This is a genomic window from Streptomyces sp. P6-2-1, from assembly GCF_050613165.1.
Taxonomy (GTDB): domain Bacteria; phylum Actinomycetota; class Actinomycetes; order Streptomycetales; family Streptomycetaceae; genus Streptomyces.
This window is the reverse complement of the sequence record NZ_CP192513.1, coordinates 6,759,310-6,873,402: the sequence shown is the minus strand read 5'-3', so window position 1 is coordinate 6,873,402 and position 114,093 is coordinate 6,759,310. Positions and strand designations below refer to the sequence as shown.

Below are 114,093 nucleotides of genomic sequence, written 5' to 3'. Positions count from 1 at the left end.
CGCCGCGTGAGGTGGGCGCGGATGAGCATCATGACGGAGATGTAGGCGGAGATGTTGAGGGACATCGTGAGGTAGAAGAGCCCGGTGCCGCTCGTGTCGCCCGAGGCGGTGGGGACGAGTTCGACCGTCGTGAGCTGTCCGCCCTGGCGTTCGACGAGGGTGCGGAAGGCGGTCGTGACGGCCTGTTCGAGCAGGGCGCCGTCCGCTTTGGCGAGGTAGAGGGTGGGGCGGCCCGCGTCGGCGGCGAAGGCGGCCTCGGTGTCGCGGTCGAGCACCTTGCGGCGCGCGTCGGCGGCCGTGTCGGCGCTGATGATGTCGAACGCTCCGGGTGACGCCTCGTCGAAGCCCGCGCGGATCTCGCGCGCGGCCTGGGGGCCGGAGACGGCGACGCGGACGTCGTGCGGGGCGGGGTTGTGGAAGGGCAGCGCGTAGCAGAGCAGGAAGCCGAAGAAGAAGAGGAGCGGGAACCACAGGCCGCTCGCGAGGGTGCGGGCGAGGTGGGCGAGCGCTGCGCCGCGGCCGCGCGGCTCGGGGTTCTCCTCGGTCATGTGGCTGCCTCCTGGGCGTGCGGTCCGGGTGCTTCAGAGCAGGTCGTGGTCGTCGAGGTAGTCGCGGGCGACGTCCTCGGGGAGGCGGCGCCAGCTGTCGACGCGGCGGTTGAGGTCGGCGAGGTCGGCGGTGGTGAGGACCTTGTTGAGGCGGCCGAGCGCGGTGGCGACGCGGCGCGATCCGGCGCGGGAGCGGTTGACGACGGGGACGAGGTAATCGGCGTTCTGGAGCTTCTTGTCGTCGCGGAGCAGGACGAGCCCGAACTCGTCGAGCGTCGCGTCGGTCGTGGTGGTCGCGACGAGCTGGTCGCGGCCGTCCTGCACGGCCTTCTTCGCCTGCGTGGTGCCGAGGCCCTTCGGGTCGATCGTGGTGACGTCGATGCCGTACGTCTTCTTCAGGCCCGGCGCGCAGTACGGGCGTGTCGCGCACTCGTCGCCCGCGGCGACACGGACGGGGAGCTTGGCGCGGCCGAGGTCGGAGAGGGTGCGCAGCTCGTGCTTCCTCGCGTACGCGCGGGTGACGGCGTACGCGTTCTGGTCGACGGCCTTGCCGGGGTCGAGCACGTCGAGCCCGCGCGCGGCGGCGAGGGCGCGCAGGCGGCGCATGGTGCGGCCGAGGCCGGGCGAGCCCACGGGCTTCGCGTCGGCGCCGTTCTTCTTGGCGTTGAGCCAGTCGGCGAAGGTGGCCGCGTACTCGGGGACGACGTCGATCTGCCCGGATTCGAGCGCGGGCTCGTACAGCTCGCGGTTGGCGACGGTGAGCAGGCGGGTACGGTAGCCGGCCCTGTCGAGGAGCAGCTTGTACATGTGGGCGAGCAGGTCGCTCTCGGTGAACCCGGCCGAGCCGATGGTGAGCCGCTCGCTGTCGCCGGGGGGCGCGGTGACCTCGTTCCGGTTCTCCAGGGACGGGCCCGTGGAGCAGGCGGCGGGCAGGAGCACGACGGCGACGAGGGCGAGGGCGGCTCCGCGGGTACGGCTCACGCGGCGGCCCCCTGTTCCCGTACCGGCAGCCACCGCTCCCCCAGCGCGAAGGCGCCCTCGACGAGGAGGGCGAAGACGGCGACGAGGACGGCACCCGCGACGACCTGCGGGGTGGACGCGAGGTTGAACCCGGCGGTGATGATGCGGCCGAGGCCGCCGCCGCCCGCGAGCGCGGCGATCGTCGCCGTCGCGACGAGCTGGACGGCGGCGACGCGGACGCCGGTGAGGACGAGCGGGGCCGCGAGCGGCAGTTCGACGCGCCACAGCAGCTGCCGCCCCGTCATGCCCATGCCCCGCGCGGCACGGACCACCTCGCGGTCCACGCCCCGCATCCCCACGTACGCGTTGGTGAGCAGCGGTGGCACAGCGAAGAGGACGAGCGCGATGACGGTGGGGCCCTCGCTGAGCCTGCCGACCGGGGTGAGCAGGAGGAGGACGAGGACGGCGAAGGTGGGCACGGCGCGGCCGATGTTCGCGAGGTTCACGGCGAGGACGCCGCCGCGCCCGATGTGGCCGAGGACGAGGGCGACGGGGAGCGCGAGGAGGCAGCTGAGGAACAGGCACACGAGGGTCAGCAGGACGTGTTCGGCGAGGCGGTGCGCGATGCCGTTCTCGCCGGACCAGTGCGCGGGGTCGCTCAGCCAGTCCCACGTGTCGCCGAGTACGTTCACGCGCGGGTCCACGGGGTGAGGAGGCGCCCTGCGAGGAGCAGGAGCAGGTCGGCGGCGACGGCGAGGAGGACGCACAGGACGGATGCGGTGAGCACCTGGGCCTTGAAGTACGTGTTCATGCCCTGGTAAATGAGGTTGCCGAGACCGCCGAAGCCGACGATGGCGCCCACGGTGACGAGCGAGATCGCCGAGACCATCGCGATGCGCAGGCCCGCGAAGGCGGCGGGCAGGGCGAGGGGCAGTTCGACGGCGAGGAGGAGGCGCAGCGGCCCGTACCCCATGCCGCGCGCGGCCTGCCGAGTCTCCTCGGGCACGGCGCGCAGCCCGGCGAGGAGGTTGCGGACCAGGAGCGTGAGCGAGTAGAGGACGAGCCCGGCGACGACGAGGGTCGCCGAGAGTCCGTAGACGGGCAGGAGCAGCGAGAACATCGCGAGCGAGGGGATCGTGTAGAGCACCGTGGTGAGCGCGAGGACGGGCCCCGCCGCCCCGCGCAGGCGGCGCGCGAGGACGGCGAGCGGGACGGCGATGAGGAGCGCGATGCCGACGGCCGCCGCGGTCAGCTCGACGTGCTGCGCGACGGCGTCGAGCAGGACGTGCCGCCGGGTGCTCAGGTACGTGCCGCAGATCCACTCGTTGCGGGCAAGGCAGTCGTCGGGGGTGGCTGGGGTGGCGCTCACCCGCCCATTCCAGCGGGGGCGCGGGGTGCGGGCACGTCCGGGCGGACCGTCCGGGTGGTGTGGGGCGGCGACCGTTAGGTTGGGCGGCATGAGCAATCTGGACACCCACCCCGTGCCGAAGCCGTGCGGTGGCCGCGAGGACGTCCTCGCGGCTCCCGTGCGCGAGCTGCTGAGCCCCCGCCGGGTACCGCTCGGCGAGTCGACGGAGGTACGGCGGCTGCTGCCGAACCTCGGCCGCCGCATGATCGGCGCCTGGGCCTTCGTCGACCACTACGGACCCGACGACATCGCCGATGAGCCGGGGATGCAGGTACCGCCGCATCCGCACATGGGGCTCCAGACGGTGAGCTGGCTCCACGAGGGCGAGGTGCTGCACCGCGACTCGCTCGGCTCGCTCCGGACGATCAGGCCGCGCGAGCTGGGCCTCATGACCTCGGGCCGCGCGATCTCGCACTCCGAGGAGAGCCCCCGGCCGCACGCCCGTTACCTGCACGGCGCCCAGCTCTGGGTGGCGCTGCCCGACGAGGCGCGCCACGTGGCCCCGCACTTCGAGCACCACGGGGACCTCCCGCGCGTCACTGCCCCCGGGCTCGAAGCGACCGTCCTGCTCGGCACGCTCGACTCGGCGACCTCGCCGGGCACGACGTACTCGCCGCTCGTCGGCGCGGACCTCGCGCTGCGGGAGGGCGCCGAAGCCGACCTGCCGCTGAACCCCGACTTCGAGTACGGGGTGCTCGCGATGTCGGGCGAGCTGCGCGTGGACGGGGCGCCCGTCACCCCGGGCACGATGCTCTACCTCGGCTGCGGGCGCACGAGCCTGCCCCTGCGCGCCGTCTCGGACGCGGGCGCGATGCTCCTGGGCGGTGAGCCCTTCGCGGAGAAGCTGCTCATGTGGTGGAACTTCGTGGGCCGTACGCAGGAGGAGATCGAGCGGGCCCGCGAGGACTGGATGACGAGCGACCGTTTCGGCGAGGTCCACGGCTACGACGGCGCGCGGCTGCCCGCGCCCGCCCTCCCTCCCGTGCCGCTGAAGCCGCGGGGACGCGAGCGCTGAGCGGAACGGACGGCGGGACCCCGCCGAGGAACGCGCGTGGAGGTGGCGGCACGCGGGCGGGAGCCGAGCACGGTGGGGACGGGGGGACAGGCCAGGCGTGTCCCCGCGGGCCCGCGCCTGCCGCGGGCCCGCGCCTCCCCTCAGGCCCCCGCGCTCCCGCGCACCGTGTGCCATGCCATCTCGCGCAGCAGGCGGGTGCGGGGGGATTCGGGGAGGACGGCGGCGAGGGCGGTCCAGGCGGTCGAGAGCAGGTCCTCGGCCTCACGGGCGCACGCCTCCGCCGCACCGCAGTCGAGCAGTACGTCCCGTACCTCCGCCCGCTCCCGCTCCCCCGCGTCGGGCGCGGAGAGCGTGTCCCACAGGGCGCGCAGGCGGGGTCTCGGGAGCAGCGTGACGGCGTGGGCGAGGGGCATGGTGACCTTGCTGTTGCGGGTGTCCTCGCCCGCCTGTTTCGTCGCGCTGCCCTTGTGGCGGACGCCGCGCAGGTCGGCGACGTCGTCGGCGATCTGGTACGCGGTGCCGAGTGCCTCGCCGAAGGCGGCGAGGGCGTGGTGGCGGCGGGGGCCGGCGCCGGTGACGAGTGCCGCGGTCTCGAAGCCGACGGCGGACATGGCTCCCGACTTGAGCCGGTGCGTGAGGCGGACGAGGGCGAGGACGGGCTGGGCGTCGCCCGTCCTGACGGCGTGTCCCATCTCGGCGCGGTGACCCGTGATGTCGAGCGCCTGTCCCGCGTGCGCGGAGCGGAGCGCGGCGAGGAAGGCGTCCCACAGGCGTCCCGCGAGGGTGGGGTCGCCCGGCGTCGTGAGCCGGATGGCACGGTCGAAGGCGAAGTAGGCGTTGGTCCCCGCGTTGAGCGCGGTCGCGGTGCCGAAGACGAGGTGCGCGGCGGCGACCCCGCGCCGCAGCGGCGAGCCGTCCTGCACGTCGTCGACCATGAGGGAGCCCGTGTGGGCGAGTTCGAGCGCGGCGCACAGCGGCCCGTAGTGCTCGCTGTCGCCGCCGAGGAGGTCGATCGTCTCGGCGACGAGCCCGGGCCGCCAGCGCCTGCCGCCGGCTTCGACGAGGTGGCGCACGGGCTCGGCGAGTGCTTCGTGGAGACGCAGCGCGAGCCGTTCCCCGAGGTCGGGGGCGAGACCGGCGGTGGCCCTGGCGGGGAGCCACGTGTCCGCGTGCTGGGGGAACGGGGCGTAGAGCCGGGCGAGGTGCGCCTCGGTGCGGCGCGCGGTGTGCCGGACGCGGCGGGCGAGTTCCGCGCGGGAGGCGGGGACGTCGTCCGGGGCCGCCGGGGCCGCCGGTTCAAGGGATTCGGCCTTGTTCACGCGTCCTTAACGATGCCCCGGGGCGCGGGACACGCGGCGCTCGGGCGGCGCGGGAGACACGGTGCCCCGGGGCGCGGGGCGGCGCGGCACTCCGGCGGGGGCCGGGGCCGCCCGGGCGCGGGTGGGCGCACGACGACGTCCTGGTGAACCTCGCGGCGCCCGTCCCGACCGCCCTGCTGGGGCGGCTTGCTGTGGATGGGCGCGCGGGACCTGGCACTCGTCGGGGAGTGGTGCCTGCGCGGTGGGGACCGGTAGGGGCGGCGGTACACGGGGGCACACCCCGCCTTCACGGCCGCGCGCGCTCGCGCCGTACCGGGTACGGCACGAAGGTGCTGCTGTGCTGGTCGATCGTGAGGGTGTGGCCGACGGGCGGGGTGGCGCGCTGCGGGCAGTCGAGGTGTTCGCAGACGCGGCAGCCCATGCCGATGGGTGTGTCCGATGCGGGGTTGTCGAGGTCGAGACCTTCGGAGTAGACGAGGCGGCCCGCGTGGCGGACCTCGCAGCCGAGGCCGATCGCGTACGTGCTGCCGCGCTCCCCCCAGGCCCCGCCGCGCCGCGTGACGGTGCGCGCGGTCCACAGGTGGCGGCTGCCGTCGGGCATGCGGGTGAGCTGGACGTGCACGCGCCCGGGCGCGGTGAACGCCTCGTAGATGTTCCACAGCGGGCACGTGCCGCCCGAGCGCGAGAAGGGGAACCCGGTCGCCGACTGGCGCTTGGACATGTTCCCCGCGCGGTCGACGCGGACGAGCGAGAAGGGGACGCCGCTCAGGCGCGGGCGTTGCAGGGTGCTGAGGCGGTGGCACATGGTCTCGTAGCCGAGGCCGTAGTGGTCGCCGAGGCGTTCGATGTCGTAGCGGTACTCCTCGGCACGGGCGTGGAACTCGCGGTACGGAAGGACGAGGGCACCCGCGAAGTAGTGCGCGAGGCCGATGCGGGTGAGCGCGTGGGCGGGCGAGTGGCGGGGGAAGTTCTCGGCCGCGAGGGAGTCGAGTTCGGAGCCGTACTCCAGGAGCGCCAGCTGCGCGGCCATGCGGAAGGTCTGCTGGCCGGGGCGCAGGCGCGGCGAGAGGTGCAGGGTGCGGCTCACGGTGTCGTAGCGGTGCAGGTGGGGGCCTGCCGTGGTGGCGACGTGGACGCCGTGCTGGGCCTCCAGGTGCTCGGCGAGGGTCTGGCCCGCCGTGCCCGGGCGGACGCGGAGTTCGCCCGCGAGGTCCTCGGCGGCGAGGTCGAGGGAGTGGAAGTAGTTGCGGCGCTCGTAGAAGAAGTCGCGGACCTCCTCGTGCGGTGAGCCGGGGGGTTCCTGGTGCTCGTCGGTGCCGCCGTCGCGCCCCGAGAGCTGCTCGGTGAGGCGCTGGGAGCGGCGCTGGAGGTCGAGGAGGAGACGGGCCGCGCCGGGGGTACGGGTCGCGATCTCCTCCAGCTCGCCGGGCAGGACGCCGCCCTCCTCCAGAGGCGCGGCGAGCGCTTCGCGGAGGTCGGCGAGGAGGCGGGTCGCGTCGCGGGCCGAGAAGAAGGAGGCGTCGATGCCGAAGGTCTCGCCGATCTTGAGCAGGACGGGCACCGTGAGCGGCCGTGAGTCGTGCTCCATCTGGTTCAGGTAGCTCGGCGATATGCCGAGAGTGCGGGCGAGTTCGGCCTGGCTGAGGCGGCGTTCCTCGCGCAGCCGGCGCAGTCGTGCGCCCGCGTATGTCCTGGCCATAGGAAGTCCTCCCCGTCACTCCACGTCACTCCCGGCGAGAGTGGGAGCCACCTTAGCGGGCGCGGCGGGATTGGCAAGCTTCGCAAAGCTGGCGAGGGAAGATTCACAGACTTCACAGATTTCCCCCCTTGATGGCACTCAGTGCCAGTGCCACAGTCGAGTCATCACCCGGGTCCCCCAGGGGAAACGGGGGAGTCTCGGCGGGGCGTCACGCCCCAGAGGACTCAGTGCGACACTCCGTGCCGCACAGGGCTGAGTCCGGACCCCCTGCCGCACCACGCTTCACAACCGTGACACCGCACCACCGCGCACGACAGCGCCACCACTGCGACATCTCTCAGGGAGACGGTGACCCTCATGGGCAACACGACCGACCGCGCAGCCGAACTGACCCGCCGCTGGGCCGAGGACCCCCGATGGAAGGGAATCGAGCGGACCTACTCCGCCGAGGACGTCGTGCGGCTCTCCGGCAGCGTCCGCGAGGAGCACACGCTCGCCCGGCGCGGTGCCGAGCGGCTGTGGCGCCAGCTCCACGAGCGCGACTACATCCACGCACTCGGCGCCCTCACGGGCGGCCAGGCGGTCCAGCAGGTCAAGGCCGGTCTCCAGGCCATCTACCTCTCCGGCTGGCAGGTCGCCGCCGACGCGAACCTCGCCGGGCAGACGTACCCGGACCAGAGCCTCTACCCCGCCAACTCGGTCCCGCAGGTCGTGCGACGCATCAACAACGCGCTTCTGCGCGCCGACCAGATCGCGACCGCCGAGGACGACGGCGACACGACCGACTGGCTCGCCCCGATCGTCGCCGACGCGGAGGCAGGATTCGGCGGCCCGCTCAACGCCTTCGAGCTGACGAAGGCGATGATCGCCGCCGGGGCGGCCGGCATCCACTACGAGGACCAGCTCGCGTCCGAGAAGAAGTGCGGCCACCTCGGGGGCAAGGTCCTCGTGCCGACCTCGCAGCACATCCGCACCCTCAACGCGGCCCGTCTCGCCGCCGACATCGCGGACACGCCGACCCTCGTCATCGCCCGCACCGACGCGCTCGCCGCGACCCTGCTCACGAGCGACGTCGACGAGCGCGACGCGCCCTTCGTCACCGGGGAGCGCACCTCCGAGGGCTTCTACCACGTGCGCAACGGCATGGCCCCCGTCATCGCGCGTGGTCTCGCCTACGCCCCGTACGCCGACCTCATCTGGGTCGAGACCGGCACCCCGGACCTGGCCCAGGCGCGGGAGTTCGCCGAGGCGATCCACGCCGAGCACCCGGACCAGATGCTCGCGTACAACTGCTCGCCGTCCTTCAACTGGCGCGCCGCGCTCGACGACGACCAGATCGCCAAGTTCCAGCGCGAGCTGGGCGCGATGGGCTACCGCTTCCAGTTCATCACCCTCGCCGGGTTCCACTCCCTCAACCACGGGATGTTCGACCTGGCGCGCGGCTACGCCGAGCAGGGCATGACCGCCTACGTCGACCTCCAGGAGCGCGAGTTCGCCGCGCAGGCCCAGGGCTTCACCGCCGTGCGCCACCAGCGCGAGGTCGGCACGGGCTACTTCGACCTCGTCTCCACGGCCGTCAACCCGGCCTCCTCCACCACCGCGCTCGCCGGCTCCACCGAGGCCGAGCAGTTCCACTAGCCGGACCGGGACGGCGGCGGGCCCCACTCCTCGCCCGCCCCGTCCTCTCCCTCGCGGCACGCACCTGTGCGGGTGCGCCGCCGCACCGGGGACGCGCGCCCTCGCGTCGGCGCGCGTCCCCGTACCCCCGAGCGAACGGGGGCCGGGCACCCGTCTCCGTCCGGCCCCCGTTCCTCGCACCCTCACCCGGTCCCCCGGGCCCGCGGATCACGCGTGACCCCGCCGCCCGGCCCCGCCCCAGGAGGTCCCCGATGCCCACTCTCGCCCCGGCCCGTACCGTCCGGGTCCTCGCGGCCCCCGGCGCGCGCCACGAAGAGATCCTGACGCCCGCCGCGCTCGACTTCCTCGGCGCGCTCGTCGCCGCCTTCGGTGAGCGCCGCCAGTGGCTGCTGCGCGAGCGGCGCCGCCAGGCGCACCGCCTCGCCGCCGGAATCCGCCTCGACTTCCCGCTCGTCACGACGCCGCTGCGCACCGACCGCTCGTGGCGCGTCGCGCCCCCGGCGCCCGGGCTCGAAGAGCGGCACGTGGAACTCGTGGGCCCGCCCACGCCGCAGGCCGCGGCCGCCGCGTACGGCTCGGGGGCCTCGACCTGGACCGCCGACTTCGAGGACGCCACCTCGCCGACGTGGCACACCGTCCTCGACGGGCACCTCCTCCTCAAGGACCTCGTCCGCACCCCGCGCTCCGGTGCGCGCCCCACGCTCGTCGTGCGGCCGCGCGGCTGGCACCTCGACGAGGCGCACCTGGAGTACGGCGGACAGCCCGTCCCTGCCGCGCTCGCCGACTTCGCGCTGTTCTTCTTCCACAACGCCGAGCCGCTCGTCGAGGCGGGGCACGGCCCGTACTTCTGCCTGCCGAAGCTGGAGAACCGGTACGAGGCGCGGCTGTGGAACGACGTCTTCGTCCTCGCGCAGGAGCTGATCGGCCTCCCCGCGGGGACCGTGCGGGCCTCGGCGCTCATCGAGACGATCACCGCGGCGATGGAGATGGAGGAGATCCTCCACGAACTGCGCGCGCACAGCTCGGGGTTGATCGCCGGGCGCTGGGACTACCTGTTCAGCCTCATCAAGACCTTCGGGCACCGCACCGACTTCCTGCTGCCCGACCGCGCGCGGCTGCCGATGACGGCGCCGTTCCTGCGCGCGTACACCGAACTCCTCGTGCGCACGTGCCACCGGCGCGGCGCGCACGCGATCGGCGGGATGGCGGCGCAGGCGCCCGAGGGCGGTCCGGCCGCGATCGAGGCGGCGCTCGCCGAGGTGCGGCGCGACAAGGAGCGGGAGGCCGAGGACGGCTTCGACGGCTCGTGGGTCGCGCACCCGGGGCTCGTCCCTGTCGGCCGCGAGGTCTTCCGGGGCGTCCTCGGCGACAGGCCGCACCAGCTCGACCGTACGCGCGACGACGTCGAGGTCCGGGCAGCCGAACTCCTCGCGGTGCCGCGCCTGACGGGCGCGCCGGGGCCCGAGGGGGTGCGGGGCAGCGTGGCGCTCGCGGTCCGCTACTTCGACCGCTGGCTCGGCGGTACGGGGCTGCTCGACCAGGGGGGCCTGATCGCCGACGCCGCGACCGCCGAGATCGCCCGCACGCAGATCTGGCAGTGGCTGCGGCACGGGGCCGTGGGGCGGGAGACGGTGGAGCGGCACGTCGACGAGGAGCTGACCGCCCTCGCGACGGAAGGCGCGCACAGCGACCCGGCGACGGTCCGGGCACTGTTCGCGGCGACGGCGCTGGGGCCTGAACTGCCGCTGTTCTTCACGCGGTACGGGTACGACAAGTACATGGCGAACTGACGCCTCGAACGCCGGAGGGGCCCATGCGGCCCCTCCGGCGTTCGAGGAGCGGGGGTCCGGGGCTGAGCCCCGGACCCCGGCCCCGGCAGAGGGCGCTCAGCCCCTCAACGGTGCCGAAATTCCGCCTTCCGCTTGTCGGTGAACGCTGCCATCCCCTCCTTCTGGTCCGCGAAGGCGAAGACCGAGTGGAAGAGGCGGCGTTCGAAGTGGACGCCCTCGGCGAGGGTCGTCTCGAACGCCGTGTTGACCGCTTCCTTCGCCATCATCGCGGCGGGGGCCGAGAGGTGGGCGATCGTCTCGGCAGCGGCCAGGGCCTCCGGGAGGAGGTCGGCAGCGGGGACGATCCGCGAGACGAGGCCCGCGCGTTCGGCCTCGGTCGCGTCCATCGTGCGCCCGGTCAGGCACAGGTCCATCGCCTTCGCCTTGCCGACCGCGCGGGTCAGCCTCTGCGAGCCGCCGATCCCCGGGATGACGCCGAGCTTGATCTCCGGCTGCCCGAACCGCGCCGTGTCCGCCGCGATCAACAGGTCGCACAGCATGGCGAGTTCGCAGCCCCCGCCGAGCGCGTGCCCCGCCACGGCGGCGATCGTCGGGGTGCGGAGCCTGCCGAGCCTGTCCCAGGCCGAGAACCAGTCGTGCAGGTACATCTCGACCGAGGTGCGCGGCGCCATCTCGGTGATGTCCGCACCCGCGGCGAAGGCCCGCTCCGAACCCGTGATCACGAGACAGCCGGTCTCCGGGTCACGGTCCAGTTCCTCCGCCGCGCCGACGAGTTCCTCCATGAGCCGCGCGTTCAGCGCGTTGAGCGCCTTCGGGCGGTTGAGGGTCAGCAGGGCGACGCGTCCCCTGCGCTCGACCAGGATCGTCTCGTACGTACTCATTCCGCGGCCTTTCCCGAGTCGTCACGCAGGACCCGCACGATGCCGGAGAAGTCCTCGTCAGCGCCCCGCCCTTCGGCGTACGCCGCGTACATCTCCGCGGCGCGCAGCCCGAGTTCGGCGTGCACGCCGCCCGCGCGGACCGCGTTGGCCGCGAGGCCGAGGTCCTTGGCCATGAGCGGGGCGCCGAAGCCCGGGCGGTAGTCGCGGTTGGCCGGGGACGTGGGAACGGGCCCGGGCACCGGGCAGTTGACGCTGAGTGCCCAGCACTGCCCCGACGCGGTCGACGCGACGTCGTAGAGGGCCTGGTGCGAGAGGCCGAGGCTCTCGGCGAGGACGAACGCCTCGCTCACGGCGATCATCGAGACGCCGAGGATCATGTTGTTGCAGATCTTCGCGGCCTGCCCCGCACCCGCCGCGCCGCAGTGCACGACCTTCTTGCCCATGACGTCGAGCAGCGGCAGCGCTTCGGCGAACTCGGTCTCTCCCCCGCCCACCATGAAGGTGAGGGTCCCGGCCTCGGCGCCGACCACGCCGCCGGAGACGGGCGCGTCGAGCACGCGCATCCCGCGCCCCGCGGCGAGCGCGTGCACGGCGTGGGCGTCGGCGACGTCGATCGTGGAGCAGTCGACGAAGAGGGTGCCCGGGCGTGCGGCGCCGAGGATGTCCTCGTACAGGCCGAGGACGTGGCGCCCCGCCGGAAGCATGGAGATCACGAGGTCGGCGCCCGTCACGGCGTCGACGGCGCTCGACGCGGCCTCCGCCCCCGCGGCGACACCCGCTTCGAGGGCGGCGGGCACGAGGTCGAAGGCCCGCACGGTGTACTCCGCGCGGACGAGGTTCGCGGCCATCGGGGCGCCCATGTGCCCGAGCCCGATGAACGCGACGGTGCTGACCTTCTTGTCGGTACTGCTCACCGTGTCACCTCCGGTGTCGGGGCGAGCCCGAGTTCGCGCTCGCCCAGGGGTGTGAAGAAGCGTGCGACGTCGGCGGCGTCCACCTCGGCGAGCGAGGCCGGGTTCCAGTGCGGGTCACGGTCCTTGTCGACGACCTGCGCACGGATTCCCTCGACGAGGTCGGGTGTCGCGAGGCACGCGAGCGAGACGCGGTACTCCTGGTCGAGCGCCTCCTCCAGCGTGCCGAGCGCGCGGGCGCGGCGGAGCGCGGCGAGGGTCACCTTGAGGCTCGTCGGGGAGCGCCCTTCGAGGGTCGCGGCATCGGCGTGGGCCGCTTCCTCGGGGCGGGCCCGCAGCCGGGAGACGATCTCCTCGACGGTGTCCGCCGCGTAGCAGGCGTCGATCCAGGCGCGCTCGGCGTCGAGCGCGGCGGGCGGTGCCTCGGCCGCGTACCGCCCGACGGCCTCCTCCGCGGGTGACGTGCCGAGCGCCTCGACCAGTTCCGGCAGGGCACGCGACGGTACGAAGTGGTCGGCGAGCCCGAGGCGCAGCGCGTCCCCCGGCCCCGCGACCGTGCCGGTGAGGGCCTGGCGGGTACCCAGGTGTCCGGGGGCGCGCGAGAGCAGCCACGTACCGCCGACGTCGGGCACGAAGCCGATGCCTGTCTCGGGCATCGCGGCCTTCGTGCGCTCGGTGACGATCCGGACCGAGCCGTGCGCGGAGACACCGATGCCGCCGCCCATGACGATGCCGTCCATGAGCGCGACGTAGGGCTTGGAGTAGTGCGGGATACGGGCGTTGAGCCGGTACTCCTCGCGCCAGAAGTCCGCGGCCTCCTGCCCGTCGCCCCCGCGCGCGGCCTCGAAGACGGCGCGGATGTCGCCGCCCGCGCACAGGCCGCGCTCCCCCGCCCCGGTGAGGACGACGGTCGCGATCGCGTCGTCGTCCTCCCAGGCGGTGAGAGCGGCGTCGATCAGGCCGACCATCTCGTGCGTGAGGGCGTTGAGGGCGCGCGGGCGGTTGAGCACGAGGCGGGCGGCGTGTCCCGTGACCGGGGTGAGGACGGGACTCTCCTCGGCGCCGCTCACCGCGCCGCTCCTGTGAGGCCCCTGGCCACGATGACGCGCATGATCTCGTTGCTTCCTTCCAGGATCTGGTGGACCCGCAGGTCCCGGACGATCTTCTCGATACCGTACTCGTGCAGATAGCCGTAGCCGCCGTGGAGTTGGAGCGCGCGGTCGGCGATCTGGAAGCCGGTGTCGGTGGCGAAGCGCTTGGCCATCGCGATGAGCTGCGGGGCCTGCGGGTCCTTGTGGTCGAGGGCCTCGGCGGCCTGGTGGAGCAGGGCGCGCGCGGCGGCGAGTTCGGTGGCCATGTCGGCGAGCCGGAAGCGCAGCGCCTCGGACTCGATGAGCGGCTGCCCGAACGCCTCGCGTTCGGTGAGGTGCGTGAGCGAGCGGTCGAGCGCGGAGCGGGCGCCGCCGAGGGAGCAGGCGGCGATGCCGAGACGGCCGCCGTTGAGGCCGTTCATGGCGATGCGGAAGCCCTGCCCCTCCGCGCCGAGCATCCGGTCGGCGGGCACGCGCACGCCGTCGAGGATCACCTGCCGCGTCGGCTGGGCGTTCCAGCCCATCTTGTGCTCGTTGGGCCCGAAGCCGAGCCCGGGGTCCTCCTTGTCGACGAGGAAGGCGCTGATGCCGTCGGGTCCCGCGCCGCCCGTACGGGCCATGACGAGGTAGAGCCCGGCGGCGCCGGCACCTGAGATGAACTGCTTGACGCCGGTGAGGACCCAGTCGTCGCCCTCGCGCACGGCGCGGGTCGAGAGCGCGGCGGCGTCGGAGCCCGCGCCCGGCTCGGTGAGGCAGTAGCTCGCGAGGTCGTCCATCGCGCACAGCCCGGGGAGGTAGCGGGCGCGCTGGGCCTCGTCGCCGTAGGTGTCGATCATCCAGCCGACCATGTTGTGGATCGACAGGTAGGCGGCGACGCAGGGGCAGCCGGTGGCGAGCGCCTCGAAGACGAGGACGCCGTCGGCGCGCGTGAGCCCGGAGCCGCCGGACTCCTCGCGGACGTAGACGCCGCCGAGGCCGAGCGCGGCGGCCCTGCGCAGGACGTCGACGGGGAAGTGCTTCTCGCGGTCCCACTCCAGGGCGTGCGGGGCGAGCTGGTCCGCGGCGAAGTCGAGCGTGGTCCCGACCAGCGCGCGCTGGTCCTCGCTGAGGAGGGTGTCGTACGTGGTGGTGCCGTGCGTGGTGGTGCTCATCGTGGTGTGCCCTCAGCCCATCGTCGGGATGGTGAAGCTCGCCCCTTCGCGCAGCCCCTTGGGCCAGCGCGTGGTGACGGTCTTGGTGCGGGTGTAGAAGCGGACCGCGTCGGGTCCGTGCTGGTTGAGGTCGCCGAAGCCGGACGCCTTCCAGCCGCCGAAGGTGTGGTAGGCGACGGGGACGGGGATCGGCACGTTGACGCCGACCATGCCGGTGTTGACACGGCGCGTGAAGTCGCGCGCGGTGTCGCCGTCGCGTGTGAAGATCGCGACGCCGTTGCCGAAGGGGTGCTCGCTGGGCAGGCGCAGGGCCTCCTCGTAGTCGGCCGCGCGCACGACGCTGAGCACGGGCCCGAAGATCTCCTCCTGGTAGATCCGCATGCCGGGGGTCACGCGGTCGAAGAGGGACGCCCCGGCGAAGAAGCCCTTCTCGTGGCCCGGGAGGGTGAAGTCACGGCCGTCGACGACGAGTTCGGCGCCCTCTTCGACGCCGATGCCGATGTAGGAGCCGACGCGGGCGAGCGCGTCGGGCCCGACGAGGGGACCGAAGTCGGCTTCGGGGTCGTCGCTCGTGCCGATCCGCAGCCCCGCGATGCGCTCCTTGAGCCGGGCCACGAGCGCGTCGGCGGTCTCCTCGCCGACGGGCACGGCGACGGAGATCGCCATGCAGCGCTCGCCCGCCGAGCCGTACCCTGCGCCGACGAGGGCTTCGACGGCCTGGTCGAGATCGGCGTCCGGCATCACGATCATGTGGTTCTTGGCGCCGCCGAAGCACTGGGCGCGCTTGCCGTGCGCGGCGGCGCTCGCGTAGATGTGCGCGGCGATGGGCGTGGAGCCGACAAAGCCGAGCGCCCGGACGCGCGGGTCCTCGATGAGGGTGTCCACGGCTCCGCGGTCGCCGTTGACGACGTTGAGCACCCCGGCGGGCAGCCCGGCTTCGAGGAACAGCTCGGCGAGGCGCAGCGGCACCGAGGGATCGCGCTCGGAGGGCTTGAGGACGAAGGCGTTGCCGCAGGCGAGTGCGGGGGCTGCCTTCCAGAGCGGGATCATCGCGGGGAAGTTGAAGGGCGTGATGCCCGCGACGACGCCGAGCGGGGAGCGCAGCGAGTGCACGTCGATACCGGTCCCCGCGTTGTCGGTGAACTCGCCCTTCATCAGGTGCGGGATACCGGCGGCGAACTCGACGACTTCGAGGCCGCGCTGGAGGTCGCCGTGCGCGTCCGCGACCGTCTTGCCGTGCTCGCTCGACAGGAGGCGGGCGATCTCGTCCTTCTCCTGCTCGACGAGCTGGAGGAAGCGCAGCAGCACGCGGGCGCGTCGCTGCGGATTCCACTCGCCCCACTCGCGCTGGGCGCGGGCCGCGTCGGCGATCGCCGCCTCGGTCTCGGCGCGGCTCGCGAGCGGCACGCGGGCCTGGACCTCGCCGGTGTTGGGGTCGTAGACGTCGGCGAAGGAACCGGAGGTGCCGGGGGTGTGCTTGCCGCCGATGAAGTGGGTGAGTTCGCGTACGGGGGCGCGGTCGGGCGCACTGGCCATGAGGTGTCTGCTCTCGTCAGGGGATGCGGGATGGCTCGCGGCTCGCCGGCCGTGCGGGTGGACGGGTGCGGCGGGGCGCGGGGGCGTGCGGCGTCGGGGCGGGACGCGCGGGACGCGGCGGACGCGGTACGGGCCCTGGCCTCGTGGGGCCGTGGGCCTCGGAGCCGCGGGGTGCCGCGCGCGGTGCGGGTCTCAGCTCCGGGGTCGGTGGCGCCGTGGCCGGTGGGCGGGGTGGCCGCCGGATCGGTGGGCGCGCACGAGTGCCATACGTGTCAGCTCCATCCCTCGTGGACATCGTGGACAACGTGGATAACGCGGACAACACGGATCGTCCCACGGCGGGTCGTCGATCCCGGATCACCGCGCCCCGTGCGCCTGGCCGACGTCCCTGTTCGTCGGTCGTGGCTCGCGGATCTCGCGACGGGCCGCTCCCCGGCACCGGCGGCGGGGCACACCGGAGTCACACCGGGCCACCCCACGTCGCGGGCCTGCCCGGACTATATAGTTGGACGTCCTAGTAAATCCAGCCTCCGACCGGGAGCGCCACTGAAATCGCAGGTCGGAGGGGGTGTCCTGACGCGGGATCAGCACTGCGGGGGCGTCTCGGGGCCGCACGCGTGCCGGGCCCCGTGCGCGACGGCGTGGCGCGGGGGGACGATGTCACGGGGGGCTCGGTACGACGGTTCCGTCCGCCGTGCTCCCCGCCGACCGCTCCGTCCCCTCCCTCTCTGGAGTGACATGAAAGCGAGCCCCATCGACCACGGCTGGACCCTGCGTCTCGACCCGCGCAGGCACCGCCCCGAGCAGGCCACGGACGCGCTCGTGGACGAAGGGGTCCCCGCGCGCGTGCCCGGCTGCGCGCACACCGACCTCCTCGCGGCCGGGCTCATCCCCGACCCGTACCTCGGCCGGAACGAGGAGACGGTCGCGTGGGTGGGCCGCGCCGACTGGACGTACCGCACGACGCTCGCGGGCGGCTCAGGGGACGGGTACGAGCGCGCCGACCTCGTCTTCGACGGGCTCGACACCGTCGCCGAGGTACGGATGGGGGGCCGGACGCTCGGCAGGACCCGCAATATGCACCGCGCGTACCGCTTCGACGCGACGGAGGCGCTCGCCGCGGGCGGCAGCGTGCCCCTTGAGGTCGCCTTCACGTCCGCGTACGAGGAGGCCGAGGCGGTGCGCGAGCGGCTCGGACCACGCCCGAACGCGTACCCCGAGCCCTTCAACTTCGTCCGCAAGATGGCGAGTTCCTTCGGCTGGGACTGGGGCCCCACGCTCGTCACCGCCGGGATCTGGCGGCAGGCGCGGCTGGAGCGCTGGTCGCTCGCGCGGCTCGCCGACGTGCGGCCGGAGGTGACGGTGGGCGAGGACGGCACCGGGCGGGTCCGGGTGCGGATCGCCGTCGAGCGCACCGCGGGCGGGGCGGCACGCACGCTGCGCGCCGCGGTGCGGGTCGCGGGCGCCGGGACGACGGCGTGGCTCCCGCCGGGCTCCGATGTCGCGACGGTGCTCGTGGAGGTGCCGGACGTCGCGCTGTGGTGGCCGCGCGGGTACGGCGAACAGCCGTTGTACGACTGCGTGGTGACGCTCGGCACGGACGACGGCGAAGGCGCCGCGCTCGACTCCTGGGAACGGCGCGTCGGCTTCCGCACCGTGGCGCTCGACACCGCCGGGGACGCGGAGGGCAGCGCCTTCACCCTCCGGGTCAACGGGCAGCCCGTCTTCGCGCGCGGCGTGAACTGGATTCCGGACGACACGCTCGTCTCACGCGTGGACGCGGCGCGCTACCGGCGGCGCCTGGGCCAGGCGGCGGCCGCGGGCGTCAACCTCGTGCGCGTGTGGGGCGGCGGGATCTACGAGAGCGAGGACTTCTACGACGCCTGCGACGAGACGGGGCTTCTCGTGTGGCAGGACTTCCTCTTCGCGTGCGCCGCCTACCCGGAGGAGGAGCCACTGCGCTCGGAGGTCGAGGCGGAGGCGCGCGAGAACGTCGTGCGGCTCATGCCGCACCCCTCGCTCGTGCTGTGGAACGGCAACAACGAGAACCTGTGGGGCTTCAGGGACTGGGGCTGGGCCGAGGAGCTGAACGGCGCCTCGTGGGGCGAGGGCTACTACCTCGGCCTGCTCCCCCGCGTCGTCGCGGAGACCGACCCCACGCGCCCCTACTGGGCGGGCAGCCCCTGGTCGGGCTCGCCCGAGCGGCACCCGAACGACCCGCGGCACGGCACGACGCACTCCTGGGAGGTGTGGAACAGGCTCGACTACGCCGCCTACCGCGACGACGTGCCGCGCTTCATGGCCGAGTTCGGCTGGCAGGCGCCCCCGGCGTACGCGACACTGCGCCGCGCGCTCGGCACGGACCAGCTCGCCCCCGACGCGCCGGACATGCTCCATCACCAGAAGGCGGAGGGCGGCAACGGGAAGCTCGCGCGCGGCCTCGCCGCGCACTTCGATGCACCCGGCGACTTCGACACCTGGCACTACCTGACGCAGCTCAACCAGGCCCGCGCGGTCGCGACCGGGATCGAGCACTGGCGCGCGCACTGGCCGGTGTGCGCGGGCACGGTCCTCTGGCAGCTCAACGACTGCTGGCCGGTGACGAGCTGGGCGGCGATCGACGGGGACGAGCGCGAGAAGCCGCTCTACCACGAGCTGCGCCGCCTGTACGCGGACCGGCTCCTGAGCCTCGTCGAGCGGGACGGTCGGCTCGCCCTCGCGGTCGTCAACGACGCGGCCACACCGTGGGAGGGCCGCGCGCGGATACGACGGCTGGACGCGAAGGGGGGCGGGCCGGAGGCGTACGAGCTGGAGTTCAGCGCGGCGGCCCGGGCGGTGCGGCTGGTCGAACTGCCTCTCGCGCTCACGGAGTTCGGCGATCCCGCACGGGAGTTCCTGCTCGCCGATGCGACCACCCCGACGGGAGAGGACCTGCGCGCCTTCCATTTCGCCGCTCCCGACAAGGAGTTCGCCTACCCCGCTGCCGAGGTGCGCACACAGGTCGCGGCGACCGCGGACGGCGCCGACGTGACCGTGACGGCGCACACGCTCGTACGGGACCTGCTGCTCCAGGCGGACCGGCTCGCCCCGACGGCGACGGCGGACCGGGGGCTCGTGACGCTGCTGCCCGGCGAGTCGGTGACGTACCGGGTCAGCGGCTGGGACGGAAGGGAAGCGGGCGCGGCGGACGGCGCGCTGTGGTGGGTCGGCAAGGGGGCGCGCGTGGCCGGTTGAGGACGTACGGGCCCGGGGGTGCGGCACCCCCGGGCCCGGGCCCGCGTGTCACCGCGCGCGGGAGCGCCGCCCCCGTGCCCACAGCGCGAGGGCCCCCGCCACGACGACCGCCGCTCCGCCGCCCGCCCACCAGGCGGCGTGGTTCCCGCTCCCGCCCGGCGAGTCCGCGCCCTCGCCCGCGAGGGCCACGACGCGCGCCGTGTCGTTCGCGGGCTCGGGGTCGCCCGGGTACTCCTTGCCGTCCCTGCCGCGCAGTCGCACGGAGCCCTCGGCGGGGACGGGGCCGAGGCGGAGCCGGAAGGTGAGGTGCTGCGTGTCGCCGGGCTCGTGGACGGCGAGGGGGCAGGTGTAGACGCCCGCCTTGTCGTGCGTGCACAGGGGCTCGAAGTAGTCCTCGTCCAGCTCCTCCATCGGCTCCTTGAGGACACGCGCGCCCTTGGGCGGGGTGAACCGGAGCGCTACGGCGGGATTCCCGCCCGGGTCGCCCGGCCCCTTGTTGGTGGCGCCCACGCTGATGTCCCGTTCCTCGCCGCCGCTGCCGCTCGTGCGGGCGCCGAGTGCCGCGTAGTCGGAGGGGTTGTCCACGGAGAACTGCGTCCAGGCGGTGGCCTCGTCGCTCCAGGTGCCCGTGGCGGCCGTGCTCGCCGTGCCGGGCTCCGGACGCAGGGCGGGGCCCTTGCCGGGCTCGGTCCTGTCGGGGACGACGACCCCGTCGTACGGGCCGAGGTCGAGCGGCCAGGCGGACTGGTGCAGGCTGCCGCCCGTCTCGACCTTCGGGGCGCGCAGGTCGAGCCCTGGCGCGAGGTCGACGCTCTCGCCGGCGGCGAGGTCGAGCGAGGGGAAGCGGCACACGGCGGTGGTGTCGTGGTAGCGGCAGTTCGAGAAGCGTTCCGTCTCGGGCGTCATGGTGTCGGTGGTGTACGTGAGCCCGAGGCCGTGCGCGGGGGTCTCGCCCGCGTTGCGCACGACGAAGGCGAAGTGCGTACGGGCGCCGGGACGCAGGTGCGCGACCTTCTCGGGGCGGCGGATCTCCAGGATCGGGCCGCCGACGACGACACGTGTGGTGGCCTCGCTCACGCGGCCGCCCGGGGCCTCGAAGCGCAGGTGCAGGTCCCCCGCGTCCCCGGCCCTGCTGCCGGGAGCGGCGTACGGGAGTGCGCCCGCCCAGTCGGCCCAGCTGTTGTAGCTCGCGCCGACCGCGCAGACGATCCTGCCGCTGTCGCCCGAGCAGCCGTTGCCGAACTTCTTCAGGCGCAGGACGTCCTCGGCCCCGCGTACGTCCATGATCAGGCGTCCCGTCCTCTTCCCCGCGACCGCGTCGACGTCGTAGCGGACGTGCAGGCGCTTGTCGCGCGCGGGGCGCTTCCGGCCGCCGGGCGGGGCGACGTGGTACGTGGCCGGGGCGGTCAGGTGCGGATCGGCCGCCGCGGCCGGCGTGGTCCCGAGAGGGACCACGCCGGTGAGGCAGGCCGCGAGGGCGAGGAGGACGCCGCGGATGCGGGGGGTGTGGGGGCGAACAACCATGCGGGCCAGTCGATCACGCGGCGCACCGCGCGCGGACGGCACCCCGGCCCCGTGCGGGTGGAGGGCCCCTGACCCGGGAGAACCCCGCTCAGTCCTCCCCGCCCTCCAGGTCGCCCTCCGTCTCCAGGTACACCTGCCGCAGCGCGTCGAGCACCGCCGGGTCCGGTTCGGCCCACATGCCGCGCGACTCGGCCTCCAGGAGGCGCTCAGCGATGCCGTGCAGGGCCCAGGGGTTGGCCTCCTGGAGGAAGGCGCGGTTGGTCTCGTCGAGGACGTACGTCTCGGTGAGCTTGTCGTACATCCAGTCGGCGATGACCCCGGTCGTGGCGTCGTAGCCGAACAAGTAGTCCACGGTGGCGGCGAGTTCGAAGGCGCCCTTGTAGCCGTGGCGGCGCATCGCCTCGATCCAGCGGGGGTTGACGACGCGGGCGCGGAAGACGCGCGAGGTCTCCTCGACGAGCGTGCGGGTGCGTACGGTCTCGGGGCGCGTCGAGTCGCCGATGTACGCCTCCGGCGCGGTGCCGCGCAGGGCGCGCACGGCCGCGACCATGCCGCCGTGGTACTGGAAGTAGTCGTCCGAGTCGGCGATGTCGTGCTCGCGCGTGTCGGTGTTCTTCGCCGCGACGGCGATCCTGCGGTAGGCGGTCTCCATCTCCTCGCGCGCGGGGCGCCCTTCGAGGCCACGCCCGTAGGCGTACCCGCCCCACACCGTGTAGACCTCGGCGAGATCGGCGTCCGTGCGCCAGTCGCGCGAGTCGATGAGCTGGAGCAGTCCGGCGCCGTAGGTCCCCGGCCTGGAGCCGAAGATGCGCGTGGTGGCGCGGCGTTCGTCGCCGTGCTCGGCCACGTCGCGCTGGACGTGGGCGCGGATGTGGTTGTGCTCCGCGGGCTCGTCGAGCGAGGCGGCGAGGCGGACGGCGTCGTCCAGGAGGCCGACCGTGTGCGGGAAGGCGTCGCGGAAGAAGCCGGAGATGCGCAGGGTCACGTCGACGCGGGGGCGGCCCAGTTCCTCGTACGGGATCGCTTCGAGCCCCGTGACGCGGCGCGAGGCGTCGTCCCACACGGGCCGGACGCCGAGCAGCGCGAGGGCTTCGGCGATGTCGTCGCCCGCCGTGCGCATCGCGCTCGTGCCCCACAGCGAGAGCCCGACCGAGGTGGGCCACTCGCCGTGGTCGGCGCGGTAGCGGTCCAGGAGCGAGGTCGCGAGGGCCTGCCCGGTCTCCCAGGCGAGGCGCGAGGGGACGGCCTTCGGGTCGACGGAATAGAAGTTGCGGCCCGTCGGCAGGACGTTGACGAGACCGCGCAGCGGGGAGCCCGAGGGGCCCGCGGGGACGAAGCCGCCGCGCAAGGCGTGCAGGGTGTGGTCGAGTTCGTCGGTCGTCGCGGCGAGGCGCGGGATCACCTCGCGCGCGGCGAAGGCGAGGATCGCGCGGACGTCCTCGTTCTCGTCCTGCGGCACCGCCTCCGGGTCCCAGCCCGCGTCCTCCATCGCCTGGACGAGGGCGCGGGCGCGTTCCTCGGCGGCGTCGGCGCTCGCGAGGGTCGCGGCGGACTCGTCGAGGCCGAGCGCTTCGCGCAGCCCGGGGAGCGCCTGCGTGCCGCCCCAGATCTGGCGGGCGCGCAGGATCGCGAGGACGAGGTTGACGCGGTCGGCGGCGGCGGGGGCCTTGCCGAGGACGTGGAGGCCGTCGCGGATCTGGGCGTCCTTGACCTCGCAGAGCCAGCCGTCGACGTGCAGGAGGAAGTCGTCGAAGCCGTCGTCATCGGGGCGGTCGTCGAGGCCGAGGTCGTGGTCGAGGCGCGCGGCCTGGATGAGCGTCCAGATCTGGGCGCGGATCGCGGGGAGCTTCGCGGGGTCCATCGCGGCGATCTGCGCGTGCTCGTCGAGGAGTTGTTCGAGGCGCGCGATGTCCCCGTACGACTCGGCGCGGGCCATCGGCGGCACCAGGTGGTCGACGAGCGTCGCGTGGACGCGGCGCTTGGCCTGCGTGCCCTCGCCCGGGTCGTTGACGAGGAAGGGGTAGACGAGCGGCAGGTCGCCGAGCGCCGCGTCGGGGCCGCACGCGGCGGAGAGGCCCGCGTTCTTGCCCGGGAGCCACTCCAGGTTGCCGTGCTTGCCGAGGTGCACCATCGCGTCGGCGCCGAAGCCGCCCTCACGCACGGGGGCAGCGATCCAGCGGTAGGCCGCGAGGTAGTGGTGCGAGGGCGGCAGGTCGGGGTCGTGGTAGATCGCGATGGGGTTCTCGCCGAAGCCGCGCGGGGGCTGGATGAGGACGAGGAGGTTCCCGAAGCGCAGCGCCGCGAGGACGATGTCGCCCTCGGGGTTGGCGCCGCGGTCCACGAACATCTCGCCTGGCGCGGGCCCCCAGTGCTCCTCGACGGCCGCGCGCAGCTCCTTCGGGAGCGTCGCGAACCAGCGGCGGTAGTCGGCGGCGGGGATACGGACCGGGTTGGCGGCGAGCTGTTCCTCGGTGAGCCATTCCTGGTCGTGCCCGCCCGCCTCGATGAGCGCGCGGATCAGCTCGTCGCCGTCGCCGGACTCGACGCCGGGGATGGGCTCGTCGCCGAAGTCGTAGCCCTCGGCGAGGAGGCGGCGCAGGAGCGCGATGGCGCTCGCGGGCGTGTCGAGGCCGACCGCGTTGCCGATGCGGGAGTGCTTGGTGGGGTACGCGGACAGGACGAGCGCGAGGCGCTTCTCGGGCGCGGGGATGTGACGCAGGCGGGCGTGGCGCACGGCGATCCCGGCGACGCGCGCGGCGCGCTCGGGGTCGGCGACGTAGGCGGGGAGGCCGTCCGCGTCGATCTCCTTGAAGGAGAAGGGGACGGTGATGAGGCGGCCGTCGAACTCGGGCACGGCGATCTGGCTCGCGGCGTCGAGCGGCGAGACGCCCTCGTCGTTCTCCTGCCAGTCGGCGCGCGAGCCGGTGAGGCACAGGGCCTGGAGGATCGGTACGTCGAGCCCGGCGAGCGCGCCCGCGTCCCACGCCTCCTCGTCGCCGCCCGCGCTCGCCTCGGCGGGGCGCGTGCCCCCGGCGGCGAGGACGGTGGTGACGAGGACGTCGGCGGTGCGGAGCGTGTCGAGCAGACCCTCCTCCGGGGTACGCAGCGAGGCCACGTAGAGCGGGAGCGCCCGGCCTCCCGCGTCCTCGACGGCCTCGCACAGCGCGTCCACGAAGCCGGTGTTGCCGCTCATGTGGTGGGCGCGGTAGTAGAGCACGGCGACGACGGGACCCGTGGTGGTGCGCGGGGTGCGCTCCAGGGGGCCCCAGGAGGGGGCGGGCGCGGGCGCGTCGAAGCCGTGGCCGGTGAGGAGCACGGTGTCGGAGAGGAAGCGGGCGAGGTGTGCGAGGTTCGCGGGACCGCCGTGCGCGAGGTAGGCGTGGGCCTCGGCCGCGATGCCGACCGGAACGGTGGACGCGGCCATGAGCTGGGCGTCAGGGGCCTGCTCGCCGCTCAGCACGACGACGGGACGGCCGTCGGCGAGGAGCAGGTCGAGCCCCTCCTCCCAGACCCGGATTCCGCCGAGGAGCCGGACGATCACGAGATCGACGCCTTCGAGGAGGTCGGGCAACGCGTCGAGCGCGAGCCGCGAGGGGTTCGCGAAGCGGTACGGGACAGGGCCCGCGGCCGCGCGGGCGCTGAGCAGGTCCGTGTCGGACGTCGACAGGAGCAGGAACATGCGGCGTCGGCCCTTCCTCGGGGTGTCCACGCCCCGGGCGGTGTTCGGACGGCGGGAGTTCCTGGCTCACACGCGGCTGATGCGCGTGCTCACAGTGGCGGGACCGCGCCGGATTCGCACCGGGCTTCCTCCCCTGTCGCCGTCTGGCGGTGGCGGACCGGGTGGGACCGCCGAGTGGTCATAGTACGGGGGCCGGGCAGGCAGGGGTACGGGGCGGCCTCCCCCGTGGGCGGATCGGTATGCTCGCCGCCATGCCCTCCCCTCTTCCGCGCCCCGCCGTGCCTCCGGCCTCCCCGGTGACCGCCGCGGCCGCCGCGGCGGCCGCTGGTGACGCCTGTCCCGGTGCGCTGCGGCTGCACCACGCCGACGACGGCGGGCTGGCGCGGGTGCGGGTGCCCGGCGGGGTGCTCGGCGCGGCACAGCTGGCGGCGCTCGGGGAGCTGGCCCTGCGGCGCGGGGACGGTGACCTGCACCTGACCTCGCGCGGCAACGTGCAGCTGCGCGGCCTCGGCCTCGCCTGCGGCGAGGCGCTCGGACGGGCCCTCGCGGACGCGGGCCTGCTGCCCTCGTACGCCCACGAGCGCGTCCGCAACATCGTCGCCTCGCCGCTCTCCGGGCTCGACGGGCACGGGGTGCGCCCCGTCGGCGACTGGCTGCGCGCGCTCGACGCCGCGCTGTGCGGCAGCGAACGGGCGCAGGCCCTGTCGGGCAGGTTCCTCTTCGCGCTCGACGACGGCAGGGGCGACATGACCTCGCTCGGGGCCGACGTGACGGTGCGCGCGCTCGTGAGCGGCGAGGCGCTGGTACGGGTCGGTGCCGGTGCCTTCGCCGTGGCCGCCGCCGACGCCCCGCACGCGGCGCTGCGCGCTGCCGAGCTGTTCCTCGACGCGGCGGCGCGCGCGCCCGAGGGCACCCGCGTGTGGCGGGTCGCCGAGCTGCCGGAGGGCTCCGGGCTCGCCGGGGCCGTACGGGAGCGGCTCGCCGACGAGGGCGTCACGGCCCGTACCGCCCTCGCGCGGGGCCCGCTCCCCGAGGCCGCGCCGCCCGCCCCAGGACCGTACCCAGGCGCCCTCTCCGTGCACGTCCCTCTCGGCCTTCTCTCTCCTGCCGCGTGGCGGGAGTTGACGCGCGCCGGGGCGGAGCTGCGGCTCACCCCCTGGCGGGGTGCCGTCGTCGTGGGGCCCGTCGAGGGCGCCGCCGAACGGCTCGCCGCCGCCGGGCTCGTCACCGCGCCGGGCTCCGCGTGGCCGCGCGTCGGCGCCTGCGTGGGGAGCCCGGGGTGCGCGCGGGCGCGCGCCGACGTGCGCGCCGACGCCGCGCGGGCGCTGCCCGCCGTCGCCGCCTCGCCGCTCCCGCTGTACTGGTCGGCGTGCGAACGGCGTTGCGGCAGGCCCGCGGAACCGCACGCCGATGTCGTCGCGGGCCCGGACGGCGGCTACGTCCTGACCCTCCCCGGCCGCGCGCCGCGCCCCGTGGACGCGGCGGACCCCGCGCGGCTCGCGACGGCGCTCGCCGCGCCGACCCCCTGAACCCACCCCGTACCCGCACCACCACACCGAGAGCAGCGAGACCCGTGAGCACCCGCTACACCTACGAGAAGGACGGCCCGGCGATCTACCGGGAGTCCTTCGCCACCATCCGCGCCGAGGCCGAACTCGGCGGGCTGCCACCGGAGATCGCGCAGGTCGCGGTCCGGATGATCCACGCCTGCGGCATGGTCGACCTCGTACGGGACCTCGGCTGGTCGCCGGACGTCGTGACGCGGGCCCGCGCGGCGCTGCGCGCGGGGGCGCCGATCCTGACCGACGTGAAGATGGTCGCGAGCGGTGTCACGCGCAAGCGGCTGCCCGCGGAGAACGAGGTGGTCTGCACACTCGCCGATCCTTCCGTACCGGCGCTCGCGAAGAAGCTGGGCACGACGCGCAGCGCCGCGGCGCTCGACCTGTGGGGTGACCGCCTCGGCGGTGCCGTCGTCGCGGTCGGGAACGCGCCGACCGCGCTGTTCCGGCTCCTGGAGCTGGTCGACGCGGGCGCGCCGCGGCCCGCCGCCGTGCTCGGTGTCCCGGTCGGGTTCGTGGGCGCGGCGGAGTCGAAGGACGCGCTCGCCGCGCACGGCGGACTGGACTACCTGGTGGTGCGGGGGCGGCGCGGGGGCAGCGCGCTCGCCGCCGCCGCGCTCAACGCGATCGCGAGCGAGGAAGAATGAGCGGCAAGCTGTACGGGGTCGGGCTCGGCCCCGGGGACCCCTCGCTCCTGACCGTGCGGGCCGTCGACGTGATCCGTGCGGCGGACGTGGTCGCCTACCACAGCGCGCGGCACGGCCGCTCGATCGCGCGCGGGATAGCGGAACGGTACCTGCGCGCGGACCACGTCGAAGAGCTGCTCGTCTACCCGGTCACGACGGAGACGACGGACCATCCGGGCGGCTACCGGGGGGCCTTGGAGGAGTTCTACGAGGAGGCGGCGGCGCGGCTGGCCGCGCACCTCGACGCGGGGCGCACGGTCGCGGTGCTCGCGGAGGGCGACCCGTTCTTCTACGGCTCGTACCAGCACATGCACAAGCGGCTCGCCCACCGCTACGCGACCGAAGTGGTGCCAGGCGTCACGTCGTTCGCCGCCGCATCGGCGCGGCTCGGGCGGCCGCTCGTCGAGGGCGAGGAGGTGCTGACCGTGCTGCCGGGGACGCTTCCCGAGGAGGAGTTGACCGCGCGGCTCGCGGCGACCGATTCGGCGGTCGTGATGAAGCTGGGCCGCACCTTCCCCAAGGTCCGCCGGGCGCTTCAGAGTGCGGGACGGCTCGACGAGGCGCGGTACGTGGAGCGGGCGACGATGGACGGGGAGCGCACCGCGGCGCTCGCCGACGTGGACGCCGACGGGGTGCCGTACTTCTCGGTCGCCGTGCTGCCGAGCCGGGTGGCCGGGGGCCCTCGGGAGCCGGGCGCGCAGCGCGGCGAGGTGGTGGTGGTGGGGACGGGTCCCGCCGGGCCGCTGTGGCTGACGCCGGAGTCGCGGGGCGCGCTCGCGGCGGCGGACGACCTCGTGGGGTACGCGACGTACATCGACCGCGTACCGGAGCGTCCCGGCCAGCGGCGGCACGCGTCGGACAACCGTGTGGAGTCCGAACGCGCCGAGTTCGCCTTGCAGTTGGCGGCCCGGGGGCGGAGGGTCGCGGTCGTGTCCGGGGGTGATCCCGGGGTGTTCGCGATGGCGACGGCGGTGCTCGAAGTGGCCTCGCGGGAGGAGTACGCGGACGTGCCCGTACGGGTCCTGCCGGGGGTGACGGCGGCGAACGCGGCGGCGGCGCGGGCGGGGGCGCCGCTGGGGCACGACTACGCGGTGTTCTCGCTCTCGGACCGGCTCAAGCCCTGGGACGTGGTGGCCGCGCGGCTGCGCGCCGCGGCGGGCGCCGATCTCGTCCTCGCGCTCTACAACCCCGGTTCGGGGAGCCGGACGTGGCAGGTCGGCGCGGCCCGTGACGTGCTCCTGGAGCACCGCGCGCCCGGTACGCCCGTCGTGGTGGCGCGTGACGTCGGCGGCGCGGGCGAGCGGGTGCGGATCGTGCGGCTCGCCGACCTCGACCCCGCCGATGTGGACATGCGCACGATCCTGCTCGTGGGCTCCTCGCGGACACGGCTGGTGCGGCGCGGGGACGGCGAGGAGATCGTCTGGACGCCGAGGCGGTACCCGGCGGAGTAGGGGGTGGACACGGGGCCGGTCTCATGGAGAGGCCGGCCCCGTCACCGTGCGGGCCGTGCCGTGCCGTGCCGTCAGCGGACCTGCTTGTAGACGCTCCAGCCGGTGTCGAGCGCCTTGCGCGCGGAGGCGAAACCCCCCTTGCCGTCGCCGGTGTTGTACCAGAGCTTGCCCGCCGCGTCGCGCTCCACGAGGTCGGGGAGGCCGTCGCCCGTGAGGTCCCCCGCGCCGACGATGTCGGTGTAGCTGCCGCCCCAGTTTCCGAAGATCTTGGCGCGGGCGGCGAAGGTCCCGTCGCCCTTGCCGTTGAAGCGGTAGAGCGTGCCGTCCTTGTCGCGCGCGACGAGGTCCCCGTTGCCGTCCCCGTCGAGGTCTCCCGCGCCGACGATGTGCGTGTACGACTTCCAGTTGGTGGCGAGCTTCTTCTCCGCGGAGAGCTTGCCGTCCTTGGTCCCGTAGAAGGCGTACACGTCGCCGTTGTCGGAGCGGCGGGCGACGAGGTCGGGAAGGCCGTCCTTGTTGAGGTCGCCGGGGTGTGTGAGCGTGTCGTAGACGTTCCAGCCGGTGCCGACGACGACCTTGTCGGCGCCCGGCAGGATCGGCCCGCTGCCGTTGCCGCCGTAGCGGTAGGCCTTGCCACTCTGGTCCCGCACGATCAGGTCGTTGCCGCCCTCGCCGAGCGCGTCGCCGAAGGGGACGAAGGTCGAGGTGGTGGGCCAGCCGGAGGCCGTCCTCTTGGTGTGGTCGGCGCCGTCGAAGGTGTGGGCGGTGAGCTGGCCCTTGCTGTTGAGGGTGAGGACCTGGCCCCCGGCGTCGTGGAAGACGCTGTGGAAGGCGGCCGCGCCGTAGGCGGTCTCGGTGGTGCCGCTGACGAGACTCCGGTAGTCGCTGTCGCCGACGCCCTTGGCCCGCAGGACGTAGGTGTACTTCCCGTTGACGGCCTTCTTGCCGTTGACGAGGCCGTTCCAGGAGGCGGTGATCTGGGTGCCGGTGCGGCTCGTGCCCTCGTCGGTGGCGACGATCTTGTTCCAGGCGTCGCGGATCTCCAGACGCCAGGCGGTCGCGGGGCGGGTGAGCTGCCACGTGCCCGTCCACGTGTTGCCGTTGAGCAGGGAGTAGTACGTGCCGGTGGTGACCGACTCGGCGTTGGCGATCGGCGAGGGCGGGACGCTCACCCGGCGGACGTGGACGTTGTGCCGGGCGTCGGTGTAGGCGAAGCCGCCGCCGAGCGGGTCGACGGTCCAGCCGACCCCGGCGCGCAGGGTGTTCGGGACCTCGGCGACGGTGCTCGTGGTCGCGGCGTGGCCGCCGCCCGAGTGGAAGTCGGTGAGTTGGAGGTCCTTGCCGGTGTAACGCACGAGGAAGCCGTCGCCGATGCGGGCGTCGCCGCTCGCGGGGACGGTGATGTTCTTCTTCGTGGTCTGGTCGTAGACGCCGGCCGTGCCGCCCGTGGTCCAGTAGATCCAGCGGCCGACGACCTGGATGGCGTTGGGGCGTGTGCCCGAGCCGAGGTCGACGACGGCGGAGGTCTTCTTCGTCTTCAGGTCGTAGGAGACGACACCGCCCTTGGTGTCGGCCGTCATCCAGACCTTGTTGCTCCACACGGCGGCGGCGCGCGCGTCGAAGCTGTGGACGACCGCGTTCGCCTCGGCGTCGCCCACGTGGTACTGCCCGGTCTCCTTCTCCTTCATGAGGACCCAGCGCCCGAAGGCGTCGGTGACGGTGACGTCCTTGCCGGCCCTGAGCGCCTTGAAGGTGTTGGACGAGGTCGGCAGGATCGCCTCTTCGCCGTAGTCGTAGGCGACCCGCCCCGTGCTCGTCCCGAAGAGCGCGTAGCAGTCGGTGCCGCAGGAGTTGCTGACACCGCCGTACACCGGCATGCCCAGGCGGCTCTGCGGGCCGCTCGTCGCGAGGGCGCCGCTTGTCGTGAGGTCCTGCTGCACGAGCTGCGGCAGGTTGGTGTTCGGGTCGCGCTCGACGAGGCTGAGCCGGCCACCGGCGAGCGCCATGCCCTGGTAGGGCCGGCTGTCCTGCGGCAGGGCCTTGACGACGCGTGTGGTGAGGTCGCCCGACGCGTCCAGGCCGACGCGGCGTACCGCCCAGTCGGCCACCGTGTCGCCGCTCGCGACGAGGAGGCCGCCTTCGGGGGTCGCGGCGTACTGCGGGTTGGCGTGCGCGGCGAGGGTGACGGTGCCCTTGCCGGTGAGGCTCGTGGCCACGAGGGCCTGGCCCGCGCCGAGCCCGGTGGTGTCCTTGTGGGCGAGGACGAGCCAGTCACCGACGACGACGGGGACGCCGGAGTAGGTGGTGGTGCCCGCGGTGGGGGCGGGCAGCCCGATCTTGCGGGCGGGCTCCTCGGGGTGCTGGAGGTCGGTGACGTAGGCGAATTCGAGGCCGGAGCGGTAGGAGCTGACCCAGCGCGGAGAGAGCGAGACCGAGGTGGGTACCGGTTCCCCGTTGGTGAGGATCTGGGTGACCGTGCCCTTGGTCCAGTCGAGCACGGCGGCGCCCGCCTCGGTGCCCCCGCGCAGGAAGTACAGGTATGCCTGCGTCCCGCGCGTGGCCCTGACCTGGGCGGAGGCTCCCGCGGGGAGCTGCTCGTCGAGGAGCCTGTCGGTGTAGGTGCCGTCGGCCGCGAGGTCGAGGATGTGGAGCAGGCGGGCGCCGGTGGCTTCCTGGGTGAGGATGTGGTCGGCGTTGAATCCGGCGGCGACCGGGGACTGGCCCTCGGGCAGCACGATGGTGCGCGTGGTGCCGTTCGCCGGGTCGAAGAGGTCCACACTGCCGGGGTGACCGGGGGAACTCGCGTGGATGGTTCCAGCCACGGCCTCGTTGAGCACGCTGAGGCCGGAGACGTAGGTCTGCTCGCCCGTCTCCGCGTCGTGGTAGTGGCGCTCTCCGCCGCTCCCCCGCCGGTCGATCCAGCCCGTGGCCCCTGCCGAGATGATCTGGTCGTCGGCGGCCCTGGTGGGCGGCTTCGCGGGGACGACGAGTTCACCGGCCTCGGCCTGCTGCTCGGCGGCCGCGGCGGCGGGCGTCGCCGTCAGCGCGGGTACCCCGACCGCGAGGACGCTGCCGCTGAGCGCGAGCGTCGCCGCCGAGGCGAGCTTGCCGCCCGGGCGCAGCGGCGGCTTGCGGTGGCGTCCGGCGGGACGGATGTGGTCATGGCTTGTCACGGTGGAACCCCCCACGGGTCGAGTGCGGGGGCGCTTGGCCGCGGCCCGTGCCGCCCTTCGCCGTCCCCCGGTCCCCGGGTCTCCCCGGACCCGGTGGAGGGACTCTACAACTGGGTGATCAAGGGGGTGACGGTGGGGGACCTGTGCAGATCCTGCGACCGGGCCGGCCCGGCGAGCCCCGCCAGCCACTCCAGCGCCCCCGTGGGGTCCGCGGCCTCCGGCACTCCTCGCGGTACGGGCGGCCTGCGGACCACCACGACCGGGACGCCCGCCTCGCGCGCCGCGGTGAGTTTCGGCGCCGTGGCCGCTCCCCCGCTGTCCTTCGTGACGAGGACGTCGACCTGGTGGCGTGCGAGCAGGGCGCGTTCGCCTTCGAGGGTGAAGGGGCCGCGGTCCAGGAGGACTTCGGTACGGGTGGGAAGCGGCGGTTCGGGCGGGTCGACCGCGCGCACGAGGAACCACAGCCCGGGGTGCCCGGTGAAGGCGGCGAGCCCGGTGCGGCCCGTCGTGAGGAAGACACGGGTGCCGAGCGCGGGCAGCAGGGATGCCGCCTCGTCGAGCGAGGCGGCGTCGTGCCAGTCGTCCCCGGGGGTGCGGGCCCAGCCGGGGCGGCGCAGCGCGAGGAGCGGGACGCCGGTCGCCGCGGCGGCTTCGGCGGCGTGGAAGCTCATCGTGGCGGCGAAGGGGTGGGTCGCGTCGACGAGCGCGGCGACGCGGTGCGTACGCAGCCAGGCCGCGAGTCCTTCCGTACCGCCGAAGCCGCCGACGCGCACGGCTCCGGGCAGGGCGCGTGGTGCGGCGACGCGGCCCGCGAGGGAGGTCGTGACGCGCCAGGGTGTGCCGGTCAGCGCCTCGGCGAGACGGCGGGCCTCGGTCGTGCCGCCGAGTACCAGGACGTGCGGGGCCTTCACGGTGTGCTCGGCGGGTGTGGCGTTCACGGGGTGGTCCGCGGGTGTGGCGTTCACGGTGTCGTCAGCACGTGTGGCGCTCGCGCGCGGGCGAGTAGAGGTGGCTGTCGCGGAACTGCTCGGCGCCGAGGGTGCGGCCGACCATGATGACGGCGGTGCGCGTGATCCCCGCGGCCTTGGTCTCGGCGGCGATCGTGCCGAGTGTGCCGCGCAGGATCAGCTCCTCGGGCCGCGAGGCGTGGGCGACGACGGCGGCGGGGCAGTCGGCGCCGTAGTGCGGGAGGAGTTCGGCGGTGACGCGGTCGACGTAGCGGGCGGCGAGGTGCAGGACGAGGAGGGCGCCGCTGCGGCCGAGCGTCGCGAGGTCCTCGCCCTCGGGCATCGGGGTCGCCTCCTGCGCGACGCGCGTGAGGACGACGGTCTGGCCGACCGTGGGCACGGTCAGTTCCCGCTTGAGCGCGGCAGCGGCGGCGGCGAAGGCGGGGACGCCGGGCACGACCTCGTACGGGATGCCGAGCGCGTCGAGGCGGCGCATCTGCTCGGCGACCGCGCTGAAGACGGCGGGGTCGCCCGAGTGCAGGCGTGCCACGTCCTGGCCGGCTTCGTGCGCGCGGGCGAACGCGGCGGTGATGGCGTCGAGATCGAGGTGCGCGGTGTCGATCAGGCGCGCGTCGGGCGGGCATTCGGCGAGGAGTTCGGCGGGGACGAGGCTGCCCGCGTACAGGCACACGGGGCAGCGGGCGAGGGTGCGCGCGCCGCGCAGCGTGATGAGGTCGGCGGCTCCGGGCCCCGCGCCGATGAAGTACACGGTCATGGCGTGTCAGCTCCGATCACAGTCTTTTCCACGAGCCACTGCGTCAGCGGCATGGCCTGGCGCCAGCCCGTGAAGCCGCCGACAGGCACGGCGTGCGCGACCGAGAGCCGCACCAGCTCGCCCCCGTAGCGCTTGCGCGCCGCGCTCAGCACGGCCTCGGACTCCAGCGTCACCGTGTTCGCCACGAGTCTGCCGCCCGCGGGCAGCGCCGCCCAGCAGGCGTCGAGCAGGCCCGGCGCGGTGAGTCCGCCGCCGATGAACACGGCGTCGGGCGTGGGCAGTCCGGTGAGCGCGGCGGGTGCCGCCCCGGTGACGACGCGGAGCCCGGGGACGCCGAGGCGGTCCGCGTTCTCGGTGATGCGCGCGGCACGCACGGGGTCGCGCTCGACGCTGAACGCGCGGCAGGAGGGGTGCGTGCGCAACCACTCGATCGCGATCGATCCCGAGCCGCCGCCGACGTCCCAGAGCACTTCGCCGGGCGCGGGCGCGAGGGCGGCCAGGGTCACGGCGCGCGGGTAGCGCTTGGTGAGCTGCCCGTCATGCGCGTAGGCCTCGTCGGGCAGCCCCGGCACGGCCCCGACGCGCGCGGCGCCGGGCGCACGGCGGCACTCGACGGCGACGATGTGCAGGGGGTCGGCGGGCGGCGCGTCCCACTCCTCGGCGGGGGCCTCGGGGCTCGTGCGTTCCCGGGGTCCGCCGAGTTGTTCGAGCACCCGCATCCGGCTGGGCCCGAAGCCGCGCGCGCGCAGCAGCGCGGCGACCTCGGCGGGGGTGCCGGGTCCCGCGCCGAGGACGAGGAGGCGGCGGCGGGGGTGGAGCACGGCGGCGATACGGGCGAGGGGGCGGCCCACGACGGAGACGACGTCCACGTCCTCGCGGGCCCAGCCGAGCCGGGCGCACGCGTAGGCGACGGAGGAGGGGTGCGGCAGGACGCGGACGGCCTCGGGGCCGAGGAGTTCGGTGAGGGTGCGGCCGATCCCGTAGAACATCGGGTCGCCGCTCGCGAGGACGACGCGCGCACGGCCCGCGTGCGCGGCGAGCAGCCCGGGCAGCGCGGGGCGCAGCGGCGAGGGCCAGGCGACGCGCGCGGCGGCGCACTCGGAGGGCAGCAGGGCGAGTTGGCGCGGCCCGCCGAAGACCACGTCGGCCGCGCGCAGGACGGCGCGGGACGCCTCGGGGACGCCGGGCCAGCCCTCGGCGCCGATGCCGACGACGGTGACGGGCGTGTCGGCGGCGTCCTGCGGGGTGGGGGCGGGCGCTGCGGTCACGTGCGGGGTCCTCGGGCTCGGGTCGGGGCGGGTGCCCGCCCAGCCTACGGGGGTGTGACCTGCGGGGGCGTGCCGGGTCGTGGGCTTGTCGCACACTGCGCGCCACAACACGTCATGCGTGGGCGTACGGGCTCGGCGTGCCGCTGTACGGGGTGCGCCACCTCGCGGGGCACGTCGCGGCGGACACGCTGGCGCACGGACCGCTGCCCTCGCCCTGTGTCGTGCTGACCGTCTCGGGCGGGCACACCTCGCTGCTGCTCGTACGGGACCTGGCGCGCGAGCCGGTCACACACCTCGGGGACACCCTCGACGACGCGGCGGGCGAGTGCTTCGACGAGGTCGCGCGGGTCTTCGGGCCGCCGTACCCGGGCGGTCCCGCGATCGACCGCGCGGCGCGCGGGGGCGCTCCGGGCGCGGTGGTGTTCCTCCGGCCGCTGCCGGACGGGTAGGACTTCTCGTTCCCGGGGCTCACGACGGCGGCAGCGCGCCGGGCCGGGCGGCACGCGGGCGGGGTGCTTCCTGTCGCCGACGGCGCGGCGGCGCTTCAGGAGGCTGTCGCCGACAGCGCGGCGGCGCTTCAGGAGGCTGTCGCGGACACGCTGACGCGCAAGGCGGTCGCCGCCCGCGCGGAGGTACGGCGTGGGCACGCTCGTCGTGGTCGGCGGTGTCGCGGCGAACCCGCGGGTGCGCGCGGGAGCGGCGCCCGCCGCTCGACGTCCGCGTCGCCCCTTCGGCGCCCGCTGGAGTACGCGGCGCCGTATCCGGCGGGGAGGGGCCGGGCCGCCGAAGTGCCCCGGGGAGCGGCCGGGGCACTTCGGCCCGGCCTCAGCGGCCGAGGCGGATGCGGGTGAGCGTGTCCTTGCCGTCCGCGGCGCCGGACTTGTCGACGACGTAGGCGTAACCGCCCTTGATCTCGACGTGGTTGGGGTTGGCGTTGACCGCGACGGTGTCGACGACCTTGCCCTGGCGGGGGTTCACGACCGAGACCGTCGCCGCGGTGCGGTTGGCGACGAGGACGTGGCCCGTGCGGGTGTCGGTGGCGACCGAGAGGGGGCCGTCGCCGGTCGGTACGGAGGTGGTCACCGCGCCCTTGCGCAGGTCGACCACGGAGACGTCGCCGCCGGTCTGGTTGGCGGTGTACGCGGTGCGGCCGTCCTTGGACAGGCTCACCGAGATCGGTCCCTCGCCCACGGGGATGAAACGGGGCTTCGCGGAGCCGCGATCGACCTCGATGATGCGGTCGTTGCTGAGGTCCGTCGCGTACAGGGCGCCGGTGCGCTCGTTGACGGCGAGCCCGGCCGGGCCCGCGCCCTCGACGGTGACGCGCTTCTTCTCCTTGAACGTCTTGGTATCGATGCCCACGAGGGTGCCGGCGGCGTTGCCGCTGGCCCACACGGTGTTGTGCGCCTCGTCCACGACGATCTCGCGGGCGTGGGCCACGTCGTCGACGGTCGCGAGGAGTTCGCCGGTGCGCTGGCTGTAGGCCGAGACGGAGTTGTCGCGGGTGTTGGTGGTCCACACGGTGTTGTGCTCGTCGTCCACGGCGACCCCGTAGACGGCCTGGCGGGCGCCGGTGCCGGCGTCGGTGACGGGCGGCTCGTAGGTGGCCTTGACCGCGAGGGTCACCGGGTCGACCTTGAGCAGCGCCGACTCCGTGACGGGGGGGCCGGCCCACGGCGGTCGTGGCCCACAGGACGTGGTTCCGCTCGGAGTACGCGGACTGGTAGAGGCCGGCCGCGAGCGGCGCGACGGCCGTCTTCGGCGCCTTCGGTGTCTTCGGCGTCTTCGGCGCGGGGGCGTGGCCCGTGTGCGCCTGAGCCGTGCCCGTCGCGAAGAGCGTGGCGCCGGCGGCGCAGGCGACGGTCACGGCGGCGGCGCGGCGCAGCCGGGGGACGAGAACGGACATGCGGGTCTCCTCTGGGAAGGGCGCTCCGGAGTGGGGCGCACTCTTGAAGGTTAGCTTAGGCTTACCTAAGTTCGATCAAGACGGGGGCGTGGCCCCTCTCACACAGAAAGTCCTCAACGCCCCTTCCAGTGGGGCGAGTTGAGGGCACACTCCAGGGCGCTCCATGCGGGTGCGCTCGCGAACTTAGGTTCGCCTTACTATGCTTGTTCGATCTTTACGGGTCCTCCGCACTCAGGACCGAAAGGAAGCGCCATGTTCGCCTCTCCCCCTCCCAGCGCGCTGCGGCACCCACCGCGCACCCCGCGCCCCGTTCCGGTGCCCCGCGTCGGCGGCGCGGCCCTGCCCCTGCCGGGGCCGGGGGCGGCGACGGAGGATTTCTGGGGCGAGGTGGCCCGGCGCGGCACGCCCGTCGTGGGGCCCGACCCGCAGGGCGATCCGGGGCACAGGGCCGTGACCTTCCTGTGGCGCGGGGGCCCGGGTACCCGCGCGGTGCAGGCCGTGCCCAATAAGCTCGCCGATCCCCGCGATCCGCGCGCCACGCTCATGGAGCGGGTCCCCGGCACCGACGTGTGGCACGTGACCCTGCGCCTCGGCGCGGACTGGCAGGGTACGTACGACCTGCTGGTCGACGAGGGCGGGGGCCCGGACCAGGACGCGCCCGAGTACGCCGCCTGGCTGCGCACCAGGCGCCGCACCGACCCCCACAATCCCCGTACGCTGCCGCGCCGCTGGGGCGGCGAGCCGCTGCACTGGGCGGCCCTGCCCCTGGCACCGGCGCAGGACGCGTGGTCGCTGCCGTGCCCCGGGGCCGAGCGCGGCACCCTGAGCGAGCACCTGGTGCCGAGCGCGCACCTCGGCGGTACGCGGCGGGTCTGGCTCTACACACCGGCGGCGACCGGGACGCCGGACAACGACCTGACGAGCGGCATCCCCCTGCTCGTCCTGCTCGACGGGGAGCACTGGGGTCCCGTACTCGGCGTCGCGGGGCTGCTCGACGGGCTGATCGCGGCCGGGCGCGTACCGCCGGTGGCCGCGCTCCTGCCGGATTCCGTCGACGCGGACACGCGGTGGGCGGAGCTGACCTGCCGCCCGGAGTACCTCGCCTTCCTCACCGAGGACCTGATCCCGTGGGCGGCCGCCCGGCTGCCGCTCACCCCCGACCCGGCGCGTACGGTGATCGCGGGCCAGAGCCTCGGCGGCCTCACCGCCGCGTGGGCCGCGCTGGCGGCCCCGCACCGCTTCGGCAACGTCCTCGCCCAGTCGGGCTCCTTCTGGTGGCCCAACGGCCCGGAGCCGGAGTGGCTGACGCGCGCGATCGCCTCCGCCCCACACCGCCCCGTCCGCTTCCGTCTCTCCTTCGGCCGCCAGGAGTGGGTCGCTCTCCCCGCGGCGCGCCGCCTGCGCGCCGCCCTCGCGCAGGCGGGGTACGCGGACGCCGAGTACCACGAGTTCGACGGCGGCCACGACTACCTGTGCTGGCGCGCGGAACTGGCCGCGGGGCTCCCGCGGTTGCTGCCGGTGCCGGGGAGCGGACGCGCCCCGGCACCGGCGACCGCAGCCGGGCCGGGCGCCTCGCGCTAGTCCGGGCCCGCCGCCCGCGCTCCTCAGTCGCCCAGCTCCTCCAGCCGTCCCCGCAGTACCCGCGCGATCGTCTCCAGTGGTCCCGCTGTCAGCAACTGCGGGTGGGTGCACGGAAGATCGTGGTTCTCGATCCTGCCGCGCACGTGCGGCAGCCAGGCCGTGTGGTGCAGCCAGTGCTGGGCGCGCGGGGTCGCCGCCGTGAAGAAGAGGACGTCCCCTTCGTAGGCGCGGAGGTGGGTGTGGGCGCGCATCAGGCGGGCGTGATTGGGGACGACGTCGACGATGCGGGCGAGGGTGTCGTCGGCGAGACCGGCGAGCGGGCTGCCCGCTCGCGCCAGCGTCGCCATGACGTCCTCCCTCGTGCGTTCCCCCGTGCGCGCGAAGCCCGCCATGCGGAGCACGGCGGTCAGCGCGTCGCCCTCCTCGGGGGCCGGGTTGTCGCGCCACTGCTCGGCGGGGAAGGCGTCGAGGAGCGCGAGCAGGTCGACCTTCTCACCCGCCTCCTGGAGGAGCGTGGCGACCGTGTGCGCGAGCACGCCGCCGACGGACCAGCCGATGAGGCGGTACGGGCCGTGGGGCTGGAGGGCGCGGATCTCGCGTACGTAGTCGGCGGCCTCCTCCTCCAGGCTCGCCGGGAGCGGGGCGGGCCCGTCGAGACCGCGTGCCTGGACGCCGTAGAGGCGCTGTTCCTGGCCGAGCAGTGTGGCGAGGGCCGCGTAGCACCAGGCGAGTCCCCCCGCGGGGTGGATCGCGAAGAGCGCGGGGCCCTCGCCGCTCGTGCGCAGCGGGAGCACCGTGGAGAGCGCCGCGTGCGCGAGGGGTCCCTCGGCGGTGAGGCGGGCGGCGAGCGCCGCGGGGGTGGGGGACTCGAAGAGGCTGCCGAGTGTCGGTGCGACGCCGAGCGCGTCCCGTATCCGCCCGACGAGCCGCACCGCGAGGAGCGAGGAGCCGCCGAGGTCGAAGAAGGCGTCGTCGGGACCGGCGCCGGGGACGCCGAGGACCTCGCGGAAGAGCCGGACCAGGGTCTCCTCCGTCGCGCTCGCCGGTGCGCGTTCGCGTCCCGTGCCGGTGAAGACGGGGGCGGGCAGCGCCTTGCGGTCGAGCTTGCCCGCCGGGCCGAGCGGGAAGGCGTCGAGGCGGATGACGGCGGCGGGCACCATGTGCGCGGGCAGCGTGCGCGCGAGCGCGCCCCGGAGTTCCGCCGGGTCCGCCTCCCCCGTCACGTACCCGATGAGCCGCTGGTCCCCCGGGGTGTCCTCGCGCACGAGCGCGCACGCCCCTTCGACGCCGGGCTGGGCGCTCAACGCGGCCTCGATCTCGCCGGGTTCGATGCGCTGGCCGCGCAGCTTCACCTGGTGATCGGTGCGGCCCAGGTAGCGGACCTCGCCCCGGGGCGTCCACTGCGCGAGGTCGCCGGTGCGGTACATGCGGGTGCCGGGCGGCCCGAAGGGGTCGACGGGGAAGCGCTCCGCGGTGAGTTCGGGGCGCGCGAGGTAGCCGTCCGCCACCTGGCGGCCCGCGAGGTGGAGTTCGCCGGGCACTCCGGGCGGGCAGGGCTGTCCGGCGGCGTCGAGTACGTACAGGCGCGTGTTCCACACGGGGCGGCCGATCGGCACGGGTCCCGTGTCCCCCGGGACACAGGTGTGGTGCGTGACGTCGACGGCCGCCTCGGTCGGCCCGTACAGGTTGTGCAGGCGGGCCCCCGGCAGGACACGCGCGAAGGCGTCGGCCGACTCGCGCGAGAGCGCCTCGCCGCTCGCGAAGACGTCCCGCAGGCTCAGGCACCGCGCGGGTTCCCCGTCGGCGAGGAAGGCCCGGAGCATCGACGGTACGAAGTGGCAGACGTTGATGGCGTGTTGGGTGATCAGCTCACCGATACGGCGCGGGTCCCTGTGCGCCCCCGGTTCGGCGAGGACGAGGGTCGCGCCTTCGCGCAGCGGCCAGAAGAACTCCCACACGGACACGTCGAAGGAGGAGGGTGTCTTCTGGAGCACGCGGTCGCCCGGCGCGAGCGGGTACGTGCCCTGCATCCACCGCAGCCGGTTGTCGATCGCGGCGTGCGACACGACGACGCCCTTGGGGCGGCCCGTCGACCCCGAGGTGTAGAGGACGTAGGCGGGGTGGCGCCGGGTGAGGGCGCGGGGCGGGTCGCACGCGGGGTGGGCCCGCGTGTCGAGCGTGTCGAGGGGCAGTACGGGGACGGGGGCGTCCTGGGACAGTCGTCCCTCCGTGTCGGTGAGCGCGCACACGGGGGCCGCGTCGGCGAGCATGAACTCCAGCCGTTCGGCCGGGTAGTCGGGGTCGAGCGGGAGGTAGGCGGCGCCTGTCTTGAGTACGGCGAGGAGGGCGACGACGAGTTCCGGCGAGCGCGGGAGCGAGACGGCGACGGTGGCACCCGGGCGGGCGCCGACGCGCACGAGGTGGTGGGCCAGACGGTTGGCGCGCGCGGTCAGTTCCGCGTACGAGAGGACGGTGTCACCGAGGACGAGAGCGGGCGCGTCGGGGGTGTGCGCGGCCCGCGCCTCGATCGGGCCGATGAGTGTCGTGGGCGGCAGTGCGCGGTCGGTGGCGTTGAACTCTTCGAGGACGAGCCGGAGTTCTTCGTCGGTCGCGAGGGGGTGCCGTGCGGTGGGTGCCGCGGGGTCGCTCGTGGCGAGGCGGTGCAGGAGGGTGAGGAAGCGGTCCTGGTGGGCCGCGAGCGCGGTCGCGTCGTGGAGGGCGGGGTTGGCGTCGTGGTCGATGCGCAGTCCGCGCCCGTCGGCGCGGTCGTAGATGTGCACGCTGAGGTCGTCGACGGGACCGGCCGAGAGGTTCTCGGCGCGGGCGGGGGCCCCGGCGAAGCTCGCGCCGTAGTCGAAGGGCATGACGTTGACGAGCGGTCCGGTCAGCGCGCGGCCCCCGCCGAGCAGCCCGAGGTCGCGGCGCAGGTCCTCGTACCGGTAGCGCTGGTGGCGGCGCGCCTCGCGCACGCCGGTCACGACACGCCGTACGAGCCGCGCGAAGCTCTCGGCCGGGTCGACGCGCAGCCGCAGCGGCACGATGTTCATGACCATGCCGGGGACGCGCAGCGCCGCCGAGCCGAGCCGCCCCATGAGGGGCAGCCCGAGGACGACGTCCTCGCGCGCGGTGGTGCGCGAGACGTGGAGCGCCTGCGCGGCGAGGAGGACGTCGGGCCACGTGGCCTTGAGCTCGCGGGCGAGGGCGCGCAGGCGCCGTGTGTCCTCGGGCGTGAGGTGGGCGGTGCGGCGCAGGAAGGTGCGCGAGGGGAGCGCGGAGCGACCGGCGAGGAGGGGGGCGTCGGGGCGGTCGGCGAAGGCGTTGTTCCAGTACGCGCGGTCGGTGTCCCTGTCGGGTCCCGTGCGGTACTCCTCGTCGAGCGCGAGGAGTTCGGCGAGGGTGCCGAAGGTGCGCGGGGGCGGTTCCTCGCCGGCCGCGAGCGCCGAGTACACCTCGGCGGTGCGGCGGACGAGGAGCGAGTAGCCGTAGCCGTCCATGACGAGGTGGTGCACGCACTGGTACCACAGCCAGCGCTCCTCGCCGACGCGGAGCAGGGCGTGCCGGAAGAGCGGCCCGGTGGCGAGGTCGAAGGGCTCGGCGAGGTCGGCGCGCAGCAGAGCGCGGGCCGCCTCCTCGCCGCCTTCGTCGCGGACATCCCGTACGAGCAGCGGTGGTTCGACCTCGGGGGCGAGGTGCTGCCGGGGTCCTTCGGGGGTCTCGGTGAACCGCAGGCGGAGGCTGTCGGCCTCGGCCGTGACCCGGCGCAGCGCGGCGCGGAAGACCTCCGGGTCGACGGGGCCGTCGATCGCCAGGCACTCGGCGGTGTTCTGGGCGGGGCTCGCGGGGTCGAGCGCCTGGGCGTAGTACATGCCGGTCTGGGCGGCGCTGAGCGGGAGCGGGGCGGTGGCCGTGGCGGCGGTCGTGAGGGTCACCGTGCCCCCAGGAGGTCCGCCCAGACGGCGATGACGGGGGTCTCGGCGAGGTCGGCGAAGCCCACGTCGATTGTGTGTTCGCGTCGCCAGCCCTCCAGGAGGCTCATGAGGCGCACGGAGTCGAGGCCGTGGTCGAGAAGGTTCTCGTCGAGGGGGATGTCGGCCGGGTCCTCGCCGAGCGCGTCGGCGACGTCGGCCCGTATCGCTTCGGGCGTGAGGGTGGGGTGCGGCATCAGAATTCCTTCAGCAGTTCGGCGGTGGGGACGACGCGGGCGCAGCGGCCCGCCGCCCAGCGCAGCGCCATGTCGTGGTCCTCGCGCGAGAAGTCGGCGACGGCGTCGGCCGCGACGAAGGCGCGCAGGTCCCTGGACCAGGCGTCGGCGGCCGTCATGAGGACGCCGATGTGGGCGTAGACGCCGGTGACGACGAGCTGGTCGCGCCCGGCGGCACGCAGGCGTTCCTCCAGGTCGGTACGGGCGAAGGCGCTGTACTTCCACTTGGTGAGGCGGATGTCGTCCCCGGCGGGGGCGACCTGCTCGGGGCTGCCGTGCGCGGCGGGGTCGGCGGGGACCCCGGGACCCCAGAAGTCGAGCTGGAGGCCGCGCTGCGCGGGGGTCTGGCCACCGCGCTGGGCGGTGTGGACGACGGGCATCCCGGCGGCGCGCGCGGCGTCGATGAGCCGGGCGGTGCGGTCGATGAGGCCGGTGAGGGGTTCGGTCCCCGCGGGGAAGCAGCGCAGGAAGTGGTGTTGCAGGTCGTGCACGAGGAGCGCGGCGCGCGCGGGGTCGAGGCGCCAGTCGACGCGGTTGGGGGGCAGCTCGGCGGGGGTGGGGTGGGGGTAGGTGACGGCGGTGGGGAGGGACATGGGGGCCTTTCGGGTGGGGGGCTTCGCATCGGGTCCTGGGCGCTGTTCAGCCCCGCCCCTCGTCCGCCTCCGCCCGCTGTCCGTTCTTGCTCACCTTTCCGATCCCCGTCTGCGGGAAGGTGTCCACGAAGGCGAGCCGGTCGGGCACCTTGAACGCTGCGAGCCCCGATTCCCTTACGTACCGCTTGAGTTCGGCGGCCCGTGGCACCTCGGCGCCCGCGCGCGGGATGACATACGCGAGGGAACGCTCGCCGAGGTAGTCGTCGGGCACGCCGATGACGGAGGCGTCGAGCACGGCGGGGTGGCCGAGGAGGACGTTCTCGACCTCCTCGGGCGCGAACTTCTCACCGCCCCGGTTGATCTGGTCCTTCGCGCGGCCCTCGACGACGAGGTGCCCGCTCGGCAGCCGCCGTACGAGGTCGCCGGTGCGGTACCAGCCCTCGGCGTCGAAGACGCGCGCGTTGTGCTCGGGCGCGCGCCAGTAGCCGCGAATCGTGTACGGGCCGCGGGTGAGCAGGTGACCGACCGTGCCGTCGGGGACGTCGTGCCCGGCGTCGTCCACGACCCGTATCTCGTCGTCGGGCGAGATGGGGCGGCCCTGGGTCGTGAGCACGGTCTTAGGGTCGTCGTCCAGGCGCGTGTAGTTGACGAGCCCTTCCGCCATCCCGAAGACCTGCGTGAGGCGCGCGCCGAGCGCAGGTTCGAGGCGCCGCGCCGCCTGTTCGCCGAACTTCGCGCCGCCGACGAGGACCAGGCCGAGGCTCGTGAGGTCGTGCGGGGTCGAGGCGGCCGCCTCGGTCCACACGAGCGCGAGCGGCGGCACCATGCCCGTCATCGTGATCCGTTCCCGCGCGACGAGCGGGAACGCCGTCCCCGGGTCGGGCGCCGGGCACAGCACGACGGTGCCGCCGGCGAGCAGCACGCCGAGCCAGCCGGGGCTGCTCATCGGGAAGTTGTGGGCGGCGGGGAGCACGACGAGGAAGCGCGTGTCGGCGTCGACACCGCAGATCTCGTTGGAGCCGCGCAGCGAGTAGGCGTAGTCGTCGTGCGTGCGCGGGATGAGTTTGGGGACACCCGTGGTGCCGCCGGAGAGCTGGAGGAAGGCGAGTTCGCTCGCGTCGGGGCCCGGGGGGAGGTCCGCGGGGTCGCCCGTGACGTGGCGCAGCGCGGTGTGCTCGCCGGGGTCGCCCACGACGAGGACGTGGCGCAGCCCGGGGTGCCGGGCACGCATCCGGGTGGCGAGCGCGCGGTGGTCGAAGCCCGCGTGGTGGTCGGGGACGACGTAGGCGACGGCCTCGCTGAGCGCGCAGAAGTGGTCGATCTCGCGCTCGCGGTGGGCGGGGAGCGCGTAGACGGGCAGGGCGCCGACGCGGAAGAGCGCGAAGACCGTCTCGATGAACTCGCCGATGTTGGGGAGCTGGACGACGACACGGTCGCCCTTGCGGATGCCGAGGCCGACGAGACCGGCGGCGAGCGTGTCCGCGCGGGCGTCGAGTTCCGCGTACGTCCAGGTGCGGCGCTCGGGCGCGGGGTCGACGAGCGCGAGGCGCCCGGGGTGTGCGGCGGCGCGGGCGCGGAGCATGTCGCCGAAGGACTCGCCGCGCCAGTACCCGGCGGCGCGGTAGCGGGCGGCGGTCGCGGCGGGCCAGGTCGGCGAGTCGACACCGGGCGTGGTGGCGCACGGCGCGCTCGCGCGGGCGGGGGAGGACGAGGTGGTCACAGGGCTGCTCCGACGGCGTCGAGGAAGGTACGGAACTTGGCGGCGGTCTCTGCGGCCTCGGCCTCACCCGTCGAGGCGGCGACGACCCCGGCCCCGGCGAAGAGACGCAGCGTGTCCCCCTCCGCCTCGGCGCAGCGCAGCGTCACGACCCATTCGCCGTCCCCGTCCGCGTCCTGCCAGCCGACCATGCCGGTGTAGGCGCCGCGGTCGAAGGGCTCGCTCGCCGCGATGACCTCGCGCGCGGTCGCGGTGGGGGTCCCGCACACGGCGGGGGTGGGGTGGAGGGCCTGGGCGAGGTCGAGCGCGGTCGTCGCGGGGGACGCGAGGTCGCCTGTGACGGTCGTCGACAGGTGCCACATCGTGGCGGTGCGGACGAGGGTGGGGCGCGCGGGTACGTCGATGCGCGCGCAGTACGGGGCGAGTGCCTCGCGTACGGCGTCGACGACGACGGCGTGCTCGTGGAGGTCCTTCGGCGAGTCCAGGAGCGCGGCGGCGGCGCGTACGTCCTCCGCGAGGTCGGCACCGCGCGGTGCCGAGCCGGCGAGGGGGTTGGCGACGAGGCGGCCGTGCTGCCGGGCGACGAGGAGTTCGGGGCTCGCGCCGAGGAGCGTACGGCCCGGGCCGCTGGGCACGGCGAAGGCGTAGCCGTGGGGGTCGCGGCGGGCCAGACGGCCGAGCATGAGGGGCAGTTCGGGGGCGGAGCGCCCGGTGAGTTCGAGGGTACGGGCCAGGACGACCTTCGCGAACTCGCCCGCCCGCAGCCGCTCGACGGCCGCGTCGACGGCGCGCGCGTACGCCGCGGCCGAGGGGACCTCGTGCAGGTCCCAGCCGCCGGGCGCGGTGGGGGCGGGAGGTTCGAGCGCGGTGAGCGGGTCGTGCCGCAGCGCGGGGCCCCGGCGCAGTGCGGCAGGGACGGCGAGCGCGGGCGGCGCGTCGGGCAGGAAGGGGAGGCAGCCGATGACGACGGGGGCGGGGTCTCCGGCCGCGCGCCGCGCGTCGAGCGCCCCGCGGACGCGTTCGCCGACGGGGACGGCGGGGTCGTGGGGTATCTCGGCGGCGGTTCCGGTGCCGAGCAGGGTGCGCCCTGGCGTCGCGAGGAAGCGGTCGCCCGGGCGGTAGGCGTCGAGCAGCGCCGTGGCTTCGCCGGGGGTGACGGCGGGGGTGACGGCGGGGGTTTCCCGGGGACGGCTGAGGGGTGCGTGCAGCGGGACGGTCATGGGGGTGCCTCCTGGGGGTGGGGGGTGCCGCGGGGGTGGGGGGTGCCACGAGGGTGGGGCCCCGCGGGGGCGGGACGGGCCGCGCCTCGGTGCGCGAGGTCGTTTCGCCGCGCGCGGGTCCGCGTCTCACGCGCGCAGGGTCGCGCCTCCGTCCACGTACAGGTCGTGCATCGTGATGTGGCGCGCGCGCCGCGAGGCGAGGAAGGTGACGGCGTCCGCGATGTCGGCGGGCTCGGCGATACGGCCGAGGGGGATGCCGGTGCGGAAAGCCGTGGGGTCGCCTTCGAGGACGCGGCGGGCGCCCTCCTCCTGGTCCTCGCCCCACAGGGCGCGCTGCATGGCGGTGAGTGTGGAACCCGGTGAGACGGTGTTGCAGCGGATGCCGTGCGGGGCGAGTTCGAGGCCGAGGCACTTCATGTACATCACGGTCGCGGCCTTCGACGCGGCGTAGGCGGCCATTCCCGTGCGGGGGACGCCCGCCGCGTTGGACGCGACGGTGACGAGGCTGCCGCGGCCGCGCGGGGTCATACGGCGCGCGGCGGCGCGGGTGACGTGGAAGACGCCGCTCGTGTTGACGGCGAGGCTCGCGGCCCAGTCGGCGTCGGTGAGTTCGGTGACGGGGCTCGTGCGCAGGATGCCCGCGACGCACGCGACGACGTCGAGAGGGCCGAGGGTGTCCTCCGCGGCGGCGACGGCCGCTTCGGTGGCCGCGGCGTCGGTGACGTCGAGCGGGTGCGCGGTGACCGCTTCGGGGCGGCGGGCGGCGAGGGCGCTGAGCCCTTCCGCGTCGGCGTCGGTCGCGAAGACGCGCGCCCCCTCCCGTACGAAAGCCGCCACGACCGAGGCGCCGATGCCGTGCGCCGCCCCGGTGACCAAGACCGTGCGTCCTGCGAACTCGCCCTCGGCGGAACTCACTTGACCATCGCCTTCCGGATGTCCGCGAGGACGGATTCGGCGGCCCGGGCGCCGCCGAGGCTGGTCCACATGGAGCCGTCGACGACGGTCGCGTGCGTGTCCTTGACGGCCTTGAGGCCCCGGTAGGCGGGCTCGGCCTGGAGCTGCTTGAGCAGTCCGGACTCGCTCGTGGCGTCGAGGGTGCCGATGAAGAGCCAGTCGCCGTCGATCTCCTTGAGGTTCTCGTTGCTGATCGGCGTGGAGTGGCCCTCGCCCTGCTTCGCCTGGATGCCGGGGCGGGTGAAGCCGAGGTCCTTGAGGACGTCGGAGACGAAGACGCCCTGCTGCATGACGGCGGTGCCCTTGGCGGAGTACCGGGCGACCGAGATCTCGCTCCCCGCGAGCCCGCCGAGGTCCTTCTTGAGCGCGGCGACCTTCTCGTCGTACCCGGAGAGGAACTTCTCCGCCTCGTTGCTCCTGCCGAGCGCCTTGCCCGTGAGGGTGAGCGAGGACTTCCAGTCCTTGGCGTCGCCGATCGTGACGAGGGTGGGGGCGACCTTTCTGAGCTGGGCGAGGACCTGGGTGTCGGCGAGCTGTCCGGCGAGGATGACGTCGGGCTTGGCGGCGACGACCTTCTCGATGTCGGGCCCTGTCACGGTGCCGACGAGCGGGATGCCGGCGGCCTCGCCCGCGAGGTAGCCGGGGGCTCCCTTCTGGCCGCGCGCGGCGGTGAGACCGACCGGTTCGACGCCGAGGGTGAGCGCGGAGTCGAGGTCCATCTCGCTGAGGACGACGACGCGTCGCGGGTGGGCGGGGATCTTCACCGCGGCGCCGCTCGCGTCGGTGACGCTGACGGTGCCGCTGTCCGCCTTCGCCGTACCGGCCGCGTCGGAGGAGTCGTCGCCCGAACAGGCGGTCGCGGTCAGCAGACCCGCCCCGGCGAGCAGCGCCGCCAGCACGGTCGTGCGGCGGGTGGAGGAGCGGGGGGCGAAGGGAGGGTGTGACATGGAACGAGATCTCCGTGGGAGCGAGGACGAGGGACAACCGTCGCGGGGCAGGACGGGCGCAGGGCGCCGTTCCCCCTGCGTGCGGGGTGTTTTCGGGCAGCGGGCAGCCCGTCGCACCGCCCACCGGACGGCGCGTTACTTAGGTTAGGCTAACCTCATGTTCATGATGCAAGGGCGTCCGGCTCCCCCCGGCCGCCGCACCGCCTCGCTCACCGGCCGCGCGCCGGTGGTGCGGTGGAGCGCGGCCGGGCTTCTCGTCCTCGTGCTCGCGCTCGGCGTGCTGTCGCTCCTCTTCGGTACGGGCTCGACGGGCCCCGGCCGCGCCTGGGCCTACCTCACGGGTGACCCGGTGGCGCGCGCCGACGCGCAGGTGCGGCTCGCCGTGCACGACGTACGGCTGCCACGCACCCTCGCGGCGCTCGTGGTCGGGTGCTGCCTCGGCGTCTCGGGGTGCCTGCTCCAGGCCGCGACGCGTAATCCGCTCGCCGAGACGGGCCTTCTCGGCGTCAATTCAGGGGCCGCCTTCGCCGTCGTCCTCGGTCTCACGTGGGGCGGGGTCGGTTCGGCGGGCGGGCTCATGGTGTGTGCCCTGCTCGGCGGCACGGTGGCGAGCGCGATCGTGCTGCTGCTCGCGGCGAGCGGGCGCACGGCGGGCTCGCCGCTGCGGCTCGTCCTCACGGGGTCGGCGCTCGGCGCGACGTTCCACGGGCTCACGGCGTACGTGCTGCTCGGCACGCAGTCGACCTTCGACACGTACCGGTACTGGACGATCGGCTCGCTCGCCGGGGTGAGGCTCGGGGATCTGGCGCTGCTCGCCCCGCTCGCCGCGCTCGGCCTCGCGGGCGCGCTGCTGTGCGCGCGGCCGCTCGCCGCGCTCGGGCTCGGCGACGACGCGGCGCGTGCGCTCGGGCACCACCCGGGGCGCGTACGGCTCGCGGTCGCCGCCGCCGTCTCGCTCCTGACCGGCTGTGCGGTGGCCCTGGCCGGCCCGATCGCCTTCCTCGGTCTCCTCGCCCCGTACGCGGCCCGCGCCCTGACGGGTCCCCGGCTCGCCGCGCAGCTCGTCCTGTCGGCCCTCTTCGCCGTGAACGTCCTGCTCTTCGCCGACCTCCTGGCCCGGCTGGTGATCCGGCCCTGGGAGACCCCGGTGAGCGTGCTCCTCGCCTTCGTCGGCGGCCCGCTGCTCGTCTGGATCGCGCGCTCGCCGCGCCTGTCGACGGCGGGCGCCGCATGACCACGGACGAACAAGCGGCTCCGCCGGACCGCGAGAACGGCGGTTCCTCGCCCCACCGCGCCTCCGGCACCCGGCCGCTCCGCCCCTCCGCCACCCCTCCCCGGCCCTCCGTCACCCCGCCCGATTCCGCCGTGCTCCGCACCGGCGCGCTCTCCTGGCTGTTCCCGCGCCGGTCCCTCCTCCTCGCCCTGTGTCTCGGGCCCGTGCTGCTCGGCGTCGTGTGCCTCGCCGTGCTCGCGAGTTCGACCGGGATGAGCGCCGGGGAGAGCCTGCGGGGACTCTTCGGGACGGGGGACGCGGCGGGGGTCATGGTGGTGCGGGAGTTCCGGCTGCCCAGGATCGTGGTGGGGCTGCTCGTCGGGGCCGCGCTGGGCGTCGCCGGGTGCCTCACGCAGACGCTCGCGGGCAACCGTCTCGCCACGCCCGACCTCGTAGGGGTCAACGAGGGCGCGACGGCCGCGGTGGTCGCCTCGGTCGCCGGGTCCACGACCGGGATGCTCGGCGCCTGGTGGCTCGGGCCGCTCGGCGCGGCCGCTGCGGCCGCGCTCGTCGTGCTGTGCGCGGGCGGCGCCGGTGCCGCCGGGTACCGGCTGCTCGTCACGGGCATCGGTGTGTCGACGTTCGTCGGCGCGGTGAGCGACCTCGTGATGTCCCGCCAGAACCAGGCGACGGCGGGCGGCGTGTTCCTGTGGACCGTGGGCAGTCTCAACGGCCGCGACTGGGCGGTGGGCGGCCCGCTCCTCGTGCTCCTCGCCGTGCTGCTCCCGCTCGCGCTCGCGGCGGGGCACCGGCTCCAGTTGCTGCGCTTCGACGACGACACGGCGACCGCGCTCGGTGCCGACCCGCGCCGCGTGCGCGCCGCCGCGCTCGGCGTGGCGGTGGGGCTCGCCGGGGTCGCCGTGGGGGTCGGCGGGCCGATCGGCTTCGTCGCACTCGCCGCTCCCGTGCTCGCCTCACGGCTCGCCGGGCCGACCCGCGTGCCCGTCACGGGCGCCGCCCTCACCGGGGCTTCGCTCGTCGCGACCGCCGACGCGCTCGGCCGGGTCGTGGCGCCCGTGGAAATACCCGCCGGGGTCGTCACGAGCGTGCTCGGCGGCCCCTTCCTGCTCTGGGTCCTGCTCCGCCAGGACCGGGGCCGCACCTCCGGAAAGGCGTGACCGCCCGCATGACAGCCCCCCTGACCCCCGACGCGGCCAGCGGAGCCGCCGCCGAGACGACCGCCGCGGCCTCCACCGCCGAGCGGCCCCCCGGCCTCGCGATCAGCGGCCTGCGCGCGGGCTACCCGGGCCGCCCCGTCGTCCGTGACGTCGGCCTCACGGTGCCCGCGGGGCACGTCGCCGCGATCGTCGGGCCCAACGGCTGCGGCAAATCGACCCTGTTGCGCGCGGTCGCCCGCCTGCACCCCGCCGAGGCCGGTACGGTCCACGCCGGTGGAGCGGACCTGTGGGCGCTCGACCGCCGCCGCGCGGCCCGGCGCGTCGCGCTGCTCCCGCAGTCCCCGCGCGCGCCCGAGGCGGTGACGGTGGCGGGGCTCGTACGGTACGGACGCCACCCGCACCAGGGGCTCCTGCGGCAGTGGTCGCGCGCCGACGAGGACGCGGTGCGGACCGCGCTCGAAGCGACGGGGACGCTCGATCTCGCAGGGGAGCGCCTCGACCGGCTCTCGGGCGGCCAGCGCCAGCGCTGCTGGCTCGCGATGGTCCTCGCCCAGGACACCCCGCTCGTCCTGCTCGACGAGCCGACCTCGGCGCTCGACCCGGGCCATGTCGTGGACGTCCTGCGCCTCGTCCGCGAGGTCGCCGCCGCGGGCCGTACGGTCGTCATGGTCCTCCACGACCTCTCGGCGGCGGCCCGCAGCGCGGACCTCCTGATCGCGATGAAGGACGGCCGTGTCGTGGCCGAGGGCGCCCCGGCCGCCGTCGTGGACGAGGAGTTGGTCAAGGAGGTCTACGGCCTGGACGCCGACATCCTCCACGCGCCGGGCGACGGCGCGCCGGTGGTGGTGCCGAGAGCGCGGTGAGCGCCGCGGACGCCGTACCGCCCCGGACCCGCCGCGGACCCGCCCCGGACCCCGGCACGCCACCCGCCCGGCATCACCGCAGGGCACGCCACGCGCCCGGCGTCACGGCACGCCACGCGCCCGGTGTCACGCCCCCGCGCTCAGCACGTCGACCTCGCAGCCGGGCGCGTACGGGTCGAAGCCGTGGGCGACGAGCCACCGCACCGCGAGGAGGCTCCGCATCGACCACCAGGCGCGGACCACGGCGACGTCGACGTCACCGCCGTAACCCGCCACGACGTCGCCGAGGTGTTCCTCATGACCGAACGTCAGGACGGCGAGGTCGCACAGGGCGTCACCGGGGCCCGACTCCGACCAGTCGATGACACCCGTGAGGGTGTCGCCCTCGGTGAACACGTGCGCGCTCTGTAGGTCGCCGTGCGTGAACACCGGGGTCCACGGCCGGAACACGGCCTCGGCGACGGCGCGTCCCCGGGCGACGAGCGCGGCGGGCAGCATCCCGCCGGACACGAGCGCCGCGCACTCCTTGTCCAGCTCGGCCGCCAGGTCCTCGCCGTCACGCCCCCGCCACGGCGGCAACGGCGCTTCGTGCAGCCGCCGGACGGCAGCCCCGGCCGCCGCCCACGCGGCGGGCGACGCGGTGGACGGCTCCCCGAGGCGGGCGAGCGCCGTCCCGCGTACCGCGGCCAGCGCGAGCACGGGCGGCCTGCGCCACAGGACCTCCGGGGTCGGGACCGGCGCCAGGCGCATCGCCTCGACCTCGCGGTCCGTGCGCGACGGGTCGCCGTCCACCTTCAGGAACACGTCTCCCACGCGCAGGGTCGCGCGCGCGGAGTGGGCGACGACGACTTCGACCTCATCCATGCCCCCAGTCTCCCGGACGCCCGGCGGTCTCGCTGCCCCCTGCCCGGGTGTGCGCGTCGACGCGGGCACGCGCACACCGGGCCCGCGGGGGCCGCCGTCACGCCTTGCGGCTTCCGCCGCCCAGCGCCAGCACCACGACCGCCCCGACCACCGACAGCGCGATCGACACCAGTGAGGCGCGGTTGGCGCCCTCCGCCAGGGCCTCGCGCACGGTGGCGGCGTGGGCCGTCGTGGAGACGGCGACCGAGAGCGCCACGCCGGTCGACGCGCCCAGGTAACGGGCCGTGTTGTTGGCGCCCGAGCCCATCGCCGCGCGCGCGGGCGGCACGCTCTCGACCGAGACGAGGGGCAGGGCCGCGTTCAGGAGACCGCTGCCCGCGCCCGCGACGACGAGGCCGACGACGAGGCCCTTCCACGTGGAGCCGGGGGCGAGACCGTTCCACAGGGTCGCGACGCCGATGGCCGACAGGAGGAAACCGGCGGCCAGTTGGCGCGGCGCGGTGACCCGCCCGGTGAGGCGGCGCGCCTGGAGGGCGACGAGGAGCGCCGTACCCGCCCACACCCCGCTGAGCAGCGAGACCGTGAACGGGCCCATACCGAGGGCCTGTTGCATGAGGGTGGGCAGGTAGCTGAAGAAGCCGAGCACCGCGAGCCCGGTGAACAGGCCGCCCGCCGTCGCGCCGAGGAAGCGCCGCTGCCGCAGCAGCCCCGGCGCGAGCAGCGGCGCGGGGGCATGCCGCTCGACGGCGAGGAAGACCGCGGCGAGCACGAGCGCCGCGCCGAGCAGCACCCACACCCGTACCGCGCCCCAGCCGTCCCGCCCCCACGTGAGCCCGGCGAGCAGCGCCACCGCCGCGGCGCCGAGCACCACCGCCCCTGTCACGTCGGGGCGCCCGGCGCGCGGCGTGCGCCACTCGGGGAGCCGCCCCCGCAGGAGCGTGGCGATCAGCAGGATCAGGACCGCGAGGACCACGTACCCCGCACGCCACTCGGCCCCGCGCAACCCCCGGGCCCACGAGGCCGTCGCGAGCGGCCCGAAGGCGCCGAAGAGCAGCGGCCCCAGCGCGATGCCCGCGCTCACCCCCGCGCCCCACACCCCGGTGGCCCTGACCCGTGCCGCCCCGCCGGGGAAGGCGTGGGCGATGAGGCCGAGGCTGCTCGTGAGAACCACCGCGCTCGCCGCGCCCTGCGCGACCCGCGCCACGGTGAACAGCGCCGTCGAAGGGGCGAGCGCCCCAAGTCCCGTCGTCACGCCGAGCGCCACGACGCCCACCGTGAACATCCGCCGCCGCCCCAGGTCGTCCGCGAGCGATCCCGCCACGAGCAGCACGGCCGCGAGCCCCAGCGGGGTGCCGTTGAGCAGCCACGACTGCGCCGAGACGCCCGTCCCGAGGTCCGCGACGGTGGCGGGGACCGTCACGAGGGGACCTGTGTAGTTCATCATCGCGAGGATCGTCGCGACCGTCGTCAGGACGAGGACGCCCCGTCCCGTCACGTGCGTGGCCCCGGTGGGCGGGCGCTCCCGTGCCCCGAGGACGGGTCCCTTCCTCGTCGTCTCGTCCGTACCGCTCCCCATGCCCGTCCTCCCGGCCTGTGGGCGCGGGGGAGCTTGTCGCCGCCGCCCGCCACCCCATGAGTTCATTAACTGAACCTTGAACGGATCGAACGTAGCACAGTAGGTTCGCTCACCGAACCGACTAACGGGTATCGTGGGCCGCATGGCTCTCGGCAAGGACTACGCGCGGCAGGAGTGCTCCATCGCCCGCGCGCTGGAGATCATCGGCGAGCGGTGGACGATCCTGATCATCCGCGACGCCTTCTACGGGGTACGGCGCTACAACGACTTCCTCGTGCACCTCGGTGTCCCGCGCGCCGTCCTCGCCGCCCGCCTCCAGTCCCTCACCGGGGACGGCATCCTCGTCAAGCGCCGTTACCAGGAGTCCCCGCCCCGCGAGGAATACGTGCTGACGCCGCGCGGCGAGAGCCTGTGGCTCGTCCTGTACGGGCTCGGCGTGTGGGGCCGCACCGAGTTCGGCGGCTCCCGGCCGCTGCGCGAGTTCCGGCACGCGGCGTGCGACACCCCGCTCACCCCCCAGGGCACGTGCCCGCACTGCGCCATGTTCCCCGCGCCCACCGACGTCGACATGCTCCCCGGCCCTGGGCTCGACCCCGATCCCACCGACCCGGTGAGCCGCGTCCTGCTGTGCCGCCGCCGCATCCTCGAACCGGTCGACACGACCGGGATCACGGCGAAGGGCTGAGCCCCCGCGGAGTCCGCGCCCCGGGCGCGCGAAGTCACCGCCACGCCGGCTGCCGAAGGGTCCACTCCCTGAAACCCCTGCCGCCCGCTCCCCCACACCCCCTACACTGCCCGCAGCAGCTGGTTCGCCCCGCCCGCCAGGCGGGAGCGTCGCAAGAGGGAACCCGGTGGGAATCCGGGACTGCCCCGCAGCGGTGAGCGGGAACGACCGCCGTCATACGCACTGGGTCCGTACGGACCCGGGAAGCGACGGCCAGTAGGTGTCCTCCGACGAGGGCGTGCCCGCGAGTCCGAAGACCTGCCAGTCGCCCGGGCGCGTGCCGAAGCGCGCCCGGACATCCCGGTGACCTCGTGGGCGGGTCGGCGTGCACAGTGGGCGGAGCGCGACAGGTCCCGCCCGCTTCGTCGTTCCTTCGCACCCCGTGGACACCCGGGATCTCAGGGATTCATCTCGCGAAGGAGATCTCCGTGACACCGAAGTCCGCAGCCGCGGCAGCACGCGCCACCGTGTACGGCTACCCCCGTCAGGGCCCCGGCCGGGAGCTGAAGAAGGCGGTCGAGGGGTACTGGAAGGGCCGCGTGGACGCCGCGCGCCTCCAGGACACCGCACGTGAGCTGCGCGCCACCGCCTGGCGACAGCTCGCCTCGGACGGGGCCGACGAAGTCCCCACGGGCGACTTCTCGCTCTACGACCACGTGCTCGACACGAGCGTCATGGTGGGCGCGGTCCCCGCCCGCCACCGCGCCGCCTTCGCCGCCGACGCGCTCGACGGCTACTTCGCGATGGCGCGCGGCACGCAGGGCGTCGCGCCGCTGGAAATGACGAAGTGGTTCGACACCAACTACCACTACCTCGTACCGGAGCTGAGCCCCGACTCCGTGTTCGCCGCCGACTCGGCGAAGCAGGTCGGCGAGCTGCGCGAGGCGCTCGCGCTCGGGCTGCGCGCCCGGCCGGTCCTCGTCGGCCCGGTCACGTACCTGCTGCTCGCCAAGCCCGCGCCCGGCACCGAGCCGGGCTTCGCTCCGCTGAGCCTCCTGGACCGGCTCCTTCCCGTGTATGAGGAGGTCCTCGCCGACCTGCGCGCGGCCGGCGCGGAGTGGGTCCAGCTCGACGAGCCCGCGCTCGTCCAGGACCGCACCCCCGCCGAACTCGCCGCCGCCGAACGGGCCTACGCCTTCCTCGGCGGCCGCTCCGACCGCCCGGAACTGCTCGTCGCGAGCTATTTCGACCGGCTCGGGGACGCGCTGCCCGTGCTCGCGCAGGCCCCTGTGGAGGGGCTCGCGCTCGACTTCACGGGAGCGGCGGCCGCGAATCTCGACGCGCTCGCCGCCGCGGGCGGCCTCCCCGGCAAGCGGCTCGTCGCCGGGGTCGTGGACGGGCGCAACATCTGGACCTGCGACCTGGAGAAGGCCCTCGCGACGCTCGGCACCCTCCTCGGTCTCGCGGACCACGTGGACGTCGCCGCTTCCTGCTCGCTGCTCCACGTCCCGCTCGACGCCGCGCGCGAGAAGGACATCGAGCCGGAGGTCCTGCGCTGGCTCGCCTTCGCCCGCCAGAAGACCGCGGAACTCGCGACGCTCGCCAAGGCCCTGACCCACGGCACGGACGCGGTCGCCCCCGGACTCGCCGCCAACCGCGCCGCGCTCGCCTCGCGCGCCGCCTCCCCGCTCACCCGTGACCCGGCGGTCCGCGCCCGCGCGGCGGCCGTCACCGGGTCCGACGCGCGCCGCTCGGCCCCGTACGAGGAACGCGCCGCCGCCCAGCGCGCGCACCTCGCCCTGCCGCCGCTGCCCACCACGACGATCGGGTCCTTCCCGCAGACCGGCGCGCTCCGCGCGGCCCGTGCGGACCTGCGCGCGGGGCGCGTCGACAGGGCCGGGTACGAGAAGCGCATCGAGGACGAGATCCGGCAGGTGATCTCCTTCCAGGAGGAGACCGGGCTCGACGTCCTCGTGCACGGCGAGCCCGAACGCAACGACATGGTCCAGTACTTCGCCGAACAGCTCACCGGGTACCTCGCCACGCGCCACGGCTGGGTGCAGTCCTACGGGACGCGGTACGTGCGCCCGCCGGTGCTCGCGGGCGACGTCTCGCGCCCGGCGCCGATGACGATGCGCTGGACGACGTACGCGCAGTCCCTCACGGCGAAGCCGGTCAAGGGCATGCTGACCGGGCCCGTGACCATGCTCGCCTGGTCCTTCGTGCGGGACGACCAGCCGCTCGCCGAGACGGCGCGGCAGGTCGCGCTCGCCCTCAGGGACGAGGTGAGGGACCTGGAGGCGGCGGGCACGCGCGTCATCCAGGTCGACGAGCCCGCGCTGCGCGAGACGCTGCCGCTGCGCGCCGAGGCGCACGGCGCCTATCTCGGCTGGGCCACCGAGGCGTTCCGGCTCACGACGAGCGGCGTCGAAGCGGCCACGCAGGTGCACACGCACATGTGCTACGCCGAGTTCGGCGACGTCGTGGACGCCATCGACGACCTCGACGCCGACGTCATCAGCCTGGAGGCGGCCCGCTCGCACATGGCGGTCGCGCGGGAACTCGCCGCGCACGGCTACCCCCGCGAGGCGGGCCCCGGCGTCTACGACATCCACTCGCCGCGCGTCCCCGGCGCCGAGGAGGTCGCGACACTGCTGCGCACGGGGCTCAAGGCGATCCCGGCCGGGCGCCTGTGGGTCAATCCCGACTGCGGCCTGAAGACGCGCGGGTGGGCGGAGACGAGGGCCTCACTGGAGAACCTGGTCGCCGCCGCCCGCACGGTACGGGGTGAACTGGACGGCTGAGGCACGGGCAGGGGCGGGGCCCGTGAAGGCGCCCCGCCCCTGCCTCGTACCCGCCGGGCGGGACCTCCCCGTCACCGCCCGGCGGGGGCCGCTCAGCCCTTGGGCACCTCGCGCTGCGCCACGCCGTCGTAGGAGGCGAGCGGGCGGATCAGCGAGTTGTGCGAGAGCTGCTCGATGATGTGCGCGGTCCACCCGGTGACGCGGCTCATCACGAAGAGGGGCGTGAAGACCGGGGTGTCGAAGCCCATGAGGTGGTAGGCGAGACCGGCCGGGTAGTCCAGGTTCGGGTGGATCTGCTTGCGCTCGAACATCGCCTCGCGCAGCGCCGCGTGGAGCTTGTCCAGGCGCGGGGCCTCGGGGTTGTCGCTCTGCGCGACGAGGCGGTCGAGCGCGCCCTGCATGATCGGGACGCGGGAGTCGCCGTTCTTGTAGACGCGGTGCCCGAAGCCCATGATCTTGCGCTTCTCGGCGAGCGCCTGGTCGAGCCAGCGCGCGGCGTCGGCCGGGTCGCGCACCTCGTCGAGCATGTCCATCACGGCCTCGTTGGCGCCGCCGTGCAGGGGGCCCTTGAGCGCGCCGATCGCCCCGGTGACCGCGCTGTAGAGGTCCGAGAGCGTCGAGGTGATGACGCGCGCGGTGAAGGTCGAGGCGTTGAAGCTGTGCTCGGCGTAGAGCGTGAGGGAGATCTCGAAGCAGCGCACGACCTCCTTGTCCGGTACCTCGCCGAAGCACATGTGGAAGAAGTTCTCGGCGTAGCCGAGCTTCGGGTCAGGGGCGATCGGGTCGAGACCCCGGCGGCGGCGCTGGTGGGCAGCGACGACGGTGGGGAGCTTCGCGAAGAGCGAGAGCGACTTCGCGAGGTTCGCCTCTTCGCTGTTGTCGTCCTCGCGCGGGTCCTCGGCGCCGAAGAGGCTCACGGCGGTGCGCAGGACGTCCATCGGGTGACACGTCTCGGGCAGCCGGGCGAGCAGTTCGGACTCGGTGCGGTTGAGGGGGCGCAGGGCGCGCTCGGCGGCCTCGAACTCCGCGAGCTGCGTGGCGTCGGGCAGTTCGCCGTGCCACAGCAGGTAGGCGACGGCCTCGAAGGAGTGGTGCTCCGCGAGGTCCTGGACCGCGTAGCCGCGGTAGGTGAGGGAGTTGGTCTCCTGGATGACGGTGGAGATCTCGGTGGTGTCGGCGTAGACGCCGGCGAGGCCGCGGTGGATCTCCGGGGTGCTGGTCATGGGTGGTGCCTCCGGGAGGGATGTCGGGTGCCGGGGTGCGTACGGGGTGGTACGGGGCCGGGGCCCGGGCGCCGGTGGGTGTCCGGCGCCCGGGACGGCGGGCCGCGCGGGCCTGGGGGCTCAGGCGTCCGGCGGGAGCGTGAAGTCGAAGACCGCCGAGTCGAAGGACGCGTACGCCTCGTAGTCGAGGAGTTCGTACAGCCGGGAGCGCGTCTGCATCTTGGGCAGCAGCGATTCCTGCGTGCCCTCCGCCTTGACGGTGCGCAGCCCGTCCTCGACCGCGCCCATCGCGAGCCGCAGGAACGTCACGGGGTAGAGCGCGATGTTGTAGCCGAGGTCTTCGAGGGTGCGCGCGGTGAGCAGCCTGCCCTTGCCGAACTCGGTCATGTTGGCGAGCAGGGGGACGTCCACGGCCTTGCGGAACGCCTCGAACTCGGCCTCGTTCGCGAGCGCTTCGGGGAAGATCGCGTCGGCGCCCGCGTCGACGTACGCCTTGGCGCGGTCGATCGCGGCGTCCAGGCCCTCGATGGCGCGCGCGTCGGTGCGGGCCATGAGGAGGAAGTCCGGGTCGCGGCGCGCGTCGACGGCGGCGCGGACACGGCGGCTCATCGTGTCGCGCTCGACGACGGACTTGCCGTCGAGGTGCCCGCAGCGCTTGGGGTTGACCTGGTCCTCCAGGTGGAGCCCGGCGAGCCCGGCGTCCTCCAGGAGCTGGACGGTGCGCGCGGCGTTCATCGGCTCGCCGAAGCCGGTGTCGGCGTCGATGAGGACGGGGAGGTCGGTGGCGCGCGTGGTCTGCTGGGCGCGCGCGGCGATCTCGGTGACCGTCGTCAGGCCGATGTCCGGCAGCCCGAGGTCGGCCGCGAGCACCGCGCCCGAGAGGTACGCGGCCTCGAAGCCCGTGTCCTCGATGAGCTTCGCCGAGAGCGGGTTGATCGCGCCCGGCATCTGGAGCAGGCGGCCCGTCGCGAGCCGCTCGCGCAGGGCGCGGCGGCGCTGGGCCGGGGTGGTGCGGGTGTGCAGCATCAGGACGGGTCCTTCCGCTTCGTACGGGGTGTACGGGTAAGACGGGCGCCGGGCATCAGAAGACGCCCTTCGGCAGCTTCGCGTCGTAGGCGGCGACGGCCTCGGTGTCGACCTCGGGGAAGAGGCCGTCGAGGTCGCTCGCGCTCAGCTCGGCGAGGTGCTCGGCGGCGCCGAGGAAGCGGTCCTGCGCCTCGGGCGTGACGATGTTCTCGGCGAGGGTGCGGAACTTGCCCTGATAGGCGGGGCGGTCGAAGGGGCGGGCCCCCGCCGGGTGCGCGTCGGCGACGCCCAGCTCGTCCTCGATGACGGTCCCGTCGTCGAGGGTGACCACGGCACGGGCGCCGAAGGCGCGCTGCTGCGGGTCGGGGTCGTGGTAGCGGCGGGTCCACTCGGGGTCCTCGACCGTGGTGATCCTCTGCCACAGCGCGACCGTGTCGGGGCGCGCGGCGCGCTCGGGCGCGTAGGAGCGCTCGTGGTGCCAGGCGCGGTCCTGGAGCGCGACGGCGAAGATGTACGGGACCGAGTGGTCGAGCGTTTCGCGGCTCGCCTCGGGGTCGTACTTCTGCGGGTCGTTGGCGCCGGAGCCGATGACGTTGTGCGTGTGGTGGCTCGTGTGGAGCACGATCGAGGCGACGCGGTCGAGCGGGATCTTCTCGCCCATGCGGCGGGCGAGGTCGATGAGCGCCTGCGCCTGGTACTCCGCGGAGTGCTCCTTGGTGTACGTGTCGAGGATGCCGCGCCGGGCCTCGCCCGCCTCGGGCAGCCAGACCGTGTAGTCGGAGTCGGGGCCGTCCAGCATCCAGGCGAGGAAGCCGTCCTCGCCCTCGTAGATCGGCGAGGGCGAGGTCTCGCCGCGCATCGCGCGGTCGACGGCCTCGATCGCGGCCTTGCCCGCGAAGGCGGGCGCGTACGCCTTCCAGCTGGAGATCTCGCCCTTGCGGGACTGGCGGGTCGCCGTCGTGGTGTGCACGGCCTGCTGGATCGCCTGGTAGACGGTCTCGGTGGGCAGCCGCAGGAGCGCGCCGATGCCGCCCGCGGTCGCCGCGCTGAGGTGCGCGACGTGATCGATGCGGTGCGCGTGCAGGCAGATGCCCTTGACGAGCGCGACGTGCAGTTCGTACGCGGCGACGACGCCGCGGAGCACGTCGGCGCCGGTGCGCCCGGTGTGCTGGGCGACGGCGAGGATCGGCGGGATGTTGTCGCCGGGGTGCGAGTAGTCGGCGGCGAGGTAGGTGTCGTGGAAGTCCAGCTCGCGCACCGCGGTGCCGTTGGCCCACGCGGCCCACTCGGGGCTGAAGCGGCCCTGCGCGCCGAAGACCCTCGCCCCCGTGCCCGGGGTGCCCGCGCGGTGCGCGAGTGCCTGGGCCCTGGCGACGGCGACGGGGCGGCGCACCAGCGAGGCCATCGCGACCGAGGCGTTGTCGATGACCCGGTTGACGGCCATCGCCGCGCTCTCCGGGTCGGGCTCGACGGTGCCGGTGGCGACGGTGGCGAGCTTCCAGGCCAGCTGGTCCTCACGGGGCAGGCGGTCCGCACTGGGGTGCACACGGACGTGGTGCTCGATCACAGGACTCCTCACGAAGACGGAAACGTAACTGAGATCATCAACCCTGCCCGCTGGGGCCGCCGGTTACCAGTCCGTAGGGATGTGGAATCCGTACAGCCGCCGCGTTCCGGTTCTGCGAAATCTGCGAATGGTAAATTCACAAGCGTTTCCGGGCCACCGGGGCGGCGGCTTTCCACCGGTGGCGGAACCGCTCTTCGCAAGGAACGCGTCTCTCCGCCGGACGGGGGCGCACGGGGTGCGGGGCGGGGCGCGGGGGCGTACGGCACGCGAGGAGGTACGGGTCATGGCCGGCGGCAGGCACGGCAAGCTGTACGCGCACGCGAAGCTGCGCCGGCTGCGCCGCGAGCGGGGCCTCAACCAGGTCGAGATGGCCCGCGCGCTCGGCATCTCGACGAGCTACGCCAACCAGATCGAGCAGGGCTCGCGCCCGCTGACCGTCCCTGTGCTGCTGCGCCTGGAGGAGGTCTTCGGGGTCGGCGCGGAGTACTTCTCGGTGGCCGACGAGGCCCGCCTGACGACCGACCTGCGCGCGGCGCTCGCGGACGAGGCGAGCGGCATCGACCCGCCCCCGCCCGAGGAGATCGCCGAGGCGGTCCGCGACCACCCGGACCTCGCGCGTGCCCTCGTCGCCGTACACCGCCGCTACCGGGACGCGGCCGAGCAGGCCGCCGTACTCGCGGGCCGCGGCTCGGGCTCCCCGCCCCCGCCCGCCGGGGAGCCGCACGACGAGGTGCGGGACTTCTTCTACGCGCACCACAACCACTTCGCGCCCATCGACGCCGCGGCCGAGCACACCGCCGACCTCCTCGGGCTCACGCCCGGCCGCTGCGCCGACCCGCTCACCGCGCACCTCGCCGCGCGCCACGGCGTCCGGGTCCTGTCGGCGGCGCCCGAGCGGATCGTCGACGCCCGCCGTTTCGACCCCGCGAGCCGCAGGCTCTTCCTCTCGCCGTGGCTCACCGAGGGCCAGCGCGCCTTCCAGCTCGCGACGCAGCTGGCCCTGCTGGAACAGGGCGGGCTGATCGACGAGGTCGCGAGCGGCGAGACGCGCCTGACCTCGCGGGCCTCGGTGACGCTCGCGCGGATCGGGCTCGCGAACTACTTCGCCGGGGCGCTCCTCATGCCGTACGGGACCTTCCACCGCGCGGCCGAGGAGACGCGCTACGACATCGAGCTGCTGTCGGCGCGCTTCGGCGTCGGCTTCGAGACGGTGTGCCACCGCCTGAGCACCCTCCAGCGCGAGGGCCGCCAGGGCGTGCCCTTCTCCTTCCTGCGCGTGGACCGCGCGGGGAACATCTCCAAGCGCCAGTCGGCGACGGCCTTCCACTTCTCGCGGCTCGGCGGCACGTGCCCGCTGTGGACGGTGTACGAGGCGTTCTCGGCCCCCGGCCGCATCCTCACCCAGGTCGCCGAGATGCCGGACGGCAAGCGGTTCTTCTGGATCGCGCGCACGCTCGTACGGGGCGGGCTCGGGCACCACGCGCCGCGCGCCGAGTTCGCGCTGGCGCTCGGCTGCGAGCTGCGCCACGCGCACCGGCTCGTGTACGCGGAGGGCATCGCGCTCGACGACCCGCGCGCCGCGACCCCGATCGGCCTGGGCTGCCGGATCTGCGAGCGCCGCGACTGCGCGCAGCGTGCCAGGCCCCCGGCCGGCGGGCTGCTCGCGATCGACCCCGACCGGCGCACCACGGTCCCGTACCAGGTGCGCAGCAACGCCCAAGGCCCCGTCAGGAACCCCTCCGCATGACCCCCACCAGGAGCGCCCGCGCATGACCTCCCTGCTCGTCACCGGTGCGGCCGGTTTCATCGGCTCGCACTTCACCCGCTACTGGCTGGAGAAACACCCGGACGACTCCCTCGTCGCCTTCGACGCGCTCACCTACGCGGGCGTGCGCGCGAATCTCGCGGACGTCGCGGAGCGGATCACCTTCGTGCGGGGCGACATCACGGACGGCCCGTTCGTGGCCCGTACCCTCGCCGCGCATCGCGTCGAGGTCGTCGTGAACTTCGCCGCCGAGTCGCACAACAGCCTCGCCGTGCTCGCTCCCGACCGTTTCTTCCGCACGAACGTGCTGGGCACGCAGACCCTCCTGGAGGCGTGCAGGCGGCTCGGGGTCGCGCGCTTCCACCACGTCTCGACGTGCGAGGTGTACGGGGATCTGGCGCTGGACGCCGAAGCGGCGTTCACGGAGGAGTCCCCCTACCGGCCGCGTACGCCGTACAGCGCGAGCAAGGCGGGCGCCGACCACGCGGTGCGCGCGTACTACGAGACGTACGGCCTCCCTGTGACGCTGACGAACTCGGCGAACAACTACGGCTCGCACCAGTTCCCCGAGAAGGTGCTCCCGCTCTTCGCGACCCGCGCGCTCGAAGGGCTCGACCTGCCGGTCTACGCCTCGCGCGAGAACCGCCGCGAGTGGATTCACGTGCGTGACCACGTCCGGGCGATCGCCGCCGTGCTGCACGCGGGCCGCATCGGCGAGACGTACCACGTGGGCACGGGCACCGAACTGAGCGTCGGCGCCCTCGCGGAGCACGTCCTCACCGCGCTCGGCCTCCCTCTCTCCCTGTTGCGCACCGTCCCGGACCGCCCCGGCCACGACCGCCGCTACCTGCTCGACTCCTCGAAGCTGCGCACGGAGCTGGGCTGGCGCCCCCGCGTGGACCTCGCGACGGGCCTGCGCGAGACGATCCACTGGTACGCGGCGCACCGCGCCTGGTGGGAGCCGCTGCGGGGGCTGAGCCCGGTGGTGGAGGGGCAGTAGCGCACGCGCGTCGCCGCCGTGGCGGGCGGCCGGTTCACGGTCGCCGCCACTCGAGCACGTACCGCCAGAACAGGCGCCTGCGCACGCGCACGCCGGGGAGTTCGCGTGCGGCGGTGCGGCGGATCTCGGCGAGGCTCGTGGTCGCGGGACGGGTGCGCGCGGTCATGGCGGCCGGGCGGGCGGCCCGCCCGCCCCGGGGGTGCTTCCACCAGGCGACCAGTGCGTGGGCGACGACGGCGAGGAGGCTGACGGCGCGGTCCGCGCGGGTCTCCTCCCGGTACAGCCCGACGACGACGAGGGTGCCGCCGGGGGCGAGCCTGGCGCGGAACGAGGCCAGGGTCTCGGTGAGCGGCAGGTGGTGGAGCACGGCGACGCAGGTCACGGCGGCGTACGGGCCGGGGGCTGCCTCGGCGTCGAGGGCGTCCGCCGTGGTGAAGGCGACCGGCACCGCTTCCGGGGTCGCCGCGCGCGCCTTCGCGACGATCCCTGGGTCCGTGTCGGTCCCGGTCACCGACTGCGCGCGCCCGGCGAGGAGCCGGGCGAGGTCCCCGCTGCCGCAGCCGACGTCGAGCGCGGGCCCGAAGCGGCGGGGCAGGCGGCGCAGGATCGCGCGGTGGTAGTGGGCGTTGTGGTCCCAGGGGCGCGCGTCGTGGAAACGTCCGAGCGCGGCGAACAGGCGGGGTGCGAGGCCGCTCGCGCCCTTCACCGCCGCCCCCACGCGAGCAGCGCGGCGTGCGGCAGCCGCAACAGGCCGTCCGGGTCGGTGAATTCGGCGCCGAAGAGGTCGAAGTGCCGCTTGATCGCGGCCTGTACGCCGGGTGTCTGCGCCCGGAAGAGGCGCCCGCTCCCCGCGACCCCGGCCGCAGGCGCGCTCCACCACTCCTCGCGGCTCGCCCGGTGGTCCCCGTGCAAGGTCGCGCAGGCCGCGTCCGCGAGCCCGGCCGCCGCGAGGAGCGCGGCGAGTCCCGCTTCGTCGCGGGGAAAGTCCTCGTCCGGGTCGGGTCCGGTCGCGAGGTGCGGGGGCCGGACGGCGCCGCCCGCGGCGAGGGCGCGCCCGAGGAGCGCCTGACCGGGCGCGGGAGGCTTCGCCCAGACCGTCACGGCGACGCGCCCACCGGGCCGTACGACGCGGCGCAGTTCAGCGAGCGCGGCACGCGGCCGGCCCACGTGGTTCAGTACGAAGTTGGCGACGACGGCGTCGAATTCGCCGTCCGCGAAGGGGAGTTCAGGGAGCATCGCGGACCGCGTCGCCGCTTCGGGAGCGGTCCGCGCCGCGAGCGCGAGCATGCTCGGCTCCGGGTCAGCGGCCGTCACGCGCGCCCCGCGCGCGAGTGCTGCCGCGGCGACGGTCCCCGGGCTCGTGCCCACGTCGAGCACATACGTACCCGCACCGACACCCGCCGCGTCGAGCAACTCCCCCACCGGATAAGCGCACAGCTTCGCGAAACTCGCCGCGTACGCCTCTGCGCGCCCCGCCCGGATCAGCCGCTCGCTCTCGTCGAACTCCGTCATCCGCCGGCCTCCCGCCCTCGTGGAGCGACCACCTTGGGCAAGGCGCGCGGGCCAGGGCACTTCCGTCTCCACGGGGGCCGCGTAGTCGACGCCCGGCACCGCGAAGCCGTACAGGCGGCACACCTCCGCGCGGAACCAGTCGATGTCGGCGAGGTCTTCCACCGTCTCCGTGGTGACGGCCGCCCAGCGTTCCGAGACCGCCGCCTGGATGTCCTCGGCGAGTTCCCAGCCGTCGAGGCGGACGCGGCCTTCGTCGTCGACGGCGAGCGGGCTCGCGCCGGTGAGCCGGTCCCACAGCTCGGCGAGCTGCCGCACCGGCGGGACGAGCCGCTCGCCGAGCACGCCGCGCAGCAGGCCCGTGTAGAGGGCGATGCCGGGGACGGCCGTGGACGACTGCGTGACGGCGGCGCCGTTCACGGAGGTCACCGCGCGGCCCGCGACCGTCTTCGCGAGGCGCTCGTGCAGGGTGCGCGCGGTGGCCTCCAGGTGGGCCTTGGCCGCGCCGATCGTGCCCCGCCGGTAGATCGCCGCGGTGAGCGGCGAGCCGAGGTAGGAGAGAGCGACGGTCGTGAAGCCCTCGGCGAGCAGTCCGCGCGCGCCGAGCCGGTCGATCCAGCGCTCCCAGTCCGTGCCGCCCATGACGGCGACGGTCCGCGCGATGTCGTCGCCCTCGGCCGGGTCCGTCACCGCCTCGCGGACGTCGGCGGTGCCGTCCGCGTCGAAGACGAGGGTCTTCGTGCGGTGCGGGGCCCCGATCGGCTTGAGGACGGAGGCGTATGTGGTGCCCGTGTCGGGGTCCGTACGGCGTGGCGCGGCAACGGAGTAGACGAGGTGGTCGAGCCGGCCGCCGAAGCGCTGCTCGACGAGGTCCGCCACCTCGTCCTTCACGGCGTCGGAGAACGCGTCGCCGTTGAGGAACACGAGGTCGCGCCCGGCCTCGCGCGCGAGCGCGGCGGTGGCGGCCGTGCGGTACCACCCGGCCGTCGCGGTACGCCGCTCGCCGGGCCCCTTCTCGAAGGACACCGCGATGCCTCGTATCCCGGCCCGCTTGAGCCCCGCGAGGGTGGCCGCGAGCCCGTATCCGGCGGAGGACCCGATGACGAGGGCGACGGGTCCTCCGTCCGCCGGTGGCTGCGTCGCGGGCTCGGGGCACGCGTCCCACATGTCGCTGACGAGGCGCGCGCAGCCCGTGGGGTGGGCGTCGAGGAAGAGGAAACCCCGCTTGCGAGGGGTGAGTACGCGCTCGGTCATGGTGGGCCGTCCTTGGCTCGGGGGCGGGGGGGCGACGGTACGGGCCCGCTGAACAGGCACGTCGCGTCACCGCGTACGGCAAGTCTGCGAGCGGGGCGGACCGTGCGGAGCCCCCGGCGGGGACAAGGATCGGGCGCCGGTCTTGGCGCATCCCGCCCTTTCGGGGGGAGGCATGGTGACGGCCCCGTGTCCGCCGGGGGGGCGGGACGCGGGGCCGTGGTCGCTCGTGCGAGAAGGTGTCAGCCCTTGCGGGCGTTGACCTCTTCGGTGAGCTGGGGCACGACGTTGAAGAGATCACCGACCACGCCGTAATCCACCAGCTCGAAGATCGGGGCCTCCTCATCCTTGTTGATCGCCACGATCGTCTTCGACGTCTGCATCCCCGCACGATGCTGAATCGCACCCGAAATACCCGAAGCGATATACAACTGCGGAGACACCGTCTTACCGGTCTGACCGACCTGGTTGGCGTGCGGATACCAACCCGCGTCCACCGCCGCACGCGACGCACCCACCGCCGCGCCCAGGGAGTCCGCCAGGGCCTCGATCAGGGCGAAGTTCTCCGCACCGTTCACCCCACGACCACCCGAGACCACGATCGCCGCCTCCGTCAGCTCCGGACGCCCCGACGACTCACGCGCCGTCCGCGACGTCACCCGCGTCCCCGACGCCGCCTCCGAGAACGACACCACCAGCTCCTCGACCACCCCAGCAGCCGCAACCGCCTCCACCGGCGCCGAGTTCGGCTTCACCGTGATCACCGGAATACCCCGGGACACCCTCGACTTCGTCGTGAACGACGCCGCGAACACCGACTGCGTCGCCACCGGACCATCCGCACCCGCCTCGACGTCCACCGCGTCCGTGATCAGACCCGAACCGATCCGCAGCGCGAGACGGGCAGCGATCTCCTTGCCCTCAGCCGAGGACGACACCAGCACAGCCACCGGAGACACCGCTTCCACCGCGGCCTGGAGCGCGTCCACCTTCGGCACGACGAGGTAGTCCGCGTACTCCGCCGCCTCCGACGTCAGCACCCGCGCCGCACCATGCTCACCCAGCACACCCGCCGTCTGCCCGGCACCCGCACCCAGCGCGACCGCGACCGGCTCACCCAGACGACGCGCCAGCGTCAGCAACTCCAACGTGGGCTTGCGCACCGCGCCATCCACGTGATCGACGTAAACAACAACTTCAGCCATGACAACGCTCCAGCCAGAGAGAGGGATTTCGAGAAGGGCTCAACAGAAGGGCTCAGATGAACTTCTGGCCCGCGAGGAACTCGGCCAGCCGCTTGCCACCCTCACCCTCGTCCGTCACGATCGTCCCCGCCGAACGCGCCGGACGCGCCGCCGCCTCCTCCACCCTCGACCACGAACCCCCGAGACCGACCTCGCCCGCCTCGACCTGAAGATCCTCCAGATCCCAGGACTCCACCGGCTTCTTCTTCGCCGCCATAATCCCCTTGAACGACGGATACCGCGCCTCACCCGACTGGTCCGTCACCGACACGACCGCCGGGAGCTGCGCCTCCAGCAGCTCCGACGCCGCGTCACCATCACGACGGCCCCTCACCACACCGCCCTCGACCGACACCTCGGACAACAACGTCACCTGCGGAACCCCCAGCCGCTCCGAGAGCAACGCCGGAAGCACACCCATCGTCCCGTCCGTCGACGCCATCCCGCACACCACCAGGTCGAACCCGGCCTTCTCGACCGCCTTCGCCAGCACCAGCGACGTGCCGAACACATCCGTGCCGTGCAAGTCGTCGTCCTCGACATGAATGCCCTTGTCCGCACCCATCGACAACGCCTTGCGCAACGCGTCCTTCGCGTCCTCCGGACCCACCGTCAACACCGTGATCTCCGCGTCACCAGCCGCGTCCGCGATCTGAAGCGCCTGCTCCACCGCGTACTCGTCCAACTCCGACAACAGACCGTCCACATCCTCACGGTCCAACGTCAGGTCATCGGCGAAACGCCGGTCACCCGTCGCGTCCGGCACGTACTTCACACAGACAACGATCCTCAAGCTCACGCCTGGTCCTCCTCTTTCTGGGTTGGGTGTCCCGGCACGGGCTGCCCGGTCGTCGCCAGACGCCGGAGGGCCGGGAGGAGATGGTCGAGCGGGTGGCGGCTGGTGAAGGCGATGACGTGCGTCTCCCCCTCGCCCGCCTGCCCGGAGAAGAGCGCGAGCACTTCGCGCAGGGCGGTGTCGGCCTCGACCATCGGGTCGGTGGCCTCGCCGCGCAGCCAGCGGCGCAGGACGTGGTTGTGCGCGGACACCACGCAGGCCGCCATGAGTTCGGCGCGCAGCGGGGCCCCCGGCGCTTCCCCCATCCAGCGGGCGAGGAACTCCTTGAAGAGCCGCTGGTAGCGGGCGACGCTCGCGATCTCGCGATCGCGCAGCGCGGGCACGCCGCTGGTGAGGCGGTAGCGATGCCGGGCGACGTCGCCCTCGTCGACGTAGTGCAGCAGGACGAGCCGGACCGCCTCCGAGACCGCGGTGAGCGCGGTGTCGGTGCGCGAGGTGGCGAGACGGCTCGCGATCCGTTCCAGGAGACGGTCGTGATCGGGGAAGATCACGTCCTCCTTGGCCCGGTAGTGCCGGAAGAAAGTGGTGCGGCCCACGCCCGCGCGCTCGGCGATCTCGTCGACGGTGGTGCCCTCGTAGCCCTGCTCGTCGAACAACTGGAAGGCGGCGTGCGCCAGCCGCTCGCGCGCCGTCCGTCCGCTCATGCCCGCACCCCTTCGTGCTCTCGCCCGCGCTCCGTCACCACGCGACGGTACCGCGTACCGCCGCGACGGTACCACGTACCACTTGCCACGACGAAGAGCCGCCAAACCTCGCGCGTCGCCCCCCTCTCCTCACGCGCTCCGTCTCCGCACCATCCCCACCGCGAGCACCACCGCCCCCAGCGCCCAGGCCCCGTACACGCACCACGCCTCCGGGACCGAGGAGACGTACCGGCCGAGGGTGTCCTCGTGGGATGGGTCGGTGACGAGTCGGCGGAAGGCGTTGAGCGGCAGGAGGTGGGCCAGTTCAGCGACCCAGCGGTGGCGTTCGCCCTGGAGGAGGGCGGGGAGCAGGAGGAGCACGGCGAGGGCGGCGCCCACGGAGCCGGCGGTGTGGCGGACCGTCGCGCCCACCGCGAGGCCGATGAGCGCGCACACCGGGGCGATGAGCGCGCCCGCGAGGACGGCGCGCGCGGCACCCGGGTCGTCGAGCGCGCGCCCGCCGTGGTCGCGCAGCAGCGCCTGCGTGAGCCAGAACGACGCACCGCTGACGAAGCCCCCGAGCACCGTCGCGAGCACCGTGACCAGCGCGGCCTTCGCGAGGACGACGTGGCCGCGCGCGGGGACGGCGGCGAAGGTCGTGCGCAGCAGGCCACTCGCGTACTCGCCGAAGAGTGTGGAGCCACCGAGGACGGCGAGGACGACCACGAGGAGCTGCCAGGCCGGGTCGACGAAGGCCGTGCGCAGCGCGTCGAAGGACGTGCCGGAAGGCTCCGGCCATGCCTGCCCGGCGAGCCGATCGGCGTTGGAGCGTGCGGAGTTGGCGTTGACACCGAGGACAACGAGGGCGGTTCCGGCAAGGACCGCCGGGGTGGAACGGAGCGAGAGGAGCTTGATCCGCTCGGCGGCGAGGAGGTCGCGGAAGCGGGCGCGTTCCGCGCGGGGTGCTCGGTTCATCGGGGCTCACCCGCCGCGTACTCGACACTGCCGGCGGTGATGCGCAGGAAGGTCTCCTCCAAGGAGCAGGTACGGGGCGTGAGTTCGTGCAGCGCGAGACGGTGCCGCAGCGCGAGGTCACCGAGGCGCCCGGCCGCCGCACCGGTGACGGTGCACGTGCCGTCGGGCTCGCGGCGCAGGCGCGCCCCCTCGGCCGCGAGCAGTGCGGCGAGGCGGTCGGGCTCGGGGGTCCTGACCCGTACGGTCGCGGGGGTTCGGGCGGCAAGCCCGGCCAGGGGCCCGGCGGCGAGCAGCCTGCCGCGACCGATCACGACGAGCGTTTCGGCTGTCTCCTCCATCTCGCCCATGAGGTGGCTGGAGACGAGGACGGTGCGGCCCTCGGCGGCGAGGGAGCGGAACAGGTCTCGTGCCCAGCGCACCCCTTCGGGGTCGAGCCCGTTGAGCGGTTCGTCGAAGAGGAGGACGGGCGGGTCGCCGAGCAGCGCGGCGGCGATGCCGAGGCGCTGCCGCATCCCGAGCGAGTACGCCCCGACACGCCGCCCCGCGACGGCCGTGAGACCCACGCGGGCGAGCACGGCGGCGACCCGTGCGGGCGGCAGTCCGTTGCTCGCGGCGAGGGCGCGCAGGTGGGCACGGCCTGTGCGCCCGGCGTGCGCATCACCCGCGTCGAGCAGCGCGCCGACGTGCCGCAGGCCGCGCGGCCGGGTGGCGAAGGCGCGTCCGCCGACGGTGACGGTGCCGCGCGTGGGCCGGTCGAGCCCGAGGATCAGGCGCAGGGTCGTGGTCTTGCCCGCGCCGTTCGGGCCGAGGAAGCCGGTCACAACGCCGGGGACGACCGTGAAGGAGAGGTGGTCGACGACGGTCGTGGTGCCGTGGATTCTGGTGAGTTCGCTCGCTTCGATCACCATTCCACGCTCCCCCGGGCGGCGTTGGGCGGGCATCGGCCCGTAGGAGCCCTTCCGGCGAAGGAGTTCGCCTGCGGGCGTACGCCCGTGGGCCGCTGCCGGGAGGGCTCCTCGCGCTTACGATGGCGCCGTATGAGGACCCCGTCCGTACGTGCCGCGCTCGCGGGCCCCGGCGCCGCGTCGCCCGCACCGTCCCCTCCGCCCGCTCCGTCCGCGCTACGTGGCGCCCTGCCCGCTCCCGCTCTCCGGCGCCTCGCGACCGCGCGGCCACGACTCGCGCTCGCCCTCGCGTGGCTCTGCGCGCTCACCTGCGCCGCGCTCGACGTGTGGTGCGTGGCGGTCGCCGGACCGGACGCGACGGGCCTGCGGCTCCTTCCGGTCGCGGCGGCCTGCGCCCTCCTCGTGCCGCTCGCCGTGCTGCGGCCCCGCGCCGCCCTCGCCGTCCTGCTCGCGGTCTCCTTCACCACCGTCGTGCGCGCGGACTCCGCGATGAAGTCGCTTCCCGGCCCGGTCCCCTCGCCCGGCACGCAGGCGTGGCAGCTCGCCTGCGTGCACGGCGCGGGCTGCGCCCTCCTCCTGTGCGTGATCGCCCACCGGTCCCCGGCCGTGTGGACGCTCGGCGCGGGCCTCGTCTCCTTCGCCGTCCAGCTCGGCGCCGCCACGTACTACCGGCCAGGGTCGCTCCCGGTCACGGGGGCCTTCCTCGCCCTCGTGACGGTCACGGCGGGAGTGCTCGGACGCGCGGCGCGGGAGCGGCGGGCGCATGCCGAGGCGCTGCGCGCCGCCGCCACCGAGCGGGCCGTGGTCGACGAACGACTGCGCATCGCACGGGAGTTGCACGACATGGTGGCGCACAGCATCGGCGTCATCGCGATCCAGGCCGGCGTGGGGCGCCGGGTCCTCACGAGCCGCCCGGAGGAGGCGCGCTCCGCCCTCGCCGCCGTCGAGGAGCACAGCCGCGAGACCCTCGCGGGCCTGCGCCGGGTCCTCGGCGCGCTGCGGGGCACCGACACGGACCCGGGCCCCGCCCCGGCGCTTGCCGGGCTGCCGGCGCTCCTCGCCCGCACGCGTGCGGCCGGGCTGCGGGCCGAACTGGTGCGCGAGGGGCGGCGCGCGCTGCCCGGGGACGTCGACTCGGCGGCGTACCGCATCGTGCAGGAGGCGCTGACGAACGTCCTGCGCCACTCGACGGCGAGGGTCTGCCAAGTGCGCCTGGCGTTCGGGCCGCAGGCGCTGCGTGTGGAGATCACGGACGCGGGCCCGGCGAGGAGGGCCGGGCAGGCGGTGGGGTTCGGGCTCGCGGGAATGCGGGAGCGGGCCGCGCTGCTTGGCGGGGAACTGCGCGCGGGGCCGCGCCCTGAGGGCGGGTTCGAGGTCGTGGCGCGGCTGCCCGTGGAGGTGGGGCGGGAGTGAACGGTGACGGTGGTGCGGGAGTGATACGGGTGCTGCTGACCGATGACCAGCCGCTCGTGCGGCACGGGCTGCGGGTGCTCATCGAGGAGCGGAACGGGCTGGTCGTCGTCGGCGAGGCGGGCGACGGGGCGGAGGCGGTGCGGCTCGCGGCGGCGCTCGCGCCCGACCTCGTCGTCATGGACCTGCGGATGCCGGGGATGGACGGTGCGGAGGCGACGCACCGCATCACGAGTGCCCCCGGCACGCCGCCGAAGGTCCTCGTCCTCACGACCTTCGACGACGACGCGAACGTGCACGCCGCGCTCCGGGCCGGGGCGAGCGGATTCGTCGTCAAGGACATGGACCTCGACCGCATCCTCGACGCCGTCGAGGTCGTCGCGGCAGGTGAGGCGCTCCTCGCACCCGGCGTGACCCGCCGGCTCGTCTCCGCGTTCCTCGCCCGTACGCCGAAGCGGCCGGCGCTGCCCCTGCCGGGCGTCACGGCGCGCGAGCGGGAGGTGCTGACGCTCGTGGGGCTCGGCCTGTCCAACGCGGAGATCGCCGCGCGCCTGTTCATCACCCCCGCGACGGCGAAGGCGCACGTCGGCAGGCTCCTGACGAAGCTGGGGGCGCGCGACCGGGTGCGGCTCGTGATCCTGGCGTACGAGGCGGGACTGGTACGGGCCGGGGAGGGGTGAGGGGACGGGCCGCGCGGAGGCGATGACGCGGCTCAGCTCCCGGCCACCGCGCCCTCCGCCCGTACTGCCGCGTCCTCCTCCCGTACCCCCGCGCCCTCCTCCCGCGCCAGCGTGCGGACGTGCGCGGCGAGCGTGCGGCCCGCCGCGTGGAAGGGGGCCTCGGTGCGCAGGCCGCGTGCCATGACGAAGGCGCCTTCCAGCGCGGCGAGGACCGCGTGCGTGAACTCGGCGGCCGCCGGCGGGGTGAGTCCGCGCGCGGTGAAGTAGGCGGTGCCCTTGTCGATCCAGTCCCGCATGACCTCGGCCGATACCTCGCGCAACTCCGGTTCCACGTCGGCGATCTCGGCGGTCACGCTGCCGACCGGGCACATGTTGGGCCAGCCCGTGCCGCGCATGTCGTCGCCCGCCTGCGCGAAGGCCGCTTCGATGCCCTCGGCGAGGTCCTCGTACGGGTCGAGCAGGAGGGGCAGCAACTGGATGTGGACGGCGCCGGTCTGCCGCAGTGCCGCCGCAGCGATCTCCCGCTTCCCGCCCCTGAAGTGGTGGTAGAGCGAGCCCGTGGGCGCCTCGGCGGCGCGGGCGAGGGCGTTGATGCCCGTCGCCGCGTAGCCCTGACGGCGCAAAAGTTCTCCCATAGCCCGCGTGATGCGCTCGTCCGTTCTCATGCGGACATGGTAGAACGAGCTTTCTGGAGAGAACGTTCTAGCGCGCCAGCCGAAGCGAAGCCGAGGAGAACGTCATGCGGCACGTCACTTTGTCCGCGGGGGAGATCGAGTACGACGAGACGGGTTCGGGGCCGCCGGTGGTGCTGCTGCACGGGCTGCTGATGGACCACACGCTGTGGGACCGGGTGCTGCCCCTGCTCCCCGAGGGCTTCCGGTACGTGCGCCCGGTGCTGCCGCTCGGAGCGCACCGGCTGCCGATGCGCCCCGGAGCGGATCTCGGGATGGCCGGGATGGGGCGGCTGCTCGCCGAGTTCCTGGAGAAGCTGGACCTGACGGGGGTCACGCTCGTCCACACCGACTGGGGCGGCGGGCTCTTCCTCACCGCGCTCGGGCTCCACGAGCGGCTGGCGCGGCAAGTCGTCCTGCCCTGCGAGGCGTTCGACAACTTCCCGCCCGGGCTGCCGGGCCGCATGGTCGTGCTCGCGTCCCGCGTCCCCGGCGGACTCGCGCTGGCCGCGCGGCAGTTGCGCATCCGTGTGCTGCGCGACTCGCCGCTCATGCTGGGCCCGATGACGAAACGCCCGCTGCCGGACGCGCTCGTGCGCGGCTGGACGGAGCCGCTGCTGCGGGAAGCGGGGGTACGGCGCGACCTCGCCGCCTACTGCACCGCGCCGCTCGACAAGGCGCGCCTGATCAGGGACACCGAGGCGCTGCGCGACTTCCCCGGCGAGACGCTCGTGCTGTGGGCGCCGGAGAACAAGCTCATGCCCCTCGCCCACGGCAAACGCCTCGCGGCCCTCCTCCCCGTGGGCCGCTACGCGGAGATCCCGGACGCGGGCGTACTGGCCATGCTGGACCAGCCGGAAGCGGTGGCACGGGAGTTGGGCACGTTCCTGGAGGGGGCGCGGGGCTGAGGGACGGGCACCGCGCTCCTCACTGCGCGCGGTAGGTGCGCACCGGGTCGGCCCAGCCGCCGAGGCGGCGGCTGATGCCGAAGCGGTGCGGGAGCCACCAGCGTCGGCGCACGTGGCTCACGTCGGCGGCCGACCAGCGCGGCGCCGGGTCGTCGGCGACGTGCCACCACGTGCGCACCACCTTGCCGCCGTTGAATCGCAGCAGGGGCCAGCGGGGCAGGTGCAGACCGACGAAGAACATCGACAGGTCGTCGCCGCACTTGGTCGTGTAGAAGTGCTTCTCCGCGTCGGTGTAACTCGCGCCGAGACCGCCCTGGCGGGCGTCGAGCCAGCTGAGCGGCAGCCGTCCGCCGGCCGGGACCGGAGCGACGAGGACGGGGTTGAACCACTCCTCGCCCTTGAGGCCCCGAGTGAGGGCGGTGCGCTCCGCCTGGGCGACCACGACGTTGGTGGCGGGGCCCGTTCCCACGTTGACGAGCCACCACACCGGCCGGGTCGTCCCGCCGCCGGGTCCGTTGCCCCACATGAACTGGAGCACCGGCATGCGGGCGCGCCGCCCCGACGAGTAGGCGATGCCGAGGGAGGCGAGGGAGACCAGGACCGCCACCACCGACACCGCGAACGCCGCCATCTCCCCCGCCCCTTCTCCCGGTCGACTCCCCTCGTGGATATCCCCCTTCGGTGGTGGCGGAACGCTTGCGGCCGCTTCGCTCAGGGCAGGAGCACGATCTTCCCGCGCGTGTGCCCCCGGCCCAGCTCGGTGTACGCCGCGCGGACCTCGTCGAGCGGGTAGCGCGCGGCGATCGGGATGTCCAGCTCGCCGCGTGCGACGAGGTCGGCGAGCGCGGAGATCGTGGGGGCGTCGTCCGCCGCCATGCCGCCGTCGGCGCGGACGCCGTACTTCTCGGCGGCGGCGAAGTCCACGACGGTGTCGACACGTTCGGGGGCGACGCCGAGATCGAGGGCGAGTGCCACGTAGCCGTCCCCCACGAGATCGATGAAGGCGGCGACTCCCCGCGGCCCGGCCGTCTCCCTGATCCGCTCGGCGACGCCCTCGCCGTACACGAGGGGCTCGACGCCGTGCGCGCGCAGCCACTCGTGGTGGCGCTCGCTCGCGAGGCCGATGACGCGGGCGCCGTGCCGCCGCGCGAGCTGTACGGCGACGACGCCGACACCGCCCGCAGCGCCCGCCACGACGACCGTCTCGCCCTCACCGGGGGCGACGGCCCGCACCGCCGCGTACGCCGTCGTCCCGGCGATGAAGAGGGAACCGGCGATGTCGAACGCCAGCTCCGGCGGCTTCGGCACGAGCTGACCGGCGGGCACGGTGGCGTACGTGGCCTGCGCGGCGCGGGCGTAGGTGTAGCCGAGGACCTCGTCGCCGGGCGCGAACCCGCTCACGTCGCCGCCCGTGGACTCGACGACCCCCGCGAGGTCGCTCCCCTGCCCCGAGGGAAACGTGGCCGGCCACCGCTCGTGCGCCTGCCCCTCGCGGATCTTCGCCTCACCCGGGTTGATCCCCGCCGCCCGCACCCGCACCAGGACCTCGCCTGCCGCGGGTACCGGCACCGGCACGTCCCGCACCTCCAGGACGTCGGTCCCGCCGTACTCGTCGAAGCGAACCGCCTTGCTCATGAGTCCTCCACGCGTGCGACAGCCGACGACCCGAGCGGGTCCCGGCAGTGGGCCACCAACAGCGCTCACGGGCCCGGCATTCCACCGGCGGGGACGACTTTCGGCCATACGGGTGCCCGCGGACTCCGTACTCCCTCACACCACGAGGCGCAGCCTCCGCTCGCTCACCCCCGCCCGCAGGCGCTGGCCCCACGTCAGGTCGAGCGCGTCGGACTCCATGCCGTCCGCGAAGGCGACGAGGTGGTCGGACTCGACGGTGACGGTGAGGCGGGCGCGCTCCGCGAGGAGGCCCGCGACGCGCTGGACGCCGGTGGCCGGGGAGGGCCATGCCTCGCGCACGTACCAGAGAAGGCGGTCCTCGGTCGCGCCGGGCAGGGGCAGGGCGGCCCCGCGCTCGTGCCACAGCGAGCGCAGCCAGCCGCCCGCCCCCGTCCCCGTGCCCACGAGGACGCCCGAGCTGGCCTGCGTCTCCTCGGTCTCCTCCGCGCCGGGGCGCAGGCGGTAGCGCGCGGTGCGGTGGCCCGCCGAGCCGACGTAGATCTCGTTGAGCGCGAGGAGGGTGCGCCCGTCGTCGGTGACGCCCTCGGCCATCGTGAGGTCCTCGGTCGTGACGCGCGGTCCCGCGGCGGCGCGCAGGAGCGCCGGGGCGTCGGCCGGGCGGTGGCGCACGAGCACGCCGGGGTTGCGCCCGGGGTCGGTGTCGATGCCGACGACGGGCTGGCCGTGCAGGTACTGCGCGACATTGGCGACGAGGCCGTCCTGCCCGGCGACGACGACGATGTCCTCGGGGGCGAAGAGGAAGCGGTCGAGGTCGGCGCGCTCGACGCGGGCCTGGCGCCAGGTGAGCGGGATGCGCGCGGCGATGGCGGTGAGGGCCTCGCGGGTCGCGCGGTGGCGGGCGGCGAGCGTGTCGATGTCGTCGCCGCGACCGCCGAGGACGAAGGCCGCCTGGCCGTGCGTGCCGTGGCGGGCGAGGAGTTCCTCGTACTCGCTGACGCGGTGGACGAGGACGACGCGGGGGGCGAGGCTCACGAGCGCGGCCCGGTGAGCTTGGCGAGGAGGTCGGCGACGGTGTCGGGCGTGACGGTGACGCGTTCGACGCGGGGCAGCTGTTCGGCTGCGCGGTCGATGCTCAGGGCGTGCAGGGTCGCGGGCGCGGTGTCCTCGTGGACGCGGAGCCAGGCGGCGCGCGCGGCGGCGCGGGCCTCGCCGCTCGTGCGCAGGGCCTCCGCCTCCGCGTCGGCGAGCCGCCTGGCGCGCGTCGCCTCGGCCTCGGCGAGGCGCACCGTACGGGCCGCCTCGGCCTCCGCGCGCACGGCGTCGGCCGCCGCCTCCTCCTCGGCGGCGCGGCGGGCGTTGGTGCCGCGCTGGTCGACAAGTCGCTCCTCGCGGCGGGCGAGTTCGACCTTGCTCGCGAGTTCGTTCTCGGCGATGGCGCGTTCGCGTTCGACCGCGACGGCGCGGCGCTCGTACGTGGCGCGGTCGGCTTCCTGCTGGACGCGCTCGCGGGTGGGGGTGCGCAGGGCGCGTTCGACCTCGGGCTCGGGGCGCAGCGCGACGATGCGCAGGGCGACGACCTCGACGCCGGTCGCGGGCAGCCTGGGCTCCGCGGCGAGACCTTCGGTGACGCGGGCGTGCACGGCGGCGACGCCCTCGGTGAGGGCGGTGGCGAGCGGGGTCGAGGCGAGGACCTCGGCGGCGTGCTGCTGGGCGGTCTCGGTCAGGAGCCCGGCGAGCTGGTCGAGCGGGGCGCTGCGCCACGTACCGGTGTCGGGGTCGAGCGAGAAGTCGATGCGCTCGGCCGCGCGGACGGGGTCGGCGATGCGGTAGGTCAGCGTGGACTGCACCGCGAGGTCCTGGAAGTCGGCGGTGCGGGCGTGGATGGTGACGGCGAGTTCGCGGTCGTCGACGGGGACCTCGCTGAGCGCGGCGGTGAGCGGACGGAACCAGAAGCTGAGGCCCGTGCCCTCGTGGGCGAGCTTCCCCGCGCGGTGGTGGCGTACCCAGGCGCTCGACGTGCCGCGCAGGTGCCGCCTGCCGAGACGCTTGCTGATGTCGGCCATGACGCCCCTCCCTCACTTCTCGTCAATTTGACGAGATTCGTTCCTGGGAGTGAACGTACGCGACCACCCCCCTTCTCGTCAAGGCGACGACAAGGGGGGGTGGTGACAGGACCGCTCAGCCGGCCAGCAGGTCGTTGAGGTCGTCGGCGTGGTCCTCCTCCTCTTCGAGGATCGACTCCATGAGGCGGCGCGTGGTCGGATCGCCGTCCCCCACCCACCGGATGATCTCCTGGTACGTCGTGATGACGATCCGTTCGGCGACGAGGTTCTCGCGCAGCATCTTCTGGAGATCGCGGTCCTCGGCGGTGACGTACTCGGTCTGCGAACGCTTCACGAGCGACCCGGGGTCCAGATCGGGCTGGGCGCCGAGCTGGCTGATGCGCTCGGCGGCGCGCAGCGCGTGCTGCAACTCCTCGCCCGCGTGCTCACGGAACTGCGCGGCGACCTGGGCGCGATCGATCCCGGTGGCGGCGATGGCGTTCTGCGAGTAGCGCAGGAAGCACACCACCTCGGTCGCGACGACGTCGTTGAGGATCTCGATGATCCGCGCACGGTCGGCGTCGTAGGTCTTGGTGACGGGCCCCTCCGTCATGTGCTTGCGCGCCTGTTCGCGGATTCTGGTGACGTCGATCTCGAACTGGTTGGCCATCCGGTACTCCCTGCGGTGCTCGTGGACGATCGGGGACGCTGAGGTGCGCGCGTGCGATCCGTACCGCGCCGCGCGCCGCGCCACCCGGCGGCGCCCCGCGTACGCAACCGATGGCGGACACGCGTCACCCTGCGGGAGGCACCCCGATCGGTATACCTTCACCATGCCGAAGAAGGATTCCGTGCGCGGCAAATCGCCAGTTTTCTGGGCAATACCCCTGCACGCATTCCGCTTTGGTATGCCAGGCTGCTAGGCTCGCGGCCGTCTTGATCGCGTGTCGGCCGGCCCTGGAGGCGGGCCGCGAGGCTGGAGGTCCCATGCACAGGTCCCGCCGTCGGTGGCACGCCCCGGGCAGGCCATGAGCACGCCGCCGCCCGACGCGGGCGACTCGCACGTCGCGCACGCCGAACGCACCATCCGCACGCGGGTGCTCGACGGTACGTACCCGCCGGGTGCCAGGCTGCGCGAGCGCGAACTCTCCGACGCCCTCGGTTTCTCGCGCATCCCGGTGCGCGAGGCGCTGACGCGGCTCGCCGCCGAAGGGCTCGTGGAGCTCTCGCCCCGCCGGGGCGCCTCCGTACGGCGGCTCTCGCTGCGCGACGTCACCGAACTCTTCGACCTGCGCCTGAGCCTGGAGGTCTTCGCCGCCCGGCGCGCCGCCGAGGCCGACCCCGAGGGCCCCGCGGCGGGACGGGTGCGGGAACTGATGGAGAACGCGGAGGACGTGACACGGCGCGGGGTCGTCTCCGAGATCCCCGCCGCCAACACCGCCCTGCACGCGGGCATCGTCGCGATGACGGGCAACAGGCTCCTCCAGACCGCCCTTCAGCCCTCGCTCGGCCTCATGCAGTGGGTCTTCACCCTCACCGGCAATCTCGACCCCGCCGTGCAGTGCGCCGAGCACCGCGATCTGCTCGCCGCCATCCGCGCGGGCAACGCGGACCTCGCCGGCGCCGTCGCGTACGCGCACATCGAACGCGGCCGCCGCCCCTCTCTCGACACACTCGCCCGCATCCTTCCGGCCGAGTGAGCGTCCCGTCCCGCGCCCCTGCGCACGGGACGGGGGAACCACCCGCACCACCTTCACACCCCGAGGACCCCATGCTCATCAGCAACGTCCGCCCCTGGGGCGGCGACGCCCAGGACATCGAGATCGCGGACGGCGCGATAACGGCGCTCCACCCGCACGACCCGTCCCGCGCCACCGGCACGGACGACGTCGTCGCGGGACGCGGCCGGCTCGCCCTGCCGTCCTTCTCCGACGTGCACTGCCACCTCGACTCGAACCGGCTCGGCCTGCCCTTCCGGCCGCACACCGGCACCCCGGGGGTCTGGGGCCTCACCATGAACGACCGCGCCCACTGGCGCGAGGACGGCGGCGTCGCCGAGCGCGCCACCCACGCGCTCGGCCTGATGATCGCGCGCGGCACGACGCGGGTGCGCAGCTACGCGCAGATCGACGCGGACAGCGGCCTGGAGCGCTTCGAGGGCGTCCTCGCGGCGAAGGAGGCGCACAAGGAGCGCTGCGAGGTCGAGATCATGGCCTTCCCGCAGGCCGGTCTGCTGCGCGAGAAGGGCGTGCCCGAGCTGATGGACCAGGCGCTCGCCTCGGGCGCCGCCGTCGTCGGCGGCATCGACCCGTGCACGCTCGACCGCGACCCGGTCAAGCACCTCGACATCGTCTTCGGCCTCGCCGAGCGCCACCGGGCGCCCGTCGACATCCACCTGCACGAGCCCGGCCACCTCGGCGTGTTCAGCGTCGACCTGATCCTGGAGCGGGTGCGCGCGCTCGGGATGCAGGGCAAGGTGACGCTCTCGCACGCCTACGAGCTGGGCGCGGTGGACGAGGCGACGACACGGCGCCTGACCGAGGAGTTCGCCGAGCTGGACATCTCGATGGCGACGATCGCCCCGGCGCAGCAACTGCACGCCCTCCCGCTCGCGGGCCTCACGGAGGCCGGGGTGCGCGTCGGGCTCGGTGAGGACGGACAGCGCGACTACTGGTCCCCGTACGGCAACGCGGACATGCTCGACCGTACGTGGCAGCTCGCCTTCACGAACCGCTACCGCAAGGACGAGCTGATCGAGCACTGCATGGCCGTCGCCACGTGGGGCGGCGCCACTGTCATCGACCCCGCGGTGCCGCGCCTCGCGTCCACGGCGGACCGCCCGGGGCTCGCCGTCGGCGACCCGGCCGACCTGCTGCTGCTCGGCGGCGAGACGGTCGCTTCGGCGGTCATGGACCGCGGCGAGGACCGCACGGTCCTGCGCGCGGGACGCGTCGTGGCCGACGGCCTGGAGCTGGTGGGCTGAGCACACCGCACACGTACGTAGCCGGGAGCCGGTCACCCTCGCGGTGACCGGCTTCCGGCGTACGCGCGCCCGTCGGCAGGTACGACACCCCACGTACGTACGGGCAGGCCCCCCACGTACGGGAACACCCCGCGCGTGCCGTCCCGCCCCCGCGCGGACGACCGCGCCCGCCCTCCCGGACAGCGCGGGAGGACGGGCGCGGTGGCTTGTGCGGTCAGGCGGCGGCCCGCGCGCGGGTCGCGTCGGGCGCCGTGCCGTCGTCCGTGACGAGGTGGCAGGCGACCTCTCGGGTGGTGCCCGGCAGGGTGCGCAGGGCGGGCGACTCGGTACGGCAGCGGTCGGTGGCGAGCGGGCAGCGGGTGTGGAAGTGGCAGCCCGGGGGCGGGTCGAGCGGGCTCGGCAGGTCGCCGCCGAGCACGATCCGCTCGCGCGTGCGCTGCTCCTCGGGGTCCGGCACCGGGGCCGCCGAGAGGAGCGACTGCGTGTACGGGTGCTTGGGCGCGGCGAACAGCTCGGCGGTCGGGGCCTGTTCGACGATCCGGCCGAGGTACATGACCGCGATGCGATCGGCGAGGTACTCGACGGCGGCGAGATCGTGCGTGATGAAGAGGCAGCCGAAGCCGCGCTCGCGCTGGAGGTCGGCGAGCAGGTTGAGCACGGCGGCCTGCACGGACACGTCGAGCGCCGACGTCGGCTCGTCGGCGACGAGGAGGCTCGGGTCGACGGAGAGCGCGCGGGCGATCGAGACGCGCTGGCGCTGGCCGCCGGAGAGTTCGTGCGGGCTCCGGTCCCCGAGTTCGGGCCGCAGCCCGACCTGCGCGAGGAGCGCGTCGGCCTTCTCGGCCGCGCCCTTGCGGTCCGCGAGGCGGTGCAGGCGCAGCGGCTCCGCGATGATCTGCCGCACGCTCATGCGCGGGTCGAGCGAGGAGGAGGGGTCCTGGAAGACGAGGTGGAAGTCCTTGCGCAGGGGCCGCAGGGCACGCCGCGACAGGTTCGTCACGTCGGTGCCGTTGACGCGTACCGTGCCGCCTGTCGGCTGGTCGAGGCGGACGACGCAGCGTCCGACGGTGGACTTGCCGCTGCCCGACTCGCCGACGAGGCCGACGACTTCGCCGGGGCCGATGGTCAGCGAAACGCCGTCGACGGCGCGGACGGTGCCCTTGGCGGCGGTGAAGTGCCGCTGGAGGCCGCGGACTTCGAGTACGGGCTCGGTGGAGGTCATCGGGCGGCTCCCTCGGGGATCTGGGGACCGGCCTGGGCCGGGTGATGGCAGGCGAGCCGGTGGGCGCCGTCGATGAGGCGCAGGGCGGGGCGCCCGCCCGTGCAGGTGTCGTCGGCGAGGGCACAGCGCGGGGCGAAGGTGCAGGCGTCGGGCTGCACGTCGAGGCCCGGGACCATGCCGGGGATCTCGTTGAGCCGTGCCCTGCCGTCCGTTCCGCGCAGTCCCGGGCGCAGGACGGCGCCGAGGAGACCGCGCGTGTAGGGGTGGGCAGGCCGCTCGTACAGCTCGTCGACCGGGGCTTGTTCGACGGCGCGCCCCGCGTACATGACGAGGACGCGGTCGGCGGTGTCGGCGACGACGCCGAGGTCGTGGGTGATGAGGACGATGGCGGTGCCGAGGCGTTCGCGCAGGTTGCGCAGGACGTCGAGGATGCCGGCCTGCACCGTCACGTCGAGCGCGGTGGTGGGTTCGTCGGCGATGAGGACGGCGGGGTCGCAGGCCACCGCGATGGCGATCATGACGCGCTGGCGCATGCCGCCGGAGAGCTGGTGCGGGTACTCGTCCACGCGCTTGGCGGGGGCGGGGATGCCGACGAGGGCCAGGAGTTCGATCGCGCGCTCGCGTGCCTCACGGCGGCCCAGGCCCTGGTGCTTGCGGAGCACTTCGCCGATCTGGCGGCCGACGGTGAGGACCGGGTTGAGCGAGGTCATGGGCTCCTGGAAGATCATCGCCATCTCCTGGCCCCGCAGCCGTGCGAGGCGCTTCTCGGAGAGCCCGACCAGTTCCTGTCCGGCGAGGCGCACCGATCCTGTGACGTGCGCGGTGGGCGGGAGCAGGCCCATGACGGCCATCGAGGTGACGGACTTGCCGCAGCCCGACTCGCCGACGACGGCGAGTACTTCGCCCGGGGCGACGTCGTAGGAGAGGCCGTCGACGGCGTGCACGGTGCGGTCGTGGCCGCGGAAGGAGACGGAGAGGTCGCGGACGCTGAGGACCGCTTCGCCCTCCCGCACGGGCGTGGGCGCGGGGACGGGCGCGGTGGGTGCTGCGGTCACCGGGAGCCTCCACGGGGGTCGAGGATGTCGCGCACTCCGTCGCCGAGGAGGTTGAAGGCGAGGGTCGCGAGGACGATGACGAGGCCGGGGAAGACGGCCATCCAGGGGGCCTGCGCGATGAACGGCTGGGCCGAGGAGAGCATCACGCCGAGCGAGGGCGACGGCGGTTGCACGCCGAGGCCGAGGAAGCTGAGCACCGCTTCGCCGATGATCGCGGAGGGGATGCCGACCGTGGCCTGGACGATGAGCGCCGAGGAGGCGTTGGGCAGGATGTGCCGGAAGAGGACCACGCGGTCGGTGCCGCCGTTGGCGATCGCCGCCTGCACGTAGTCGGCGCTCTTGAGGCGCAGGGTCTCGGCGCGCGTGATGCGGATGATCGCGGGGATCTGCGAGATGCCGATGGCGATCGTCGCGTTCTTGAGCGAGGGGCCGAGGATCGCGGCGAGTCCGACGGCGAGGACGAGGAAGGGGAAGGCGAGCAGTGTGTCGGTGAGCCGCGAGACGACGGAGTCGGCGACACGCCCGTAGTACCCGGCGACGAGGCCGAGGGGTACGGCGACGACGAAGGCGAGCGCGACGGCGAGCACCCCGACCTGCATGGAGGCGGTGACGCCGACGAGGACGCGCGAGAGCTGGTCGCGGCCGAGGTCGTCGGTGCCGAGCCAGTGGGCCCAGCTCGGCTCGGCGAGGGCCCGGGTGAAGTCGGGCCTGGCCGGGTCGTAGGGGGCGATGACGTGGCTGAGGAGGGCGACGAGGACGAAGAGGGCCGCGAGGACGGCGCCGGTGAGGGCGAGCCGGTTGCGGCGCAGCCGGTTCCAGCCGGAGCGCAGGCGCCCGGGGCGTGGGGCGCTCGGGGTGGCGGGCGGTGCGGGGACGGCCCGCACCGTGGTCGGGGCTGTGGTCATCGGGAACCTCCGAGCCGGATACGGGGGTCGACGACGGAGTAGAGGAAGTCGACGAGCAGGTTGACGAGGATGTAGGCGGCCGAGGTGAAGAGCACGACGCCCTGGACCATCGCGTAGTCGCGGGTGAAGACCGCGTCGATGGTGAGCTTGCCGAAGCCGGGCAGGACGAAGACCTGTTCGGTGACGACGGCTCCGGAGATGAGCTGTCCGAGTTGCAGGCCGAGGACGGTGACGACGGTGACGAGCGAGTTGCGCAGCGCGTGCCCGCCGATCACCTGCCGCCTGGTCAGTCCCTTGGCGCGGGCGGTGCGGGTGTAGTCGGCCGAGAGCGAGTCGAGCATCGCGGCGCGGGTCTGGCGCATCACGACGGCGGCGAGTCCGGAGCCGAGGACGATCGCGGGCAGCACGAGGCGGCGCAGGTTCTCCAGCGGGTCGGTGCCGAAGGGCACGAAGCCGGAGGCGGCGAAGACGGGGGTCGCGATGGCGAAGGCGAGGACGAGGACGATGCCGAGCCAGAAGGAGGGCACCGACATGCCGAGCAGCGCGATGCCGTTGGCGAGCCACTCGGAGGGCTTGCCCTTGCGGACGGCGGCGAGGACGCCCGCGCCGATGCCGACGACGACGGCGAGGAGCAGCGCGAGTGCCGCGAGTTCGAGGGTGATGGGCAGTGCTTCGCGTATCGCGTCGAGCACGGGGAGCCCGGTGCGGGCCGAGGTGCCGAGGTCGCCGGTGACGGCGTGCGTCACGTACCTCCAGTACTGCACGGCGATGTTGTCGTCGAGGCCGTACTCCTGGCGGATGGAGGCGAGGACCTCGGGCGAGGTCTGCTCCCCCGCGAGGGCCTGGGCGGTGTCGCCCGGCATCGCGCGCACGCCGAGGAAGACGGCGACCGAGACGAGGACCATCGTCACGAGCGACATGCCGAGCCTGCGGGCGAGGTACGAGGTGAGCAGGGTGCGGAGGCGGTTCACCGGCTTCCCTTCACGTAGCCGGCTTCCTCGACCTTGATGAGGCCGTCACCGGAGAGCTTGATGCCGCTCACGTCCGTCGACGCGGACACGTAGCTGATGTTGCGGTAGAGGTAGAGCACGCTGTGCTGCTTGTTGATGGCGGCGGTCAGCTTGCGGTAGATCTCGCGCCGCTTCGCGGTGTCCGCCGTGGAGCGGCCTTCGACGATGAGGCGGTCGATCGTGGGGTCGGAGAGCTTGCCCTGGTTGTTGCTGCCGCTGGTACCGACGAGGCTGTCGATGTTCCCGGCCGGGTCGGGCTGGCCGCCCCAGCCGCCGGTACGGGACTGGAAGTCACCGGCGAGCGTGCGGCTGAGCCCGGTGGCGAACTCGGTGGGGCGCAGGCGGATGTCGAAGCCCGCGTCCTTGGCCATCGCCTGGATGACCTGGCCGAGACGGTTGTCCTCGGGCGTCGTGTTGATCATGAGTTCCAGCGGGACGGGCGTCGTGACCCCGGCCGCCTTGAGGAGCCGCTTCGCCTTCGGGATGTCGCGCTTCGGGCACGGCGTCGGCGAGCTGAGCGGGGTGCCGGGCGGGACCGGGCCGCAGGCGGGGGCGTACATGCCCTGGAAGACGAGTGTGTTGATGAGGTCGCGGTCGAGCGAGAGGTCGAGGGCCTCGCGGACGCGCACATCGCGCCCGAAGGGGCTGTCCACGGTCCCCGGCTTGCCGGAGATGCCGTGCGTGTTGCCGACGTTGAGGGTCATCGCCATGTAGCCGAGCGAGGGCGTGTTGAGGAGTTGGACGCCCTTCTCGCCGAGCGAGGAGCGGACCTCGACCGGGCCCATCTGGTCGCCGATCTGCACGTCGCCCGAGCGGATGTTGGCCATCCGGATGTTGCCGTCCGTGATGGTCTTGTAGGTCACGCCGTCGAGGTGGACCTTGTCGGCGTCGTAGTAGAGCGGGTCCTTCTTCAGTTCGATGCGGTCGCCGATGACGCGCTTGTGGTACTTGAAGGGGCCGACGCACGAGGGGTGCGTGGCGAACTTCTTGCCGTACTTCTTGAGCGCGGTGGGCGACATGATGAGCCCGGCGGTGTTGGCGAGACGCCCGAGGAGCGGGGTGTCGGGGTGCTTGAGGCGGAGCCGCACCGTGTACTTGCCGGGCGTGGTGACCTCGCGGACCGAGTCGATCTCGGAGGCGCGTCCCGAGCCCTTGAGGTGCAGGTGCCGGTCGAGCGAGGTCTTCACGGCCGCGGCGTCGAGCGGAGTGCCGTCGCTGAAGCGTGCGTCGCGGCGCACGGTGAAGGTGAAGGTCTTGCCGCCGTCGGTGAGCACGGGCATCGTGTCGGCGAGCTGAGGGACGAACTTGTTGTGCTGGTCGACGTCGTAGAGCTGTTCGCACATCGAGGCGAAGACGGTGCGCGCGACGAGTGTCGACGTGAGGCTCGGATCGAGCATGTCGGGGTCGGACTTGAGCCCGATGGTGAGTGTGCCGCCGTCGCGGACGGGGCGGTCGTCGACGAGGCGGGCCTCGGCGACGGACTGTTCGCCGGGAGGGGAGAGCGTGCCGCAGGCGGTGGTGACCGTCGCGAGCGCGAGCACCGCGAGAGTGGCCGGTATACGACGCACGGAACCGAACCTCTTTCAGGACAGCAGGGGGCGGTTCACGGACCGATCCGATCCGCGTTGAGGCGAAACGGTATACCAAGCCCCGAATAACGGAAGCCCCCTTTTCCTCTGAACATCCTCCCCGCGTCTACACCTTGCCTGGTCAAAATGGCCAAGAGAGGGCAAGCAGCGCACAACGCCGCACCCTGACGTGACCGACTTGGTATACCGAACGTCACACCATCCACGATGTGGACAAGAAACGCCCCGGTCCCCGCGCACGGGGGCGCGGGGACCGGGGCGTACGAGGCCTGGCGTGAACTCGGTGGGCTCAGTGCGCGGCGGCCGTGACCGAGCCCTTCGTCTCGGGGGCCCAGAGGAGGGACAGAACCATGCCGGCGAGGAGCACGGCGGCGAGCCCGTACATGGAGACGCTGAGCCCGAAGTGCTCCAGGCTCACCGGGAGCACGAAGGTGCCGGCGGCCGAGGCGATGCGGCTGGAGCCGTTGAGGAATCCGACGCCGGTGGCGCGCAGGTGCGTCGGGTACAGCTCGGGCGGATAGACCTGGGTGATGTTCGACGCCCCCGCCATGACGAAGGTGTAGAGCAGGAAGGGCGTCATGAGCGCCCAGGCGGGCGCATGGCTGAGCGCCCCCATGAGGGCGAGGGCCACCGTCATCACGCCGAAGGTCACGATCGTGAAGGGGCGCCGCCCGCACCGCTGCACGAACCACAGTCCGGCGACACCGCCGAGCAGCAGGAAGAGGCTCAGCGTGATGTTCTGCGCGTCCGGGTCGGAGACCTTCATGGCCGCGAGGATGACCGGCATGAAGGTGTAGATGGCGAAGTACGGCAGGACCTGCGCGCTGTAGAAGCCGAAGCCGAACCACGTCCGGACCGCCTGGCCCCGGGCGAACAGCTCGCGGAAGGCCGCCCGCGGCACGGGAGGCTTCTCGGCCTGCGGGCCGATCTCCGCGCGCAGGTGACGCCGCGCCACCTCGCGGGCCTCCTCGGCGCGGCCCTGGCTCAGCAGCCAGGCCGGGGACTCGGGGGTGCCGATGCGGAGCAGCAGGACGAGGAGCGCGGGCAGCGCGCCGGTGGCGAGAAGCACCTTCGCGGCGTGTTCCTCACCGCCCCACACCGCGCCGAGGATCTCGGCCACCACGTAGCCGACCGTCCACAGCACGGTGAGCGCGCCGAGCAGGACGCCGCGCAGCCGGCTCGGGACGAACTCGGAGAGCATCGTGGGGCCGACCGCGTAGTCGGCGCCGAGGCCGAAGCCGATGAGCACGCGGAGCGCGAAGAGCAGGACGGGGCCGTCCGCCCAGAGCTGGAGCGCGGAGGCCGCCGTGATGAGCACGAAGTTCCACACGTAAAGGCGCTGACGGCCGATGAGGTCGCCGACGCGTCCGAGGACGAGGGAACCGAAGAAGAGGCCGATGAGCGCGGAGGCGCCGAGGAGGCCCTGCCAGACACCGGAGAGGTGCCAGCCGTCGGTGAGTGTCGCGAGCACGGCGCCGATCATGCCGAGCGCGTAGCCGTCGGAGAAGTTGGCACCGAAGGTCGTCGCCGTGACCCTGAGGTGGAAGGGGCGCAGGGGCGCCTCGTCCAGGGAGGGCGCGAGGGGGGTGGGAGTGGTGGCGCGTTCGGCCGTCTTCGTCATCGGAGGGAACACCTCGCCTGCCGTTGGGGATGCGAATGACCGTATTCGAGACACCGCTTATTGAATAGAGATGCACAAAAACTTCTCCCACCTCCCTTGATACGGACTCCGTTCCTCGTGCAGAGTCGGTGGCGGCCGGGTGTGGATACTCCGCAGCCGCCCCGGTCGCCTCGTTCCCCCGTGCCCGAAAGCCGCGTGTCATGGCTGAGAATCCCGTCTCCGTGTCCCCGTTCCGCGGTGCGCCGCCCGCCGCCACTCCATGCGGCCCCCTCCCCTTCACCGGCCGGAAGCCGGTCCCGGAGGAGGAGAGCGGGCCGGGGCAGGGGCTCGCGCCGCGCGCCGCCGACGTCGTCCGCATCGTGGACGGAGCGCGTCCCGCACGGCTCACGCCCGCCGAGCTGGCCCCCGCCCGTCACGCCTGGCACGCGGCCCGCGAGCTGGCGGCCTCGGGCCGCGTGTACGGGCGTTCGACGGGTGTGGGCGCCAACCGCACCGCCGAGGTGCACGACGCGGACCACGGAGCGCGGTTGCTGCGCAGCCACGCCGGGGCGATCGGCCCCCGCGTCCCCGCCCGCGAGGCACGTGCCCTGCTCACCGTGCGCGCGCAGCAGCTCCTCGCCGGGGGCGCGGGGCTCGACCCGCGTGTCGTCGTCGCGCTCACCGAGGCGCTGCGCGGCGGCGCCACGCCCGTCCTGCACACCTACGGCGGCGTCGGCACCGGCGACCTCGGCCCGCTCGCCCAGCTCGGCCTCGCCCTCACCGGCGAGGGCGCCTGGGAGGGCGGCACCCCGCCGCGCCCCATGCCACTCGACTCGAACGACGCGCTCGCCCTCATCAGCTCCAACGCGCTCGCGGTCGGGCGCGCGTGCCTCGCCCTGGAGGAGTCGCGCACGCTCCTGCGGGCGGCCAACGGGATCGCCGCGCTCTCGCTCCTCGCCGTGGACGGCTCGGCGGAGCCCTTCGCCGCCCCGGTCGCCGCGGCGCGCCCCTACCGGGGCCAGCTCCTCGCCTCGGCGCGGATACGCGATTGGCTCGGGCTCCCCGCGCGACCGGCGCCGCCCACGGGCCGTATCCAGGACCCCTTCGCCTTCCGCTGCCTGCCCCAGACGCTCGGCCCCGCCTACGACGCCGCCGACACGCTCGACGCGGTGCTCGCCGTGGAGCTGTCGGCCGCCGCCGAGAACCCGCTGATCAGCGCGGGGGACGGAGCCGTCTACCACCACGGCAACTTCTACGCGGGCCAGCTCGGTCTCGCGCTCGACTCCTTCCGCCTCGCACTCCTGCCCGTCGCCCGCTCCTCCGCCGCGCGCCTCGCCGCGCTCTGCGAGCCCGCCTTCACAGGGCTGCGGCCCTTCCTCGGCGACACGGCGAGCGCTTCGTCGGGCGTCATGATCCTGGAGTACGCGGCGGCCGCGGCAGTCGCAGAGACGCAGGCCCTCGCCCAGCCGGCGAGCCTCGGCCACGTCGTGCTCTCGCGCGGCGTCGAGGAGCAGGCCGGCTTCGCCTCGCTCTCCGCCGCGCAGTCGCTGCGGGTCCCCCCGCTGCTGCGGCACGTGCTCGGCTGCGAACTGGTCGCCGCTGTACGGGCATTGCGGATGAGCGGGCGCGCACCGGCACCGGGGACCCCGGCGGCACGGGCCCTCGCGCTCGCTCTGGACACCCTTCCGGCCGATCCCAGGGACCGTCCTTTGACCGCCGACGTGACGCTCGCGGAGGGGCTGATGGACCGGCTCGCGGAGTGGTGACGGCCTGTCACGGGTGCGGTGACCGGTCAGGGGACCGGCCACCGCACCTCCTCATTCCCCCGCTTCCGGGGCCGCTACCTCGCGCAACTCCCCCTTCGCGAGCCGCAGGTACCGCGTGACCCCGATCTCCGTGAGGAAGCGCTCGTCGTGGCTGACGACGAGGAAGGCACCGCGGTAGGAGGTCAGGGCACTCTCCAGCTGGCCGACGCTCACGAGGTCCAGGTTGTTGGTGGGTTCGTCGAGCAGGAGCAGGTGCGGGGCCGGTTCGGCGCTCAGGACGCACGCGAGCGTCGCGCGCAGGAGTTCGCCGCCGGAGAGGTCCCCGGCCTTCAGGTGCGCGCCCTGGCCCCGGAAGAGGAACCGCGCGAGCAGGTTCATCCGGTCCGCCTCCGGCATCGTCGGCGCGAAGGCGGCGAGGTTGTCCGCGACGCTCAGCGCGGGGTCGAGGAGGTCGAGCCGCTGCGAGAGGTACGCGACCCGCCCGTCCGCGCGGCGCAGCTCCCCCGCGTCCGGCGTGAGCTGCCCCGTGATGATCCGCAGCAGCGTGGACTTCCCCGCCCCGTTGGGCCCGGTCAGCGCGATGCGCTCGGGGCCGCGCACGGACAGGTCCACGCCCTCGCCCGCGAACAGCTCCCGCAGCCGCAGCCCCGTGGCGTCGAAGAGGGTGCGCCCGGCAGGCACCTCGGTGCCCGGCAGGTCGAGCACGAGGCGTGTGTCGTCCCGTACCGCGCGCCCGGCCTCGTCGAGCCTGGCCCGCGCCTCGCCGAGCCGGTCGGCATGCGTGTTCCCCGCCTTGCCCGCCGATTCCTGGGCCTTGCGCTGCCGGGCGCCCGCGAGGATCTTGGGCAGCCCGGCGTTCTTGATGGTGCGCGCCGCGTTGCTCGCCTTGCGCTCGGCGCGCTCGCGCGCCTGCTGCATCTCGCGCTTCTCGCGCTTGAGTTCGGCCTCCGCGTGGCGCACGTTCTTCTCCGCGACCTCGCGCTCGGCGCTCACCGCTTCCTCGTACGCGGCGAAGTTGCCTCCGTAGTACCGCAGTTCGCCGCGCTCCAGCTCGGCGATCCGGTCCATGCGGTCGAGCAGCCCGCGATCGTGGCTCACGACGAGCAGGCAGCCGCGCCAGTCGTCGACGACTCCGTAGAGGCGGTGGCGCGCTTCGAGGTCGAGGTTGTTGGTGGGTTCGTCGAGCAGGAGGACGTCGGGGCGGGCGATGAGCTGTGCCGCGAGACCGAGCGTGACGATCTGCCCGCCGCTCAGGCTCTCCAGGCCCTGGTCAAGGGCGAGGTGGCCGAGACCGAGCCGGTCCAGCTCGGCGCGGGTGCGCTCCTCGATGTCCCAGTCCTCACCGATGGTGGTGAAGTGCTCCTCGTCCACGTCACCGCGCTCCACCGCGTCGATCGCGGCGATCACCCCGGCCACGCCGAGCACCTCGGCGACGGTGGGACCGGTGGCGAGCGGGAGGGTCTGGGGCAGGTGGCCGAGGGTGCCGTTGACCGTCACGGAGCCCGAGGTGGGAGCGAGTTCCCCGGTGATGAGCCGCAGGAGCGTGCTCTTGCCGCTGCCGTTGGGCGCGACGAGACCGGTACGGCCGCCGGGCACGGTGAAGGAGAGCCGGTCGAAGACGGGGGTCTCGTCCGGCCAGGAGAAGGACAGGGCGGAGCTGACGACGTAGGCGTCGGACATGAAGGGCGGACCTCACGGGTGCGCGCGGGACGAGGGGCCGGTACGCCGTGCGGTATCCGGACTCGTACCACTGAGGGGGAAAGGGGACGCTCAGGGGGCCACGACGGCGGCGCCTCGTGCGCCTGCCGGTGGCCTGACACGCCGGGTATCACCCGGAGATGTCGTCGTCACCCACCACTGTTCCGCTCCTTACGGGAGACAAGTCCTGCGTCCACCGTAACAGGACGGCACGCGGGGGCGCTCCCGCTTTCCACCGGCCCTTCACCCGGGCCGTGGGCATGATTCAGGCCGCCCCGAGCGCGGGCAGCACCACCGCGTGCACGTACCGCCGCAGGCCCGCCTGCGTCACCATGCGGCCCTCCATGAGCTCCGGGGCCAGGACGCCGCCGAGGATCATGTGCACCACGTAGTCCACCGCCGCGTTCTCGGGTGCGAGTTCGCCGCGCGCCATCGCGCGGCGGAGCATCGGCGAGAAGTAGCGGCGGCAGGGCTCGACGATGAGTTCGCGCAGGGCGGCCTCCAGCGCGGCGTCCGCGTGCGCGGCCTGTCCGATGCCGCGCATGAGGCTGGCCCTGCGGGCGGTCTCCTCGTCGTCGAAGCTGTCGACGAAGGCATCGAGGTCCCCACGCAGGCTTCCGGTGTCGGGGATGTCCTGGCTGATGGGGGTGACGAAGTGCTTCAGCGCGCTCGCCACGAGCCCGTCCTTGCCGCCCCACTGCCGGTAGAGAGTGGCCTTGCTCATGTGCACGCGCGAGGCGACCGCGTCCATCGTGAGCGCCCCGTACCCCTGCTCGGTGAGCAGGTCCACGACGGCGTGGTACAGCTCCTCGGCGCGACCGGGCCCGAGCCTGCCGGACCTGACCTCGCCCGCCACCGCCATCACCGCGCCTTTCCCGTGCACCTTCGCACCGCCCATCGGACCGCGGGCGAGCTTACCAAGGGAAAGTAAAGAAACGATACGGTGTCGTTCACCTTTTCTTCGCTTGGTGGAATGTTCAACCACCTCTCCCCGTTGCACAGGGTGCCCGACGGACAGGCCGTCGCCGCAGCACGGGAGGCACCGGTGGAGGACACGTACTTCGAGTTCGGCACCCCCGCGGACCGCTGGGACCGGGCCGGGATGTTCTTCGAGGCGAAGGAGTACACGACCGCCGTGCGCATCCTGCGCGGACTCGTGGCCGAGGCCCCTGGGCACACCGCGGCGCGGCTGCTGCTCGCCCGCGCCTACTACCACTCGGCGCAGCTGGGCCGCGCCGAGACGGAGCTGCGGGCGATCCTCGACCGCGACCCCGTCGAGTCCTATGCGACCCTCCTGCTCGGCCGCACCCTTGAGCGCCAGGGCAGGGACGCCGAAGCGGCCCCCTACCTGCGGCTCGCGGCCGCGATGACCGAGAGCGAGTGAGGTCGCCGACCGGCCGCGACCGAGGGGTCACGCGGCGTCTTCGACGGCCGGGCAGGCACCGTCACGGTGCGTGCCCGGCCCTCGTTCGGTCCACCACCTCGGGCGGGGGCACCGCGCGCTCGGCAGGGTGGGGAGGCGAAAGCGCACGCGCCCTTTCGCCGAGGAGGACCTCATGAGCGCCGCCCCCGACATGGCCACCTACGTCTACGCGGTCCGCCGCTGCGGCGGCGATGTGCACCTGACCGGGCACCCCGAAGGCGCGATGGTGCGGCTGCTGCCCTTCGGCGCGCTCGTCGCCGTCGTGCAGGACGTGCCGCTGCGGGCCCTCGGCGGCCCGGCGGCGCTGCGCCGGCTCCTCGCCCCCGAGCTGCTCGAACCGCTCGGCAGGCTGCACCGCGAACTCGTCCACGCCGCCGGGGCGACCGCGCCGACCGTGGCCCTTCCCGTCGGCACCTGCTACGCCAACGACGTCCGGGCCCGCGCGGCCCTGGAGGAGCAGGAGGAGCGCTTCGGCGCCGCCCTGCACCGCGTGACGGGCGCGGGCCGCGCCACGGCCCTGGTGGAACGGGACACGCTCGGACGCAAGCGGCCGTGAACGGCCCCGCGGCACCGGACGGCAGTCCGCCCGGGTCACGCCCCGGCACCGCGCTCCCGGAACGGGCGCCCGCCCCCGCGCCCCGGCCCGCGCCCCCGCGCCTGCCCGGCCGCAGGGCACCGCGCGGGTGCCCGCGCTGACCGCTGCCTCAGCCCGCGAGCACCCGTACAGGCGTCCCCCTCAGCCCGCGAGCACCCGCACGGGCGTCCCCCTCAGCCCGCGAGCACCCGCACGGGCGTCCCCTCGGCCCAGGCCCGTACGGCCTCGGCCGCCTGGGCGTAGAAGACCTCGTACGTGCCTTCGGTGACGTAGCCGATGTGCGGGGTGAGGACCGTGCGGGGCGCGGTGCGCAGCGGGTGGTCCCGCGGCAGGGGCTCGATGTCGTAGACGTCGATGCCCGCACCGGCGATACGGCCCTCCTGGAGCGCGGTGACGAGCGCCGCCGTGTCGACGAGCGGGCCGCGCGAGGTGTTGACGAGATACGCGGAGCGCCGCATCCAGGAGAGTTCGTCGGCGCCCACGATCCCGGCAGAGCGCGGGCTCAGCTTGTAGTGCACCGTCACGACGTCCGCCGTGGTGAAGAGTTCCCGCTTGGTGACGGGCTCGGCGCCGAGGGAGCGGGCGTGCTCGGGGTCGAGGTGCTCGCTCCAGGCGAGGACGCGCATCCCGAAGGCACGGCCGATCGCGGCGACGCGTGCGCCGAGCCGCCCGAGCCCGACGACCCCGAGGACGCGCCCGTCCAGGTCCCCGCCCACCGTGTGCTGCCACTCCCCCGCGCGCATCCCCGCGGCCTCCGCGGGGATCTGCCGTACGAGCGAGAGGATCAGCCCCCACGTCAGCTCGGGTGTCGCCGATACCGGGCTCTGCGTGCCGCACACGGTGACGCCCATCTCGCGGGCGGCTTCGAGGTCGATGGACGCGTTGGCCATGCCCGTGGTGACGAGCAGCCGCAACTTCGGCAGCCGGGCGAGGCGTTCGCGGGTGAAGGGCGTCCGCTCGCGCATCGCGACGACCACGTCCGCTTCGGCGAGCGCGGCGACGACGTCCTCGGTCGCCGCGAGGTGCTCGTGCAGGAACTCCACGTCGCCGCCGAGCGCCGCCCAGTCCGCGTAGCGGTGGGCGACGTGCTGGTAGTCGTCGAGGACGGCGATGCGCACGGGTGTTCCTTCCCTCGGTGCCGGTGGTCGCGTTCACCCTACGGCCGGGGTCCGCGCGCGGGTCAACGGTCCGACTCGGGCCACACGTAGGGGAGGTCGCCGGGGACACCGGGGAAGAGCGGCGCGTAGTGGCCCGGGTCCTTGCGCACGAGGGCGGAGCGGTGGCTCAGGTGGAAGGCGGGGTCCCCGAGCCACGGGGGCAGTTCGCCCGCGCGGGCCAGGACGGGCTGGGTACGCACCCGGCGGAGGTCGCGGGAGGCGGCGAGGTCGCCGCGCAGGGAAGCGGCGACGGTGTCGGCGAAGCCGAGCGCCGTCCAGGCCGCGCACATGGCGAGCCCGTACCGTACGAGCGCCTCCTCGTAGCCGCGCCACATGGCCACCGCCGGGTGGTGGCGCCAGCCGTAGCCCGGGACGGTGATTCCGCGCAGCACCTGGAGCGTCTCGACGCGCTGCTTGCCGAGGCGGCGCCGGTCGAGGACGCCGGCGGTGTCCGCGAAGCCGGAAAAGGGCAGGAAGGTCTGCATGCGGCGTTCCTACCGCGTGGTGCCCTCGCCCACACTCCGGCGGGGGGCGCGTCGCCCGGGCGCGGGCGGGGCAGGTGCGGGGGTGGGGCGCGACGCTGAATGATGGGGGCGGACCGTCTCCGTAGCGAACCCGCGCACTTGCGACCGTGTCCTGACCACGACGAGGAGTGGCACATGCCCCACGAGAGAGCCGGACAGCCCGCGCTGCCCGAGGACCTGACCGACATCCCCGCACTGGTGACGGCCTACTACGCCCTCCACCCGGACCCCGCCGACGCGGACCAGAAGGTCGCCTTCGGGACCTCGGGGCACCGCGGTTCCGCACTGAACACGGCCTTCAACGAGGACCACATCGCGGCGACGAGCCAGGCCATCTGCGAGTACCGGGCCCGCCAGGGCACTACGGGGCCGCTCTTCCTGGGCGCCGACACGCACGCGCTCTCGGAGCCCGCGCGGGTCACCGCGCTCGAAGTGTTCGCGGCGAACGAGGTACGCGTGCTGATCGACGCGGACGACGGCTACACGCCGACCCCCGCCGTCTCGCACGCGATCCTTCGGTGGAACAAGGGCCGTGACCGCGATCTCGCGGACGGCGTCGTCGTGACGCCCTCGCACAACCCGCCCGCGGACGGCGGATTCAAGTACAACCCGCCGAGCGGCGGTCCGGCGGGCTCCGAGGCGACCGGCTGGGTCCAGGAGCGCGCCAACCGGATCATCGCCGACGGCATGAAGGACGTCCGGCGCGTCCCGTACACGCGCGCGCTCGCCGCGGAGACGACGGAGCGCTACGACTTCCTCGGCTCCTACGTCGAGGATTTGCCGACGGTCGTGGACCTGGAGGCGGTACGGGCCGCGGGCGTGCGCATCGGCGCCGACCCGCTCGGGGGCGCGTCGGTCGCGTACTGGGGACGCATCGCGGAGCGGCACGGGCTCGACCTGACGGTCGTCAACCCGCACACCGATCCCACCTGGCGCTTCATGACGCTCGACTGGGACGGCAAGATCCGCATGGACTGCTCCTCGCCGCACGCGATGGCCTCGCTCATCGCACAGCGCGACCGCTACCACCTCGCGACGGGCAACGACGCGGACGCGGACCGGCACGGCATCGTCACGCCCGACGCGGGGCTCATGAACCCCAACCACTACCTCGCCGTCGCGATCGGCTACCTCTACGCGCACCGCCCGAAGTGGTCCGCCACCGCGGGGATCGGCAAGACGCTCGTGTCCTCGTCGATGATCGACCGCGTCGCGGGCGAGCTGGGGCGGCGGCTCGTAGAGGTTCCCGTCGGCTTCAAGTGGTTCGTGGACGGGCTGCTCGACGGCTCGCTCGGCTTCGGCGGCGAGGAGTCGGCGGGCGCCTCGTTCCTGCGCAAGGACGGCTCGGTGTGGACGACCGACAAGGACGGCATCCTCCTCGCCCTCCTCGCCTCCGAGATCCTCGCCGTCACCCAGCAGACGCCCTCGGAGCGGTACGCGGAGCTGACGGCCCGTTTCGGCGACCCCGCCTACGCCCGTATCGACGCGCCCGCGACGCGCGAGCAGAAGGCGGTGCTCGCCAAGCTCTCGCCCGCGCAGATCACCGCGGACACCCTCGCGGGCGAGCCCGTCACCGCCGTCCTCACCGAGGCCCCCGGCAACGGCGCGCCGCTCGGCGGCATCAAGGTCACGACCGAGAACGCGTGGTTCGCCGCCCGCCCGAGCGGCACCGAGGACGTCTACAAGATCTACGCGGAGTCCTTCCGGGGCCCGCGGCACCTGGAGCTGGTGCAGGAGGAGGCGAAGGGGGTCGTGGGGGACGCGCTGAAGGGGTGAGAGGAAGGGGCGAGAGGGGCGTGCGGGTGGAGGGAGCGTCGGGGAGGCCCTGAAGAGGAACGGGGGCCCGTGTCCCCAGTTCGGTGCGGAGGGGAACGGGACCCGTGTCCCCAGTTCGGTGCGGCTCTGTCGACCGTACGGCCGTACCGCTCGCGCGGCCTCCCCCTGCGCGTGCCCACAGTGGCGTATGCCCAGCCCCGCGCTCCCTCCCGCGTCCCCGCAGCCGCCCGCGCCCCCGGTCGCCCCGGGGGCCGGGACCCGCCTGCGGCCCGCCGCCGTGTTCCTCGCGCTCGCGACCGTCGTCGCGCTCGCCGCCGGGTGGCCGCTCGTCGCACGGGCGCTGCCCGACAAGGAGGCGGTCCGTGACGGGGCGCGGCTCACGATCGGCCCCGAGGGCGCCGGGCGCGTGATCCTGCGGGTGCGCGGCGACGGCTGGGAGCTGTCCCGCTCGGCGAGCGACCCGGACAGCGGTTATCTGCTGAGCCGCGCGGGAGTGCGGGTCAGGGCGAGCCGTGTGGACCTCCTCACCACGGAGGCGGCTGGACGGCTGTGGCCGGGGCTGCGGGACGTGCTGCGGGCCTCGGACGCGGGCGCGCGGCTCGGGGCGCCCGAGAAGGCCCGTACGGCGGAGGGCCGCCAGGGGCGGACGGGGAGCGCCGAGCAGGGCGGGCGCGCGGGACGCGCCTTCGCCTTCGCCGCGCCGGACGAGGACTTCGCCGTGACGGTGGTGGTGCTCGGCGGGCGCGGCGCGGAGCCGGTCGCGCTGCGGGAGGGGTACGCGCTGGCACGCAGCGCCCGTTTCGAGGGCGGCGCGGCGTGAGCGCGGCGCCGCCTGCCACGGCCCCTGTCCCCGCGCCGGCGCGGTTCAGGGAGGTGCGCGACTGGGCGGCGCGCCGCCGGCTGGGCGTGGCCGTCGTCGTCCTCTGCCTCTTCGGGCTCGGCGTGCTCGTGTGGAATTTCTCCGGCACGGCGCGGGCCTTCCCCGGGCCCGCGCTCCTGTCCGGCTTCCTCCTCGCCGTCGTGCTCTACGTCGCCTTCACGCTGCTGCGCCGGGTGCGGCCCGTGCGCACGCCGCCGAGGAAGTGGAGCTGGGCGGGAGTCGCGTGGGGGGCGACGGCGGCGACGGGCTGCGCGCTGCTCGCCAACGGCGGGCTCTCCGCGGTGTGGTCGCGCACCGCGGGGATCGACTTCACCTCTTCATGGGGTGCGGCGCTGACCGCGCCGCTCAACGAGGAGGGCATCAAGACGGCGGGCATCGTGCTGCTCGGCGCGGCGTTCCCCGCGCGGATGCGCGGGCCGCTGGACGGCTGGGTGCTCGGCGCGCTCGTGGGGCTCGGTTTCCAGATGGCGGAGAACTGGACGTACGCGCTCAACGGCGTCATCGCGACGGGCGGTACGGCGCCGGGCGACGGGGCCCTCCAGTCCGTGGTGGGGCGGGTGCTGTACACGGGGCTCGGCTCGCACTGGACGATGTCGGCGGTCGCGGGAACGGGCGTGGGGCTGCTCCTGAGCCGTTCGCCCGGCCCGGCGCGGCGGCGGCGCGCGGGCGCGGCGGCGTGCGTGCTGACGGCGGTGGGCATGCACTGGCTCTTCAACGCGCCGTTCCTCGGCGGGGGGCTCGGCACGGGGGTCAAGGCGGCCTTCGACTTCCTCCTCGCCGGTTCCTTCTGGATCGTCCTGCGCCACGCCTACCGGCACCGTGCGCGGGCCGAGTTGCGTGCGCCGGGGGTCGCGCCGGGCGCGGAGCGGCTGCTGAGCAGGCGTGGGCGCCGCCGGGCGCGGGCGGCGGTGCCGCAGGGAGCGGAACGCGAGCGGTACGCGCGGCTGATGGTGGCCCAGCTCGACCTCCTGGAGGAGCGTGCGGGCACGGGCTGCCCGCGCCCGGCGATCGAGGCGGCCTTGCGGGCCCGGGTGGCCGAGGCGCGGTACGTCCCTTCGGGCGTCGCGGGCTACTGAAGGCGGCGGGCGCGTACGGTACGCCCCTGACGCCCGGCGCGCCCGGGCTCCCGGCCGACCCGCGGAAGGTGCATGACGCGGGCCCGGCCGGGGCATAGGATCGCCCAGATTCTGCGAAGGGAAGACTCATGGCATCGGCTACGTGTCCGTGCGGCGGGACCTTCAGCACGGGCGACCCCGGTCCCGGCGGGGAGACCCCCGAGCTGGTCCACCGCGACGCGCTGAACCGCGAGGCCCCCTGCCCTCTGGAGGCTCCGGCCCCACCGGCCCGCGCGGAGGCACGGGCGGGCTGAGCCGCGGGAGCGGGGCGGTACGGGCCCCGCGGCGCGCGAGCGGGCGGCGAGCGCGCGGGGGGCCGGGCCGGGTCGCGGGGGCGGCCCGGGGTCGTACCGTACGGGGATGGTGATGACGTGGGACGGGGCGGGGGCCGGGGTGCTGCGGCTGCCCTCGGGGGTGCTCGTGCGGGGGCGGGGGTTGCGGTACGGGGAACCGGCGGGCGAGCGCGCGGAGTTCGGGGTGTATCTGCTCGGCGGGGACCCGGGGGTGACGGGGCGTGCGGCGCGCTGGGTACGGTGGCCGGACTTCCGGCTCCCGTCCGATCGCGCGGCGTTCGCCGCGGTGCTGCGGGAGGCGCTGGACCGGGCGCGCGGGGAGCGGGTGGAATTCGCCTGCGGGGGCGGTATCGGGCGTACGGGCACGGCTCTTGCCTGCCTCGCCGTCCTCGACGGTGTGCCCGCGGACGAGGCCGTCGCGTACGTACGGGCCGGCTACCACCCGCGCGCGGTCGAGACGCCGTGGCAGCGCCGCTTCGTGCGGCGGTACGGGGCGGGGGCGGCGTGAGCCGGACCGCGCGGCCCGGCGAACGTCCCCGCCCCCGCGCCTGTCCTCAGCTCCCGTCGCGGTACGCCTCAAGGAGCCGCAGCCACACCTCGCTGACCGTCGGGTAGGACGGGACCGCGTGCCACAGGCGGGACACGGGTACCTCGCCCGCGATCGCGATCGTCGCGGAGTGGAGGAGTTCGCTCACGCCGGGGCCGACGAAGGTGGCGCCGCGCAGGAAGCCGTGGTCCTCGTCGACGACCAGGCGGGCGCGGCCCGTGTAGCCGTCGGCGTAGAGGGCGGCGCCCGCGACGGAGCCGATCTCCTGGTCGACGGCGCGGACGCGGTGGCCCGCCGCCTCGGCCTCCGCGAGGGTCAGGCCGACGGCGGCGACCTCGGGATCGGTGAAGACGACCTGCGGGACGGCCACGTGGTCGGCGGTGGTCTGCGCGGGGGACCACGGCGAGGTGTCGACCGTCTCGCCCTTCGCGCGCGCCGCGATCGCCGCGCCCGCGATACGGGCCTGGTACTTGCCCTGGTGGGTGAGGAGCGCGCGGTGGTTGAGGTCGCCGACCGAGTAGAGCCAGTCGGTGCCGGGGACGCGGCAGCTGTCGTCGGACTCCAGCCAGGCGCCGGGTTCGAGGTCCACCGTCTCCAGGCCGAGGTCCTCGCTGCGCGGGGCGCGTCCCGTGGCGAAGAGGACTTCGTCGGCCTCCAGGGTCGAGCCGTCGCCGAGCGTGAGCGAGACGGTTCCTGTGACGCCGGAGCGGGAGACCTCGGCGACGGAGGTGTGGGGGCGGATGTCGACGCCGTGCTCGGCGAGCTGTTTGGCGAGGAGTTCCCCGGCGAAGGGCTCCAGGCGGTCGAGGAGGCGTTCGCCCCGTACGAGCAGCGTGACGTGCGCGCCGAGCCCGCGCCAGGCGGTGGCCATCTCGACGGCGACGACGCCGCCGCCGACGATCGCGAGCCTGCCGGGCACCTGCTGGGCGCTCGTGGCCTCGCGGCTCGTCCACGGCTTGGCCTCGGCGATCCCGGGCAGCTCGGGAAGCTTGGCGCGGCTGCCGGTGGCGAGGACGACGGCCTGCCGGGCGGTGAGCCGTGTGACGGTGCCATCGGGGGTCGTGACGGCGACGGTCCTGGGTCCGTCGAGCCGTCCGTGGCCGCGGACGAGGGGTACGCCGACCGAGTCGAGCCACTCGACCTGGCCGCCGTCCTTCCAGTGCGAGGTGAAGGAGTCCCTGCGTGCCAGTACGGGGGCCGCGTCCAGGGGCCCGGTGACCTGCTGCGCGAGCCCGGGCAGGCGGCGTGCGTCGGCCTGCGCGAGTACGGGGCGCAGGAGCGCCTTGCTGGGCATGCAGGCCCAGTACGAGCATTCGCCGCCGACGAGTTCGCTCTCCACGATCACGGTGCTCAGGCCTTGGGCGTGGGTGCGGTCGGCGACGTTCTCGCCGACGGGGCCCGCGCCCACCACCACGACGTCGTAGGTGTGCTGCTCGGCCTCGGTTCGGGTGTCCGTCATGACTCCAGTCTGTCGAAGTGTGTGCGTCCCCGCCACGGGGGTAGCGGGGACGGAATACGCCCTGACGCGGCACCGTTGTCCTGACGGGTTCGCATCCGGGCCGTATCGATGTGCCAGGACAGACCAGGAAGTAGGAAAAGCATGCCCACTGTGGAGCTGACCAAGGAGAACTTCGACCAGACCGTGACGGACAACGAGTTCGTCCTGATCGATTTCTGGGCGTCCTGGTGCGGTCCCTGCCGCTCCTTCGCCCCGGTCTACGAGAAGTCGTCCGAGGAGAACCAGGACCTCGTCTACGGGAAGATCGACACCGAGGCGCAGCCCGAGCTGGCCGCCGCCTTCGGTATCCAGTCGATCCCGACGCTGATGATCGTCCGTGACCAGGTCGCGGTCTTCGCGCAGCCCGGCGCGCTGCCCGAGGCCGCGCTCGCCGATGTCATCGGGCAGGCGCGGGCGCTCGACATGGACGAGGTCCGCAAGTCGATCGCCGAGGCCGAGAAGGCGACGGGCGGGGAGTCCCCGCAGCCGGGCGAGACGGCCTGAGTCACGCGGGCGACGGCAGGAGGACCGGGGTCCGCGTGCGGGCCGGAGCACCCCTTCCGTACCGGTCTCCCGCGGTCCCGGACCGTCCCCCTCACCCGTTCGGGTGAGGGGGACGGTTTTTTCGTACGGTCATGGCCTGCGCGTTCTTCGGGCGGGGCCGGGGGGGGAGGGGCAGGGCGGGGCCGCTTAGAAGGGGTAGGCGGCCACGTCGGCCCGTACGGTCGTCCACCGCGTCTCGGTGAAGGCGTCGAGGTTGGCCTCGCCGCCGAAGCGGGCGCCGGTGCCGGAGGCGCCGAGGCCGCCGAAGGGCGCGACCGCCTCGTCGTTGACGGTCTGGTCGTTGATGTGAACGATCCCCGTCGGGATGCGCTCGGCGAGTTCGACGCCGCGCGCGGTGTCGCGCGTGACGATGCCGAGGGCGAGTCCGTAGGGGCTCGCCGCGGCGAGCTTGACGGCCTCGTCGTCGTCGGCGAAGGACCGTACGGGCGCGACGGGCCCGAAGACCTCCTCGGTGTACGCCCGGGTGTCCTCGTCGACGTCGGCGAGGACCGTGGGCCGGTAGAACAGGCCCTCGTGGGTGCCGCCGGCGACGAGCCTGGCGCCGCGCGCGGTGCTCGCCTCGACGAGGCGGTGGATCTTGCCGAGCTGGCCCTGGTCGATGACGGGGCCGAGGTGGACCTGCTCGCGGTAGGGGTCGCCGACGGCGAGCGCGTCGGCCTTGGCGGCGAGCCGTGCCACGTACTCCTCGTAGAGCGAGGCGTGCACGAGGTGCCGCCCTGTCGTCATGCAGACCTGTCCCTGGTGGAAGAAGGAGCCCCAGGCGGCGGTGGATATGACGGCGTCGATGTCGGCGTCCTCGCGCACGATCAGCGCGGAGTTGCCGCCGAGTTCGAGGTGCGCGCGGGTCAGGTGACGCCCCGCGGCCTCGCCGACGGCGCGGCCCGCCGTCGTGGAACCCGTGAAGGAGAGGACGGGGACGTGGGGGTCGGCCACGAGGGCCTGGCCCGTCGGGGCGTCTCCCGGCAGCACGTGCAGGACGTCGTCGGGGAGCCCGGCGGCGGCGAACACGGCGGCGAGGACGAGGCCGCCGCTGACGGCGGTGCGCGGATCGGGCTTGAGGAGCACGGCGTTGCCGAGCGCGAGCGCGGGAGCGACGGAGCGGATCGCGAGGATGAGCGGCACGTTGAAGGGCGCGATGACGCCGACGACACCGACGGGTACGCGGCGCGTGTACGAGAGCCTGGGCGCCTCCGAAGGGAGTACCTGACCGAGCGGGCGGGAGGCGAGCGCGGCGGCCTCGAAGCACTCCTCGGCGGCGACGTGGAGTTCGAACTCGGCCTTGCCGGGGATCGATCCGGTCTCCCGCACGATCCAGTCGCGCAGTTCGGCCGCGTGCTCGGTGAACAGCTCGCCCGCGCGCCGCAGTACGGCGGCGCGCGCGGCGTAGGGGCGGGCGGCCCAGGTGTGGCGGGCGGCGTCGGCGACGCGTGCCGCGTCGGCCACGTCCCCGGTGGTGGCGAGGTGGTAGTGGCCCAGTGTGTCACCGGTGGCGGGCTCGGTGACGGGGTGCTCGGCGCCCGAGAGCGGGCGGGGCTGCCAGGCGGCGGGATCGAGCAGGGGCATCGGGTGCGTCTCCAGTCGGTGTGGTCCGGGATGGTCCCCGGCGGGCGGGGAGGCCGAGGCACACGGCGGCACCGGGTTCGCGTGGTGGGGGGGCGGGCGCGCGGAACCACCGGCTCGCTGCCGAATGCTCACAACCGGTCAGATCTGGTGGAGCATCGATCATCCTAGTCATGCCATTTGATCGTGGGGCACGGGTTCCGCAGTGCTTCGGCCGCGCTTCCGTTTCGCTTCCGATTCGCCGGTCCCGCGCCCCTCCTGGCCCCGGACAACCCGCCCTTCTCCCCCCTCTCTCCGGAAGCATTCCCTCCGGCCTTGCGATTCAGCCGAGTTGGCGGAGCATTCCGCAGGCCACGTCGGTCGGGCGCCGGGCCGGACGCGGTGCGCTCGCGCGTGCGGGCGACAACTACCGTGTCCTCGTGACTGCTTTCACGGATGATCAGGCGCAGAGACCTGCGGACGACAGCGCGGTGCCGGGCCGCTTCGGCCCGCACGCGACGAGCGAGGCGGCGGCGGCCGACGCGGGCCGGGTGCGCACCTCGTACGCGCCCGCCCACGACGGGGACCCCGACCCGGGCGAGATCGTGTGGACCTGGGTGCCCTACCGGGAGAACGACGGACGCGGCAAGGACCGCCCGGTACTCGTCGTGGCCCGCGAGGAGGCGGGCACGCTGCTCGCCGTGCAGCTCTCCAGCAAGCCGCACGCGGACGACCGCGACTGGGTCTTCCTGGGCAACGGCCCCTGGGACCGCACGGGCCGCGATTCCTGGGTCGCCCTGCACCGCGTCCTGCGGCTGCACGAGGAGGGCATGCGGCGCGAGGCGTGCGCGCTGGACCGGATGCGCTTCCACACGGTCGTCGCCCGCCTGCGGGAGCGGTACGGCTGGCAGTGAGCACGGCGGGGGCCCGAGGCGCGCCGCCCGGGCCCCCGCGCTCCTCCGCCCCTTCTCGCGTCCTTCTCGCGCGCACCGCGACCCGGGGGCGTGCGGCGGTACCGCAAAGGGCCGAAAAGCGCTCCTTCACCCGTTCGGCGGCGGTCCGGGCCGCCATGTGCCCTTGTGGGATGCAGGGGGCTGGTCTTGGCTTGAGGCTTCGCACAGGGACCTGTTCGCACAGGGCCTGTGCGGGGACTCACAAGGGCCCGAGCGGAGGAAACGATGCCGGACGAAGTAGCCGTGAGCGGGGCCGAACTGGAAGCCCTGGTGCGCGGCGTCTGTTTCAAGACCGGGCCGCCGCGTGCGGTCGGGGTCGAGCTGGAGTGGCTGGTGCACGCCCCCGAGCGGCCCGGTCATGTCCTGAGCGCGGCGGAGTACGAGGAGGCGCTCGCCACGGTGCGGGCCCTGCCGCTCTCGGCGCCGCTCACCGTGGAACCCGGCGGACAGCTGGAACTCAGTTCGCTGCCCGCCCCCTCGCTCGCCGCCTGCTGGGCGGCGATGCGCGAGGATCTCGCCGCCGTACGGGCGGCCCTGGCCCCGCTCGGGCTCGCGCTCGCGGGGACGGGCGCCGATCCCTGGCGCGCCCCGCTGCGGCGCCTGCGCGAGCCCAGGTACGAGGCGATGGAGCGTGTGCTCGACCGCACCGGCTCGTCGGGGCGCGCGATGATGTGCTCCTCCGCCTCCGTACAGGTGTGCGTCGACGCGGGGCTTCCCGGGCCCGGCCCGCTGGGCCTGGAACACCGCTGGCGCCTCGCCCACCTGCTCGGCCCCGTGCTCGTCGCTGCCTTCGCCAACTCGCCCTTCCTCGCGGGCCGCGCCACGGGCTGGCGCTCGACGCGGCAGGCGCTGTGGGCGGCGATCGACCCGGGCCGCACGGCGGCGCCCGCGCTCGACGCGGACGCGCGAACGGCGTGGAGCAGGCACGTCCTGGACGCGCCGGTGATGTGCGTACGGTCGGACGAGGGCCCCTGGCCCGTGCCCGAGGGGCTCACGCTGCGCGCGTGGGCGCGCGAGGGCGTACGCGCCGACGCGGCCGGGCGGGCGCCCGTCGCCGCCGATCTCGACTACCACGTCACGACGCTGTTCCCGCCGGTGCGGGCGCGGGGCCACCTGGAACTGCGGATGATCGACGCGCAGTCGGGTGAGGACGGCTGGGTGGTGCCGCTCGCCGTGGTCGGCGCCCTCTTCGACGACGAGGAGGCGGCCGAGGCCGCGTACCGGGCGGTCGCTCCGCTCGCCGAGCGCCTCGGCGACGTCCCGCCCCCGCGCTCGCCCCTGTGGCTCGCGGCGGCCCGCGACGGACTCACCGACCCCGGTCTCGCCGCCGCGGCGCACGTGTGCTTCGAGGCGGCGGCCGGGGCGCTGGAACGGCTCGGGGCGCCCGCGGCGATGCGCGCGCTCGTCGCCGGCTTCACCGAGCGGTACGTGGCGCGGGGCCGCTGCCCCGCCGACGACCTGCTCGCCCATTCCCTCGACTCGCTCGCCGCCGCGCCCGGCCTGTGGGGCACGGACGCCCCACGCGGCCTCGGCAGGAAGGACGTGGTGTCATGACCGCCGTACAGGAACCGGGCCAGGACGCGGAAACCCTCCGCGACCTCGCCCTGCGCAGCCTGCGCACCGCACGCGCCCGTACCGCGCTGCTCACCGACGCGGTCGACGAACCCGACCTCGTGGCGCAGCACTCGCCGCTCATGTCGCCGCTCGTGTGGGACCTCGCGCACATCGGCAACCAGGAGGAGCTGTGGCTCCTGCGCGCGGTCGCCGGCCGCGACGCGATGCGCCCGGACATCGACCCGCTCTACGACGCCTTCGAGCACCCGCGCGCGGAGCGGCCCTCGCTGCCGCTGCTGCCGCCCGCCGAGGCGCGGCGGTACGCGGCCGAGGTGCGCGGGCGGGTCTTCGACCTGCTCGAAGGGGCGCGGTTCGGGGGCGGGGACTTCGGCGCCGGACTCACCGAGGCGGGCTTCGCCTTCGGCATGGTCGCCCAGCACGAGCAGCAGCACGACGAGACGATGCTCATCACGCACCAGCTCCGCTCGGGGCCCGCGGTGCTCGACGCACCCGATCCCGCTCCGGCGGACACGCGCGGGATGCCGGACGAAGTCCTCGTCCCCGGCGGCGAGTTCACGATGGGGACGTCCACGGAGCCCTGGGCGCTGGACAACGAGCGCCCCGCGCACCGGCGCCATGTCCCCTCCTTCTGGCTCGACACGACGCCCGTCACGTGCGGGCAGTACGCGGCGTTCCTCGCGGACGGCGGCTACGAGGAGCCGCGCTGGTGGCACCCGCAGGGGCTGCGGCTCGTGCGCGAACAGGGCCTGCGCGCCCCGCTGTTCTGGCGGCGCGAGGGCGGTACGTGGCTGCGGCGCCGCTTCGGGCACGTCGAGCCGGTGCGGGACGAGGAGCCCGTCGTGCACGTGAGCTGGTACGAGGCGGACGCGTACGCGCGCTGGGCGGGGCGCAGGCTGCCCACGGAGGCCGAGTGGGAGAAGGCGGCCAGGCACGACCCGGCGAGCGGGCGGGCGCGCCGCTTCCCGTGGGGCGAGGAGCCGCCCGGCCCGCGGCACGCGAACCTCGGCCAGCGGCACCTGCGCCCGGCCCCGGCAGGAAGTTACGCGGAGGGCGCATCGGCATACGGGGCGCGGCAGTTGATAGGTGACGTGTGGGAGTGGACGGCGAGCGACTTCCTGCCGTACCCGGGCTTCGTCACGTACCCGTACAAGGAGTACTCGGAGGTGTTCTTCGGACCGGAGTACAAGGTGTTGCGCGGGGGTTCCTTCGGCGCGGACGAGGTCGCTGTGCGCGGCACCTTCCGGAACTGGGACTACCCGGTCCGGCGGCAGATCTTCGCGGGTTTCCGCACCGCGCGCGACGCGGCCTTCGGGGAGGGCGCCTGATGTGCCGCCATCTCGCGGTGCTGAGCGAGACCCCCGAGGCGCTCGGCACCCGGCTGTTCCTGCCGCCGCACGGGCTGCACCGCCAGTCGTGGGCGCCGCGCGCGCAGCGGCACGGGACGGTCAACGCGGACGGTTTCGGCGTGGGCTGGTACGCGGAGGGCGACCCGGTGCCCGCACGCTACCGGCGGGCGGGGCCGCTGTGGGGCGATCCCGGGGTACGGGACCTGGGCCGCGTGGTACGGAGCCGGGCGCTGCTCGCCGCCGTGCGCGACGCGACGGAGCCCGGGCCCGACGACGAGGCGGCGAGCGCACCGTACTCGGCGGGGCCGTGGCTCTTCAGTCACAACGGCGCTGTACCGGGCTGGCCGGAGAGCCTCGCGCCGCTCGTCCCCGGGCTGGCGGCGCCGCTGCTGCTCGGCCTGGAGGCACGCTGCGACGCGGCGTTCGTGTGGGCGCTCGTACGGCAGCGGCTCGACGCGGGGATACCGCCGGGCGAAGCCCTCGCCGCGACCGTCGTCGAGGTCGCCGAGGCCGCGCCGGGGGCGCGGCTCAACCTCCTCATGACGGACGGGGACAGGATCGTCGCCACCGCATGGGGCGACACGCTCACGTACCTGCGCGCGCCCGGGCTCGTGGTGGTCGCGTCGGAGCCGTACGACGACGACCCCGCCTGGCGCGCGGTGCCCGACCTGACCCTGCTCGAAGCCGACCGCGACGACCTCGTACTGACCCCGCTCAAGGAGCCGTCCCAGTGAGCCCGTTCGCCCTGACCCGCACCCTGCCCGTGGACTCGACGGGCGAGGCGCTGCGCGCCGATGTCCGCGCAGGACTGACGGCGACACCGAAGTGGCTGCCGCCCAAGTGGTTCTACGACGCGCGGGGTTCGCGGCTCTTCGACGAGATCACGACCCTGCCCGAGTACTACCCGACGCGCGCCGAGCGGGAGATCCTGCTCGACAGGGCCGGGGAGATCGCGGCCGCTTCGGGCGCGGCCACGCTCATCGAGCTGGGCTCGGGCTCGTCCGACAAGACGCGTCATCTCCTCGACGCGATGGGCGAGTTGCGCGCGTACGTGCCCGTGGACGTGAGCGAGAGCGCCTTGCGCGAGGCGGGCGAGGCCATCGCCGCGCGGCATCCGGGGCTCGATGTCCACGCGCTCGTCGCCGACTTCACCGCGCCGCTCGCGCTGCCCGAGACTCCTGGGCCGCACCTGCTCGCCTTCCTCGGCGGCACGCTCGGCAACCTCCTGCCCGCCGAACGCGCCGCGTTCCTCGGCTCGTTGCGCGCCGTCCTCGCGCCCGGTGACCTGCTGCTCCTCGGCACGGACCTCGTGAAGGACGAGGCGACGCTGCTCGCCGCGTACGACGACGCGGCGGGCGTGACGAGCGAGTTCGACAAGAACGTGCTGCACGTGCTCAACCGTGAACTCGGCGCGGACTTCGCCCCCGACGCCTTCCGGCACGTCGCGGTGTGGAACGCGGAGCGCGAGTGGATCGAGATGCGGCTGCGCGCGCTGCGCGAGATGACCGTGAAGATCCCCGCCGTGGACCTCACGGTGCCGTTCGCCGCCGGCGAGGACCTGCGCACGGAGATCTCGGCGAAGTTCCGCCCCGAGGGCCTGCGCGCCGAACTCGCCGCCGCCGGTTTCGCCCCGGCCGAGTGGTGGACGGACCGGGCGGGACGCTTCGCGCTGTCGCTGTGGGAGGTGGCGGCGGCCTGAGCCACCCGAGGCCCGGTTCCCGTCGGCCTCCGGTGCGTTGGCAGCGGAGACCGGCGGGAACGGACCTCACCACACCCTCACCCGCGGGGGGTGCCCGGCTCGCCCCGGCTTCACGCCGGAGCGCCCGGACTCCACGCGGTACGGCGAACGCCGCGCCCGGTACGCCCGCTCCGCGCCCGGCGGGCGAACTCCGCACGGGACGCCCCCCCCCGCGAAGGACGCCGCGCTTCCTCAGCCCGTCCTGTTGACGTCCAGTGCCTTCGTGATCGCCTTCGAGGCCGTGCGCGCCGCCTCCTCCTTGTCGCCGCCGGTGAGGACCTTCGTCATGTAGGTCTTGATGGGGTTGTCCGCCTCGACCTTCGCCCAGCGGGGCGAGTTGGGCGTCGCGTGGCCGGACTTGGCGCCCTTGGCCATCGCGGCGACGCCGGGCTCGTCGGAGACCGCGCCCGCGAGGGTCGTCTTGTTGGGGACGTAGTTCATCGTCTTGGCGAGGTCCTTCTGCCAGCGCTCCCCCGCGAGTTCGGCGACGACCTCGAGCGCCGCCTCATGGTCGTCGGAACGGCGCGTGACGACGAGGTCGGAGCCGCCCGTGAAGACCGCGCCCGGCTTGGCCGCGGTCTTGCCGGGGACGGGGAAGAAGCCCAGCTTGCCCTTGAGGTCCGGGTTCTGCTCCAGGATCAGGGAGGCCGCGCCCGGGACCGCGATGATCTGGCCCACGCCGCCCTTGGCGAAGACCTGCGCCTGCGGAGGGTGCTCCTCGTCGGCGGTCTTCGGGCCCTTGCCGAGTGCCTGGAGCTGGGAGTAGAAGTCCATCCCCGCGAGCGCGCTCGGGGTGTCGAGGCTGCCCTTCCAGCTGCCCGCCGTCTCCTTGGCGAGGTCGCCGCCCTCGTCCCAGACGAAGCCCGAGAGGGTGTACCAGTCCTGGCCCGCGAGGTAGATGCCCTGGTTGCCGCCCCGGTTGAGCAGGTCGGTGTCGTGCAGCCACTCGGTGCGGTCGCGCGGGGGCTTGGTGATCCCGGCCTGGTCGAAGAGGTCCTTGTTGTAGATGACGACGCGGTTGGCCGCGTACCACGGCACGCCGTACTGCGAGCCGTTGAAGCGGCCCGGCTCGGCGAGGCCGGGCAGCCAGTCGTCCATGCCGAGGTCGCGCATCGACTCCAGCGTCAGGTCGTACAGTCCGCCCTGGTCGACGTACCGCGCCACCTGTGTGTTGCCGACCTCCACGACGTCGGGCACCTCGACGCCCTCCCCGCCCTTGAGCGCCTTGCCGACCTTCTCGACGATGCCGTTCCAGGACTGGATCTTGATGTCGAGCCTCAGGTCGTCGTGGTGCTTCTCGAAGTCCTCGGTGAAGCGCTTGAGGAAGGAGGCGGACGCGCTGTCCTTCATGAGCCACACGGTGACGGTCTTACGGTCCCCGCCCGAGCCGGGCAGGACCCCGCAGCCGCACAGGACGGCGGTCGAGGTGAGCAACGCGGCGGAGGCGAGCAGACGGTGGTTCTTCACGTGGGTGGCTTTCTGTCCGCGAACAGGCAGGTGAGACCCGGCGTGGGGGACGCCTGCGGCGCGTGACGGGTGCGTCACGAGTTTGGTATGGACCATTGCGGGGGGTCAAGTGGTGTCCGGGACACGAGAAAGACACGAAGTGGTCACTCGCCGTCCACGGCTCCCGCGCCGCCCGCGCGCCACCTCCGCGCGGCGGCTTCGCCTCGCGCCCTCGCCGGGAGTGCGTCACCGTGGAACGGGCACCTGCCGTGCGTCACCCGCCACGGCGGGCGGCGCCAGCGACCGTACGACTGCGAGGAGAGCGACGCGATGAGCGAGCACGTCTACCGGGTCACCGAGATCGTCGGCACGTCCACCGAGGGCTGCGACGACGCGATCCGCAACGGCATCAGGCGCGCGGCCCAAACGGTCCGCAACCTTGACTGGTTCGAGGTCACGCAGGTGCGCGGGCACATCGAGAACGGCGAGATCGAGCACTACCAGGTGGGCCTGAAGGTCGGTTTCCGCATTGACGGGGCGGGGGACGGGGCGACGGGCGACGCGGCCTGAGGGCGCGGGCGGGCGGCAGGGAGCGGGACCGTGCGGGCGGGCGAGGCCGAGGCGCCGCCGGGCCGCGTCCGTGCGCGGGGAATCCCGCTCGGCTTCTTCTCCGGGCTGCCGGGGCGGCGCCCGCGTCCCGCGCGCGACGCGGGCCCGCTGGGCGCGGCCACACGGGCACGGGGCGAGTCCGACGAGCCCGAGCTGCTCGCCTACCTCCGCGCGGGCCTGCTCCTGCACACCGAACGGGCGGCGCTGCCGGACGCCCTCGCCCCGCACACGCCGCCGCTCACCCGCGCGGCCTCGCTCCTCACCGACGGGACCTGGGTCTGGCGCCTCGATCTCGCGCACTACGTCGCCCGTGCGCACGTCCGCCTCCCGGTGGACTTCCTCTCGGCGGTACGAGCGAGGGCCTACGTCCCCCCGGAGGTGGACGCGGAGCGGCTCGCGGCGCTGCGGGCGCACTGGGCGCACCGGGCGCACTGGGGGCCGTAACGACGCCGCACACCGCGGAAACTCTGAACGCCGTGCGGAATCCGGGCGGCGCTCACGTCCGCCCGTCCTTCTCCTGCGCCGCGTGCAGCTCCGTCGCCTCGCGCCCCCACACCGCCCGTACGACACGGAAGCCCGCGGCCTCCGCGTCGCGGCACACCAGTTCGTCGTCGTCGGCGAGGAAGGCGATGGGACGGGTACGGGCCAGGGCGCGCAGCCGCTCCAGCTTGGTGACCCTGGCCGGCCTGCGGTCGGCGTCGCCACGCAGCCACAGCGGCCCCTCGGGCAGCCCCTGCGCGGCGAGCCAGCGCACCGTGTCGGCGCGGCACCGCTCCGGACGCCCGGTCAGGTAGCCGATCGCCGTGCCTTGCGCCTCCGTGCCGCGCACGAGCGCGAGCCCGTCGGCGAGCGGCGGGTCGTCGACGGCGGCGGCGAAGAAGCCCCGCCAGTCCTTGCGGGCGCCGCGCAGGAAGTGCTGCCTGTGCCCCGCGTCCGAGAGCGTGTTGTCGAGATCGAAGAGGGCCAGCGGCCGGGTGTCGCGCACGCCCCCACGGTACGGGGCACCGGGCCGCGGGGAATCCCGCTCGCGCCCAGGACGTTGATCAGCGCGTGACCTCCGCCATCGCCACCACGACGTTCTCCGTACTCGACCGCTCCCGCGTGCGCGAGGGACACTCCCCCGGCGAGGCCCTGCGCGACACGGTCGCCCTCGCCCGCGAGGCGGAGGCGCTCGGGTACCACCGCTTCTGGGTCGCCGAGCACCACGGGGTGCCCGGTGTCGCGGGAGCGGCCCCGCTCGTGCTCGCGACGGCCGTGGCGGGGGCGACGGAGCGGATCAGGGTCGGTACGGGCGGCGTCATGCTGCCCAATCACCGCCCTTTCGTCGTCGCCGAGCAGTTCGGGGTCCTCGCGGGGCTCCACCCGGACCGCGCCGATCTCGGCCTGGGCCGCTCGGTCGGCTTCACGAACGAGGTGCGGCGCGCGCTCGGGCACGACAAGGAGGACGCGGCGCTTGAGCGCTTCGGCGAGCAGCTCGCGGAGCTGCGCGGCTGGTTCGACGGCACGCAGTCCACGTACAAGGGCGTGCACGCGGTGACCGCGGAGGGCCTGCGCCCGCCGCTCTTCGTCCTCGCCACCGGGCGCGGCGCGGACCTGGCCGCGCGGGCGGGGCTGCCGCTCGTGATCGCGGCGGTACGCGGCGAGGACGAGCTGCTGCGCACGCTCGACGCGTACCGCACGGGTTTCCGCCCCTCGCCGGGGAACCCGGACCCGTACGTCGTGCTCTCCGGGACGATCGCCGTCGCGGGGACGGCGGAGGAGGCACGCCGGCTGCTCCTTCCCGAGGCGTACGCCTCGATGTGGTCGCGCACCCGGGGCGTCTTCCCGCGGCTCCTCCCGGCGGAGGAGATCGCGGGGCGGTCTCTGACGGACCGCGAGCGGCCGCTGTACGAGGACGCGCTGCGCGGGCACGTGGCGGGCACGGACGAGGAGGTCGCCGCGGAGCTGGAGCGGCTGCTGACCCGTACGGGCGCGGACGAGTACCTCGTGACGACGAGCACGTACGACCGCGCCGCGCTGCTCGATTCGTACCGGAGGCTGGCCCGCCTGACCGGGCTCGCGGAGCGAACCGGACAATAGATCCCGGTGCCCCCGGCCCTGCGGGGCAGGAGGGGTGCCGGACGTGCCGTGCGCGGGGGTCTACCGTGGGCGGCCAGGACACGGGGGAGAGTGAGGAGTGAGGATGGACAGCCGTACGGCCCTGGTGGAGGACCTGCTCGACCGGTTCCCCGGGGTGCCGAAGGAAGCGGTTTTCAAGGAGGACCTGCTGCGCGGCGGTGTCGCCTTCGACAAGTCGGCGCTGAGCGACAACGAGTCGGGCGAGGTCAAACCGAAGTCGTACTTCATCTTCTCCTTCGACCACGGGACGCTGCCCGAGCTGGGCGAGGCCGCGCTGCGCCGCCCCCCGGAGGAGATCGTCCTCACCGGCGGCCCCTACGACCTGCGTCGCACCGTCGTCTCCGTGCGCGTGAACCCGGCCTCGCCCTACCGGGTGGCCGCCGACGAGGACGGGATGCTCGCGCTGTTCCTCGACGGCAAGCGGATCGCGGACGTGGGCGTGCCGCCGATGCCGGAGTACTACAAGCACAAGCTCTCGAACGGCAAGTCGGTGATGGAGGTCGCGCCCACGATCCAGTGGGGCTACCTGATCTACCTCACCGTGTTCCGGGTCTGCCAGTACTTCGGTGCCAAGGAGGAGTGCCAGTACTGCGACATCAACCACAACTGGCGCCAGCACAAGGCGGCGGGCCGCCCGTACACCGGCGTCAAGGACGTGGACGAGGTCCTGGAGGCGCTGGAGATCATCGACAAGTACGACACGGGCAAGACGTCCACCGCGTACACGCTCACCGGCGGCGCGATCACCTCGAAGG

The 114,093-nt window shown here is 74.1% G+C and carries 93 protein-coding genes, 3 pseudogenes and 2 riboswitches (2 of these 98 cut by a window edge); of the genes and pseudogenes, 38 read left to right on the top strand and 58 right to left on the bottom strand.

Annotated features, from left to right (window positions below; all coding sequences use genetic code 11):
• The 4 genes in view from ACQYWQ_RS28915 to ACQYWQ_RS28900 are tightly spaced (at most 33 nt apart) and all read right to left on the bottom strand, a layout consistent with a single transcriptional unit that may run on beyond the window.
• Positions 1-548: the 5' end (the start) of a hypothetical protein gene (locus ACQYWQ_RS28915; protein WP_431038750.1), read on the bottom strand. It extends 826 nt beyond the left edge of the window; 548 of the gene's 1,374 nt are visible here — the first part of the coding sequence; its start codon is at positions 546-548; its stop codon lies beyond the left edge, outside the window.
• Between the two features lie 33 nt (positions 549-581).
• Positions 582-1,529: an ABC transporter substrate-binding protein gene (locus ACQYWQ_RS28910; protein ID WP_431038749.1), complete on the bottom strand. Its 948-nt coding sequence runs from the start codon at positions 1,527-1,529 to the stop codon at positions 582-584.
• Complete coding sequence (locus tag ACQYWQ_RS28905) at positions 1,526-2,200, bottom strand: ABC transporter permease (protein WP_431038748.1); 675 nt, start codon at positions 2,198-2,200, stop codon at positions 1,526-1,528. The genes ACQYWQ_RS28910 and ACQYWQ_RS28905 overlap by 4 nt, the downstream gene beginning before the upstream one ends.
• Positions 2,197-2,877: an ABC transporter permease gene (locus tag ACQYWQ_RS28900; RefSeq protein WP_431038747.1), complete on the bottom strand. Its 681-nt coding sequence runs from the start codon at positions 2,875-2,877 to the stop codon at positions 2,197-2,199. The genes ACQYWQ_RS28905 and ACQYWQ_RS28900 overlap by 4 nt, the downstream gene beginning before the upstream one ends.
• 88 nt (positions 2,878-2,965) lie before the next feature.
• Here ACQYWQ_RS28900 and ACQYWQ_RS28895 point away from each other — a divergent pair, with 88 nt between their 5' ends.
• Positions 2,966-3,931: a pirin family protein gene (locus tag ACQYWQ_RS28895; RefSeq protein WP_431038746.1), complete on the top strand. Its 966-nt coding sequence runs from the start codon at positions 2,966-2,968 to the stop codon at positions 3,929-3,931.
• Positions 3,932-4,071: 140 nt separating this feature from the next.
• On the opposite strand, the gene ACQYWQ_RS28890 is transcribed toward ACQYWQ_RS28895, so the two are convergent.
• Positions 4,072-5,250 carry a polyprenyl synthetase family protein gene (locus tag ACQYWQ_RS28890; RefSeq protein ID WP_431038745.1) on the bottom strand — a complete coding sequence of 393 codons (1,179 nt, stop codon included), beginning with the start codon at positions 5,248-5,250 and terminating at the stop codon, positions 4,072-4,074.
• Positions 5,251-5,536: 286 nt separating this feature from the next.
• Positions 5,537-6,949 carry a short-chain fatty acyl-CoA regulator family protein gene (locus ACQYWQ_RS28885; RefSeq protein ID WP_431038744.1) on the bottom strand — a complete coding sequence of 471 codons (1,413 nt, stop codon included), beginning with the start codon at positions 6,947-6,949 and terminating at the stop codon, positions 5,537-5,539.
• A gap of 357 nt (positions 6,950-7,306) precedes the next feature.
• On the opposite strand from ACQYWQ_RS28885, the gene aceA reads away from it, so the two are divergent.
• Positions 7,307-8,587 (top strand): isocitrate lyase, encoded by a 1,281-nt coding sequence (aceA, locus tag ACQYWQ_RS28880; protein WP_431038743.1) that lies wholly within the window; start codon positions 7,307-7,309, stop codon positions 8,585-8,587.
• 251 nt (positions 8,588-8,838) lie between these two features.
• Positions 8,839-10,377 (top strand): malate synthase, encoded by a 1,539-nt coding sequence (locus ACQYWQ_RS28875; protein WP_431038742.1) that lies wholly within the window; start codon positions 8,839-8,841, stop codon positions 10,375-10,377.
• A 104-nt stretch (positions 10,378-10,481) separates the two neighbouring features.
• On the opposite strand, the gene ACQYWQ_RS28870 is transcribed toward ACQYWQ_RS28875, so the two are convergent.
• Genes ACQYWQ_RS28870 through ACQYWQ_RS28850 form a run of 5 tightly spaced genes read right to left on the bottom strand, consistent with a single transcriptional unit; the run spans position 10,482 to position 15,947 of the window.
• Positions 10,482-11,258, bottom strand: a complete 777-nt coding sequence (locus tag ACQYWQ_RS28870; RefSeq protein ID WP_431038741.1) for an enoyl-CoA hydratase — start codon at positions 11,256-11,258, stop codon at positions 10,482-10,484.
• Positions 11,255-12,172, bottom strand: coding sequence for a 3-hydroxyisobutyrate dehydrogenase (mmsB, locus tag ACQYWQ_RS28865; protein ID WP_431038740.1), 918 nt, complete (start codon positions 12,170-12,172; stop codon positions 11,255-11,257). Before mmsB ends, ACQYWQ_RS28870 begins: the two co-directional genes overlap by 4 nt.
• Entirely contained in the window at positions 12,169-13,239 is a 1,071-nt protein-coding gene (locus tag ACQYWQ_RS28860) for an enoyl-CoA hydratase/isomerase family protein (protein WP_431038739.1), read from the bottom strand. Before ACQYWQ_RS28860 ends, mmsB begins: the two co-directional genes overlap by 4 nt.
• Positions 13,236-14,411, bottom strand: coding sequence for an acyl-CoA dehydrogenase family protein (locus tag ACQYWQ_RS28855; RefSeq protein ID WP_431038738.1), 1,176 nt, complete (start codon positions 14,409-14,411; stop codon positions 13,236-13,238). The genes ACQYWQ_RS28860 and ACQYWQ_RS28855 overlap by 4 nt, the downstream gene beginning before the upstream one ends.
• Positions 14,412-14,423: 12 nt before the next feature.
• Positions 14,424-15,947 (bottom strand): CoA-acylating methylmalonate-semialdehyde dehydrogenase, encoded by a 1,524-nt coding sequence (locus ACQYWQ_RS28850; protein ID WP_431038737.1) that lies wholly within the window; start codon positions 15,945-15,947, stop codon positions 14,424-14,426.
• A gap of 738 nt (positions 15,948-16,685) precedes the next feature.
• Between ACQYWQ_RS28850 and ACQYWQ_RS28845 the strand changes: the two genes are divergently transcribed.
• Positions 16,686-19,181 carry a glycoside hydrolase family 2 protein gene (locus tag ACQYWQ_RS28845; protein WP_431038736.1) on the top strand — a complete coding sequence of 832 codons (2,496 nt, stop codon included), beginning with the start codon at positions 16,686-16,688 and terminating at the stop codon, positions 19,179-19,181.
• Between the two features lie 48 nt (positions 19,182-19,229).
• Here the strand turns inward: ACQYWQ_RS28845 and ACQYWQ_RS28840 are convergent, their stop codons facing one another.
• Both ACQYWQ_RS28840 and cobN read right to left on the bottom strand, forming a co-directional pair.
• On the bottom strand, positions 19,230-20,705 hold the full coding sequence (locus ACQYWQ_RS28840) for a hypothetical protein (RefSeq protein WP_431038735.1): 1,476 nt from the start codon (positions 20,703-20,705) through the stop codon (positions 19,230-19,232).
• Positions 20,706-20,793: 88 nt separating this feature from the next.
• On the bottom strand, positions 20,794-24,384 hold the full coding sequence (gene cobN, locus ACQYWQ_RS28835) for a cobaltochelatase subunit CobN (protein ID WP_431039395.1): 3,591 nt from the start codon (positions 24,382-24,384) through the stop codon (positions 20,794-20,796).
• 55 nt (positions 24,385-24,439) lie between these two features.
• A riboswitch (cobalamin riboswitch) is annotated at positions 24,440-24,515 on the bottom strand.
• A 108-nt stretch (positions 24,516-24,623) separates the two neighbouring features.
• Between cobN and ACQYWQ_RS28830 the strand changes: the two genes are divergently transcribed.
• From ACQYWQ_RS28830 to ACQYWQ_RS28820, 3 genes are read left to right on the top strand one after another with little or no spacing between them, the layout of a single operon-like run.
• Positions 24,624-25,913, top strand: a complete 1,290-nt coding sequence (locus ACQYWQ_RS28830) for a cobalamin biosynthesis protein CobG (protein ID WP_431038734.1) — start codon at positions 24,624-24,626, stop codon at positions 25,911-25,913.
• 44 nt (positions 25,914-25,957) lie between these two features.
• Complete coding sequence (locus tag ACQYWQ_RS28825) at positions 25,958-26,590, top strand: precorrin-8X methylmutase (RefSeq protein WP_431038733.1); 633 nt, start codon at positions 25,958-25,960, stop codon at positions 26,588-26,590.
• A complete protein-coding gene (locus ACQYWQ_RS28820) occupies positions 26,587-28,080 on the top strand; it encodes a precorrin-2 C(20)-methyltransferase (protein ID WP_431038732.1) in 1,494 nt (497 codons plus the stop codon). Before ACQYWQ_RS28825 ends, ACQYWQ_RS28820 begins: the two co-directional genes overlap by 4 nt.
• A 71-nt stretch (positions 28,081-28,151) precedes the next feature.
• On the opposite strand, the gene ACQYWQ_RS28815 is transcribed toward ACQYWQ_RS28820, so the two are convergent.
• From ACQYWQ_RS28815 to cbiE, 4 genes are all read right to left on the bottom strand, one after another.
• Positions 28,152-31,253, bottom strand: a complete 3,102-nt coding sequence (locus ACQYWQ_RS28815; protein ID WP_431038731.1) for an FG-GAP-like repeat-containing protein — start codon at positions 31,251-31,253, stop codon at positions 28,152-28,154.
• A 104-nt stretch (positions 31,254-31,357) separates the two neighbouring features.
• Positions 31,358-32,164, bottom strand: a complete 807-nt coding sequence (locus ACQYWQ_RS28810; protein ID WP_431039394.1) for a cobalt-precorrin-6A reductase — start codon at positions 32,162-32,164, stop codon at positions 31,358-31,360.
• A gap of 61 nt (positions 32,165-32,225) precedes the next feature.
• Positions 32,226-32,975 carry a precorrin-4 C(11)-methyltransferase gene (gene cobM, locus ACQYWQ_RS28805; RefSeq protein ID WP_431038730.1) on the bottom strand — a complete coding sequence of 250 codons (750 nt, stop codon included), beginning with the start codon at positions 32,973-32,975 and terminating at the stop codon, positions 32,226-32,228.
• Positions 32,972-34,243 carry a precorrin-6y C5,15-methyltransferase (decarboxylating) subunit CbiE gene (gene cbiE, locus ACQYWQ_RS28800; protein ID WP_431038729.1) on the bottom strand — a complete coding sequence of 424 codons (1,272 nt, stop codon included), beginning with the start codon at positions 34,241-34,243 and terminating at the stop codon, positions 32,972-32,974. Before cbiE ends, cobM begins: the two co-directional genes overlap by 4 nt.
• A 122-nt stretch (positions 34,244-34,365) precedes the next feature.
• Between cbiE and ACQYWQ_RS28795 the strand changes: the two are divergent.
• Positions 34,366-35,094: pseudogene (locus ACQYWQ_RS28795) on the top strand (hypothetical protein); the annotation flags it as partial.
• On the opposite strand, the pseudogene ACQYWQ_RS28790 reads toward ACQYWQ_RS28795, so the two are convergent.
• Positions 35,069-36,149 (bottom strand): annotated as a pseudogene (locus tag ACQYWQ_RS28790) (YncE family protein). The pseudogenes ACQYWQ_RS28795 and ACQYWQ_RS28790 overlap by 26 nt on opposite strands.
• A gap of 252 nt (positions 36,150-36,401) precedes the next feature.
• Here ACQYWQ_RS28790 and fes point away from each other — a divergent pair.
• A complete protein-coding gene (fes, locus tag ACQYWQ_RS28785) occupies positions 36,402-37,730 on the top strand; it encodes an enterochelin esterase (protein ID WP_431038728.1) in 1,329 nt (442 codons plus the stop codon).
• A 23-nt stretch (positions 37,731-37,753) separates the two neighbouring features.
• Here the strand turns inward: fes and ACQYWQ_RS28780 are convergent, their stop codons facing one another.
• The 7 genes from ACQYWQ_RS28780 to ACQYWQ_RS28750 form a co-directional block, all read right to left on the bottom strand.
• A complete protein-coding gene (locus ACQYWQ_RS28780) occupies positions 37,754-41,659 on the bottom strand; it encodes an amino acid adenylation domain-containing protein (RefSeq protein ID WP_431038727.1) in 3,906 nt (1,301 codons plus the stop codon).
• A complete protein-coding gene (locus ACQYWQ_RS28775) occupies positions 41,656-41,892 on the bottom strand; it encodes a phosphopantetheine-binding protein (RefSeq protein WP_431038726.1) in 237 nt (78 codons plus the stop codon). Before ACQYWQ_RS28775 ends, ACQYWQ_RS28780 begins: the two co-directional genes overlap by 4 nt.
• The gene (locus tag ACQYWQ_RS28770; protein WP_431038725.1) at positions 41,892-42,524 is read right to left on the bottom strand and encodes an isochorismatase family protein; all 633 of its coding nucleotides are present in this window, start codon (positions 42,522-42,524) and stop codon (positions 41,892-41,894) included. Before ACQYWQ_RS28770 ends, ACQYWQ_RS28775 begins: the two co-directional genes overlap by 1 nt.
• 46 nt (positions 42,525-42,570) lie before the next feature.
• Positions 42,571-44,244, bottom strand: coding sequence for a (2,3-dihydroxybenzoyl)adenylate synthase (locus tag ACQYWQ_RS28765; protein ID WP_431038724.1), 1,674 nt, complete (start codon positions 44,242-44,244; stop codon positions 42,571-42,573).
• Positions 44,241-45,461 carry an isochorismate synthase gene (locus tag ACQYWQ_RS28760; protein ID WP_431038723.1) on the bottom strand — a complete coding sequence of 407 codons (1,221 nt, stop codon included), beginning with the start codon at positions 45,459-45,461 and terminating at the stop codon, positions 44,241-44,243. Before ACQYWQ_RS28760 ends, ACQYWQ_RS28765 begins: the two co-directional genes overlap by 4 nt.
• Positions 45,462-45,587: 126 nt before the next feature.
• The gene (locus tag ACQYWQ_RS28755) at positions 45,588-46,376 is read right to left on the bottom strand and encodes a 2,3-dihydro-2,3-dihydroxybenzoate dehydrogenase (protein ID WP_431038722.1); all 789 of its coding nucleotides are present in this window, start codon (positions 46,374-46,376) and stop codon (positions 45,588-45,590) included.
• Complete coding sequence (locus ACQYWQ_RS28750) at positions 46,373-47,362, bottom strand: ABC transporter substrate-binding protein (RefSeq protein WP_431038721.1); 990 nt, start codon at positions 47,360-47,362, stop codon at positions 46,373-46,375. The genes ACQYWQ_RS28755 and ACQYWQ_RS28750 overlap by 4 nt, the downstream gene beginning before the upstream one ends.
• A 226-nt stretch (positions 47,363-47,588) precedes the next feature.
• Between ACQYWQ_RS28750 and ACQYWQ_RS28745 the strand changes: the two genes are divergently transcribed.
• The 3 genes from ACQYWQ_RS28745 to ACQYWQ_RS28735 are packed head-to-tail and all read left to right on the top strand — an operon-like array spanning position 47,589 to position 50,616.
• Positions 47,589-48,596 carry a FecCD family ABC transporter permease gene (locus ACQYWQ_RS28745; protein ID WP_431039393.1) on the top strand — a complete coding sequence of 336 codons (1,008 nt, stop codon included), beginning with the start codon at positions 47,589-47,591 and terminating at the stop codon, positions 48,594-48,596.
• On the top strand, positions 48,593-49,753 hold the full coding sequence (locus ACQYWQ_RS28740) for a FecCD family ABC transporter permease (RefSeq protein WP_431038720.1): 1,161 nt from the start codon (positions 48,593-48,595) through the stop codon (positions 49,751-49,753). Before ACQYWQ_RS28745 ends, ACQYWQ_RS28740 begins: the two co-directional genes overlap by 4 nt.
• Positions 49,754-49,761: 8 nt before the next feature.
• Complete coding sequence (locus ACQYWQ_RS28735; RefSeq protein WP_431038719.1) at positions 49,762-50,616, top strand: ABC transporter ATP-binding protein; 855 nt, start codon at positions 49,762-49,764, stop codon at positions 50,614-50,616.
• 126 nt (positions 50,617-50,742) lie between these two features.
• Here ACQYWQ_RS28735 and ACQYWQ_RS28730 read toward each other — a convergent pair whose 3' ends face one another.
• Positions 50,743-51,480, bottom strand: a complete 738-nt coding sequence (locus ACQYWQ_RS28730; RefSeq protein WP_431038718.1) for a phosphotransferase family protein — start codon at positions 51,478-51,480, stop codon at positions 50,743-50,745.
• Positions 51,481-51,577: 97 nt separating this feature from the next.
• Entirely contained in the window at positions 51,578-53,056 is a 1,479-nt protein-coding gene (locus ACQYWQ_RS28725; RefSeq protein WP_431038717.1) for an MFS transporter, read from the bottom strand.
• 142 nt (positions 53,057-53,198) lie between these two features.
• On the opposite strand from ACQYWQ_RS28725, the gene ACQYWQ_RS28720 reads away from it, so the two are divergent.
• Both ACQYWQ_RS28720 and metE read left to right on the top strand, forming a co-directional pair.
• Positions 53,199-53,741, top strand: coding sequence for a winged helix-turn-helix transcriptional regulator (locus ACQYWQ_RS28720; protein WP_431038716.1), 543 nt, complete (start codon positions 53,199-53,201; stop codon positions 53,739-53,741).
• A 103-nt stretch (positions 53,742-53,844) separates the two neighbouring features.
• Positions 53,845-54,060: riboswitch (cobalamin riboswitch) on the top strand.
• Between the two features lie 148 nt (positions 54,061-54,208).
• A complete protein-coding gene (gene metE / locus ACQYWQ_RS28715; RefSeq protein ID WP_431038715.1) occupies positions 54,209-56,524 on the top strand; it encodes a 5-methyltetrahydropteroyltriglutamate--homocysteine S-methyltransferase in 2,316 nt (771 codons plus the stop codon).
• A 92-nt stretch (positions 56,525-56,616) separates the two neighbouring features.
• On the opposite strand, the gene ACQYWQ_RS28710 is transcribed toward metE, so the two are convergent.
• The 3 genes from ACQYWQ_RS28710 to ACQYWQ_RS28700 all read right to left on the bottom strand — a co-directional run bounded on the left by ACQYWQ_RS28710 (position 56,617) and on the right by ACQYWQ_RS28700 (position 60,340).
• The gene (locus ACQYWQ_RS28710) at positions 56,617-57,747 is read right to left on the bottom strand and encodes a bifunctional 2-methylcitrate synthase/citrate synthase (protein ID WP_431038714.1); all 1,131 of its coding nucleotides are present in this window, start codon (positions 57,745-57,747) and stop codon (positions 56,617-56,619) included.
• Positions 57,748-57,867: 120 nt separating this feature from the next.
• On the bottom strand, positions 57,868-58,773 hold the full coding sequence (gene prpB / locus ACQYWQ_RS28705; protein WP_431038713.1) for a methylisocitrate lyase: 906 nt from the start codon (positions 58,771-58,773) through the stop codon (positions 57,868-57,870).
• Positions 58,774-58,828: 55 nt separating this feature from the next.
• Positions 58,829-60,340 (bottom strand): MmgE/PrpD family protein, encoded by a 1,512-nt coding sequence (locus ACQYWQ_RS28700; RefSeq protein ID WP_431038711.1) that lies wholly within the window; start codon positions 60,338-60,340, stop codon positions 58,829-58,831.
• A 283-nt stretch (positions 60,341-60,623) separates the two neighbouring features.
• Between ACQYWQ_RS28700 and ACQYWQ_RS28695 the strand changes: the two genes are divergently transcribed.
• Together ACQYWQ_RS28695 and rfbB are read left to right on the top strand one after the other, a co-directional pair.
• Positions 60,624-62,087, top strand: coding sequence for a short-chain fatty acyl-CoA regulator family protein (locus ACQYWQ_RS28695; RefSeq protein ID WP_431038710.1), 1,464 nt, complete (start codon positions 60,624-60,626; stop codon positions 62,085-62,087).
• A gap of 22 nt (positions 62,088-62,109) precedes the next feature.
• Positions 62,110-63,105, top strand: coding sequence for a dTDP-glucose 4,6-dehydratase (rfbB, locus tag ACQYWQ_RS28690; RefSeq protein WP_431038708.1), 996 nt, complete (start codon positions 62,110-62,112; stop codon positions 63,103-63,105).
• A gap of 34 nt (positions 63,106-63,139) precedes the next feature.
• On the opposite strand, the gene ACQYWQ_RS28685 is transcribed toward rfbB, so the two are convergent.
• From ACQYWQ_RS28685 to ACQYWQ_RS28650, 8 genes and pseudogenes are all read right to left on the bottom strand, one after another.
• A complete protein-coding gene (locus ACQYWQ_RS28685; RefSeq protein ID WP_431038706.1) occupies positions 63,140-63,811 on the bottom strand; it encodes a class I SAM-dependent methyltransferase in 672 nt (223 codons plus the stop codon).
• The gene (locus ACQYWQ_RS28680) at positions 63,808-64,617 is read right to left on the bottom strand and encodes a class I SAM-dependent methyltransferase (RefSeq protein ID WP_431039392.1); all 810 of its coding nucleotides are present in this window, start codon (positions 64,615-64,617) and stop codon (positions 63,808-63,810) included. Before ACQYWQ_RS28680 ends, ACQYWQ_RS28685 begins: the two co-directional genes overlap by 4 nt.
• A gap of 45 nt (positions 64,618-64,662) precedes the next feature.
• Positions 64,663-65,868: pseudogene (fabV, locus tag ACQYWQ_RS28675) on the bottom strand (enoyl-[acyl-carrier-protein] reductase FabV); the annotation flags it as partial.
• Positions 65,869-66,107: 239 nt separating this feature from the next.
• The gene (locus tag ACQYWQ_RS28670; protein WP_431038705.1) at positions 66,108-67,070 is read right to left on the bottom strand and encodes an electron transfer flavoprotein subunit alpha/FixB family protein; all 963 of its coding nucleotides are present in this window, start codon (positions 67,068-67,070) and stop codon (positions 66,108-66,110) included.
• A 52-nt stretch (positions 67,071-67,122) separates the two neighbouring features.
• Positions 67,123-67,908 carry an electron transfer flavoprotein subunit beta/FixA family protein gene (locus ACQYWQ_RS28665; protein ID WP_431038703.1) on the bottom strand — a complete coding sequence of 262 codons (786 nt, stop codon included), beginning with the start codon at positions 67,906-67,908 and terminating at the stop codon, positions 67,123-67,125.
• Positions 67,905-68,609 (bottom strand): TetR/AcrR family transcriptional regulator, encoded by a 705-nt coding sequence (locus ACQYWQ_RS28660; RefSeq protein WP_431038701.1) that lies wholly within the window; start codon positions 68,607-68,609, stop codon positions 67,905-67,907. The genes ACQYWQ_RS28665 and ACQYWQ_RS28660 overlap by 4 nt, the downstream gene beginning before the upstream one ends.
• A 129-nt stretch (positions 68,610-68,738) precedes the next feature.
• Positions 68,739-69,563, bottom strand: coding sequence for an ABC transporter permease (locus ACQYWQ_RS28655; RefSeq protein ID WP_431038700.1), 825 nt, complete (start codon positions 69,561-69,563; stop codon positions 68,739-68,741).
• Complete coding sequence (locus tag ACQYWQ_RS28650; protein ID WP_431039391.1) at positions 69,560-70,468, bottom strand: ATP-binding cassette domain-containing protein; 909 nt, start codon at positions 70,466-70,468, stop codon at positions 69,560-69,562. Before ACQYWQ_RS28650 ends, ACQYWQ_RS28655 begins: the two co-directional genes overlap by 4 nt.
• A gap of 132 nt (positions 70,469-70,600) precedes the next feature.
• On the opposite strand from ACQYWQ_RS28650, the gene ACQYWQ_RS28645 reads away from it, so the two are divergent.
• Both ACQYWQ_RS28645 and ACQYWQ_RS28640 read left to right on the top strand, forming a co-directional pair.
• Positions 70,601-71,881, top strand: coding sequence for a histidine kinase (locus ACQYWQ_RS28645; protein WP_431038699.1), 1,281 nt, complete (start codon positions 70,601-70,603; stop codon positions 71,879-71,881).
• Positions 71,878-72,558: a response regulator gene (locus ACQYWQ_RS28640; protein ID WP_431038698.1), complete on the top strand. Its 681-nt coding sequence runs from the start codon at positions 71,878-71,880 to the stop codon at positions 72,556-72,558. Before ACQYWQ_RS28645 ends, ACQYWQ_RS28640 begins: the two co-directional genes overlap by 4 nt.
• A gap of 32 nt (positions 72,559-72,590) precedes the next feature.
• Here ACQYWQ_RS28640 and ACQYWQ_RS28635 read toward each other — a convergent pair whose 3' ends face one another.
• Positions 72,591-73,223, bottom strand: a complete 633-nt coding sequence (locus tag ACQYWQ_RS28635) for a TetR/AcrR family transcriptional regulator (protein WP_431038696.1) — start codon at positions 73,221-73,223, stop codon at positions 72,591-72,593.
• Positions 73,224-73,297: 74 nt separating this feature from the next.
• Between ACQYWQ_RS28635 and ACQYWQ_RS28630 the strand changes: the two genes are divergently transcribed.
• Entirely contained in the window at positions 73,298-74,137 is an 840-nt protein-coding gene (locus ACQYWQ_RS28630) for an alpha/beta fold hydrolase (protein WP_431038695.1), read from the top strand.
• A gap of 19 nt (positions 74,138-74,156) precedes the next feature.
• On the opposite strand, the gene ACQYWQ_RS28625 is transcribed toward ACQYWQ_RS28630, so the two are convergent.
• The 5 genes from ACQYWQ_RS28625 to ACQYWQ_RS28605 form a co-directional block, all read right to left on the bottom strand.
• Positions 74,157-74,768 (bottom strand): hypothetical protein, encoded by a 612-nt coding sequence (locus tag ACQYWQ_RS28625; protein ID WP_431038692.1) that lies wholly within the window; start codon positions 74,766-74,768, stop codon positions 74,157-74,159.
• An 80-nt stretch (positions 74,769-74,848) separates the two neighbouring features.
• A complete protein-coding gene (locus ACQYWQ_RS28620; RefSeq protein WP_431038691.1) occupies positions 74,849-75,772 on the bottom strand; it encodes an NADP-dependent oxidoreductase in 924 nt (307 codons plus the stop codon).
• Positions 75,773-75,907: 135 nt separating this feature from the next.
• Positions 75,908-76,804: a hypothetical protein gene (locus ACQYWQ_RS28615; RefSeq protein WP_431038689.1), complete on the bottom strand. Its 897-nt coding sequence runs from the start codon at positions 76,802-76,804 to the stop codon at positions 75,908-75,910.
• Positions 76,801-77,835, bottom strand: coding sequence for an SPFH domain-containing protein (locus ACQYWQ_RS28610; RefSeq protein ID WP_431038688.1), 1,035 nt, complete (start codon positions 77,833-77,835; stop codon positions 76,801-76,803). The genes ACQYWQ_RS28615 and ACQYWQ_RS28610 overlap by 4 nt, the downstream gene beginning before the upstream one ends.
• Positions 77,836-77,950: 115 nt before the next feature.
• Positions 77,951-78,484, bottom strand: coding sequence for a ferritin-like domain-containing protein (locus tag ACQYWQ_RS28605; protein ID WP_431038687.1), 534 nt, complete (start codon positions 78,482-78,484; stop codon positions 77,951-77,953).
• Between the two features lie 358 nt (positions 78,485-78,842).
• On the opposite strand from ACQYWQ_RS28605, the gene ACQYWQ_RS28600 reads away from it, so the two are divergent.
• On the top strand, positions 78,843-79,514 hold the full coding sequence (locus tag ACQYWQ_RS28600) for a GntR family transcriptional regulator (protein ID WP_431038685.1): 672 nt from the start codon (positions 78,843-78,845) through the stop codon (positions 79,512-79,514).
• Between the two features lie 71 nt (positions 79,515-79,585).
• Positions 79,586-80,797, top strand: a complete 1,212-nt coding sequence (locus ACQYWQ_RS28595; protein ID WP_431038684.1) for an amidohydrolase family protein — start codon at positions 79,586-79,588, stop codon at positions 80,795-80,797.
• Between the two features lie 214 nt (positions 80,798-81,011).
• Here ACQYWQ_RS28595 and ACQYWQ_RS28590 read toward each other — a convergent pair whose 3' ends face one another.
• From ACQYWQ_RS28590 to ACQYWQ_RS28565, 6 genes are all read right to left on the bottom strand, one after another.
• Positions 81,012-82,019 (bottom strand): ABC transporter ATP-binding protein, encoded by a 1,008-nt coding sequence (locus ACQYWQ_RS28590; protein ID WP_431038682.1) that lies wholly within the window; start codon positions 82,017-82,019, stop codon positions 81,012-81,014.
• The gene (locus tag ACQYWQ_RS28585) at positions 82,016-83,074 is read right to left on the bottom strand and encodes an ABC transporter ATP-binding protein (protein ID WP_431038680.1); all 1,059 of its coding nucleotides are present in this window, start codon (positions 83,072-83,074) and stop codon (positions 82,016-82,018) included. The genes ACQYWQ_RS28590 and ACQYWQ_RS28585 overlap by 4 nt, the downstream gene beginning before the upstream one ends.
• Positions 83,071-83,979 (bottom strand): ABC transporter permease, encoded by a 909-nt coding sequence (locus ACQYWQ_RS28580; protein WP_431038679.1) that lies wholly within the window; start codon positions 83,977-83,979, stop codon positions 83,071-83,073. Before ACQYWQ_RS28580 ends, ACQYWQ_RS28585 begins: the two co-directional genes overlap by 4 nt.
• The gene (locus ACQYWQ_RS28575; protein WP_431038677.1) at positions 83,976-84,950 is read right to left on the bottom strand and encodes an ABC transporter permease; all 975 of its coding nucleotides are present in this window, start codon (positions 84,948-84,950) and stop codon (positions 83,976-83,978) included. Before ACQYWQ_RS28575 ends, ACQYWQ_RS28580 begins: the two co-directional genes overlap by 4 nt.
• A complete protein-coding gene (locus ACQYWQ_RS28570) occupies positions 84,947-86,557 on the bottom strand; it encodes an ABC transporter substrate-binding protein (RefSeq protein ID WP_431038676.1) in 1,611 nt (536 codons plus the stop codon). The genes ACQYWQ_RS28575 and ACQYWQ_RS28570 overlap by 4 nt, the downstream gene beginning before the upstream one ends.
• Before the next feature lie 310 nt (positions 86,558-86,867).
• Positions 86,868-88,199, bottom strand: coding sequence for an MFS transporter (locus ACQYWQ_RS28565; protein ID WP_431038674.1), 1,332 nt, complete (start codon positions 88,197-88,199; stop codon positions 86,868-86,870).
• A 200-nt stretch (positions 88,200-88,399) separates the two neighbouring features.
• Here ACQYWQ_RS28565 and ACQYWQ_RS28560 point away from each other — a divergent pair, with 200 nt between their 5' ends.
• On the top strand, positions 88,400-89,944 hold the full coding sequence (locus ACQYWQ_RS28560; RefSeq protein ID WP_431038672.1) for an aromatic amino acid ammonia-lyase: 1,545 nt from the start codon (positions 88,400-88,402) through the stop codon (positions 89,942-89,944).
• 51 nt (positions 89,945-89,995) lie between these two features.
• On the opposite strand, the gene ACQYWQ_RS28555 is transcribed toward ACQYWQ_RS28560, so the two are convergent.
• Both ACQYWQ_RS28555 and ACQYWQ_RS28550 read right to left on the bottom strand, forming a co-directional pair.
• Positions 89,996-91,624, bottom strand: a complete 1,629-nt coding sequence (locus ACQYWQ_RS28555) for an ABC-F family ATP-binding cassette domain-containing protein (RefSeq protein ID WP_431038670.1) — start codon at positions 91,622-91,624, stop codon at positions 89,996-89,998.
• Between the two features lie 283 nt (positions 91,625-91,907).
• Positions 91,908-92,498, bottom strand: coding sequence for a TetR/AcrR family transcriptional regulator (locus ACQYWQ_RS28550; protein WP_431039390.1), 591 nt, complete (start codon positions 92,496-92,498; stop codon positions 91,908-91,910).
• A gap of 189 nt (positions 92,499-92,687) precedes the next feature.
• On the opposite strand from ACQYWQ_RS28550, the gene ACQYWQ_RS28545 reads away from it, so the two are divergent.
• Both ACQYWQ_RS28545 and ACQYWQ_RS28540 read left to right on the top strand, forming a co-directional pair.
• Positions 92,688-93,026, top strand: a complete 339-nt coding sequence (locus tag ACQYWQ_RS28545; protein WP_431039389.1) for a tetratricopeptide repeat protein — start codon at positions 92,688-92,690, stop codon at positions 93,024-93,026.
• Between the two features lie 172 nt (positions 93,027-93,198).
• Complete coding sequence (locus ACQYWQ_RS28540; RefSeq protein WP_431038668.1) at positions 93,199-93,621, top strand: GvpL/GvpF family gas vesicle protein; 423 nt, start codon at positions 93,199-93,201, stop codon at positions 93,619-93,621.
• 212 nt (positions 93,622-93,833) lie between these two features.
• Here the strand turns inward: ACQYWQ_RS28540 and ACQYWQ_RS28535 are convergent, their stop codons facing one another.
• Positions 93,834-94,778, bottom strand: coding sequence for a D-2-hydroxyacid dehydrogenase family protein (locus ACQYWQ_RS28535; RefSeq protein WP_431038666.1), 945 nt, complete (start codon positions 94,776-94,778; stop codon positions 93,834-93,836).
• 62 nt (positions 94,779-94,840) lie between these two features.
• The gene (locus tag ACQYWQ_RS28530; protein WP_431038665.1) at positions 94,841-95,302 is read right to left on the bottom strand and encodes an MSMEG_6728 family protein; all 462 of its coding nucleotides are present in this window, start codon (positions 95,300-95,302) and stop codon (positions 94,841-94,843) included.
• A 174-nt stretch (positions 95,303-95,476) separates the two neighbouring features.
• Here ACQYWQ_RS28530 and pgm point away from each other — a divergent pair, with 174 nt between their 5' ends.
• The 4 genes from pgm (at position 95,477) to ACQYWQ_RS28510 (ending at position 99,913) form a co-directional block, all read left to right on the top strand.
• The gene (gene pgm, locus ACQYWQ_RS28525; protein ID WP_431038663.1) at positions 95,477-97,117 is read left to right on the top strand and encodes a phosphoglucomutase (alpha-D-glucose-1,6-bisphosphate-dependent); all 1,641 of its coding nucleotides are present in this window, start codon (positions 95,477-95,479) and stop codon (positions 97,115-97,117) included.
• A gap of 187 nt (positions 97,118-97,304) precedes the next feature.
• Positions 97,305-97,937 (top strand): hypothetical protein, encoded by a 633-nt coding sequence (locus ACQYWQ_RS28520; protein WP_431038661.1) that lies wholly within the window; start codon positions 97,305-97,307, stop codon positions 97,935-97,937.
• Positions 97,934-99,073: a PrsW family intramembrane metalloprotease gene (locus tag ACQYWQ_RS28515; RefSeq protein ID WP_431038659.1), complete on the top strand. Its 1,140-nt coding sequence runs from the start codon at positions 97,934-97,936 to the stop codon at positions 99,071-99,073. The genes ACQYWQ_RS28520 and ACQYWQ_RS28515 overlap by 4 nt, the downstream gene beginning before the upstream one ends.
• Before the next feature lie 399 nt (positions 99,074-99,472).
• Positions 99,473-99,913 carry a protein-tyrosine phosphatase family protein gene (locus ACQYWQ_RS28510; RefSeq protein WP_431038657.1) on the top strand — a complete coding sequence of 147 codons (441 nt, stop codon included), beginning with the start codon at positions 99,473-99,475 and terminating at the stop codon, positions 99,911-99,913.
• 46 nt (positions 99,914-99,959) lie between these two features.
• Here ACQYWQ_RS28510 and ACQYWQ_RS28505 read toward each other — a convergent pair whose 3' ends face one another.
• The gene (locus ACQYWQ_RS28505; protein ID WP_431038655.1) at positions 99,960-101,411 is read right to left on the bottom strand and encodes a dihydrolipoyl dehydrogenase family protein; all 1,452 of its coding nucleotides are present in this window, start codon (positions 101,409-101,411) and stop codon (positions 99,960-99,962) included.
• A 141-nt stretch (positions 101,412-101,552) separates the two neighbouring features.
• Between ACQYWQ_RS28505 and trxA the strand changes: the two genes are divergently transcribed.
• Positions 101,553-101,954, top strand: a complete 402-nt coding sequence (gene trxA / locus ACQYWQ_RS28500) for a thioredoxin (RefSeq protein ID WP_431038653.1) — start codon at positions 101,553-101,555, stop codon at positions 101,952-101,954.
• 186 nt (positions 101,955-102,140) lie between these two features.
• Here trxA and ACQYWQ_RS28495 read toward each other — a convergent pair whose 3' ends face one another.
• Positions 102,141-103,577: an aldehyde dehydrogenase family protein gene (locus tag ACQYWQ_RS28495; protein ID WP_431038651.1), complete on the bottom strand. Its 1,437-nt coding sequence runs from the start codon at positions 103,575-103,577 to the stop codon at positions 102,141-102,143.
• 416 nt (positions 103,578-103,993) lie between these two features.
• Between ACQYWQ_RS28495 and ACQYWQ_RS28490 the strand changes: the two genes are divergently transcribed.
• From ACQYWQ_RS28490 to egtD, 5 genes are all read left to right on the top strand, one after another.
• Positions 103,994-104,467, top strand: a complete 474-nt coding sequence (locus tag ACQYWQ_RS28490; protein ID WP_431038650.1) for a type II toxin-antitoxin system PemK/MazF family toxin — start codon at positions 103,994-103,996, stop codon at positions 104,465-104,467.
• A 264-nt stretch (positions 104,468-104,731) separates the two neighbouring features.
• Positions 104,732-106,060, top strand: coding sequence for an ergothioneine biosynthesis glutamate--cysteine ligase EgtA (gene egtA, locus ACQYWQ_RS28485; protein ID WP_431038649.1), 1,329 nt, complete (start codon positions 104,732-104,734; stop codon positions 106,058-106,060).
• A complete protein-coding gene (gene egtB / locus ACQYWQ_RS28480; RefSeq protein WP_431038648.1) occupies positions 106,057-107,406 on the top strand; it encodes an ergothioneine biosynthesis protein EgtB in 1,350 nt (449 codons plus the stop codon). Before egtA ends, egtB begins: the two co-directional genes overlap by 4 nt.
• A complete protein-coding gene (gene egtC, locus ACQYWQ_RS28475; protein WP_431038647.1) occupies positions 107,406-108,161 on the top strand; it encodes an ergothioneine biosynthesis protein EgtC in 756 nt (251 codons plus the stop codon). Before egtB ends, egtC begins: the two co-directional genes overlap by 1 nt.
• A complete protein-coding gene (egtD, locus tag ACQYWQ_RS28470) occupies positions 108,158-109,126 on the top strand; it encodes an L-histidine N(alpha)-methyltransferase (protein ID WP_431038645.1) in 969 nt (322 codons plus the stop codon). The genes egtC and egtD overlap by 4 nt, the downstream gene beginning before the upstream one ends.
• A gap of 231 nt (positions 109,127-109,357) precedes the next feature.
• Here egtD and ACQYWQ_RS28465 read toward each other — a convergent pair whose 3' ends face one another.
• Positions 109,358-110,632: an extracellular solute-binding protein gene (locus ACQYWQ_RS28465; RefSeq protein WP_431038644.1), complete on the bottom strand. Its 1,275-nt coding sequence runs from the start codon at positions 110,630-110,632 to the stop codon at positions 109,358-109,360.
• Positions 110,633-110,941: 309 nt separating this feature from the next.
• On the opposite strand from ACQYWQ_RS28465, the gene ACQYWQ_RS28460 reads away from it, so the two are divergent.
• The gene (locus tag ACQYWQ_RS28460; protein ID WP_431038642.1) at positions 110,942-111,181 is read left to right on the top strand and encodes a dodecin; all 240 of its coding nucleotides are present in this window, start codon (positions 110,942-110,944) and stop codon (positions 111,179-111,181) included.
• A 30-nt stretch (positions 111,182-111,211) separates the two neighbouring features.
• The gene (locus ACQYWQ_RS28455) at positions 111,212-111,664 is read left to right on the top strand and encodes a hypothetical protein (protein WP_431038640.1); all 453 of its coding nucleotides are present in this window, start codon (positions 111,212-111,214) and stop codon (positions 111,662-111,664) included.
• 52 nt (positions 111,665-111,716) lie between these two features.
• On the opposite strand, the gene ACQYWQ_RS28450 is transcribed toward ACQYWQ_RS28455, so the two are convergent.
• Complete coding sequence (locus tag ACQYWQ_RS28450) at positions 111,717-112,205, bottom strand: HAD family acid phosphatase (RefSeq protein ID WP_431038639.1); 489 nt, start codon at positions 112,203-112,205, stop codon at positions 111,717-111,719.
• A 65-nt stretch (positions 112,206-112,270) separates the two neighbouring features.
• Here ACQYWQ_RS28450 and ACQYWQ_RS28445 point away from each other — a divergent pair, with 65 nt between their 5' ends.
• Entirely contained in the window at positions 112,271-113,299 is a 1,029-nt protein-coding gene (locus ACQYWQ_RS28445; RefSeq protein ID WP_431038637.1) for an LLM class flavin-dependent oxidoreductase, read from the top strand.
• Positions 113,300-113,402: 103 nt separating this feature from the next.
• Positions 113,403-114,093, top strand: the 5' portion of a protein-coding gene (locus ACQYWQ_RS28440) for a radical SAM protein (protein WP_431038635.1). The gene runs 638 nt beyond the window's last position; 691 of the gene's 1,329 nt are visible here — the first part of the coding sequence; it begins with the start codon at positions 113,403-113,405; its stop codon lies off the right edge, out of view.

Bases quoted from the DNA above. Each gene is read 5' to 3' on its own strand.
- ACQYWQ_RS28895 (WP_431038746.1), top strand. From the start codon at position 2,966: ATGAGCAATCTGGACACCCACCCCGTGCCGAAGCCGTGCGGTGGCCGC.
- ACQYWQ_RS28885 (WP_431038744.1), bottom strand. From the start codon at position 6,949: ATGGCCAGGACATACGCGGGCGCACGACTGCGCCGGCTGCGCGAGGAA.
- aceA (WP_431038743.1), top strand. From the start codon at position 7,307: ATGGGCAACACGACCGACCGCGCAGCCGAACTGACCCGCCGCTGGGCC.
- ACQYWQ_RS28875 (WP_431038742.1), top strand. From the start codon at position 8,839: ATGCCCACTCTCGCCCCGGCCCGTACCGTCCGGGTCCTCGCGGCCCCC.
- ACQYWQ_RS28870 (WP_431038741.1), bottom strand. From the start codon at position 11,258: ATGAGTACGTACGAGACGATCCTGGTCGAGCGCAGGGGACGCGTCGCC.
- ACQYWQ_RS28855 (WP_431038738.1), bottom strand. From the start codon at position 14,411: ATGAGCACCACCACGCACGGCACCACCACGTACGACACCCTCCTCAGC.
- ACQYWQ_RS28850 (WP_431038737.1), bottom strand. From the start codon at position 15,947: ATGGCCAGTGCGCCCGACCGCGCCCCCGTACGCGAACTCACCCACTTC.
- ACQYWQ_RS28845 (WP_431038736.1), top strand. From the start codon at position 16,686: ATGAAAGCGAGCCCCATCGACCACGGCTGGACCCTGCGTCTCGACCCG.
- ACQYWQ_RS28840 (WP_431038735.1), bottom strand. From the start codon at position 20,705: ATGGTTGTTCGCCCCCACACCCCCCGCATCCGCGGCGTCCTCCTCGCC.
- cobN (WP_431039395.1), bottom strand. From the start codon at position 24,384: ATGTTCCTGCTCCTGTCGACGTCCGACACGGACCTGCTCAGCGCCCGC.
- ACQYWQ_RS28830 (WP_431038734.1), top strand. From the start codon at position 24,624: ATGCTCGCCGCCATGCCCTCCCCTCTTCCGCGCCCCGCCGTGCCTCCG.
- ACQYWQ_RS28820 (WP_431038732.1), top strand. From the start codon at position 26,587: ATGAGCGGCAAGCTGTACGGGGTCGGGCTCGGCCCCGGGGACCCCTCG.
- cobM (WP_431038730.1), bottom strand. From the start codon at position 32,975: ATGACCGTGTACTTCATCGGCGCGGGGCCCGGAGCCGCCGACCTCATC.
- fes (WP_431038728.1), top strand. From the start codon at position 36,402: ATGTTCGCCTCTCCCCCTCCCAGCGCGCTGCGGCACCCACCGCGCACC.
- ACQYWQ_RS28775 (WP_431038726.1), bottom strand. From the start codon at position 41,892: ATGCCGCACCCCACCCTCACGCCCGAAGCGATACGGGCCGACGTCGCC.
- ACQYWQ_RS28770 (WP_431038725.1), bottom strand. From the start codon at position 42,524: ATGTCCCTCCCCACCGCCGTCACCTACCCCCACCCCACCCCCGCCGAG.
- ACQYWQ_RS28760 (WP_431038723.1), bottom strand. From the start codon at position 45,461: ATGACCGTCCCGCTGCACGCACCCCTCAGCCGTCCCCGGGAAACCCCC.
- ACQYWQ_RS28750 (WP_431038721.1), bottom strand. From the start codon at position 47,362: ATGTCACACCCTCCCTTCGCCCCCCGCTCCTCCACCCGCCGCACGACC.
- ACQYWQ_RS28740 (WP_431038720.1), top strand. From the start codon at position 48,593: ATGACCACGGACGAACAAGCGGCTCCGCCGGACCGCGAGAACGGCGGT.
- ACQYWQ_RS28735 (WP_431038719.1), top strand. From the start codon at position 49,762: ATGACAGCCCCCCTGACCCCCGACGCGGCCAGCGGAGCCGCCGCCGAG.
- ACQYWQ_RS28730 (WP_431038718.1), bottom strand. From the start codon at position 51,480: ATGGATGAGGTCGAAGTCGTCGTCGCCCACTCCGCGCGCGCGACCCTG.
- ACQYWQ_RS28725 (WP_431038717.1), bottom strand. From the start codon at position 53,056: ATGGGGAGCGGTACGGACGAGACGACGAGGAAGGGACCCGTCCTCGGG.
- ACQYWQ_RS28720 (WP_431038716.1), top strand. From the start codon at position 53,199: ATGGCTCTCGGCAAGGACTACGCGCGGCAGGAGTGCTCCATCGCCCGC.
- ACQYWQ_RS28710 (WP_431038714.1), bottom strand. From the start codon at position 57,747: ATGACCAGCACCCCGGAGATCCACCGCGGCCTCGCCGGCGTCTACGCC.
- prpB (WP_431038713.1), bottom strand. From the start codon at position 58,773: ATGCTGCACACCCGCACCACCCCGGCCCAGCGCCGCCGCGCCCTGCGC.
- ACQYWQ_RS28695 (WP_431038710.1), top strand. From the start codon at position 60,624: ATGGCCGGCGGCAGGCACGGCAAGCTGTACGCGCACGCGAAGCTGCGC.
- rfbB (WP_431038708.1), top strand. From the start codon at position 62,110: ATGACCTCCCTGCTCGTCACCGGTGCGGCCGGTTTCATCGGCTCGCAC.
- ACQYWQ_RS28680 (WP_431039392.1), bottom strand. From the start codon at position 64,617: ATGACGGAGTTCGACGAGAGCGAGCGGCTGATCCGGGCGGGGCGCGCA.
- ACQYWQ_RS28670 (WP_431038705.1), bottom strand. From the start codon at position 67,070: ATGGCTGAAGTTGTTGTTTACGTCGATCACGTGGATGGCGCGGTGCGC.
- ACQYWQ_RS28660 (WP_431038701.1), bottom strand. From the start codon at position 68,609: ATGAGCGGACGGACGGCGCGCGAGCGGCTGGCGCACGCCGCCTTCCAG.
- ACQYWQ_RS28655 (WP_431038700.1), bottom strand. From the start codon at position 69,563: ATGAACCGAGCACCCCGCGCGGAACGCGCCCGCTTCCGCGACCTCCTC.
- ACQYWQ_RS28645 (WP_431038699.1), top strand. From the start codon at position 70,601: ATGAGGACCCCGTCCGTACGTGCCGCGCTCGCGGGCCCCGGCGCCGCG.
- ACQYWQ_RS28635 (WP_431038696.1), bottom strand. From the start codon at position 73,223: ATGAGAACGGACGAGCGCATCACGCGGGCTATGGGAGAACTTTTGCGC.
- ACQYWQ_RS28630 (WP_431038695.1), top strand. From the start codon at position 73,298: ATGCGGCACGTCACTTTGTCCGCGGGGGAGATCGAGTACGACGAGACG.
- ACQYWQ_RS28625 (WP_431038692.1), bottom strand. From the start codon at position 74,768: ATGGCGGCGTTCGCGGTGTCGGTGGTGGCGGTCCTGGTCTCCCTCGCC.
- ACQYWQ_RS28620 (WP_431038691.1), bottom strand. From the start codon at position 75,772: ATGAGCAAGGCGGTTCGCTTCGACGAGTACGGCGGGACCGACGTCCTG.
- ACQYWQ_RS28610 (WP_431038688.1), bottom strand. From the start codon at position 77,835: ATGGCCGACATCAGCAAGCGTCTCGGCAGGCGGCACCTGCGCGGCACG.
- ACQYWQ_RS28605 (WP_431038687.1), bottom strand. From the start codon at position 78,484: ATGGCCAACCAGTTCGAGATCGACGTCACCAGAATCCGCGAACAGGCG.
- ACQYWQ_RS28600 (WP_431038685.1), top strand. From the start codon at position 78,843: ATGAGCACGCCGCCGCCCGACGCGGGCGACTCGCACGTCGCGCACGCC.
- ACQYWQ_RS28595 (WP_431038684.1), top strand. From the start codon at position 79,586: ATGCTCATCAGCAACGTCCGCCCCTGGGGCGGCGACGCCCAGGACATC.
- ACQYWQ_RS28590 (WP_431038682.1), bottom strand. From the start codon at position 82,019: ATGACCTCCACCGAGCCCGTACTCGAAGTCCGCGGCCTCCAGCGGCAC.
- ACQYWQ_RS28580 (WP_431038679.1), bottom strand. From the start codon at position 83,979: ATGACCACAGCCCCGACCACGGTGCGGGCCGTCCCCGCACCGCCCGCC.
- ACQYWQ_RS28565 (WP_431038674.1), bottom strand. From the start codon at position 88,199: ATGACGAAGACGGCCGAACGCGCCACCACTCCCACCCCCCTCGCGCCC.
- ACQYWQ_RS28560 (WP_431038672.1), top strand. From the start codon at position 88,400: ATGGCTGAGAATCCCGTCTCCGTGTCCCCGTTCCGCGGTGCGCCGCCC.
- ACQYWQ_RS28555 (WP_431038670.1), bottom strand. From the start codon at position 91,624: ATGTCCGACGCCTACGTCGTCAGCTCCGCCCTGTCCTTCTCCTGGCCG.
- ACQYWQ_RS28540 (WP_431038668.1), top strand. From the start codon at position 93,199: ATGAGCGCCGCCCCCGACATGGCCACCTACGTCTACGCGGTCCGCCGC.
- ACQYWQ_RS28530 (WP_431038665.1), bottom strand. From the start codon at position 95,302: ATGCAGACCTTCCTGCCCTTTTCCGGCTTCGCGGACACCGCCGGCGTC.
- pgm (WP_431038663.1), top strand. From the start codon at position 95,477: ATGCCCCACGAGAGAGCCGGACAGCCCGCGCTGCCCGAGGACCTGACC.
- ACQYWQ_RS28520 (WP_431038661.1), top strand. From the start codon at position 97,305: ATGCCCAGCCCCGCGCTCCCTCCCGCGTCCCCGCAGCCGCCCGCGCCC.
- ACQYWQ_RS28510 (WP_431038657.1), top strand. From the start codon at position 99,473: ATGGTGATGACGTGGGACGGGGCGGGGGCCGGGGTGCTGCGGCTGCCC.
- ACQYWQ_RS28505 (WP_431038655.1), bottom strand. From the start codon at position 101,411: ATGACGGACACCCGAACCGAGGCCGAGCAGCACACCTACGACGTCGTG.
- trxA (WP_431038653.1), top strand. From the start codon at position 101,553: ATGCCCACTGTGGAGCTGACCAAGGAGAACTTCGACCAGACCGTGACG.
- ACQYWQ_RS28495 (WP_431038651.1), bottom strand. From the start codon at position 103,577: ATGCCCCTGCTCGATCCCGCCGCCTGGCAGCCCCGCCCGCTCTCGGGC.
- egtA (WP_431038649.1), top strand. From the start codon at position 104,732: ATGCCGGACGAAGTAGCCGTGAGCGGGGCCGAACTGGAAGCCCTGGTG.
- egtB (WP_431038648.1), top strand. From the start codon at position 106,057: ATGACCGCCGTACAGGAACCGGGCCAGGACGCGGAAACCCTCCGCGAC.
- egtC (WP_431038647.1), top strand. From the start codon at position 107,406: ATGTGCCGCCATCTCGCGGTGCTGAGCGAGACCCCCGAGGCGCTCGGC.
- ACQYWQ_RS28460 (WP_431038642.1), top strand. From the start codon at position 110,942: ATGAGCGAGCACGTCTACCGGGTCACCGAGATCGTCGGCACGTCCACC.